Source organism: Peribacillus sp. N1, from assembly GCF_054600815.1.
In genome coordinates, this window is record NZ_BAAHZO010000002.1 from 461,371 (window position 1) to 576,713 (window position 115,343).

Annotated in this window: 112 protein-coding genes, 1 pseudogene and 4 riboswitches (1 of these 117 running past the window's edge); of the genes and pseudogenes, 37 read left to right on the forward strand and 76 right to left on the reverse strand. The window is 41.0% G+C overall.

Going from position 1 to position 115,343, the window contains the following annotated elements:
• Window positions 1-70, forward strand: the 3' end of a protein-coding gene (locus ACYP5M_RS10670; protein ID WP_137018093.1) for a DinB family protein. It extends 434 nt beyond the left edge of the window; only the last 70 of its 504 coding nucleotides appear in the window; the start codon falls outside the window, past its left edge; it ends in the stop codon at window positions 68-70.
• A gap of 177 nt (window positions 71-247) precedes the next feature.
• Here the strand turns inward: ACYP5M_RS10670 and ACYP5M_RS10675 are convergent, their stop codons facing one another.
• From ACYP5M_RS10675 to ACYP5M_RS10735, 13 genes are all read right to left on the reverse strand, one after another.
• Entirely contained in the window at window positions 248-1,060 is an 813-nt protein-coding gene (locus tag ACYP5M_RS10675) for a PhnE/PtxC family ABC transporter permease (RefSeq protein WP_434169710.1), read from the reverse strand.
• A gap of 59 nt (window positions 1,061-1,119) precedes the next feature.
• On the reverse strand, window positions 1,120-1,905 hold the full coding sequence (locus ACYP5M_RS10680) for a PhnE/PtxC family ABC transporter permease (RefSeq protein ID WP_305162082.1): 786 nt from the start codon (window positions 1,903-1,905) through the stop codon (window positions 1,120-1,122).
• On the reverse strand, window positions 1,895-2,683 hold the full coding sequence (phnC, locus tag ACYP5M_RS10685; RefSeq protein WP_101223003.1) for a phosphonate ABC transporter ATP-binding protein: 789 nt from the start codon (window positions 2,681-2,683) through the stop codon (window positions 1,895-1,897). Before phnC ends, ACYP5M_RS10680 begins: the two co-directional genes overlap by 11 nt.
• Window positions 2,684-2,710: 27 nt before the next feature.
• Window positions 2,711-3,745: a phosphate/phosphite/phosphonate ABC transporter substrate-binding protein gene (gene phnD, locus ACYP5M_RS10690; protein ID WP_459735031.1), complete on the reverse strand. Its 1,035-nt coding sequence runs from the start codon at window positions 3,743-3,745 to the stop codon at window positions 2,711-2,713.
• 128 nt (window positions 3,746-3,873) lie between these two features.
• On the reverse strand, window positions 3,874-4,587 hold the full coding sequence (locus ACYP5M_RS10695) for a phosphonate C-P lyase system protein PhnL (RefSeq protein WP_434167574.1): 714 nt from the start codon (window positions 4,585-4,587) through the stop codon (window positions 3,874-3,876).
• Between the two features lie 22 nt (window positions 4,588-4,609).
• Entirely contained in the window at window positions 4,610-5,788 is a 1,179-nt protein-coding gene (phnM, locus tag ACYP5M_RS10700) for a phosphonate metabolism protein PhnM (RefSeq protein ID WP_434167575.1), read from the reverse strand.
• 30 nt (window positions 5,789-5,818) lie between these two features.
• On the reverse strand, window positions 5,819-6,664 hold the full coding sequence (locus ACYP5M_RS10705; protein ID WP_434167576.1) for an ATP-binding cassette domain-containing protein: 846 nt from the start codon (window positions 6,662-6,664) through the stop codon (window positions 5,819-5,821).
• Window positions 6,665-7,519 carry an alpha-D-ribose 1-methylphosphonate 5-phosphate C-P-lyase PhnJ gene (locus ACYP5M_RS10710; protein WP_459735032.1) on the reverse strand — a complete coding sequence of 285 codons (855 nt, stop codon included), beginning with the start codon at window positions 7,517-7,519 and terminating at the stop codon, window positions 6,665-6,667.
• Complete coding sequence (locus tag ACYP5M_RS10715) at window positions 7,512-8,648, reverse strand: carbon-phosphorus lyase complex subunit PhnI (protein WP_459735033.1); 1,137 nt, start codon at window positions 8,646-8,648, stop codon at window positions 7,512-7,514. Before ACYP5M_RS10715 ends, ACYP5M_RS10710 begins: the two co-directional genes overlap by 8 nt.
• On the reverse strand, window positions 8,630-9,247 hold the full coding sequence (phnH, locus tag ACYP5M_RS10720) for a phosphonate C-P lyase system protein PhnH (RefSeq protein ID WP_434167578.1): 618 nt from the start codon (window positions 9,245-9,247) through the stop codon (window positions 8,630-8,632). Before phnH ends, ACYP5M_RS10715 begins: the two co-directional genes overlap by 19 nt.
• Before the next feature lie 14 nt (window positions 9,248-9,261).
• Complete coding sequence (gene phnG, locus ACYP5M_RS10725; protein WP_434167579.1) at window positions 9,262-9,687, reverse strand: phosphonate C-P lyase system protein PhnG; 426 nt, start codon at window positions 9,685-9,687, stop codon at window positions 9,262-9,264.
• 279 nt (window positions 9,688-9,966) lie between these two features.
• The gene (locus ACYP5M_RS10730) at window positions 9,967-10,668 is read right to left on the reverse strand and encodes a GntR family transcriptional regulator (protein WP_434167580.1); all 702 of its coding nucleotides are present in this window, start codon (window positions 10,666-10,668) and stop codon (window positions 9,967-9,969) included.
• A 228-nt stretch (window positions 10,669-10,896) separates the two neighbouring features.
• Window positions 10,897-11,754, reverse strand: a complete 858-nt coding sequence (locus tag ACYP5M_RS10735) for a PHP domain-containing protein (RefSeq protein WP_434167581.1) — start codon at window positions 11,752-11,754, stop codon at window positions 10,897-10,899.
• A gap of 904 nt (window positions 11,755-12,658) precedes the next feature.
• Between ACYP5M_RS10735 and guaC the strand changes: the two genes are divergently transcribed.
• Complete coding sequence (gene guaC, locus ACYP5M_RS10740; RefSeq protein ID WP_434167582.1) at window positions 12,659-13,642, forward strand: GMP reductase; 984 nt, start codon at window positions 12,659-12,661, stop codon at window positions 13,640-13,642.
• 51 nt (window positions 13,643-13,693) lie between these two features.
• Here the strand turns inward: guaC and ACYP5M_RS10745 are convergent, their stop codons facing one another.
• Window positions 13,694-14,035, reverse strand: a complete 342-nt coding sequence (locus ACYP5M_RS10745) for a zinc ribbon domain-containing protein YjdM (RefSeq protein WP_101223017.1) — start codon at window positions 14,033-14,035, stop codon at window positions 13,694-13,696.
• A gap of 156 nt (window positions 14,036-14,191) precedes the next feature.
• Here ACYP5M_RS10745 and ACYP5M_RS10750 point away from each other — a divergent pair, with 156 nt between their 5' ends.
• The 4 genes from ACYP5M_RS10750 (at window position 14,192) to ACYP5M_RS10765 (ending at window position 18,680) form a co-directional block, all read left to right on the forward strand.
• A complete protein-coding gene (locus ACYP5M_RS10750) occupies window positions 14,192-14,881 on the forward strand; it encodes a response regulator transcription factor (protein WP_054400643.1) in 690 nt (229 codons plus the stop codon).
• The gene (locus tag ACYP5M_RS10755) at window positions 14,878-15,882 is read left to right on the forward strand and encodes a sensor histidine kinase (RefSeq protein WP_101223018.1); all 1,005 of its coding nucleotides are present in this window, start codon (window positions 14,878-14,880) and stop codon (window positions 15,880-15,882) included. The genes ACYP5M_RS10750 and ACYP5M_RS10755 overlap by 4 nt, the downstream gene beginning before the upstream one ends.
• Window positions 15,883-15,982: 100 nt before the next feature.
• Complete coding sequence (locus ACYP5M_RS10760; protein WP_101223495.1) at window positions 15,983-16,744, forward strand: ABC transporter ATP-binding protein; 762 nt, start codon at window positions 15,983-15,985, stop codon at window positions 16,742-16,744.
• Entirely contained in the window at window positions 16,734-18,680 is a 1,947-nt protein-coding gene (locus ACYP5M_RS10765) for an FtsX-like permease family protein (protein WP_434167583.1), read from the forward strand. Before ACYP5M_RS10760 ends, ACYP5M_RS10765 begins: the two co-directional genes overlap by 11 nt.
• A 42-nt stretch (window positions 18,681-18,722) precedes the next feature.
• Here ACYP5M_RS10765 and ACYP5M_RS10770 read toward each other — a convergent pair whose 3' ends face one another.
• Entirely contained in the window at window positions 18,723-19,787 is a 1,065-nt protein-coding gene (locus tag ACYP5M_RS10770) for an NAD(P)/FAD-dependent oxidoreductase (protein WP_434167584.1), read from the reverse strand.
• Between the two features lie 309 nt (window positions 19,788-20,096).
• A complete protein-coding gene (locus tag ACYP5M_RS10775; protein ID WP_434167585.1) occupies window positions 20,097-21,737 on the reverse strand; it encodes a PucR family transcriptional regulator in 1,641 nt (546 codons plus the stop codon).
• Between the two features lie 445 nt (window positions 21,738-22,182).
• Here ACYP5M_RS10775 and ACYP5M_RS10780 point away from each other — a divergent pair, with 445 nt between their 5' ends.
• Entirely contained in the window at window positions 22,183-23,304 is a 1,122-nt protein-coding gene (locus ACYP5M_RS10780) for an alanine dehydrogenase (protein ID WP_459735034.1), read from the forward strand.
• Between the two features lie 343 nt (window positions 23,305-23,647).
• Entirely contained in the window at window positions 23,648-25,003 is a 1,356-nt protein-coding gene (locus tag ACYP5M_RS10785; protein ID WP_434167587.1) for an APC family permease, read from the forward strand.
• A gap of 251 nt (window positions 25,004-25,254) precedes the next feature.
• On the opposite strand, the gene phnX is transcribed toward ACYP5M_RS10785, so the two are convergent.
• The 5 genes from phnX to ACYP5M_RS10810 are packed head-to-tail and all read right to left on the reverse strand — an operon-like array spanning window position 25,255 to window position 30,554.
• Window positions 25,255-26,070 carry a phosphonoacetaldehyde hydrolase gene (gene phnX / locus ACYP5M_RS10790; RefSeq protein WP_434167588.1) on the reverse strand — a complete coding sequence of 272 codons (816 nt, stop codon included), beginning with the start codon at window positions 26,068-26,070 and terminating at the stop codon, window positions 25,255-25,257.
• Window positions 26,067-27,161, reverse strand: coding sequence for a 2-aminoethylphosphonate--pyruvate transaminase (gene phnW, locus ACYP5M_RS10795; protein WP_434167589.1), 1,095 nt, complete (start codon window positions 27,159-27,161; stop codon window positions 26,067-26,069). The genes phnX and phnW overlap by 4 nt, the downstream gene beginning before the upstream one ends.
• Window positions 27,162-27,186: 25 nt before the next feature.
• Window positions 27,187-28,179, reverse strand: coding sequence for an extracellular solute-binding protein (locus tag ACYP5M_RS10800; protein WP_452444538.1), 993 nt, complete (start codon window positions 28,177-28,179; stop codon window positions 27,187-27,189).
• A 13-nt stretch (window positions 28,180-28,192) separates the two neighbouring features.
• Window positions 28,193-29,809 (reverse strand): ABC transporter permease subunit, encoded by a 1,617-nt coding sequence (locus tag ACYP5M_RS10805; protein WP_459735035.1) that lies wholly within the window; start codon window positions 29,807-29,809, stop codon window positions 28,193-28,195.
• Window positions 29,802-30,554, reverse strand: a complete 753-nt coding sequence (locus ACYP5M_RS10810; RefSeq protein WP_101223028.1) for an ABC transporter ATP-binding protein — start codon at window positions 30,552-30,554, stop codon at window positions 29,802-29,804. The genes ACYP5M_RS10805 and ACYP5M_RS10810 overlap by 8 nt, the downstream gene beginning before the upstream one ends.
• A 228-nt stretch (window positions 30,555-30,782) precedes the next feature.
• Here ACYP5M_RS10810 and ACYP5M_RS10815 point away from each other — a divergent pair, with 228 nt between their 5' ends.
• Window positions 30,783-31,541, forward strand: coding sequence for a DeoR/GlpR family DNA-binding transcription regulator (locus ACYP5M_RS10815; protein WP_452444536.1), 759 nt, complete (start codon window positions 30,783-30,785; stop codon window positions 31,539-31,541).
• Between the two features lie 459 nt (window positions 31,542-32,000).
• Here the strand turns inward: ACYP5M_RS10815 and ACYP5M_RS10820 are convergent, their stop codons facing one another.
• Window positions 32,001-32,351 carry a hypothetical protein gene (locus tag ACYP5M_RS10820; protein ID WP_101223034.1) on the reverse strand — a complete coding sequence of 117 codons (351 nt, stop codon included), beginning with the start codon at window positions 32,349-32,351 and terminating at the stop codon, window positions 32,001-32,003.
• A gap of 537 nt (window positions 32,352-32,888) precedes the next feature.
• On the opposite strand from ACYP5M_RS10820, the gene ACYP5M_RS10825 reads away from it, so the two are divergent.
• The gene (locus ACYP5M_RS10825) at window positions 32,889-33,110 is read left to right on the forward strand and encodes a DeoR family transcriptional regulator (RefSeq protein ID WP_034309346.1); all 222 of its coding nucleotides are present in this window, start codon (window positions 32,889-32,891) and stop codon (window positions 33,108-33,110) included.
• An 84-nt stretch (window positions 33,111-33,194) separates the two neighbouring features.
• Here the strand turns inward: ACYP5M_RS10825 and ACYP5M_RS10830 are convergent, their stop codons facing one another.
• A complete protein-coding gene (locus ACYP5M_RS10830; RefSeq protein ID WP_101223035.1) occupies window positions 33,195-33,917 on the reverse strand; it encodes a pseudouridine synthase in 723 nt (240 codons plus the stop codon).
• Between the two features lie 124 nt (window positions 33,918-34,041).
• Complete coding sequence (locus tag ACYP5M_RS10835; protein ID WP_230176692.1) at window positions 34,042-35,643, reverse strand: putative polysaccharide biosynthesis protein; 1,602 nt, start codon at window positions 35,641-35,643, stop codon at window positions 34,042-34,044.
• Window positions 35,644-35,848: 205 nt separating this feature from the next.
• Between ACYP5M_RS10835 and ACYP5M_RS10840 the strand changes: the two genes are divergently transcribed.
• Complete coding sequence (locus ACYP5M_RS10840; protein ID WP_260358629.1) at window positions 35,849-37,114, forward strand: BaiN/RdsA family NAD(P)/FAD-dependent oxidoreductase; 1,266 nt, start codon at window positions 35,849-35,851, stop codon at window positions 37,112-37,114.
• A 172-nt stretch (window positions 37,115-37,286) separates the two neighbouring features.
• Here the strand turns inward: ACYP5M_RS10840 and ACYP5M_RS10845 are convergent, their stop codons facing one another.
• From ACYP5M_RS10845 to ACYP5M_RS10855, 3 genes are all read right to left on the reverse strand, one after another.
• Complete coding sequence (locus tag ACYP5M_RS10845) at window positions 37,287-37,619, reverse strand: MGMT family protein (protein WP_101223038.1); 333 nt, start codon at window positions 37,617-37,619, stop codon at window positions 37,287-37,289.
• A 1-nt stretch (window position 37,620) separates the two neighbouring features.
• Complete coding sequence (locus ACYP5M_RS10850; RefSeq protein WP_459735036.1) at window positions 37,621-38,181, reverse strand: MEDS domain-containing protein; 561 nt, start codon at window positions 38,179-38,181, stop codon at window positions 37,621-37,623.
• A gap of 238 nt (window positions 38,182-38,419) precedes the next feature.
• Window positions 38,420-38,590 (reverse strand): hypothetical protein, encoded by a 171-nt coding sequence (locus ACYP5M_RS10855; RefSeq protein ID WP_402939091.1) that lies wholly within the window; start codon window positions 38,588-38,590, stop codon window positions 38,420-38,422.
• Window positions 38,591-38,738: 148 nt separating this feature from the next.
• On the opposite strand from ACYP5M_RS10855, the gene ACYP5M_RS10860 reads away from it, so the two are divergent.
• Complete coding sequence (locus ACYP5M_RS10860) at window positions 38,739-39,668, forward strand: SDR family oxidoreductase (protein WP_459735037.1); 930 nt, start codon at window positions 38,739-38,741, stop codon at window positions 39,666-39,668.
• A 122-nt stretch (window positions 39,669-39,790) separates the two neighbouring features.
• On the opposite strand, the gene ACYP5M_RS10865 is transcribed toward ACYP5M_RS10860, so the two are convergent.
• The 6 genes from ACYP5M_RS10865 to ACYP5M_RS10890 form a co-directional block, all read right to left on the reverse strand.
• Complete coding sequence (locus ACYP5M_RS10865) at window positions 39,791-39,976, reverse strand: sporulation protein Cse60 (protein ID WP_048682016.1); 186 nt, start codon at window positions 39,974-39,976, stop codon at window positions 39,791-39,793.
• A 64-nt stretch (window positions 39,977-40,040) separates the two neighbouring features.
• A complete protein-coding gene (locus ACYP5M_RS10870) occupies window positions 40,041-41,123 on the reverse strand; it encodes a tartrate dehydrogenase (protein WP_101223041.1) in 1,083 nt (360 codons plus the stop codon).
• A gap of 267 nt (window positions 41,124-41,390) precedes the next feature.
• Complete coding sequence (locus tag ACYP5M_RS10875) at window positions 41,391-41,702, reverse strand: rhodanese-like domain-containing protein (RefSeq protein ID WP_034309364.1); 312 nt, start codon at window positions 41,700-41,702, stop codon at window positions 41,391-41,393.
• A 161-nt stretch (window positions 41,703-41,863) separates the two neighbouring features.
• On the reverse strand, window positions 41,864-42,892 hold the full coding sequence (locus ACYP5M_RS10880) for an NADH:flavin oxidoreductase/NADH oxidase (protein WP_101223042.1): 1,029 nt from the start codon (window positions 42,890-42,892) through the stop codon (window positions 41,864-41,866).
• Window positions 42,893-43,057: 165 nt separating this feature from the next.
• Window positions 43,058-43,900 (reverse strand): aldo/keto reductase, encoded by an 843-nt coding sequence (locus ACYP5M_RS10885; RefSeq protein WP_427571662.1) that lies wholly within the window; start codon window positions 43,898-43,900, stop codon window positions 43,058-43,060.
• A 181-nt stretch (window positions 43,901-44,081) separates the two neighbouring features.
• Window positions 44,082-45,287, reverse strand: a complete 1,206-nt coding sequence (locus tag ACYP5M_RS10890) for an MFS transporter (protein WP_230176687.1) — start codon at window positions 45,285-45,287, stop codon at window positions 44,082-44,084.
• Between the two features lie 188 nt (window positions 45,288-45,475).
• Between ACYP5M_RS10890 and ACYP5M_RS10895 the strand changes: the two genes are divergently transcribed.
• From ACYP5M_RS10895 to ACYP5M_RS10905, 3 genes are all read left to right on the forward strand, one after another.
• Window positions 45,476-45,847, forward strand: coding sequence for a winged helix-turn-helix transcriptional regulator (locus ACYP5M_RS10895; RefSeq protein WP_063232600.1), 372 nt, complete (start codon window positions 45,476-45,478; stop codon window positions 45,845-45,847).
• A 229-nt stretch (window positions 45,848-46,076) separates the two neighbouring features.
• The gene (locus tag ACYP5M_RS10900; RefSeq protein WP_459735038.1) at window positions 46,077-46,382 is read left to right on the forward strand and encodes a hypothetical protein; all 306 of its coding nucleotides are present in this window, start codon (window positions 46,077-46,079) and stop codon (window positions 46,380-46,382) included.
• Window positions 46,383-46,411: 29 nt separating this feature from the next.
• On the forward strand, window positions 46,412-47,563 hold the full coding sequence (locus ACYP5M_RS10905; RefSeq protein ID WP_459735039.1) for a CAP domain-containing protein: 1,152 nt from the start codon (window positions 46,412-46,414) through the stop codon (window positions 47,561-47,563).
• 89 nt (window positions 47,564-47,652) lie between these two features.
• Here the strand turns inward: ACYP5M_RS10905 and ACYP5M_RS10910 are convergent, their stop codons facing one another.
• Window positions 47,653-48,846, reverse strand: coding sequence for a nucleoside transporter C-terminal domain-containing protein (locus ACYP5M_RS10910; protein WP_101223498.1), 1,194 nt, complete (start codon window positions 48,844-48,846; stop codon window positions 47,653-47,655).
• Between the two features lie 166 nt (window positions 48,847-49,012).
• Window positions 49,013-49,113: riboswitch (purine riboswitch) on the reverse strand.
• 254 nt (window positions 49,114-49,367) lie between these two features.
• Here ACYP5M_RS10910 and ACYP5M_RS10915 point away from each other — a divergent pair.
• Complete coding sequence (locus ACYP5M_RS10915) at window positions 49,368-50,072, forward strand: DUF421 domain-containing protein (protein ID WP_459735040.1); 705 nt, start codon at window positions 49,368-49,370, stop codon at window positions 50,070-50,072.
• 101 nt (window positions 50,073-50,173) lie between these two features.
• Here the strand turns inward: ACYP5M_RS10915 and ACYP5M_RS10920 are convergent, their stop codons facing one another.
• Window positions 50,174-50,920 (reverse strand): alpha/beta hydrolase, encoded by a 747-nt coding sequence (locus ACYP5M_RS10920; RefSeq protein ID WP_101223046.1) that lies wholly within the window; start codon window positions 50,918-50,920, stop codon window positions 50,174-50,176.
• A 310-nt stretch (window positions 50,921-51,230) separates the two neighbouring features.
• Between ACYP5M_RS10920 and ACYP5M_RS10925 the strand changes: the two genes are divergently transcribed.
• Entirely contained in the window at window positions 51,231-51,551 is a 321-nt protein-coding gene (locus ACYP5M_RS10925; protein WP_101223047.1) for a PadR family transcriptional regulator, read from the forward strand.
• A 283-nt stretch (window positions 51,552-51,834) separates the two neighbouring features.
• Here ACYP5M_RS10925 and ACYP5M_RS10930 read toward each other — a convergent pair whose 3' ends face one another.
• On the reverse strand, window positions 51,835-51,984 hold the full coding sequence (locus ACYP5M_RS10930) for a hypothetical protein (RefSeq protein ID WP_157831025.1): 150 nt from the start codon (window positions 51,982-51,984) through the stop codon (window positions 51,835-51,837).
• Between the two features lie 21 nt (window positions 51,985-52,005).
• Complete coding sequence (locus tag ACYP5M_RS10935) at window positions 52,006-52,548, reverse strand: VUT family protein (protein ID WP_048687567.1); 543 nt, start codon at window positions 52,546-52,548, stop codon at window positions 52,006-52,008.
• A 50-nt stretch (window positions 52,549-52,598) separates the two neighbouring features.
• A riboswitch (PreQ1 riboswitch) is annotated at window positions 52,599-52,641 on the reverse strand.
• Between the two features lie 250 nt (window positions 52,642-52,891).
• On the opposite strand from ACYP5M_RS10935, the gene ACYP5M_RS10940 reads away from it, so the two are divergent.
• Window positions 52,892-53,374, forward strand: coding sequence for an SRPBCC family protein (locus tag ACYP5M_RS10940; protein WP_459735041.1), 483 nt, complete (start codon window positions 52,892-52,894; stop codon window positions 53,372-53,374).
• 28 nt (window positions 53,375-53,402) lie between these two features.
• Entirely contained in the window at window positions 53,403-53,843 is a 441-nt protein-coding gene (locus ACYP5M_RS10945) for an SRPBCC family protein (RefSeq protein WP_434167601.1), read from the forward strand.
• Between the two features lie 137 nt (window positions 53,844-53,980).
• Here ACYP5M_RS10945 and ACYP5M_RS10950 read toward each other — a convergent pair whose 3' ends face one another.
• The gene (locus tag ACYP5M_RS10950; protein WP_459735042.1) at window positions 53,981-54,952 is read right to left on the reverse strand and encodes an HD domain-containing protein; all 972 of its coding nucleotides are present in this window, start codon (window positions 54,950-54,952) and stop codon (window positions 53,981-53,983) included.
• A 46-nt stretch (window positions 54,953-54,998) separates the two neighbouring features.
• On the reverse strand, window positions 54,999-55,298 hold the full coding sequence (locus ACYP5M_RS10955; RefSeq protein ID WP_434167603.1) for a hypothetical protein: 300 nt from the start codon (window positions 55,296-55,298) through the stop codon (window positions 54,999-55,001).
• A 225-nt stretch (window positions 55,299-55,523) separates the two neighbouring features.
• Between ACYP5M_RS10955 and ACYP5M_RS10960 the strand changes: the two genes are divergently transcribed.
• Entirely contained in the window at window positions 55,524-56,093 is a 570-nt protein-coding gene (locus ACYP5M_RS10960; RefSeq protein ID WP_434167604.1) for a TetR/AcrR family transcriptional regulator, read from the forward strand.
• Between the two features lie 50 nt (window positions 56,094-56,143).
• Entirely contained in the window at window positions 56,144-56,491 is a 348-nt protein-coding gene (locus tag ACYP5M_RS10965; RefSeq protein ID WP_434167605.1) for a DUF4260 domain-containing protein, read from the forward strand.
• Window positions 56,492-56,543: 52 nt separating this feature from the next.
• On the opposite strand, the gene queE is transcribed toward ACYP5M_RS10965, so the two are convergent.
• From queE to queC, 3 genes are read right to left on the reverse strand one after another with little or no spacing between them, the layout of a single operon-like run.
• Complete coding sequence (gene queE / locus ACYP5M_RS10970; protein WP_434167606.1) at window positions 56,544-57,272, reverse strand: 7-carboxy-7-deazaguanine synthase QueE; 729 nt, start codon at window positions 57,270-57,272, stop codon at window positions 56,544-56,546.
• A complete protein-coding gene (gene queD, locus ACYP5M_RS10975; RefSeq protein WP_101223055.1) occupies window positions 57,265-57,735 on the reverse strand; it encodes a 6-carboxytetrahydropterin synthase QueD in 471 nt (156 codons plus the stop codon). The genes queE and queD overlap by 8 nt, the downstream gene beginning before the upstream one ends.
• Window positions 57,735-58,400 (reverse strand): 7-cyano-7-deazaguanine synthase QueC, encoded by a 666-nt coding sequence (gene queC, locus ACYP5M_RS10980; protein WP_101223056.1) that lies wholly within the window; start codon window positions 58,398-58,400, stop codon window positions 57,735-57,737. Before queC ends, queD begins: the two co-directional genes overlap by 1 nt.
• A gap of 55 nt (window positions 58,401-58,455) precedes the next feature.
• Window positions 58,456-58,498: riboswitch (PreQ1 riboswitch) on the reverse strand.
• Between the two features lie 185 nt (window positions 58,499-58,683).
• On the opposite strand from queC, the gene ACYP5M_RS10985 reads away from it, so the two are divergent.
• The 8 genes and pseudogenes from ACYP5M_RS10985 to ACYP5M_RS11020 all read left to right on the forward strand — a co-directional run bounded on the left by ACYP5M_RS10985 (window position 58,684) and on the right by ACYP5M_RS11020 (window position 67,304).
• On the forward strand, window positions 58,684-60,363 hold the full coding sequence (locus tag ACYP5M_RS10985; RefSeq protein WP_434167607.1) for a methyl-accepting chemotaxis protein: 1,680 nt from the start codon (window positions 58,684-58,686) through the stop codon (window positions 60,361-60,363).
• Window positions 60,364-60,801: 438 nt separating this feature from the next.
• Complete coding sequence (locus ACYP5M_RS10990) at window positions 60,802-61,017, forward strand: hypothetical protein (protein ID WP_101223058.1); 216 nt, start codon at window positions 60,802-60,804, stop codon at window positions 61,015-61,017.
• A 785-nt stretch (window positions 61,018-61,802) separates the two neighbouring features.
• The gene (gene pgsB / locus ACYP5M_RS10995) at window positions 61,803-62,984 is read left to right on the forward strand and encodes a poly-gamma-glutamate synthase PgsB (RefSeq protein WP_101223059.1); all 1,182 of its coding nucleotides are present in this window, start codon (window positions 61,803-61,805) and stop codon (window positions 62,982-62,984) included.
• Window positions 62,985-62,999: 15 nt separating this feature from the next.
• The gene (gene pgsC / locus ACYP5M_RS11000; RefSeq protein WP_048687555.1) at window positions 63,000-63,449 is read left to right on the forward strand and encodes a poly-gamma-glutamate biosynthesis protein PgsC; all 450 of its coding nucleotides are present in this window, start codon (window positions 63,000-63,002) and stop codon (window positions 63,447-63,449) included.
• A 10-nt stretch (window positions 63,450-63,459) separates the two neighbouring features.
• Window positions 63,460-64,736: pseudogene (locus ACYP5M_RS11005) on the forward strand (CapA family protein).
• 69 nt (window positions 64,737-64,805) lie between these two features.
• On the forward strand, window positions 64,806-66,389 hold the full coding sequence (locus tag ACYP5M_RS11010) for a gamma-glutamyltransferase family protein (RefSeq protein WP_459735043.1): 1,584 nt from the start codon (window positions 64,806-64,808) through the stop codon (window positions 66,387-66,389).
• Window positions 66,390-66,456: 67 nt separating this feature from the next.
• Window positions 66,457-66,606 (forward strand): CapE family protein, encoded by a 150-nt coding sequence (locus ACYP5M_RS11015; protein ID WP_157831026.1) that lies wholly within the window; start codon window positions 66,457-66,459, stop codon window positions 66,604-66,606.
• Between the two features lie 68 nt (window positions 66,607-66,674).
• The gene (locus ACYP5M_RS11020; protein ID WP_459735044.1) at window positions 66,675-67,304 is read left to right on the forward strand and encodes a poly-gamma-glutamate hydrolase family protein; all 630 of its coding nucleotides are present in this window, start codon (window positions 66,675-66,677) and stop codon (window positions 67,302-67,304) included.
• 5 nt (window positions 67,305-67,309) lie between these two features.
• Here the strand turns inward: ACYP5M_RS11020 and ACYP5M_RS11025 are convergent, their stop codons facing one another.
• The 9 genes from ACYP5M_RS11025 to ACYP5M_RS11065 form a co-directional block, all read right to left on the reverse strand.
• The gene (locus ACYP5M_RS11025) at window positions 67,310-68,512 is read right to left on the reverse strand and encodes a C40 family peptidase (RefSeq protein ID WP_459735045.1); all 1,203 of its coding nucleotides are present in this window, start codon (window positions 68,510-68,512) and stop codon (window positions 67,310-67,312) included.
• Window positions 68,513-69,100: 588 nt separating this feature from the next.
• Window positions 69,101-69,766 (reverse strand): DUF2642 domain-containing protein, encoded by a 666-nt coding sequence (locus tag ACYP5M_RS11030; RefSeq protein WP_434167609.1) that lies wholly within the window; start codon window positions 69,764-69,766, stop codon window positions 69,101-69,103.
• Between the two features lie 24 nt (window positions 69,767-69,790).
• Window positions 69,791-71,146, reverse strand: coding sequence for an arsenic transporter (locus ACYP5M_RS11035; protein ID WP_101223064.1), 1,356 nt, complete (start codon window positions 71,144-71,146; stop codon window positions 69,791-69,793).
• Window positions 71,147-71,393: 247 nt separating this feature from the next.
• The gene (locus ACYP5M_RS11040) at window positions 71,394-73,475 is read right to left on the reverse strand and encodes a methyl-accepting chemotaxis protein (protein ID WP_434167610.1); all 2,082 of its coding nucleotides are present in this window, start codon (window positions 73,473-73,475) and stop codon (window positions 71,394-71,396) included.
• Window positions 73,476-74,053: 578 nt separating this feature from the next.
• The gene (locus tag ACYP5M_RS11045; RefSeq protein WP_101223067.1) at window positions 74,054-74,251 is read right to left on the reverse strand and encodes a hypothetical protein; all 198 of its coding nucleotides are present in this window, start codon (window positions 74,249-74,251) and stop codon (window positions 74,054-74,056) included.
• A gap of 128 nt (window positions 74,252-74,379) precedes the next feature.
• The gene (locus ACYP5M_RS11050; protein ID WP_434167611.1) at window positions 74,380-75,630 is read right to left on the reverse strand and encodes an MFS transporter; all 1,251 of its coding nucleotides are present in this window, start codon (window positions 75,628-75,630) and stop codon (window positions 74,380-74,382) included.
• A gap of 644 nt (window positions 75,631-76,274) precedes the next feature.
• Window positions 76,275-76,760 (reverse strand): SRPBCC family protein, encoded by a 486-nt coding sequence (locus ACYP5M_RS11055; RefSeq protein ID WP_434167612.1) that lies wholly within the window; start codon window positions 76,758-76,760, stop codon window positions 76,275-76,277.
• Between the two features lie 23 nt (window positions 76,761-76,783).
• Window positions 76,784-77,320, reverse strand: a complete 537-nt coding sequence (locus tag ACYP5M_RS11060; protein WP_434167613.1) for a GNAT family N-acetyltransferase — start codon at window positions 77,318-77,320, stop codon at window positions 76,784-76,786.
• Window positions 77,321-77,322: 2 nt separating this feature from the next.
• Window positions 77,323-77,847 carry a YfiT family bacillithiol transferase gene (locus tag ACYP5M_RS11065; protein WP_434167614.1) on the reverse strand — a complete coding sequence of 175 codons (525 nt, stop codon included), beginning with the start codon at window positions 77,845-77,847 and terminating at the stop codon, window positions 77,323-77,325.
• Window positions 77,848-78,020: 173 nt separating this feature from the next.
• Between ACYP5M_RS11065 and ACYP5M_RS11070 the strand changes: the two genes are divergently transcribed.
• The 4 genes from ACYP5M_RS11070 (at window position 78,021) to ACYP5M_RS11085 (ending at window position 82,561) form a co-directional block, all read left to right on the forward strand.
• Window positions 78,021-79,175, forward strand: coding sequence for a GerAB/ArcD/ProY family transporter (locus ACYP5M_RS11070; protein ID WP_434167615.1), 1,155 nt, complete (start codon window positions 78,021-78,023; stop codon window positions 79,173-79,175).
• Window positions 79,150-80,634: a spore germination protein gene (locus ACYP5M_RS11075; protein WP_434167616.1), complete on the forward strand. Its 1,485-nt coding sequence runs from the start codon at window positions 79,150-79,152 to the stop codon at window positions 80,632-80,634. The genes ACYP5M_RS11070 and ACYP5M_RS11075 overlap by 26 nt, the downstream gene beginning before the upstream one ends.
• 4 nt (window positions 80,635-80,638) lie before the next feature.
• On the forward strand, window positions 80,639-81,784 hold the full coding sequence (locus ACYP5M_RS11080) for a Ger(x)C family spore germination protein (protein WP_434167617.1): 1,146 nt from the start codon (window positions 80,639-80,641) through the stop codon (window positions 81,782-81,784).
• 339 nt (window positions 81,785-82,123) lie between these two features.
• Window positions 82,124-82,561: a GNAT family N-acetyltransferase gene (locus ACYP5M_RS11085; protein WP_459735046.1), complete on the forward strand. Its 438-nt coding sequence runs from the start codon at window positions 82,124-82,126 to the stop codon at window positions 82,559-82,561.
• 60 nt (window positions 82,562-82,621) lie between these two features.
• On the opposite strand, the gene ACYP5M_RS11090 is transcribed toward ACYP5M_RS11085, so the two are convergent.
• Window positions 82,622-82,906 carry an AbrB/MazE/SpoVT family DNA-binding domain-containing protein gene (locus tag ACYP5M_RS11090; protein WP_053536026.1) on the reverse strand — a complete coding sequence of 95 codons (285 nt, stop codon included), beginning with the start codon at window positions 82,904-82,906 and terminating at the stop codon, window positions 82,622-82,624.
• 486 nt (window positions 82,907-83,392) lie between these two features.
• Here ACYP5M_RS11090 and ACYP5M_RS11095 point away from each other — a divergent pair, with 486 nt between their 5' ends.
• The 3 genes from ACYP5M_RS11095 to ACYP5M_RS11105 all read left to right on the forward strand — a co-directional run bounded on the left by ACYP5M_RS11095 (window position 83,393) and on the right by ACYP5M_RS11105 (window position 85,478).
• Window positions 83,393-84,364, forward strand: a complete 972-nt coding sequence (locus ACYP5M_RS11095) for a DMT family transporter (RefSeq protein WP_101223076.1) — start codon at window positions 83,393-83,395, stop codon at window positions 84,362-84,364.
• Between the two features lie 286 nt (window positions 84,365-84,650).
• Window positions 84,651-84,750, forward strand: a riboswitch (guanidine-I (ykkC/yxkD leader).
• 72 nt (window positions 84,751-84,822) lie between these two features.
• Entirely contained in the window at window positions 84,823-85,164 is a 342-nt protein-coding gene (locus ACYP5M_RS11100; RefSeq protein ID WP_063232562.1) for a DMT family transporter, read from the forward strand.
• On the forward strand, window positions 85,164-85,478 hold the full coding sequence (locus tag ACYP5M_RS11105) for a DMT family transporter (RefSeq protein ID WP_034309447.1): 315 nt from the start codon (window positions 85,164-85,166) through the stop codon (window positions 85,476-85,478). The genes ACYP5M_RS11100 and ACYP5M_RS11105 overlap by 1 nt, the downstream gene beginning before the upstream one ends.
• 169 nt (window positions 85,479-85,647) lie before the next feature.
• Here ACYP5M_RS11105 and ACYP5M_RS11110 read toward each other — a convergent pair whose 3' ends face one another.
• From ACYP5M_RS11110 to pruA, 21 genes are all read right to left on the reverse strand, one after another.
• Window positions 85,648-86,439: a DUF817 domain-containing protein gene (locus tag ACYP5M_RS11110; protein WP_434169711.1), complete on the reverse strand. Its 792-nt coding sequence runs from the start codon at window positions 86,437-86,439 to the stop codon at window positions 85,648-85,650.
• Between the two features lie 58 nt (window positions 86,440-86,497).
• A complete protein-coding gene (locus ACYP5M_RS11115; protein ID WP_101223077.1) occupies window positions 86,498-86,719 on the reverse strand; it encodes a helix-turn-helix domain-containing protein in 222 nt (73 codons plus the stop codon).
• Window positions 86,720-86,729: 10 nt separating this feature from the next.
• The gene (locus tag ACYP5M_RS11120) at window positions 86,730-87,212 is read right to left on the reverse strand and encodes a DUF2975 domain-containing protein (RefSeq protein ID WP_101223078.1); all 483 of its coding nucleotides are present in this window, start codon (window positions 87,210-87,212) and stop codon (window positions 86,730-86,732) included.
• A gap of 208 nt (window positions 87,213-87,420) precedes the next feature.
• Entirely contained in the window at window positions 87,421-90,630 is a 3,210-nt protein-coding gene (locus tag ACYP5M_RS11125; protein WP_434167620.1) for a DEAD/DEAH box helicase, read from the reverse strand.
• Window positions 90,631-90,800: 170 nt separating this feature from the next.
• Complete coding sequence (locus ACYP5M_RS11130) at window positions 90,801-91,031, reverse strand: hypothetical protein (protein WP_434167621.1); 231 nt, start codon at window positions 91,029-91,031, stop codon at window positions 90,801-90,803.
• Window positions 91,032-91,050: 19 nt separating this feature from the next.
• Window positions 91,051-92,169 (reverse strand): GerAB/ArcD/ProY family transporter, encoded by a 1,119-nt coding sequence (locus ACYP5M_RS11135; protein ID WP_434167622.1) that lies wholly within the window; start codon window positions 92,167-92,169, stop codon window positions 91,051-91,053.
• A 21-nt stretch (window positions 92,170-92,190) separates the two neighbouring features.
• Complete coding sequence (locus ACYP5M_RS11140; protein WP_434167623.1) at window positions 92,191-93,414, reverse strand: Ger(x)C family spore germination protein; 1,224 nt, start codon at window positions 93,412-93,414, stop codon at window positions 92,191-92,193.
• Window positions 93,404-95,041, reverse strand: coding sequence for a spore germination protein (locus ACYP5M_RS11145; protein ID WP_434167624.1), 1,638 nt, complete (start codon window positions 95,039-95,041; stop codon window positions 93,404-93,406). The genes ACYP5M_RS11140 and ACYP5M_RS11145 overlap by 11 nt, the downstream gene beginning before the upstream one ends.
• Before the next feature lie 179 nt (window positions 95,042-95,220).
• Entirely contained in the window at window positions 95,221-95,832 is a 612-nt protein-coding gene (locus ACYP5M_RS11150; protein ID WP_101223084.1) for a DedA family protein, read from the reverse strand.
• Between the two features lie 83 nt (window positions 95,833-95,915).
• Window positions 95,916-96,566, reverse strand: a complete 651-nt coding sequence (locus ACYP5M_RS11155; RefSeq protein ID WP_434167625.1) for a phosphatase PAP2 family protein — start codon at window positions 96,564-96,566, stop codon at window positions 95,916-95,918.
• A gap of 290 nt (window positions 96,567-96,856) precedes the next feature.
• Window positions 96,857-98,092 (reverse strand): cytochrome P450, encoded by a 1,236-nt coding sequence (locus ACYP5M_RS11160; RefSeq protein WP_427572403.1) that lies wholly within the window; start codon window positions 98,090-98,092, stop codon window positions 96,857-96,859.
• Between the two features lie 648 nt (window positions 98,093-98,740).
• On the reverse strand, window positions 98,741-98,920 hold the full coding sequence (locus ACYP5M_RS11165; RefSeq protein ID WP_230176665.1) for a DUF4083 domain-containing protein: 180 nt from the start codon (window positions 98,918-98,920) through the stop codon (window positions 98,741-98,743).
• Between the two features lie 124 nt (window positions 98,921-99,044).
• Window positions 99,045-99,716, reverse strand: a complete 672-nt coding sequence (locus ACYP5M_RS11170) for a DUF975 family protein (protein ID WP_434167626.1) — start codon at window positions 99,714-99,716, stop codon at window positions 99,045-99,047.
• Between the two features lie 462 nt (window positions 99,717-100,178).
• Complete coding sequence (locus tag ACYP5M_RS11175; protein WP_434167627.1) at window positions 100,179-101,354, reverse strand: M20 family metallopeptidase; 1,176 nt, start codon at window positions 101,352-101,354, stop codon at window positions 100,179-100,181.
• Between the two features lie 252 nt (window positions 101,355-101,606).
• Window positions 101,607-103,232, reverse strand: a complete 1,626-nt coding sequence (locus ACYP5M_RS11180) for an amidohydrolase (RefSeq protein WP_459735047.1) — start codon at window positions 103,230-103,232, stop codon at window positions 101,607-101,609.
• Window positions 103,233-103,327: 95 nt separating this feature from the next.
• The gene (gene brnQ / locus ACYP5M_RS11185; protein ID WP_434167629.1) at window positions 103,328-104,659 is read right to left on the reverse strand and encodes a branched-chain amino acid transport system II carrier protein; all 1,332 of its coding nucleotides are present in this window, start codon (window positions 104,657-104,659) and stop codon (window positions 103,328-103,330) included.
• 241 nt (window positions 104,660-104,900) lie between these two features.
• Entirely contained in the window at window positions 104,901-106,265 is a 1,365-nt protein-coding gene (locus tag ACYP5M_RS11190; RefSeq protein ID WP_434169712.1) for a sigma-54 interaction domain-containing protein, read from the reverse strand.
• A gap of 261 nt (window positions 106,266-106,526) precedes the next feature.
• The gene (locus ACYP5M_RS11195) at window positions 106,527-106,781 is read right to left on the reverse strand and encodes a biotin/lipoyl attachment domain-containing protein (protein ID WP_076364404.1); all 255 of its coding nucleotides are present in this window, start codon (window positions 106,779-106,781) and stop codon (window positions 106,527-106,529) included.
• Window positions 106,782-106,816: 35 nt separating this feature from the next.
• Window positions 106,817-108,082 carry a Glu/Leu/Phe/Val family dehydrogenase gene (locus ACYP5M_RS11200; RefSeq protein WP_434167630.1) on the reverse strand — a complete coding sequence of 422 codons (1,266 nt, stop codon included), beginning with the start codon at window positions 108,080-108,082 and terminating at the stop codon, window positions 106,817-106,819.
• A gap of 22 nt (window positions 108,083-108,104) precedes the next feature.
• Window positions 108,105-109,298, reverse strand: a complete 1,194-nt coding sequence (locus ACYP5M_RS11205) for an ornithine--oxo-acid transaminase (RefSeq protein WP_034309472.1) — start codon at window positions 109,296-109,298, stop codon at window positions 108,105-108,107.
• An 18-nt stretch (window positions 109,299-109,316) separates the two neighbouring features.
• Complete coding sequence (pruA, locus tag ACYP5M_RS11210; protein ID WP_434167632.1) at window positions 109,317-110,864, reverse strand: L-glutamate gamma-semialdehyde dehydrogenase; 1,548 nt, start codon at window positions 110,862-110,864, stop codon at window positions 109,317-109,319.
• A gap of 383 nt (window positions 110,865-111,247) precedes the next feature.
• On the opposite strand from pruA, the gene ACYP5M_RS11215 reads away from it, so the two are divergent.
• Window positions 111,248-112,660 carry a sigma-54 interaction domain-containing protein gene (locus ACYP5M_RS11215; RefSeq protein WP_434167633.1) on the forward strand — a complete coding sequence of 471 codons (1,413 nt, stop codon included), beginning with the start codon at window positions 111,248-111,250 and terminating at the stop codon, window positions 112,658-112,660.
• A 520-nt stretch (window positions 112,661-113,180) separates the two neighbouring features.
• Here the strand turns inward: ACYP5M_RS11215 and ACYP5M_RS11220 are convergent.
• Genes ACYP5M_RS11220 through ACYP5M_RS11230 form a run of 3 tightly spaced genes read right to left on the reverse strand, consistent with a single transcriptional unit; the run spans window position 113,181 to window position 115,157 of the window.
• Window positions 113,181-113,867 carry an FMN-dependent NADH-azoreductase gene (locus ACYP5M_RS11220; RefSeq protein WP_434167634.1) on the reverse strand — a complete coding sequence of 229 codons (687 nt, stop codon included), beginning with the start codon at window positions 113,865-113,867 and terminating at the stop codon, window positions 113,181-113,183.
• A gap of 32 nt (window positions 113,868-113,899) precedes the next feature.
• Window positions 113,900-114,748, reverse strand: coding sequence for a VOC family protein (locus ACYP5M_RS11225; RefSeq protein WP_101223095.1), 849 nt, complete (start codon window positions 114,746-114,748; stop codon window positions 113,900-113,902).
• Window positions 114,749-114,752: 4 nt separating this feature from the next.
• Entirely contained in the window at window positions 114,753-115,157 is a 405-nt protein-coding gene (locus ACYP5M_RS11230) for a DoxX family protein (protein ID WP_260358432.1), read from the reverse strand.
• Window positions 115,158-115,343: the final 186 nt, after the last annotated feature.

The following is a 115,343-nucleotide window of genomic DNA, read 5'->3' on the forward strand; positions in this document are numbered from 1 at the left end:
AGAATTATTATCCTTACATGAACAAAGGCATATCAAACAGATACAAGAAATAAAGTCCTCCCTTATATAAGCCATTCAATGGCTCCATTAGTAATCAGCCGGGTACAGCATTTAAGTCGATTTCCAATAAATAAAGAGACCACTTCATTTTGTGGTCTTCTTTCATGCTTACTATGAAACGAACGTGACTGTCAGGGGCTGCACCAAATTGTTTGATGGGCATAACCCATATTTAACCATTCCGGTATCAAGATGATACTTTTAGTTTCCTTTTGATTTGTGTTGCGAAGATTTCAAGACAGATTGCAATTATCAGGATAAAATAAGTGATTGCTCCAATTTCACTCAAGTCAAAGTAAAATCCACTTGCCATGAACATATCGAAGCCGATTCCTCCTGCGCCTGCCGCTGCGCCCATTGCGACCGCCACTGCAAAATTGATTTCAAAGCGCATGAAGGTCCAGGAAATGATATAAGTGATCGAAGATGGAATGATGACTTGAAACACGATCTGCCACCAATTCGCACCGCTTGCTTGCAGGGCTTCTATAGCACCTTTATCAATTTCCTCGAAGGATTCCGAGTAGGCCTTTACAAGGTAACTTATGGAGTGAAACGTCATCCCTATAACTGCCGCTACACTGCCCAACCCTGCTGCGACTGCAAAGATGAGGACCCATAACACGGTAGGTACGGCTCTAATCAGGGCAACCGATCCCTTTATGATCACCGATAATGGCTTGGACGAGATATTTCCAGCCGCTAAAAGTCCCAACATCAGGGCAATGATTGCACCAAATATTGTCGTCAAGAAGGCTAAACCTAATGTAATCGACACCTGATAAAGCGCTTGAGTAAAGGTAAAGTGCTTCAGATGCGGCTCAAAAAACATGGTCTTCAAATTGTCGACGGTCAATAATAGCGCGTCCCACAGTTTAACATCCTTATAATCAAAACTGGCAAAAGCGTATATGGTCAAAACTGCTAGTAGCAGCACACACAACCTAATGGCGATTGAAGATTTCGAGAAGGGCTTTTTGGATAGCCGTTCAAGTAGCATTTTATCTAAATCCTGGCCAGTAGGAGAAGGAAATGGTTTGATTGGACCCTCTGCCTGCATTATAAAATCACCCTCCTCACATAATTTGAGATCAATTCAATAGATAATATCGAAATGATGATCGTAATGACGACAAGACTGGCAATGTCATAACTCAAGTTTTTATAATAAAGATTAAACGTAAAACCAATACCCGATCCTGTAAGCAGTCCGACCAATGTTGCATTCCTGATATTCGTTTCAATCATAAAAAGTACCCAGCTGATCATTTGCGGAATGGTTGAAGGTATAACAGACTGCGAAATGACGGTTAGATAACTTGCGCCGGTTGTCTGCAAAGCCTCTACGGAACTGCAGCTCACTTCATCGATCGTTTCAATAAAAGCCCTTGTTAAAAAACCGAAAGATCCGAAAAACAAGGCAAAATAACCGGTCAAGGAACTTTGTCCAAATGAAAATAACAGAACCAACGCCCATATTGAGACATCAATATTCCTAAATAAAACTGCTATCCCACGGCTAAAACCTCCGAAAAAGGCATTCACCCTTGTCGTATTGGAACCCAATATCGCAAATACAAAGGCCAATATTCCCGCTAGTGTGGTTGCAGCAACGGATATTAAAAGTGTTTCTTTCAGCTTTATCAAAATGTCCGGGAGTTTGGTAAGGGAATCCTTTGTTGGATAAAAATTCGATAACGACCATTGTATGGCCTTAGGAACGGAAGTAACCCCTTTTGCGATGCTGAATTCGGTAATGATGATGGAAACAGCCGTCGCAGCCCCAATGAGCAAAAACAATACAAGTGAATTTCTTCTCTTTTTTGCAAAAACATCAGCCGACATGGGAACCTCCCAAATCAAAAATCAACTTTCCTTCATCCGATCCATAAATCTGATGGATATCATTTGAGGTTATATTTTGAGTTGTGCCATTGAAAACAACTTTGCCGCCATTCACACCGATAATTCGATCCGAATATTTCAGGGCCACATCGACTTGATGCAGGTTGACAACAACTGTGATTCCCATGGAAGAGCAGATATTCCTTAAATGATCCATGATCACCTTGGAAGAATTCGGGTCAAGAGAGGCAATCGGTTCATCGCACAATAGCAATTTAGGATTTTGGATAAGCGCCCGCGCTATACCAACCCGTTGTTTTTGGCCTCCGCTCAACTGATCGGACCTTTTATAGATTAGATCTTCCAGACCGAGAATTTGGAGAACTTTAGCAGCCTGAAGTTTCTCCTCTTCACTATAAAGGCCAAGGATTCCAGCCAGTGTAGATTTATAGCCTAAACGTCCATGGAGGGTATTTTCAATCACACTTAATCTATTTACAAGATTGTAATGTTGAAAAACCATCCCTATTTTCCTGCGTACTTTCTTTAACTCCCTTTTATTCACCTTGTATACATGATCATTATCAAAAATGATTTCTCCGCTAGAAGCATCGATCATTCTATTGATGCATCGAAGAAGAGTTGATTTCCCTGCACCGGATGGCCCTATAATCGAAACGAACTCTCCTTCTTTCACAGTGAAGTCAATATTGGATAACGCCTTTGTACCATTTCCAAAATGTTTTGAGACATTTTTCACTTCCAATAATGTTTTCATGTATGATCCTCCCACATTGTATTGCCTTTATTTAGATAATTCCCGAATTGGATTGAACCAGTCATCCTCAACTTCTACCAATCTTTCTTTTCCGCTCACCCTTTTAAATAGCCCTGATAACTTAGAGTCTTCTGGTATAAAAACTTTCTCGTTATTTGCCATTTCATCAGAAATCAACGTTTCAAGGATTTTTTCACGTGTTTCCTCACTGACTAATTCCGTGTTAACAACGAAAGGTGCATTCAAAACTGGTGTCACTGAAATGAGTGAGAATGTTTTATCTACAACTGTGTTAAAGGGTTCAGCTGCACCCTTCTTTACCTTATACACGGCACCTGCTTTATTCTCTTCCCCATCAGCCAGCTCCACATAATTATTGACACATGTGTCACAAAAAGCTGCCACGTCCGCTTTCCCGGTCAAAAGATTTACAGCGGATCCTTGGTGTGAACCGCCATAAAGCACTTCACTGAAGAATTTATCTTTCCCGCCTTCCAATAAATCCTCGGCCTTTAATTCCTTAAACTTATCTTGCTTCGAGAAATAATCAACGATTCCTGTGGAAGGAACTTTGAAGCCAGATGTAGAGCTATTTGATACGAAAGAGAACTTTTTCCCTTGGATACCGTCTATCTTATATTCGTCGTTAGTTTTATAGTCATCTGCATTTTGAACAGCCAGCCAGCTATTATAGACTGCATCATCCAACGTACCTGATTCACCGCTTGGAACAACTAGAGGTTGAACACTATCATTTTTGTTGTTTGCTTCAATATATCCTTGTGCTCCCAGGAATGCCATATCTGCGTTTCCATTAGCAATTGCCTCGATTGCAATGTTATAATCCGTAGTGGTCTTATGTTCGACTTTCTTTCCTGTGGCATCTTCCAAGATCTTCCCGATTTCATCGCGGGCTTCCCCTAAATCTTCCCCTGATTCATTTGGCAGCCATGCTATGGTCAATGTATCATCCTCATTTGCACCTGTTGAACTACTAGAAGAGCAGCCTGTAAATACCAGCAAACTAACTAACATCAATATGGACATCATCGATTTTTTCACGTTAAATCTCCCCTCCATTTTATACAGTCTTTTCTTATTTCAGTCACTTCCCATATAACAATACCGGTACAATACTAACCTGCCGTTAAGGAGGCTGAATATTCAGTAAAATTTGTGTGAATTCATCATTAAACTTTTTGAATAGCATGATTAAAACATCCATCCTGCATGCTATATTCCTTAGTTACTAACCGATTCATGAACTCCAAGTCATGAAAAATGCCCAGCATTGTCGTTCCTTCGTTCATTAGCTGTTCAAGGAGGGTTTTCACCTTCACTTTAGAATCGTGATCCAAACTTGCAGTCGGTTCATCCAACAGAAGGAGCCGCGGCCTTTTCACCATCGCTCTTGCTATATTTAACCTTAGCTTCTCTCCTCCTGAAAAAGTAGCAGGGTAACTGTCCCAAAGCTCTTTTCCTATTTCAAAGTGATTAAAGATTTTTTCTGTTTCGGTATTGGCCATTTCCCTGGTTTGTCCCATTTCAAGGATGGCCCCGGTAACGAGCTGCCTTGCTGTCGTTCTTGGCATGACATTTAAAAATTGGGATACATAACCTATCTCATGCTTACGCATGTAAATCATTTCCCTTTCCGTTGCTTTTGCCAGATTGATCGCACCATAGTGGGAAGAATCATACCAGATGTCTCCCACTTGAACCCGATAAGTACCGTAAACCGATTTTAGGATTGTTGATTTGCCGCTGCCGCTCTTGCCTGTAATGCCAATGAATTCGCCTTTTTTCACTTTGATCGTAATGTTGCTGACCGCATGGATATTCTTGCGTTGATTATGTAAAATAAAAGACTTGGATAAATTATTGATCTCCAATATGTTCTCCACTTTGCCACCCGCTTTCTAGAATTTATATCCTGTAATTCGTTTTTTGAATCAATTTTCCATCTACAATCACGGTTGTTATCACAGGGAAATCACCAGAAATTTTTTCAATAATAAGTATGTCAGCCTTTTTCCCTTCGTGAATCGATCCAATTTCGTCCTCCATCTTGACTGCCTTTGCAGGATTTAACGTAACTAGCTTAAACATATCGACAAGATCCATTCCATGGTTTTCGACTAATTCAAACATTGAATGCAGAAGGGCTGCAGGGTAATAATCACTGCATAATATGTCTATGCTTCCATCCTGAATGGCTTCAGTGGCACTTAAGTTCCCGCTGTGAGAACCTCCCAAAAGCACATTTGGTGCACCGGCTATAGTATACATCCCCATATCATGGGCCTTACGGGCAATCTCAAGTGTGATTGGAAATTCACTTATACTCGTTCCAAAGCTGTGAACCAATTCAAGCTTCTCTATTGAATCATCATCATGTGAGGCAACTGCAATATTGTTTTCCCTTGCCAGCAGTGCGATTTCCTTCATTCTTTCAATCGTCAGCTTTTCCTTCACTTGATGAGTCCGGATCATGACATCAATGGCTTCATCACTATAATCGTTATACCCTCTTAAAGTGTTTCGATAAATCTCTAGATGCCGATACTGCCCTTGTCCTGGAGTGTGGTCCATGAATGAAACCAGATGCACTTTCTTTTCCGTAACATATTCTCTTAGACTATCAATATCTTCCAAATTATCGATTTCATAACGGGCATGAAACCGATGACGTACTAGGTGCTTCATCTTATGTGTTTGATCAATTAAGTCAATAAGCTTCCTAACATTCTCAGGCTCCCGAATTGGCTTATATGCGTATTCAGTGGATTTATAGAGCGACAGTGAGTGGAACATGGTCGTGATCCCGTGCGTAATCAGTTCCTTTTCCGTTTCTCTTAAGCTCAAATTAAAATTCATTAAAGAAGTCGGGCGCGGCGCAGTCATATGTTCAATATAATCGGAATGGAGATCAATAAAACCGGGTGAAACATATCCGCCCATAGCGTCCAGCACTTCCATCCCAGGACTTCTTTCGATTTCTCCCACAGGTGCAATCCGGCAAATTCTATCATCCTTAATTAAGAGATCATGGTCCACCAGGATCGAGTCTTCCGTTATTATCTTTCCATTTTTAATCAGCAACAATGTCTCTTCCCCCATTTTCTTTAGTTTCTTTTACAGCAGCGAGTGTACCAATTGCTGGGTATAAGGATGCTGTGGATCTTCGAGTATTTGATCTGTTAAACCTTGTTCGATTACTTTACCCTCCAGCATAACGAGAGTACGGTCTGCAAGCATTCGGATTACGCCCAAATCATGGGAAACCAATACAATGCTAATATTCAAATCTCTTTGAAGGCCTTTAATTAAATCCAATACACTTGCTTGAACTGATAAATCCAAACCTGTGGTGACCTCATCCAATAGCAGTATGGGTGGATTGTTGGACAATGCTTTGGCTATCTGGACCCGTTGCTGCATTCCGCCTGAGAAATTCCTTGGTTCCTCTTTCATTCGATGAATGGGAATATTGACTGCTTCCAGGAGCTCGGCGCCTCTTGATTCCATGCTGCCAACATGTCTGTTCCCAGCTGAAATTAACTTCTCGGCAATATTGCCTATCGAGGAGAAATCCATTTTCAACCCTAGAATCGGGTTTTGATAAACCTTTCCCATCAGGTGGTTCCGAACGTATCTTTTTTTCTGGGCAGACTCCATGAATAAGTTCTTTTTTCCATCCTCAAAGCCAGCCACATACAGTTCTCCCTCTTTCACTTCTTCGTCAAAATACAAACTTTTCATTAAAGTGGATTTGCCGCTGCCGCTTTCCCCTACTATTCCGAGAACTTCACCTTGATACAAATCAAATGTCAGATCTCTGCAGGCATAAACCGTCCCGCATTCGTGACAATAGTTTTTCGTCACTTTTCCTGATTTCATATGTTTGCATATCGAGCATCCGTCACCATACTGTTTGTTCATTTTTTTAACTGATAATACGGGCACCTCAAGCACAGACATTTAATTCACTCCCAATGATTGTTTTTGATTGACCATTTCAAGGCAATTGCTTGTATCATTGCATTGGAAATACGTTTCACCTGACTGCTCATCAACAAGTTCATCCAAAAACACATCGTTGGACCCGCAGAGAATGCAAGCATGATTTGCAAAAGACTCGATTTGAAATTCATAATCATCAAATGCCAAAGATGATACATTTGTATATGGAGGTACTGCATATACCTTTTTTTCCCTGCCTGCACCTAGCAAAATGAGCGCTTCATTATCGTCCAGCTTGGCATTATCGAACCTTGGTATAGGACTTGGTGCCATGACATACCTGTCGCGAACCATCACCGGATGGTCTGCATCAGTCGCCATTATTCCGTACTTCATAATTTGTTCAAATAACATAAGCAATGCTCCGCTATACTCTCTCTCAGCATGCAGCTTTTTCGTTTCATGTTCGCTCGGTTCAAAATTCCGTAAAGGTTCCGGTAACGGAACTTGAAGAATTAAAATCTGGTCTCGTTGCAGCGGCACTTCCGGCACCCTGTGTCTAGACTGGATTAAAGAGGCTTCTTTTGTGCTATCCGTTGTCCTTACCCCAGTAGTATCAGATACGAGTTTTTTTATGTTAACGGCATTAACGGATTCATCCGAACCTTGGTCGATTACCTTAAGGACGTCATCCTTTCCAATCAATGACAATGTCAACTGCAGGCCGCCTGTGCCCCAACCACGCCCAATCGGCATTTCCCTTGAAGCGAATGGGACTTGATAACCCGGAATGGCAATCGCCTTCAGTGTCGCCCTTCTAATCTCCCGTTTCGACCCTTCATCAAAAAATGCAAAATTATAGGTCTTATTCATACAATCCAACCTCCTGCTCTGTGGTCTTATCTTTCGACTTCCGAATGCTATCAAGCTTGGACTGGAACGTAACATAATGAGGCATCTTCAAATGGGAGATGAAACCCGTTGATTCCACTGAATCTATATGATATAGAACGAATTCCTCGTTGTGACTTGGAAACTCCTTGTTGGGTTTTTCCAGGCAATTATCCAAGATGCCCATTGCGATTGCTTTCGTTTCATTTTGTCCCATGCACATGCCATAGCCAACTTCAAACTCTATTTCTTTTTTGCCTTGCTCTTTCTCTACCGTAAGCGGAATGAGCATCTCTGTCTCAGTTGCTGTGAAATCCCCAATATAATAGCTATCTTCCTCTTGCCCGTCGTCCAGCAACGGGTGATCGAGATGAACTGGCAGCTGGCCTACGCGCAACTCCCCTACTGTGGGGTGCAGTGCACCATATCCTCGAATGACTGCATAAGCAAGCGATGTCACTGCACCGGTTTGGCCTCTTGTTAAAATTTGAAGGCGTTCACTCCGCATTGAAGGAAACTCCAGACTTTTCCTTGTCACATCCCCAGGCTGCAAATCATTGTTTTCACAGCTTTCTAATAAGCCTTCACTTCTTAAGTATTCCAAAACTTTAGGCAGAGAATTTAAATCATCCATTTGGCTCTGATATTCCGTTGAACGATTTTCTTCTTGAAAAGCCCGTAACCAGCCTTGAATGCTTATATCCGATTCATTTTCCAGCTCCGAATCTAGCAACCTATGTGTATAATCGGTTGTTGCACCTAAAATCTGCCCGCCAGGTACATCCTTAAAACTAGCTGAAATTCGCCTTTCCACCTTCATATTTTCAGAACTGATCACTCTTGAAACATGCTTTCGCGGCAAAGTGGATCGATAAGCTCTCAAGAGGAAAACAGCTTCTTCCGGATTGCCTTCAGCCTGTTTAATAGCAAGTGCAGCCAGTGATTGATCATACAAACTGCTTTCTGACATAACCTGATCAATCAACCCTCTCATCCCAGCTTCAATCTTATGCAGCTCTATAGCCGTCCCTTTTTTGACCCGTTCATACTTTAAGCGTTTGATGGATTCCTCAATCGCCTTTGTTCCTCCCTTTACTGCAACATATCCCATATAATCTCACCCCCATTTTCTTTGATTTGAGTCGTTCTCGGTAAAGCTATTAAACGATCTTTTTGATCCACAAAATACATATCGATTCCTAACGGGAATTCTATGTTTTTTTCGTTCCTTGCACCAAGCCAGGCGGAGACATTCGGGAGGCTTATGAATGATTCCTCTTGAATTCCCGGTCCTGAAAGGATCATTGAATCCCCTTTCGTTATATCCGGCACTTCTAGAATGATCATTGCCGATTCATGGGGATTCAACAGATTTCCTATCTTTGCTTTATTTATCGCTTCCTTCATTTGCTCCTCGGAGGCATCATGTAAAATAAAAATAAAATCCGCTTCCGGCAAATCGACAGGCTTCGAATAAGTAAGCTGATTGATCATTCTTGACACCGCCTCCCCCTCCTTTGCAATGACATTAAAAGTCACTTCAGGGTCAAGTACAGTAAGTGCAAGCAGAATAGTAGAAGATAAGCATTCCATTTGAACATCCAATGTCTTGGCTTCCCTCTCCAAAACCACTAAATTTCCAGGTCTTGAAGTCGCCGTTACAAGCTTTCTATAAACAGTTTGTATATCATGAACTACATCCAAATTCATTGCTTTCCCCCCTCTTATTGAACATCCATAGTTTCAAAATTAACTTTGGTTCTTAAGATTGATCGATTCAGCTCTTGAAGATTTTTCTGTATATTCTTCTTCTCATTTTCTAAAGCATGTGACCATAATCTTGTTTCTCCAAGATCAGCCTGATAAGCAGCATCAATGATCGCTAAACTTTGTGCCAGCTCTTCCCGATGTCCCTTAACGATACCAATCCCGATTGAATCCTGGATTTGGACCGTGCATTCTGTCACCAGCATTTCCCCTAGATAAAACAAGCTCTTTTTTGCCGTTTCCCTTGTCTTTAGCAACACGAGGGCACTTTCTGGCTTTTGAATGACGGTAACTTTATATTTCATTGTTATTTCCTTGGCAAATTCCTTTGCAATGTCCTCAGAGCCTTGTATCAAAATCTCGGTTCTTTCCCTTCTTCTCATTCCATTGGCCTCCAATGTTTTAGTTTCAAGCTAACATCTTCAATGTATCTTGTTGCCAAGTGAACGTACGTTAAGAAAGAGTAAATCTTGTATGGAATTTGTTAAAGCCGGACCTACATTATTCAAATTTCGTGCTTCACTCGTGAATTCGGAGCATTTACTCGTGATCTCCGTACTTTTACTCGTGAATTCGGGACATTTACTCGTGAGTTTCTTACTTTTACTCGTGAATTCAGGGCATTTACTAGTGAATTCGACCGATATCTGGAATGGAAGTTTTTATATAACATATGTGAAACAATCGCTCCGATAGATTATGACCGTGTGCTCAAGGACTTGATTACTTCGCTTATCCTGGCATACTGATTCCACTTGCAAAAGTGGAATTAAACTTGAACACTGCAAAATATCCCGTTCGAATAAAGTAGGAAAAATCACATTCAACGTGCTGCTGCTGGATCCGAATTCTACAAAGCCACGCTGCCGATAATATTGAAACATGGAGGTTATATCCGGACCGTCCTTTTCTATTTCAGGAAATGTTGATTTTGCTACAAAAGATGTATGAAGAGCAATCGGGAAATCGTCCATTAACCTAAGCCTGCCAATTTTAAAGACCTTGTCATCACTTTCCAACCCGAGTCTTTGAAAGATCTTCTGATCATAAGAAATTTCTTCGCAAAAAATAGTACTCGTTTGAAAGGAAAACTGAAATTCTTTCATTTTCTCGGTGAAACTAACATCTCCGGATAGAATTAACGGAATTTGTTTTTTTGTTTCCTGGACATAACTTCCTTTACCTTGCTTTGAATAGATAAAGCCTAAATCTTGAAGCTGCTCATATGCCTTCCTGACAACCATTCTTGGTACATTAAATTGATCGGCGAGTATATGCTCTGAAGGTAACTTTTTATCCGATTGAAAGGTTCCACTCTTAATTTCAGATATCAAATGATCAACTAAAAAGTTTTTTTCCGCCAACAAAAATCCCCCTTTACATATATTTTTCTTTGTTACTGTCAGTGTAATGAGAAAATATGAAGCTACCATGATTTTCTTGTAAAAAAAAAGTCCTGGTCAATTACCAGAACGAAAGGAATGCTTATTTTATGGATTTTTCTCAATACAACATCATGTTCAGTCTTTCAAATTCCTAATCCAGCAAATGAGCAGGCCGCTTTCACAGCAAAATTCCTGGTTTAATGAACATCATTTAATGGCCATGCTTTTTTTCCTTGATTTCAAAGCAGCCACACATTCCTTTCCTGGGCTCATACTGCCAAGACGAATCGGCTTCTCCCCATAATCCCCATGAAAATCCGAACCTCCTGTCTTAATGAGATTATATTGATCTGCATATGAAATCGCTCTTTCCTCTTCTGCATGCCCATGATGCGGGTGAAGAACTTCAATCCCTTCAAGCCCTGCTTTTACAAGCTCAGGAATAATTTCAAAGCTCCCGTATTGTCCAGGGTGAGCAAGGACCGGGACGCCTCCGGCAGCTCGAATCGCCTTTACAGCCAGAATGGCATCCACATACTCCATAGGAATAAAGGCAATGCCTGGCACTTCTCCATTTTGGCCGCGGCTGAAGATTTTCTTATACAAATCACCATAGATGGAATCCGTATACCCCGATTCCCGAAGCGCCAGCATAATATGCTGTTTATAAACACCGGTTCCTCCCCTGAATTTAGATACCTGATCCCAAGTTATTCGATAGCCTGCATGAATTAGTCGTTCCACCATTTTTTCAGAAGCTGCATTCCTTTTTTCAATCAATGGATTACAAAGCTCCTCAAGTGCCTTATGACCAGGCTCAACAAAATAGCCCAGAATATGTACACGCCTGCCTCTTGCAAAGTCATAACCAGACACTTCTATACCAGGGATGATTTCAATTCCTATTTCCTTTCCCCGTTCCACCATCTCTTGCAATCTTATCGTTGTATCGTGATTCGTAATGGCTAAATGACCAATGCTCTCCCTTTTTGCAACCTCCAATAGTTCTTCAAAAGAACTGGAACCATCTGAAATGTTCGTATGACAATGTAATTCAACCTTCATGCCAATCCCCCCATTCTTTTTCGTTACCCATTATCATTTTAACTTAGTGCCATGTCGGTCAACGTTAAGATGATGTAAAAAAACGTAAAGGTGTAAAAGTCATACAAATTGGTGAAAATACTTAAGTATTTCAGGCTGTAGATAAATAAATATGTTCTAGTTGATTTCAGAAATCCGCTCCCTTTCCGCCGACTGTCTGCCAAGCCTCCTCGACTTAAACGTCTCCGGGGTCTCGGCTAGCCAGTTATTCGGCAGGAGTGTCGCAAATTTCTTCCATCCATTAAGGATTACAGGAAAAAAACATGAAGGATAAACTAGTCTTAAATAGGATTCGGAATAAGAAGAGCCAGCAGTTTTTTCTTTTAAAACACAAAGTTGATTGGAACGGAAGGTACGAGACTCCTGCGGGAAAAGCGAGTCCAGGGGAGACCCCACAGGCGCAAGGCGCCGGGGAGGCTCCCGGACCGCCCGCGGAAAGCGAGTGCCTGGAGAGGAAATCAACGTTCCCATTTTACAAACCTACAAAAAAGCTGTCGGCAAATAATTATTATCTAATTTGTGAACAAAAAGGTCTATCTAAATAAAACAAAGTTGATTGGAACGTAAGGCGCGAGACTCCTGCGGGAAAAGCGTGGCATGGGAGACCCCGCAGGCGCGCGCCGAGGAGGCTCCCGCCCGCCCGCGGAAAGCGAGTGCCTGAAGTGGAAATCAACGTTCCAAAGTAACATGTTCATTCGTCCTTTTCAGCTCCCTACCCTGTTACGGATTTCCCATCAAGTTGAAATAAAATCAGAATAAAACCAATAAAAATTTTGACTTACTGTCAAAAATGATGTACATTACCTAATGGGCGAACAATTTTTATTAAAAAAGACAAAAATATTCGTATATAGAGGTGCATAACATGGAAAACGTGTTTGATTATGAAGATATTCAATTAATTCCTGCAAAATGTGTAGTAAATAGCCGTTCTGAGTGTGATACATCCGTTACTTTGGGTAAGCATACATTCAAGTTACCTGTAGTACCTGCCAATATGCAAACGATCATTGATGAAAAGATAGCCATGTACTTGGCTGAAAACGGTTACTTTTATGTAATGCATCGTTTTGAGCCAGAAAAACGAGTGACTTTCATTAAAGACATGCATTCACGAGAATTGATCGCTTCCATCAGCGTCGGCGTTAAAGAAGAAGAATACGGTTTCATCGAACAGTTATCGAATGACAACATTGTGCCTGAATACATTACGATAGATATTGCACACGGACATTCCAATGCCGTGATAAAGATGATACAGCATATTAAAAAACATTTACCCGAAAGTTTTGTCATTGCAGGAAATGTGGGAACTCCTGAAGCGGTACGGGAGTTGGAACATGCCGGTGCCGATGCTACAAAGGTGGGCATTGGACCAGGTAAAGTATGCATCACTAAAATCAAGACTGGATTTGGAACGGGCGGCTGGCAATTAGCTGCACTTCGCTGGTGTGCAAAAGCGGCAAGCAAGCCAATTATAGCTGACGGCGGCATTCGCACGAACGGTGATATTGCTAAATCAGTTAGATTTGGCGCTTCGATGGTTATGATCGGTTCACTATTTGCCGGACATGAGGAATCTCCAGGTCAAACGATCGAGAAAGATGGAAAGGCCTTTAAAGAATACTTTGGTTCAGCTTCAGAATTCCAAAAAGGTGAAAAGAAAAACGTTGAAGGCAAAAAGATGTTTGTCGAGCACAAAGGATCTTTGGAAGATACGTTGAAGGAAATGGAACAAGATCTTCAGTCTTCCATTTCATATGCAGGTGGTACCAAGTTGGAAGCCATCAGGAATGTGGATTATGTGGTCGTTAAGAATTCAATCTTTAACGGTGACAAAGTTTATTAAGAAGTAACGTTAAAAAAAACGGCCTAATCAATGGATTAGGCCGTTTTTTAATTATACCTTTTTAACAAATTGGGATTTTAATTTCATTGCACCAAAACCATCAATCTTGCAATCAATATCATGATCACCATCAACTAGACGGATGCTTTTGACTTTAGTGCCCATTTTTAAAACGGATGAGCTCCCTTTCACTTTAAGATCCTTGATTACCGTAACGGTATCACCATCGTTCAAGGCATTTCCATTAGCATCTTTGATAACCTTCTTTTGATCACCATTTTCCGTTTCCGCTTCCACCGTCCACTCATGAGCGCATTCCGGGCAAACAAAAAGACTTCCGTCTTCGTATGTATATTCTGAATCACATGCAGGGCAATTAGGAAAATCAGACATAATTTCACTTCCTCCATTCGTTATTCCCAATTTTAATATAATACTGGTTTACATACAACCAGTAGGCTATACTGCTCCTGTTCCCCCCTTCCTCTAGAACCTATAAAGGTTTTACTATATACTTTTAAGAAAAAGCTGGAAAGTGCGGTGAATCCATTGTTTAAACTTCTATTGATAGAGGATGATACGACGTTATTCAATGAAATTAAAGATAGATTGGCGCAATGGTCTTATGATATTTACGGAATTGGCGATTTTAGTAAAGTCGTTCAGGAATTCACGGACATAAAACCTGATTTGGTCATCATTGATATACAGTTGCCGAAGTTTGATGGATTTCATTGGTGCAGAATGATCCGGGCCCATTCCAATGTTCCCATCATCTTTTTATCATCACGCGATCATCCGACCGACATGGTGATGTCCATGCAGCTTGGAGCTGATGATTTTATCCAGAAGCCTTTTCATTTCGATGTACTCATCGCAAAAATACAGGCCACCCTCCGCCGGGTATATAATTACAATACCGAAAAAATCGAATTGAAAACCTGGTGCGGCGCAACTGTGGATTATGAGAAGAACACGGTATCGGCCGAGACTGGTACAATCGAATTGACGAAAAATGAAATTTTCATCTTGAAAAAGCTCATTGAACAGAAAAATAAGATCGTAAGCCGGGAAGAGTTGATCAACAGCTTATGGGATGACAAACGTTTCATAAGCGATAACACCCTTACAGTGAATGTGAACCGTTTACGAAAGAGGTTGGATGAACTGGGTTTAGGACATTTTATCGAAACGAAGGTCGGACAGGGCTATATCGCCGTAGAAGAGGCAAATGCATGATCAGAAAATATCTCATGGAAAGGTTCAGCTGGATCACATTCTACATAATTCTTCATCTATTCATTATCTTTGTCGCTTATCTTGATTCGGCTATTCCGTTAAAGCCAATACTGTATATTGCCTTTTTATCATTGCTCATGTTCAGTATCTTTTTGATTTTCCGCTATAAAAAAGAAACTTCCTTTTATAAAAGTCTAGAAGCGCGGGAAGACAACCTGGATATAACGAATATAGCCGAACCAGAGAGCCCTTTCGAAAAAATCATAGAAAACAGCATCATTAACCAAACCGAAGTATTGAAGCAATCCGCAGCAATTGGCCGAATGACTTTAGAGCAGGAGAAGGATGAATTATTATCTTGGATTCATGAAGTGAAGACACCATTGACAGCAATGCATTTAATGATTGACCGCTTGGATGATGAATTGCTGAAATCGCATTTGACTTATGAGTGGCTGCGCATTCACCTTCTTCTTGATCAGCAGCTCCATCAAAGGCGCATGCCTTTCATCGAAAATGATTTGTATATAGAGAAAACCGATTTGGAAACAATAATCTTTGATGAGATTAAAACGCTGCAATCATGGTGCATTCAAAAAGGGATCGGCTTCGACATACAATTGGATGTAACCGAAGTGCTTACTGATGCCAAATGGCTGGCCTTCATCATGAGACAGCTCTTGACCAACTCCATTAAATACAGTGAAAACTCAGATATCACGATATATAGCCATGAACAAGCCGGACAAACGGTTCTTGAAGTCCAGGATTCCGGACGGGGCATTGACCCAAAGGATTTATCCCGCATATTTGATAAAGGATTTACCTCCACGACAAACCATCATGACAATGCGGCAACCGGCATGGGGTTGTATTTAACCAAGAATGCGGCCGAGTCCCTATTCATCTCCATTGATGTTAAATCAGAGCTTGGAACCGGGACGACCGTTACCTTGACCTTCCCAAAAAGAAATGATTTCGTGAATATCACAAGCATGTGACAAAAGTGTCACATGCTTTTATTCTTTGTTCGTCCAAACGAAGGAAAAGAAATACATGGCCTTTTATAATGAGGATATAGAAAAAAAGGAGTGTATCCAAATGAATATATTAGAAGCGAAAAAAATCCATAAAAGCTATGGTAATAAATTCAATAAACAAGAAGTCTTAAAGGGTCTCGATATAAGCATACAAGAAGGTGAGTTCGTAAGTATCATGGGTGCTTCCGGTTCAGGAAAAACGACTTTGCTGAATGTCCTTTCCTCGATCGATAAAATCAGCAACGGCACCATTACGATCGATGGAAAAGAGATTTCAGGGATGAAAGAAAAGAATTTGGCCGAATTCCGGAAAAACCATCTAGGCTTCATCTTCCAGGAATATAACCTATTGGACACACTGACTGTCAAAGAAAATATCCTTTTGCCCTTATCCATTACAAAAACGCCCGCTAATGAAGCGGCACAAAAGTTTGATAGCGTGGCGAAGGAACTGGGCATATATGAAGTGAAGGATAAATACCCAAATGAAATTTCCGGTGGTCAAAAACAGCGTACGTCTGCAGCACGGGCTTTCATCCATGATCCAAGCATCATATTTGCCGATGAACCGACTGGGGCGCTTGATTCAAAATCAGCTTCCGATTTACTGAACAAACTGAGCGAAATGAATAAAAAGCGCAAAGCGACCATCATCATGGTAACCCATGATCCAGTGGCGGCCAGTTATTGCAGCCGAGTCATTTTCATTAAAGATGGTCAAATATATACACAATTGAATAAAGGTGAAGAATCCAGACAAACCTTCTTCAAGGACATCATGAAAACACAAGGTGTATTGGGAGGGGTTCAAAATGAGCATTAATCAACTCATCTTGCGAAATCTGAAGAAAAATCTGAAGAACTATTATCTGTATGTGTTTGCCCTGGTCTTCAGCGCTTCCCTTTACTTTGCTTTTGTCACCTTGCAATATGACCCATCGCTGGATGAAGCGGAGGGTACGGTGAAAGGGGCCGCCTCCATCAAGGCTGCATCGATCCTGCTTGTTGCGATTGTTTCCATATTCCTTTTATATGCCAATAGCATTTTCATAAAAAGACGCAGTAAAGAAATTGGCTTATTCCAATTGATAGGCATGACGAAGAACAGGATATTCCGTATCCTGAGTGTGGAAAACCTGATCCTGTATTTCTGTTCCGTATTCCTCGGAATCTTTGTAGGGTTTGCCGCTTCAAAATTGATCATCATGATACTATTTAAAATAATGGGTGTCCAGGCGATCGCGACTCTTAAATTTTCTTTACAGCCGCTAGTGCAAACCTTGCTCGTTTTTAGCGCCATCTATCTTTTAATCATGTTGATGAATTATACCTTCATTAAAAGGCAAACCATTCTATCATTATTTAGAGTGACTTCAATGACGGAAGGAAAAGTGAAAAAGGTTTCGATGTTCGAAATGATCCTCGGGATATTCGGAATCATCCTGATCATTGCTGGCTATGTCGTTTCATCCAAATTATTCGATGGAGCTTTTACAGAGATGACCGAGCTTTTTATGGCCATGATATTCATTTTGGCAACCGTCATCATCGGTACCTATCTGTTCTATAAAGGATCCGTAAGCTTCATCTTTAATATCATCCGTAAAAAGAAAAATGGCTATTTGAACATTAATGAAGTATTGTCCCTTTCATCCATCATGTTCCGGATGAAATCGAATGCGATATTATTGACGATCATCACGACCGTTTCCGCTTTGGCGATCGGGTTATTATCATTAAGCTATATCTCCTACTACTCAGCGGAGAAAATGGCACAAAGCAGTATCCCCACCGATTTTTCGATGACGGATAAGGGAGATGCGAATACATTCAAAAAAGCTTTATCCGACAGTAAAATTGATTATGACGAAAAGGTGATCGATGTCATTCAAGTGGATGTCAATGTAAAGGAAATTATGGAGACTAGCCTCGAAGGAGTGAACTTTGATCCCGACATCATGACCGTTCCCGTCATCAGTGATGAATCCGTTAAAGGAATCAACCTCGCTGAAGATGAGACCCTTTTCAGCGGATACAGTAATATGATGGAGAAGGTCATGTCCTTGAAGGATTCCGGAAAGATTGAACTGAAGGGCAAACACGAAGTCATTCCGCAAACATATATGGGATTGAATGATGATACCTTCTTGTCCTATTACTTCACGAACGGCGGATTGCCCGTTGCCATTGTAGACCAAACGATATTCGACCGTTTGAAAAAGGACGTCGACCCGAAAATCCAAAAAGTATCATCCGTTAATATCGGCATTGATGTGAAGGATGAAGCTGAACTTGAAAAAGCGAATGATCTATTTAATAAAATGAGTTTTAAAGAAGAACATGTGAATGATTCCCAATTTGAAATGTTCAACACCCAGAAGAAGAATATGGGTCTTATCATGTTCATCGTCGGATTCTTGGGATTAACCTTCCTCATCACATCCGGTTGTATCCTGTATTTCAAACAAATGGATGAAAGTGAAGGTGAAAAATCCAATTATACCATCTTAAGAAAACTGGGATTCACGCGTGGTGACTTACTAAGAGGAATCCAAGCAAAACAAGTTTTCAATTTCGGCATTCCTTTAGTCGTCGGACTGCTTCACAGTTATTTCGCAGTCCAATCAGGATGGTTCTTATTCGGGACCGAAGTTTGGACACCGATGATCATCGTTATGGCATTATACACGGCATTGTATTCGATCTTCGGAATCCTATCCGTATTTCATTACAAGAAGGTCATTAAAGAATCTCTATAAACTGCTAAAAGCTCCAGGGCCCTGGAGCTTTTTCCGTTTCCTTTAAAGTACCCCAGCCGGTTTCATCATTTCCTTGATCAATTCCCTGTTGCGCTTTTTAAAGATTTCATTATGGGAAGAAACCATTCCCACTCCGTGAGCGTCAGGCTGGATATATTGCTTTGCCTTATTTACGGCATTTGCTGCATCTTGAAAAGTACCTGCTATCAGGTTCAATTTACCTTCATGACTTAAGATATCACCGGCAGCGTATATTCCATCCATCGAGGATTCACTTGAAGGAGTACCTTCAATATAATAATTGTCGGCTATGGCAATATCCACTTTACTATTTCGAAGCAGCGATGTATCACGCTCATAACCATGATTGATGATGACCTCATCGATCGGCAAGTAAGAAACCTCCCCCGTTGCGAGATTCGTCAGTTCAACATGTTCAATTGATTCATGATCAGCGCAGGCGATCAGTTTTGTAATCGTCGTATTCAAGAAACAAACAGCAGAGCTTTCCATCAATTGCCTTGCTTGTGATTCATGACCTGCCAGACTATCTTTCCTGTATGTCAGATACACCTTTTTGGCGATGGGCTCCAATTCATTTGCCCAGTCTATTGCAGAATTCCCGCCGCCTGAAATGATCACCGTCTTATCCTTGAATCGATTGAAAGACTTAACAGTATAGTTTAAATTGGAGACTTCAAACCTTTCAGCCCCGTCTATTTCCAACTTTTGCGGATTCAGAATTCCGCCGCCAACCGCGACAATGATCGTTTTGGAAAAGTGCATTTGCCCTGAAGCGGTATGTAAAACGAAGATACCTTCTTCATTACGTATGATTGATTCCACTTTTTCATTCAAGACGACTGTTGGATTGAATGTTAAACCTTGCTCCACTAACTGCTCAATTAATTTTTCCCCAGTAGTGGGTGTCAGCCCTCCTACATCCCAAATCATTTTCTCTGGATAGACATGAATTTTCCCGCCTAGCCGTGGCTGGTATTCAATCAGTTTAACTTTCATTTCTCTAAGTCCGCTATAAAAAGTGGAGTAAAGCCCTGCTGGCCCTCCCCCAATAACCGTTACATCAAATAAATCTTGCTGTTCCATTTACGTCCACTCCCCGGTAATCAAATGTGATTGATTATCATTCTCATTTAATCGTACACTCTTTTCTCACTTTTTACAATATGGATTTATTAAAAAACTCTGTTCATTTTAAAAATCAACAGAGTTTTTTAATTCCAATCACTAAAAACTTACCATTCATTTAGTACGTATGAATGATAAGTGGAGTATTACAATTAGAATGTAAAATTAGGTTAAAAATGGAGTAAGGGTATGGGACGTCAATGAATATTATTGCTAAATTATTTTTATCCTCGGTCTTAACATCGCCCCGTGGTTGGCGGTTGATAACTACTTCGTAGGTACTTCCACTTGCTGTATGAGTTGATATGCTTTCAAAGCCATTTCAACGTTTAATCTGTTCTCCGGCATATCAAAATCAAGATCAAGAATCTTTTTTATCTTTTCCAGCCGATGATAGAGTGTTTGTCTTACAACATGTAATTTTTGAGCAGTAAGCTTCTTTGAGCGATCAAGCTCAAAGTATTTTGCTAAAGTCAGAAGCAATTCCGTTCCATACTCCTTATCATAGGATATTAAAGGAGAGAGATAGTCTTCAATAAAATGTGCTGTATCTTGATCATGCTGAATTAATTGTATCAATCGAAAGATGCCAAGGTCTTCGTAAAAGGCACTTGTCGAAAACATACGATAACTTAAAGCTAACTGCGCTTCTCGATAACCAGTATGAGCATCCAAAAGTAACTGGTATTGTCGCCCAACGCCTATACGGATTTGGCTAGATTCACCTTCTTTAACATATAGCAAGGCATTGATCACTTTCAAGAAGCGTGCCTTAGAGGTATCGGCAGTTCCAAGATCAATAGCTAATACAATAATCTGATTTCTTACAGATGTGATATAGGGTGTAAAAGAATATTTTGCGAACCCAGACCGAATTTTTAAAGAATAATGATAAATAGCTGATTCATTTTCTTCATCCGATAAACCTAATGAAGACGGATGAAAAACATCTTCGATATCAATGATTGCAATTCGATAATGTATAGAAGCGCGCTTCGATTTTAAAGAAATAAATCCCCTTGCCTGTTCCTCATTATTGATGCGTCTATTAAGTAAATCATTTAGCCATGTAGATTCTAAACGTAATCGTTTTTCATCCAAATAATGTTTGCGCAATAAGTCTTGTGAGATTGCTAGAGAAGCACGATCAAGGATTAGGAAATCAAATTCATCCGATTCACGATCTAAAACCATAACAAGGTACGCCCAGATTTGATCCATTGCTCCGATCGGTTGGAGAAGAATAGTATGGTTTAATGCCTTCCATTCAACGGGCGAATCATTTGTAATTCGGTCATGCCAGTGTTCTTTATCTTCATAAATCGTGTGAAGTAGCTTTTCCATAAATTCATTTTTCAATCCTGGAATCGAAAAAGGTGTTCCTTCTATAGGAAGATAGATTATTGGTGCTTCTGTCTTCTGTTGCAACAACTTTAAAATATTTGATAACCCATGAGTAGTGAGTGACAATGAATGGAACTTCCTGGAAATAGAATCTAATGTAACCAACTTCTCATGATGAGCATTAATGATAAACGAATGTAGATCCTGTGCTATTTCGACGAAATTTATGAATTCTTTGAAAATAATAATCGGAAAGTTATACTCATTTGCCATCTCGATCATTTCTTTAGGGACCTTGTCGAAGTGGTGTCCAAGTTCTATACATAAACATGAGGCGTTGCGTTCGATAAGATTTAACAAAAATGAAGTATTAGAGGAGTCTCTCCATTCAAACCCAAATCCGGTGGAGAGTATCAGTTCCCCTCCCTGAAAGATGGTATCATCAAAAAACGGAATTTCAAGGACATGTGTCCATTTGACTTGACGGTGCAACCCGCTTGCCCCCGCAACTACCTCCGTCTTTGAAAAGAGTGGGCGCTTAAGAACATCTTGTACTGTAAGCATATGTACCTCCTCATTTAATAATGGTTAGCTGTATCATCTTATTATAACTATACTAGAAAGTCTAAGCCCATAAAATATGGTACCCTATCTCTGTTTAACCCCAAGTAATACGACCAATGTCTATAAGTAAGTTCTTTTACGTGCTTTGTTGAAAACCTTAATCAACCTGATAATCTATCATAATTCTCACCATTATTCATCAGTTATATGTGTGCATGAACGGTGGAGTACTGAAACTTTAAACGTCCAAAACATTCGATAATCAATGGAAAAATCATCACTTTTCACCAATGCTATATTCATAAAAGTACAAAATGGCCAAAAGTGCTTGGTTAAAAAAAAACTAATATAAATTTAACCCCGTGTCTAATGAAAGGGTTATCATTTCCCTGTAAGATTTTAGAATGTTCAATAAATTAAATGCAATTAAAAAGGAGAATGAACAATGATAGTAGGAGTTCCTAAAGAATTAAAAACTGCAGAGACTAGAGTAGGATTAAATCCAACATGGGTAAAAAAATTAACAGCTTACGGTCATGAAATACTAATACAAAGCATGGCAGGTGAAGCTAGTGGTTTTTGTGACGAGAAATATGTTTTGGCTGGAGCAAAAATAGTAAACACGATTGACGAAATTTATGAGAAGGCAGAATTTGTTGTTAAAGTGAAGGAACTTCAACCCTATGAATACGGCCTTCTTAAAGAAGATCAAATGATAATGGCATGGTTTCATTTGGCGGAAGATGTAAATCATGAAATGACACAGGCATTACTAGATAAAAAAGCAATTTCATTATCAATGGAATTAATCGTTTTACCTGACGGGACAAGACCTACGATTAAACCAATGAGTGAAATTGCCGGAACATTAGCAATGCTTGAAGCAGTCAAATATGCTCAATATGGTTATGGCGGAAAAGGTATACTTCTCCGGAAACTGGCCGGTTTACCGTCGAGTAATATACTCATACTTGGTGGTGGCAATGCTGGACTCAATACTGCGCAAGTTGCTGTGGGTCTTGGATTGAATGTAACAATCATGGAAGCATCAATGAAACGCATTGATTATTTGAACAACCAGTTGCCACAGGTGGACATTTTGGGTTGGGATAAAGATATGATGTTTGAAGAACTTATTCAAAGTGATGTTTTAATTAATACAATTTATCCGATGCCAGGGGTAACCGAGCCTCTCATTACACGAGAGATGGTCAGTAAGATGAAACCTAATTCTATTATTATTGATATTGCAGGAACGGGTATAATTGAAACCTCACGTTATACGACTTTAGAGGATCCAGTTTACTACGAACAAGAAGTCCTACATTACTGTGTCCCGAATATGCCGGCTCTATGTCCACAAACCTCGACAAACATGATGCTGATGACAACCGGCCCATATATTATGAACATTGCGAATAATGGTTTGAAAGAGGTTGTAGAAAATGATGTAATAGTAAGAAATTGTATCAGCACTTTGAACGGTGAAATTGTTCATCACGAAGTTGGGATCAATCATGACATGCCTTATACAGATATAAAAACGGAGTTACTATTGTCAAAATAATAAAGCGTCCTTAGGGTCATCTCATATCCTACGTTTCATTTCGATTGATTAGAAATCAGTGTACACGTTATTGAACAAGTCGCTACTAAAGAAATTCCAGGAGTCAGTAAAGATGCCGGCGAGAAGATTTTTGCAGGAATTATCTTTGTTATTCTGCAGACGGAATTCCTTACGAGGAATGGGGAAACGAGACAACAAATTCATGGATAATTCAAAGTAGGCTCCCTAGCATCTTTCTGACTTTTTTATAATTTCTAGAAAACCACGCATTAAAAAAGATGTAATAATATTGATCCTATTTCTTGTAAAAAGTTAAATCAGGTAAAAGAGGAGAGTATTTTACATGTCAAATTTAAGTAAAACGGATAGAACACTGACACTCATTCCAGTTGTATTGTTTGGTTTTTCATTTATGGGGTTAACCACAGCTTTTACTACGTATGGTATTGCGGCCAATATTTCCCACGGTACGGTTCCGGGAGCAATGATAGTTGCTCTAGTGGTAATGATGTTTACTGCTTACAGTTATGGGAAAATGGCAATTGCGTTTCCATCTTCAGGTTCTGCATATGTTTATACGCAAAAATCGCTCAATCCCTCTGTTGGATTTCTTGTCGGATGGGTGATCTTAATGGATTATTTATTTATGCCCATGGTGAATTATTTAGTATTTGGTATTTTTTTCTCAGCAGCCTTTCCTACAATTCCAAGTTACATCTGGATTTTAGGTATGCTGATTCTCGTCACTTTTATTAATATTAAAGGATTGAAGATTGCTACAAATGTAAACGCATTCATAACGATTTTTGCTTTTCTTTTTATCGTTATCTTTATAGGTTTTTCCATTAAGGAAATTTCTATGGGAGAAAGCACGGCAACTCTTTTATCTCTTGAGCCATTCTATAATTCGAAAGAACCCTTTTCTTATACAATAGCTGGAGCAGCTTTATTATGCTTTTGTTTCCTTGGGTTTGAATCAGTTACAGCGTTTGCGGAAGAGACAGTGAACCCTAAGAAAACAATTCCCCGAGCTGTTATTTTAATTACTCTTGGTGGTGGTTTAATCTTTACAAGTGTTTCATATTTCTCGTATCTTGTATGGCCAGAGTATAACACATTTAATAATCCTGATTCGGCTGCCTACGAAATTATTAAACTTGTTGGTGGAAAGGCGATGTACTCAGTATATCTTGCGCTTTATGCATTAGCTGTATTGGGTAGTGCCATGTCGTCCCAGGCAAGTGCATCACGAGTCCTCTATACGATGGGGCGAGATGGACAGTTTCCTAAAAAGTTCTTTGGCAGCCTGCATCCGAGATATAGAACACCCGTAAATAATATACTGATCATTAGTTTTGTCTCTTTGCTTGCTTTATTTTTAAGTTTAGATCTTGTAGCATCATTTATTAATTTCGGGGCGTTTCTTGCGTACACTTGTGTTAATATTTCCGTAATTGCTCATTATTATATTAGAAATAGAGAACGTTCGGTTAAAGGAACTGTCTTATATTTATTTGTTCCTATTATTGGAGCTGCCCTTGATATTTTACTTCTTGTGAATCTTGATGCGCACTCAAAAGTACTTGGAGTAAGTTGGTTAATAATAGGCTTCATTTATTTACTTGTATTGACAAAAGGACTTAAAAAACAGCCACCAGTATTGAAAATCGAAGAAAATTATAGTGTGGATTTAAAATAAAGTCACGCTGTTTATAAAAAAGATGAAAAACGGTTTAGACATAAACTATTGTCGGTATGAGACCTACAGTTCATTACTGGATTATCTATCGAATGGTTATCTAACGAAAAGATTGATGTCGTAAGTCTTCCACCTTGTAAAAAAAAATAAAGAATATAGAGATAACAATCAGTCCAAAAGTGAAAAAGTGCAGACATATCTCATTCCCAATCGAGAATGAAGGATATGCTGCACTTTCTTCGCACTGAATGTTAGTTTGAACGAGGTCTTTTCCCATCCGCTATTAGAAGGTTGATGGTATCTATGAGTTCAGGCAGTTCCTCCATCGTTTTGATGGTGAAGTCTGCGCCGTTTTGCATAAATGTGTCTGCCGTTTTAGAGATGAGGTTTTGTTTATCTCGTTCTGGTAAACTCGTATACTCATCCAAACTCAATCCCATCTCGGAGCTTCCGACAATGATTCCGACCGACCATACTCCAGCATTCACCGCCTCTTGCATATCGGAAATGGTATCGCCCACCTTCACTACCTTCCATGAAGCCGCTAACTTCAATTTTTCCATATTCCGATAGATCATGTAAGGGTTAGGCCTTCCAATCGAATCGGTTTGATCCGGGGTTACATGGAAATCCGGTCGATACCCTTTTTGCAAAGCGTTTGCTACGACGACCTCCATCATTGTATCCGTATATCCCGTTGTCGACCCAATCTTCAAGCCCCGATTCCTTAATGCTTCCACCGTCTCAATAACCCCTGGAATGGGATCTGTATAATCCGCCAATGACATCATCAGTGCCGGTTCGAATTCAGCATATAGTTTTTCAACGTCTTCCTCATTGAATGGCCTTCCGTATTGTTCCTCCCATAACGAAGATATCCTTGGCATGGTCAGCATCGCACGAATATGGTCGATTTTCAGCATGCCCATCGGAGCTCTGGCTTCCTCCATCGTCACGTCCAGTCCAGCATTCTTAAAAATATCCACAAAAACATTCACTGGTGCAAAACATCCAAAATCCACAGCTGTTCCTGCCCAATCCAAAATGATTCCTTCTACCTTATTCATACTGTCACCACTTTCATATATTTTTCTACGATCCTTCCAAGTTCCTCGATATCTTCTTCATGGATTTCGCCAATATTGCCAATTCGGAATGTATCTATGTCAGTAAGCTTTCCAGGGTATATTACGTATCCCCTCTCTTTGATAAAATTATAGAAGTCCTCAAAATCAAAGGCTTCAGTTGGAAAAAGGAAAGTTGTAATGATAGGCGATTGTTTATCAGGTGAGATATATGCATGAATGCCCAATTTTCCCATCAGCTCCCTCAGCCTGTCATTATTATTCTTATAGCGGGAGAATCTAGCTGGGATGCCGCCTTCTTCCGTTAATTCTTCCAATGCTTTAGCAAATGCGGCCACTACATGTGTTGGAGAAGTGAAACGCCATTTCCCATCCTTGTCCATCTCTTTCCACTGATCATATAAATCCAAGGACAAACTGCGGGCATTGCCTTCACAAGCCAACAATTTCTCAAGCTTTACGATGACAAAACCAAAACCGGGGATTCCTTGAATGCATTTATTTGCACTGCTGATCAAATAATCAATTCCGAGTTCAGGCACATTCATGTCAACTCCGCCAAAGCTGCTCATCGCATCAATGATCAAGATTTTTCCTTGTTCCTTTGATATCTTCGAAACCATTTCTATCGGATTTAAAATCCCTGTCGTCGTTTCACAATGAACCATTGCTATATGTGTGATGTCACGATCATCCAGTAAAATGTTCCGGATTTCAGCTTCATTTGGAAACTCATTGTACTCAACGCCATATTCCACATGATTCAGCCCGATGCACTCCGCCATTTTCACAATCCGTTTCCCATATGCACCATTCGTTATGATCATCACTTTATCGGATTTTGAAAGTGCAGTCGTCAGCACAGATTCTACAACAAACGAGCCGCTTCCCTGCATAAGTACAGCCGTATATTCTCCGTTTGCAGCATACGCCAATTCAAGAAGCTGGGATCTGATTTTTTGTGTAATTTCTTTATAATCATTTTCCCACGTACAGCGGTCAACAAGCATTTCCTGTTTCACCGTACTTGTAGTGGTCAGCGGTCCAGGCGTTAATAGTTTATAGGTATTCATTTTACTTCACTCCTCACTGTATTTATCATTGTGCTGATTTAAAGAACTCTTGATGCTGTTTTAATAATTCAACCGTTAGGGGCTGCTTGTATTTCTTAGGATGGGCCGTTTTGTTCTTTTCCGTTACCTTTTCACCTTCATAAAGTGCGACCGGGTAATGTTTCAGCAATTCTTCTCTAGCATCTTTACTGATTGTTTCTGCCATTTTCATTGCTAAACTTGTTTTACCTTCATTATCTTTATTCACGACAGCCACAGATTCCGTGTAGGAGAAATTCCCCTCAACCGGATCGACGAACTTGATCGGTAAGCCCGACTCTTTAGCCATCACGGCTTGGTAGCGTAAACCAAAACCGGCAGCCACTTCCCCTGCTTGAACTTTATTGATTGGACCTGAACCTGAGCTTTCAAGATGCGGACCGCTATTAGCTATTAAGTCATGGAGAACCTTTTTCCCCTCTGCGTCACCGTATTGACTGATTATTGCTTGAACTAAAAGCCACCCTGTTGAAGAGTCCAGGATATTAGGAATTGAAACGAACCCTTTATATTCCGGCTTTGTCAAATCCTTAATCGAGGTAGGCATCGGCAGGCCTTTTTGTTTAAGCACTTCCGTATTTACAAAAATGGAACCGGTATTTGCCAAAATCGGCGTGTAATAGGCTGGATTTTTTTCCAAAGCTTTTGCACTGAATGACAGGTCCTTGAACATGGAGTGCTGATCTTGGGCACTTTCAATGAAATAGGAACTCATCGTCACGACATCGGCCTCGATTTCAGCGCCTTCTGCGAGCAGTTTCCCTCCTAATTCAGATGTGCCTAATGATTGAAGGACGTATTTCCCTTCGTATCCGGCATCTTTCAGGGAAGTCTCCATTGCTGCAGTGGCTTCTTCATCTCCATTCGTATAAATGACCACCTTTTCCTCATCCGCTTTGCCGCTGTTACGGTCGAACAATACAAATACCAAACTTAAAGCAACTAAAGAAAGTAAGGCTATCTTCAATGTTTTAGACATAATATCCCCCTCATTAATGTTTGAATTGTCTTTTTTGATAATGATCACAAAGCAGCTTCACGACTAGATTTGTAAAAAAGATAAGTAAAGACAGGATGAATATTTCATTGAATTTGGCAAAATGCTGAAGCTCTTTAATTTTACTGGCCACTAATGTGGTTTGGGCCGTGACCAAAAAGATGATTCCGCTGATCGTCACCATACTATTGATGAAATAGTAGCTGAACATCTCGATCACCGTAGATGCCGAATTTGGCAGAATGACACGATAGATTGTCCTGATCCAGCTATCCCCCAATAGATTCCCGGTGGTTTCCCAACCAGGGTTCATTTTGGATAAAGAGTTCTTCGCCATTAAATAGGGTGTTGTAAAGAAGTGGACAATGTTACATAGAATGATGATGGCAAAGGTTCCCTTCCAGCTGCTGCCGTTGAACAGCAGCAAATACGATAAGCCCAACACCATTCCCGGTACTGTATTCGTCAGCATCGAAATGACATCCATTGACGATTTCCCCTTAAGGGGCGTCCGGACATTCAAAACCGCAGAGCTAAAGGCGATGAACGTTCCCATTACAGCCGTCATCAAGGCAACGAATAAGGAGTTTTTATAAACTGCCGTTAAATCGCTTGATTGGAATGTGTCGATAAAGTGCTTTATGGTGAACGAGAGATCGTAAGGGAAACTAGTTAAAAATGGTGCAATGAACATGACCGCAAATACAGAAAACATCCCTATCAAGACCAGCAGCGAGATTCCCCCAAAACATATATCCCTTCCTATGTGCTTCGTCAATTCGATATCGCTGAACTTGTCATATTGAAAATTAAGTTTTTCGAGATAGTTTAATAGAAAAACACTGAATACTACCGGAATGAGCATGAGAATGGCAATCACTGCACCGTTATTGAAATCAGGGATTGAACCTAGCATGACTTGATACAGCTGCGTCGCAACGACGGAGTAGGTCCCGCCGACTGAAGCCGGTATCCCAAAATCGGTGAAGCTCAAGATGAATGAAAGTACAAAGGCTCCTCCCAAAGTTCCCGATAATGGCCGTATGATCGTATTCATGAAACTTCTTATCGTTCCGTCACCCATTAATTTTGAAACGATGATGAACTTTTTATCCATGTACTTGAAGGAATTATTAATGAGCAGAAAAGCTGATGGCAATGTATAAATCACATAACCTATCAATAATCCATTAAATCCGTATATATCGAATAGATTCCTTCCAAAAATCTTCGTTATGATTCCTTGATTGCCGAAAGAGTAGATGATTGCAAACCCGAAAGTTATCGTCGGAAGCAGCATCGGAATAAGGATCCCTGTTTTAATTACACTTTTTAACGGCCTATATAATCGGGTGCAATGGATGGAATAGGCCAGGAAAAAGGCTAAAACGGTCGTAATGACGGCTGTGAGCCCGGAGATTTTCACGCTGTTTCCAAATGACATCATCAGCTCTGCATTTGAAAGGACCGTTAGATAATTCGAGAGATTGATTCCATCAGCCGTTTCAATAGAACGGACGAACAATATCCCAAGCGGCAAGAAAAGAAAAGCGGCAAATAGCAGTAAGATAGGTATATAAATGACTCTCATTGCCGGTTTTACATCAGGCATACTTTTCACCGAATAAGTTGTAAATATTTTCTCTCTTGATCTCCAGTTGTTTAAGAATGAATTCCTTCACAAAATCATTGGCTGGCTGATTGATGATTTCTTGAGGCGATCCAAATTGAGAAATATTCCCTTGATTAATGATCAAAATCTTATCGGACATCGTCAAAGCCTCTTCCGGGTCATGTGTCACTATGATCGTCGTGAGCTTAAATTCTCGGGCAATGGATTTGATGCGTTCCTTTATCGATTCCTTGATCACACCATCCAAAGCACTCAGCGGCTCATCAAGTAATAGGATTTTCGGTTTCATTACAAGAGTCCTTGCGATCGAAACCCTTTGCTTCTGACCCCCGGATAATTCGCTGATCCTTTTTTTTAAATGCGGTGTTAATTCCAGGAAATCTATGTATTCTTGAAGCTCTTCCTTGGAAACGGATCCCTTCCTGTTCCTCAATCCATAAACGATATTTTCATAGGCATTCAAATGCGGGAAAAGAGCGTAATCCTGGAAAACGATATTAAATCCCCGGTCTTTCATGGGCACGTTACTCAAATCGGTATCATTGAAAATGATTTTTCCATGATTGATACCCGTCAAGCCCAAAATTATATGTAATAAAGTAGTTTTGCCGCTTCCACTTGGTCCTAATAGTGAAACGATCTCCCCCGTTTTTATTTCAAGATTTATATTATCCAAAACTGATTTTCCATCGAATTGCTTGCTAATATTTTGTAATTTTAGCAAACCGTTCACCTCCTTTAATACACCCTTAGTATAAAAGCCATTTGTAAAACGAATTTGAGATTTTTGTAAATACTCTGTAAATATTGAACACTTTATTACTAACTTAATACTAACTTTTGACCAACTAGTGATATTTTTATCATCTATATGTTGAATATGTTCGCGGTAAACAGTACACTTAAACTGAATATCAGGAAGATAGATATGAAGAATAGGCGGGTGTAACTTATGCTTCCTCTTGAAAGGCAAAAGAAGATCATCGAGTTATTAACGATTAGAAAAGTTATGAAGATTGCCGAGCTTACTGAAGAAATGCAAGTTTCCATCGAAACCATCAGAAGGGATATAAACCTTCTTACAGGGCAAGGAAAAATAGAAAAGATCTATGGCGGCGTTAAGCTGGTTCAATCGAAGTTTGGAGAGTCGACGATAGATGAACGGATGTTCAGTCAATTAGAAGAAAAGGAATCCATCGCTCAAAAATGCAGTGAGTATATCGACGATGGTGATTGCATTTATATCGATAGTGGTTCGACAACCTATCAAATCGCTAAATATATAAAACAGAAAAAGAAACTGACCGTGATAACCAGTTCGATCCCCGTTGTAAATGAGCTCATTCATAGCGACATCGAGATATTGATCATTGGCGGGAAAGTCAGGCGAAATGAACAATCCATCGTTGCATTTGACTACTTATTCAACTTTAGTGAATTGAATATTACAAAAGCATTCATTTGTGCGAGCGGCATAACCGTTGAAAAAGGCATATCCGACTATAATTTAGAAGAAGCGAACACACGAAAAAAAATCATAGATCTATCCCAAGAAGTCTATGTTGCCGCTGACAGCACAAAGTTTGGGAAAGACGTGACCATCGGGATATCTTCACTGGATAAAATCGATTACATCATAACCGACGATCATTTACATAAAGATTTCATCTCTTCGTTTAAAGAGAACGACACACATTTGATTCTTTCTTAAAAGCAAGAAAAAAACGGGAACTATACAAAAGTATAATTCCCGTTTTTCAGTTTCGGTGAATGCCAAGTGTATTCGTAATAATGGACGTTTAACCAGTCTAATTTTAGCGATCACCCTCGGGAAATCAATAACTGCCGGACTAAATGATGTTCAGGGACCTATTAGCCCAAAGCATCACCTTCATCACTACGTTGATTTGTATCTGAATTTCAAAATAAAAGTTGTTTGGAACGGAAGGTGCGAGACTCCTGCGGGAATAGCGAGTCCAAGGGAGACCCCACAGGCGCAAGTGCGCCGAGGAGGCTCCCGGACCGCCCGCGGAAAGCGAGTGCCTGAAGTGGAAATCAACGTCTAAATTTGTACAAGCAAAAAAAAACTGTAGCCAAATTCGATTTTCATCGAGTTTGGCTACAGTCTGAAATGCCCTTTCATACCAGGGCATCTTGATGATCCAATTTATTAATTTACAAATAGATATAACTTCCTATGATATTCCTCAAATGCCTGCTGGTCCTTTTCCGTGTAGTCCATCCACTTCACTTTCTTGCATCTTTCCTCTAATCTCTCATTCAGTTCATCTTCTATTTCATTCATGAAACGAATGATTTCCCCATATGGCATGTTGAAATGACGGGCTGCGAGCCTTGGCGGAGAATGCTTTACCAGCAATCTCATGAATTGATCGACCGTGTCCGCCTTCGATGCAAGATAATCTTCTTCGTTCACGATGAATTCATACACTTGTTTTTTGACGCCAGAAAGTCTGGTTACTTCGTCGCGCAATAAAAACTCCATTAATCTTTCGTTCATATGGCTCTACCTCGAATTGGTTTATATTTAAATCCTTTTAGATATGTATGAAAAGTCTATACTGACCGATACCTCATTATGACATCGTAACCGCAAGCCATCAAGCAATTCCTATACCAATACACAAAACGTAATTGTTACGATTTATAATCCATTTAAGTAAAATAACAGTATATGCCTTAAAAGTCAACGTTCGATTTGTGCGACATCTCAGGATGCATAGTAAGCATCCTGTATTGGAAAAATATGATCATGAACAAATGGAACAGCTCTTTATTAATTTTTCTATAGGTATAGAGAATAATTTTGTTAAAATTTGATATAATAAATGTAATATTTAGTCAATTAGTATCTTTTCCTAGAATTTGCTTTTGCAAAGGGGTAGAATGAAGCTAATGACATCTTATTTTTTCTAAATGTTTCCGAGGAGTTATAGGGTGGGTATAGCAAGTACATAGTGACAGCTGAAATGCTGTCCGACATATCGGTTGTTTTCATTTGTTCAAAATAACAATGAAAAGAATAAGGAGTGATTTTTTGAAACCTTCAACAAATCGCATGTTAACCCGTATTAAATCCGTTTATATGTTCATTAGTAATAACGGTACGGTTTCTACTCAAGAGCTTGTAGAAGAATTTGGCATCACTCCTCGAACTGTGCAGCGCGATTTAAATGTCTTAGCATACAATGACCTTGTTCAAAGCCCAAGCCGTGGCCTTTGGACGACAACAAGTAAAAAGGTGAAGATGTCATCGTAAAAAGAACGACCACCCGAACAAGATCGATATGTAAAATACTTTGAGGCAGACAATATTGTCCGCCTCATTTTTTGTATCCAGCTATCATTCAGTCGGTTGGCCTGCCTTTAACTGTTCAAGCTCCTCCGCCGTCAACTCACGGTATTCACCAAGCTCAAGTTCCTCATCAAGCTGTAAACTCCCCATGGAAAGACGCTTTAGGTAGACGACACGTTTGCCAACGGACTCAAACATCCGCTTCACCTGATGGAACTTTCCTTCCATGATCGTTAGCTCGATATCCGATGTCAGACCTGATTTTAAAATGTTCAATTCACCTGGTTTTGTTTCGTATCCATCATCCAAGGTCACGCCGTTGCGGAATGCCTCGATATCCCGTTCCGTCACTTCGCCATCAATGACCGCAAAATATGTTTTAGGGACATGTTTCTTTGGAGAAAGCAGTTGGTGGGCAAGCTTTCCATCATTCGTTATTAGCAATAAACCTTCTGTGTCCTTATCAAGACGGCCTACAGGAAATGGCTCGAATACCGAATCCTCCGGCTCCAAGATGTCGATGACCGTTTCTTGGTAGTTGTCTTCCGTTGCCGACAATACGCCTGGCGGTTTATTCATCATTAAATATATGAATTCCCTGTATTCAACCCGTTCACCATGAACCGTAACTATTTCCGTTTCAGGGTCCACTTGTTCCTTCGGGTCCTTAAGAAGCCTGTCATTGACCTTCACGGCGCCGGATTTCAGGAGCTTTTTCACTTCTTTCCTGCTGCCATAACCAATATTGGATAAAATCTTATCTATTCTCATCGTTTCCTCCTAAAGCCTTTTTCAGTAAAAAGCCTTGCCCACTTAAATGTCAGGCAAGGCCAATATATTTTAATCTGGGGATTCACCATTCAATACCCTTTATTTTACACATCAAACTTCCAGCTTATAATCCTAATTTAGCTTTTAACCGATCGATCCGGGTACCGAACAAACGATGGGCAAGTTTGCTTTTCAAGGAAAGCGCCGCATAAATGAGCGCTCCAAAAATTGCACAAACGGCCACGATCAAAATCGCCTGGAAGCGCCCTTCCGTTGTAAGCCAAAGCGATAATAAACTGTTCATGCCCCATGCAGCCAGTCCCATTATTATTGAAAAAACTGTGATCAAAACAGATCTTCTGATGGTAAGGCCGTAACGATATCCAGTAAAGTAGGTAATGACATACAAATTCAGCAGCACGGCAGCCAAGTAGCCGAATGCCGTAGCATAAACGGATCCTTCCGTTTCAAACAGCTTGATCAACGGGATATTCAAGCTCAATTTGATTAAAAAGCCCACAAGCAGGCTGAGCACTGTATATTTTTGCTGATTGATGCCTTGTAAAATGGCCGCCGAAACGGAAAAAAGCGCAAATAAGATGGAAACGGGCGCATATGCCTTCAGGACACTGATTCCAAGTGGATCATGGCTGTAAAAGGCACTATAGATTGGATCGGCTAGCACCGACATGCCAACGACAGCTGGAATCGTAATGAACAACAAAATTTGGAAGGCTTGGTTCAGCTGGCGGTTTAACTCTTCCGAATCCTCGCTTACATATGCCTTCGTCACCGAGGGAAGAAGCGCCATTGAAAATCCGGTTGCAAGTGTCATCGGAATCAAGACAAGCTTCTGGGCATATACATTCAACACCCCAAGGGCATCTTCTGCGACGTGCTGCAAACCGATTGATGACATCGCCTTATTGAAAGACAGCAAGTCCGCAAACTGAAACAATGGCATCGCGATTCCGACAAATATGAAAGGAATCGACGAAAGAAATATTTCTTTATAAATCTCCTTCAGGGAAATTTCCATCGTCCCCCTGTCTTTCTTCATCAAGCTGTCCAAATGGGGTTTTTGTTTTTTCCAATACCAAAATAACACCACTAAACCGCCGACAGCCCCGACCGTTGCCGCGAAGGTAGCTACTTGGATGGCTCTCACTAACTCTCCATCCAGGACATTCAAAACAACATACACACCGGCCAAAAGGAACACGATGCGGACAATTTGTTCAATAACCTGAGAGATGGCCGTTGGTTCCATCGCTTCATGACCTTGAAAGAAGCCGCGGATGATGCTCATGAACGGTACAAAAATCAAGGCGAAGCTGACTGCCCGTATGATCTCGGTGACATCACTGACATCTTCCTGCCTGACCCCAAAGACTCCAGTAAACAGCGGGGCCATCGTATAGAGAATCAAAAAAGCGAGAAAACCTGTGACAACCATTAATTTCAGGCTCGATTTAAATAACTTCTCACCGACTGCGTATTCCTCAAGCGCATTATACTTCGAAATGAATTTAGAAACAGCAAGCGGCATGCCTGCCGTTGCAAAACTAATGAAAATGGTATATGGAACGTACCCATATTGATAGAGGGTAGCCCCTTTATTCCCAACCATATGTTCAAATGGGATAACGTAAAATAAACCAAGTATCTTGGAAATGATCGCTCCCAGCGTTAATATAAAAGCCCCTTTTAAAAACTTAGATGACATCTAATCCCTTCCTGCCTCTGTCAGTTACGTTTCACACGCTCTTTATCTTATCATATTAAAGAATTTTTTCTATAGAAAACTACACTCAAGTTTATCGTTTTCGATGATAATACACAAACAAATAATTCCTTTTCTTCTACATTCGCAATCTGACGGGCTCTTGCTATATAATGAAGGGACTGAAAATGATAAAGTGGTGATCAATTTGAAATATGATGTAGTGGTAATTGGCGGCGGTCCTTCCGGATTGATGGCAGCAATTGCAGCCGGGGAAAAAGGTGCCCATGTCTTGTTAGTGGACAAAGGCGAGAAGCTTGGCAGGAAACTTGCAATCTCGGGCGGCGGACGCTGCAACGTGACGAACAGGCTCTCAATCGATGAAATCATTCAGCATATCCCTGGAAACGGGCGATTTCTATACAGTGCATTCTCAGAGTTCAATAATGAAGACATTATTCAATTCTTTGAAAAATTGGGCGTGGCTCTTAAAGAAGAGGACCATGGCCGGATGTTCCCTGTCAACGATAAAGCGCAAAGTGTCGTGGATGCCCTTCTGACGCGCCTGTCGAATTTAAAAGTAACGATCTATAAGAACTCCCCAGTTGCGGAAGTTCTCTATGAACATGGAAAAACCAGCGGTGTCCAGTTAAAAGATGGCCAGACCATTGACACGGATGCAGTCGTGATTGCAGTCGGCGGAAAATCAGTTCCCCACACCGGTTCAACGGGAGACGGCTACGCATGGGCTAAAAAGGCGGGACATACTATTACCGAGCTTTTCCCAACTGAAGTTCCCGTACTTAGCAATGAAACATTCATTAAAAATCGAACACTTCAAGGTCTCGCACTTCGCGATGTTTCATTGAGTGTCCTTAACCCAAAGGGCAAGGCCCTGATTACACACCGAATGGATATGCTCTTCACCCATTTTGGCGTCTCCGGTCCAGCTGTTCTAAGATGTAGCCAATTCGTCGTGAAAGCGATGAAAAAATGGAACCTGTCGGAAGTGACTATGAAACTCGATGCCCTGCCGGACCGAAACAAGGAAGAGGTTTTTCAAGATATCATGAAGGAAATCAAGGCCGAACCGAAAAAAGCCATTAAAAACACCTTAAAAGGCTTAGTTCCTGAACGATACCTTCACTTCCTGCTTGAGCGAAGCGGCATCGACCTTCAAGAACAAGGAGCGACGATATCAAATGAAAAAATCCGCCGCTTTGCAGAATTATGCAAGGACTTCCAATTCGGAGTGCACGGCACCCAGCCGCTGGAAAAAGCCTTCGTCACGGGCGGCGGCGTATCCGTCAAAGAAATACATCCAAAGGAAATGGCATCCAAACTAATGGACGGACTGTATTTCTGCGGTGAAATTCTGGATATACACGGATACACAGGCGGCTATAATATCACATCGGCATTAGTAACCGGAAGACTCGCCGGAATGAATGCTGCCATGTATGCCCGTTCATAATTCGTAAAAGAGGCTGATCCGCTTGGATCAGCCTCTTTTACTGCGATTTCGTAAGCCTATACATCCATTCGGTGTTTGTTGGGCTTTGATTCAGGCGAAGATGCGGTTATTTGGGTCTTCACCGTACTTTTTTGGGCCGTACCCGCGACGCCTCTATTATCCGGCTTTTCGTTTAAAATATTTCTGGATGATGGCGAAAGGCTTCAAGATCAATGGTATTCCGTTTCGTGAAAGTGACGCCTTCACTCTCGAGCATCGCCTTCTGGTGTTCTGCGGCTCCCTCCGCTTTTATGCCGATTTCTCCTTTGGCATTGATTACCCGGTGCCAAGGAAGGTCATGCTTTTTGCTGCTTGAATGAAGGATCCTTACGACCTGCCTTGCACCGCGCGGACTTCCGGCGAGCTGTCCAATTTGACCATATGTCATCACTTTACCGGATGGGATTTGTTGTATGATATTAATTACCCGTTCAGTAAAACTTTCCAAATAACTCGCCCCTTCCATTCTATCCGTTTGCTAAAATCGTGATTTTTTCATCGGTTATCAGGACCCCATGATGCTTGATCAAGTTTATTTTAAGCTCGGCAGGCACTCTGCAGTCATCGTACGCACAAACAGAAATCAATCCTCGTTCCTTGATCAATTTGTCGATTCCTTTTTCATATTCTCCTATTGCTAAGGTGGCTTGATCGTCATGGCCCCATTCAACATGGCCCCAAGTCCGCACGTGCTGATTGCGTTCAGTATATGTAACGATATTTTCCAAGAAATAATTAACCATCGTCGAAGGATGGAAGTTTCCATGAAAACAATAAAAATCAAAATTGTTCATAAGATGCACTTGCTCCAATTGCTCCTCATTTAAATGAAGCTGCAATTTCTTGTACACAAAAGGAAAGATACGGTCATTTTCGACGACCAGAATATGGTCTCCCTGTTGAACACCGGCAATGATGAAAGTTGCCTCATTTTCAATGTAGGCTTCCAATTCATTAAAACAGTATAAGATATGTCCACCATCCGATTGCTGTAGATTTTCTATTAGTTGTTTCATATTGTTATCCAAAATGGATCTCTCCTTTAAATACACCAGTCCGCTCTATGTATTATGTATAACTTTACCTATTATCTCCGTGTTTGTAAAATTCATAGATAAATATAATCAGTTTTTCTTAATGACATCTGTTATGATCCGGAACTTAGTTGAATCGAATTGAGGCTGCTTTTAGTCCACTCATCGAAAGACCAAGGCAGCCCATTTCAGCAAACTCCTTTCTTCATGCATTCCCCCTAGTACGTTGACCTTAAATCACGGGATAAAACGGCACATAGCGCGGGTTATAATAATATGGCGGTCTTGGTCCTATCAGCGGCAATTCAAAGGTATTTGGGTTGGAATCATATAATAACTCCACTTTTTCATCAGATTGATCGACCAATAACAATTTCACTTCTTCGCTATAATAATATGGCATATTGAGGCCTCCAAAAACTTTTTTTCTACACTTCAGCATATTCGAGCTGTACGGCAACGAGCCCGTCCCCATACATGTTCTTCATGCACGGCATATACCTGATCGTCATAGAGTAATCCGACTAAATTCTTTTTTAGGAGGACTCCTCATGGCAGAAGATAAGAAAAAGAAATCATCATGTGAAGGCTATCCCATGCATCCGAATTATGGAAAAATCACTCGTTATCAAGACGTCCCCATCACGGTTCCGGAGCAACGCCAATTTCGCCAGCCTGGTGTAGAAAAATTAATGGTGCCACGGCCCATCATCGAAAATCCCAATTATAAGGGCAGTGGAAAATTAACAGGCAGTGTCGCATTGATAACTGGCGGAGACAGTGGAATTGGCGCTGCGGCTGCCATCGCTTTTGCTAAAGAAGGCGCAGATGTTTCCATCGCTTATCTGGATGAACATGAGGATGCCAATCGGACTAAAACGAGAATTGAAGAGCTTGGACAACGTTGCTTACTTCTGCCTGGTGACTTAAGGGATAAACAGCAATGCATCAAGATCGTGGAAGACACCATCGAAACATTTGGAAAGCTCAATATTCTTTGTAACCACGTGGGTATTCAATTTCAACAATTAAGCTTGCTTGATATTACGGATGAGCAATTCGATGATACCTTTAAGGTGAATATCTATTCCCACTTCTACACGACCCGTGCTGCCCTTCCCCATTTAAAAGCTGGGTCCTCCATCATTAATACATCTTCTGCCGTGACGTTTAATGGGAATAAGCAATTAATTGATTACACGGCGACTAAAGGGGCCAACATTGGCTTTACCCGTGCCTTGGCAAACAGTCTTGTCGATCAAGGCATCCGGGTGAACGCCGTTGCACCCGGAAGGTTTTGGACACCCCTCATCCCGGCAAGTTTCTCGGCAGACGAAGTGACACAAGTCGATAACCCGATGGAGCGTCAAGGCCAGCCATTTGAACTGGCTCCCACCTTTGTCTATCTCGCTTCTGATGATTCCCGTTTTGTGACAGGACAAACACTTCATGTCAACGGCGGGGAAGCGACATCGTCCTAATTTCCACATCGTATATGCTCTCTTCCGAGGAAGTCAAAATTCTGATTTCCATAAAAAAAGACTACCTATTGCCTGCCAGCAAGCAATAGGTAGTCTAATGTTGAATATAGGCCAGCCGGCCTTTATTTTTTTTTATAGATGATCATCGCACTAAAACAGTAGATCTGTTCCTCTTCCTCTTCACCTGTAGTGGCGACATTGTATTTGATATCGACTATTTGATTATCACGAATGTCTTCAAGGAAAAAGTTCATTTCATCCTCAAGATCCTTTTCATGCTCATAATCAAATAATTTGACTTGTATCATCGGCTCTCCCCGCCCTTTTACTATAATGATAGTTATTGTGCAGGATGCCCATTTTTCAAAAATATTATACTTGATTTGTTTGTAAAGCGGATATTAATGCAACCACTTCATCCCCGACTTCTCCTGTAGAAGCTGTCCCTCCCATATCAGGGGTGAGCGCCTTTTTATCAACCATCACCTGTTCAATCACGTCCAACACTTTAGCACCCCAAACCTCATGCCCAAAGAAATCGAGAATCTGACTGGCGGACCATATGGCCGCAAGTGGATTGGCAATGCCTTGATGTGCTATATCCGGGGCTGAACCATGGATCGGTTCGAACATCGAAGGATAAATCCGTTCCGGGTTTAAATTGGCACCGGCCGCCAGTCCCATCCCGCCTGCAATGGCAGCACCTAAATCCGTGATGATGTCACCAAACAAATTGGAGGTGACAACGATTTGAAACCGTTCGGGCTGCTTGACAAAATACATGCTTGCAGCATCCACCAAATAGGAATTCGTTTCTACATCCGGAAACTCCTGTCCAATTTCTTCAAAAACCTGATCCCAAAAAACCATTGAATAATTCAAAGCGTTCGCCTTGCTTATACTCGTTAGCGTCCTGCCCGTCTTACGCGCAAGTTCATACGCATAACGGATGATCCTCTCCGTCCCTTTTCTTGAAAAGACCCCCGTCTGCAGGACGACTTCTTCCGGCTTGCCTTTAAAAAGCCAATCACCGGCACCGGAATATTCCCCTTCACTGTTTTCACGGATGACAACCATATCGATTTGGTCACGAGTCACGTCTTTTAATGGACAGGGTGCACCTTGAAGCAATTTAACGGGTCGAACATTCACATATTGATCAAATCCCTTTCTGATTTTCAGCAGAAGTTCACGTAAAGAAATATGGTCCGGGACACCAGGATAACCGACCGCCCCAAGATACACAGCGTCAAACTTCATCAGTTGTTCAAGTCCGTCGTCGGGAAGCATTTTACCGTGCTCAAGATAATATTCACAGCCCCATGGAAAATAGGTGAACTGGAAAGAAAACTCCCCGGCAATTGCAGCTACTTCTTTAAGGACCTTTACACCCTCATCAATCACCTCAGGGCCTATCCCGTCACCCGCAATGACCGCTATTTTATGAACATTCATGCTTCAACTCTCCTTTTTCTATATTTTCTGATTTTAACCCCCTAATTTTAACATATAATTTATACATTCCAGTTAGAAGAGGTCCATACAGAAAAAAGAGACCTTTCATGATGAAAGGTCTCTTTTTTTACGCCTTCAAATATGCGCGTCTTTCTGCATATTCACGGCACTGTGAACAAACCATGATCTTTTTTCTTTCTTCATTCAAATAAACCGTCACATTCCTGGATTTACGCTTACAAAAGTAACAGGTCTTTTTGAGGAACCTCACTTAACGATGACTTCGCCGTCCCATTCAAGCATTCCGCCAACCATGTTTGCCACTTTATATCCTTGTTCCTGAAGATAATGGCATACATTTTCACTTCGGCGTCCTGAACGGCAGATAAAAATATATTCTTTTTCTTTATCAAAATAGTCAAGGTTTGCCGGGATATCATTCATGCGAATATGTTTAGCGCCTTCGATCATTCCCTCTTGCACTTCTTCGTCTTCACGAACATCGACAAGTTCCATCGCTTCTCCTGCCTCAAGCTTAGCTTCCACTTCTTCAGTTGTAATGATTTTGATTTCTTCCATAATTAGCACCTCGAATTATCGTTTGATTTATCTTTTTCATTATAGCAAAATTTCCAGTTAAACATCACGTAATCGATTTCCTGATGAAAATTCCCTCAAGCCTGACTGTAAAAACGCCGGCGAATATATTATTCGCCGGCGTTTTAAAGCATGAATTCGTATTAATGCTTGAATCCCAGTTGATATTGTTCAGGGATCTCCGTTTTTTTATTCAAAGCTTTAGATGCTTCCAATGCCCAATAAGGGTTTCGCAGCATTCCTCTGCCGACGGCAACCAAATCCGCTTCTTCATTACCTATGATTGAATTTGCAAGAATCGGATCATCTAATCTACCTACGGCAATCACCGGAATATCCAAAGCTTTTTTGATTTCCCTGGCCAACGGAGTTTGATAGCTGGCATGGGTACCAGGCCTTCCGTCTGCTCCAATCGGGCCTTCTCCTCCAGAGCTCACATGGAACATATCGACGCCTGCTTCTTTAAAGACTTGTGAAAATGCAATGCTTTCTTCAATACCATATCCGCCTTCAACGTATTCTTTTGCAGAAATGCGCATGATTAAAGGCATGTCGGCAGGCATTTCGCTTTTCACTGCTTTAATGACTTCCACTCCGAATTTTGTCAGGTCTCTTCCATATTCATCATCACGTTTATTCGTAAGCGGTGATGTGAATTGGTGGATTAAATACCCGTGTGCACCATGTAATTCGATTACGTCAAATCCTGCTGTAACTGCCCTTCTGGCCGATGCCCGGAATTTATCGACCATTTCCTTCACTTCTTCCGTTTCTAAAGCTCTTGGTGTTTTGTACGTTTCATCAAACGCAATGGCTGATGGTGCCACCGGCGTTTCCGCATCCTCCGCTTTACGGCCTGCATGGGCAATTTGTATTCCGATTTTTGCACCGTATTGATGAACTTCCTTAACGATGTTGGAGAAAGCCCCAATTTGATCGTCGGACCATAATCCAAGATCGCGATTCGAAATGCGCCCATCAGGCTCCACATCGGTCATTTCAACTATAATTAACCCCGTACCGCCAACTGCCCTGCTTACATAATGCTGATGGTGCCAATTCGTTGGTATACCATCTTCCGCTTCGACGGAGTATTGGCACATCGGCGGCATGACGATCCTATTTTTCAGTTCAAGTTCTTTTATGCGATAAGGTGAAAATAAATCATTCATAATTTTTTATCTCCTTTTTTATATAATGCATGCACATGCATTTATATCATCCCAGTAATACTGTGTCAACTAATCAGATTCCCGAAGCTGTCATTGTAAATTCCGATGCAGAAATCCATAAAAAAAGAGAAAGACGGATATCCCGTCCCTCTCCTTCATACTTAATTAAAAGTCGAAATTATCAGGATCTGGACCAACACGGTGATTCTGATTCAATCCATCAATTTGGTTCATTTCCTCTTCTGTCAATTCGAAATCGAATACAGTTGAGTTTTCGACAATACGATGTTCTTTAGTTGATTTTGGAATCGTTACAATCCCATTTTGTAAATCCCAGCGTAAAATGACTTGTGCAACAGACTTGCCATGGTTGGTCGCAATTGCTTGTAATACTTCATTATCCAGCAGTTCACCTTGCATCAAAGGAGACCATGCTTCAAGTTGTATTCCTTGTTCCTTACAAAATGCCTGAACTTCTTTTTGAGTTAAACGCGGATGGCATTCCACTTGATTGACCATCGGCTTCACTTCTGCATCTTCCATCAAATCTTTTAGATGGTGAATTTGGAAATTGCTCACACCGATCGCCTTTACTTTTCCTTCTTTATATAAAGTTTCTAACGCTCTCCAAGCTTCTTTATATTTCCCTTCCACTGGCCAATGGATAAGATATAAATCCAAGTACTCCAAGCCAAGTTTCTTTAAGCTTTTTTCGTAAGCCGCGATTGTTGATTCATATCCCAAATCAGCATTCCAGACTTTTGATGTTACGAATAATTCTTCCCTCGAGATTCCAGCTTCTTTCAATCCCTCACGAATCCCTTGTCCAACCCCTTCTTCATTTTCATAAATGGCAGCCGTATCGATGCTGCGATAACCATGTTTAATGGCCACTTTAACTGCATTTACCAGCTCCGGTCCTTCTTCCACCTTAAATACGCCCAATCCGAACCAAGGCATTTTAACTCCATTATGCAACGTAGTTGTATCTTGTAAATTTTTCACCATTATACTCTACCTCCAAATTTTCTCTTCATTGTTTTTTAAGATTGTAATGCGTTTAAGTATCAGTATCATTACATCCCTTCAAGGAACCTTCCATCATTCGCTGAAGGGATGCAATGATACTTGGTTATTGATACTCTAAACGCATAGCATGCTTTTTCTAACATGCATCACTTTTTCATTCCTATGCTATTTTGTCCGTTCCCTTGGTACGGTCTTTACTTTCCAAGGCCCGACTCAAGCCTGTTAAAATCACTGCTGCAAACACCATGACTCCACCTATCCACGCTGTATGGATCAGTCCGATCGAATCGGTAATCACCCCTCCTAAGTAGGCACCAATGGCGATTCCCGCATTGAAGGCGGCAATATTGATGGCTGACGCCACGTCCACTGCACTCGGCACGAAACGCTCCGCTAACATGACGACATAGACTTGAAGCCCTGGAACATTCATGAATGCAAACAATCCCATTAAAATGATCGTAATTAAACCAGCTATCTTAAACGGTGCCGTGAAGGTCAAGACCACCAGTACAATGGCTTGTATAAGAAACATATAGAATAGGGCATTAATAGGATTGCGATTGGCCAATTTCCCGCCGAGAGTATTCCCTATCGCTATGGCTACTCCATATACTAGCAAAATCAAGGCTACAGTTCCTTCTTTAAACCCTGTTACTTCCTGAAGTAATGGCGACAGGTACGTGAAGACAACGAATGTACCTCCGTATCCTAACGCTGTAATGATGAATACTAACAGCAAACGTCCATTCGTCACCAATTTGATTTGGTCACGGAACGTCGTCCGTGCAGCTTTTCTTAAATCGGATGGGACAAGGATGCCATTTCCGATGAAAGCTATCAGGCCGATTGCCACAATGATGATGAAAGCGAATCTCCAGCCGAATTGCTGCCCGATGAACGTTCCAAACGGAACTCCGGTCACCGTTGCCACCGTTAGACCTGTGAACATGATGGCGATGGCACTCGCCCTGCGGTTTTCAGGGACCAAATCAGCCGCAATCGTAGCGCCGATCGACATGAAAATACCATGTGCAAGCGCTGAAATGACACGTGCGATCAATAATACACTGATCGTGGTCGCAGAAGCCGCCAATGCATTTCCGGCAATGAACACGACCATGATCCAAAGCAATAAGGTCTTTCTCGACATATTCGATGTAAGGGATGTAAGGATAGGTGCCCCGAACATGACCCCCAAGGCGTATAGAGATACCGTCAACCCCGCCGTCGTGACTGTAATGTGTAAATCTTTAGAAATGAGCGGTAATAATCCCACGCTGATGAACTCGGTTGTTCCAATTGCAAAGGCGCTGATCGCTAAAGCGAGCAATGCCCATGTACTTCTATTTTTATTTGAAATCATATCCTCTTCTCCTTCTTGTTGTTTTGTACTATCATTGAAATTGCCTAAGCAACTTTTTTTATAAATGGTACAGTGGAATTCGGTGTGCAAATGTTATTATGAGATATAATACAAATAAAAAACAGTACGTACTTTAAAGTAATATAGGTACCTTAAAGTTCCTATAAAATAAGGAGAGTATACAAAACATGCAAAAAAAGAAGTACAATATATCCGTTGAAGCAACACTGGAAGTACTGGGCGGGAAGTGGAAATGCGTAATCCTCTGCCATCTGACTCACGGAAAAAAGCGGACTAGTGAATTGAAGCGCCTAATGCCAAACATCACCCAAAAAATGCTGACTCAACAATTGCGGGAGTTGGAACAGGACGGTGTCATCAATCGGATCGTTTATAACCAGGTCCCCCCAAAAGTGGAATATGAATTAAGTGAGTATGGACAAAGCCTGGAAAGCATCCTATCCGCACTATGTACGTGGGGGGAAAACCACATAACCAGGGTGTATGGTGATAAGTTTTCCGTTCTAGAGGAAAGTGTATTGAATGATCAATTAAAGTAATCTTAAACAAAAAGGATTAGCTTGAGGTTGCTAATCCTTTTTTGTTTATAAAGAATTCTCCTGGTTTAACCAATAATTAAAGCTAGCCCCATATTCCCATAAATTCCCCATCGTAAGATGCACCTGTTTTATCCCCCTCCTTCTTTTTGGTATAATATGTAATATCACATCATTTAAAGTTTTTATTTTTTAATCGAAGAAGTATAATGGTGAAACCAAGGAGTGACATATGAGGGTCTTATTAGAATTGATACGCATCATATTAATATTCGGGATAGCCGGCACAATCATTTCGAGCATTGTAAACGGCATATATATAAACATAGGAGTGAATCAGTATGGCTGGCTAGGATCGATTGCGATACTGATTTTATTATTCGTCTGGTATAGAAATAAACTTCAGTTCAGTGGCTGGTACTCGGGAAAAGGGAAGGAAAAGCTTCCAAAAACAGCCTCACAAATACTCATTCTGTGTTCACTATTTTTGTTATGTGCCCCAGCTGTCTTAAGTTTTGTGCCGATGATCTTTCATTAAACGGGATTTAAATCCTGGATAGAGCAGGAGTGATCGATTTGCGGAAATTGTTTAATATTGTGGTCCTCATACTCCTACTCTCTGGATTATGGTATGGATATGGTAAAGATATTCAGGAGTCTGGATTCAAAGCAGGGGTTAGTGCCTTTGCTTCAGATGTTCGTTCCATTATAAACGGGCCCGAGGTTTCAACCGCTTTGGAAAAACTGAGTACTGGAGTCAGCAGCCTGATTGGCTCGCTGTCGGAAACATTGGATACCGCTTCTGAAAAAGAATTGCAGGAAACGGAAAAAGTGAAAAAACCAGCACTGGAAGCACCTGCCGATGCATCCTTCTCAGTCCGTAATATCGAAATTGGCGATACGAAGGATGATGTAGAAAAATTGGCTGGTAAAGCAAAACGGAATACGCGAAATGAATATGGCGTGGACTGGTTCGCCTATCACCAAAATTATCAAAATTTCTTCATGGTTGCCTATGATAACACCAATAAAGTTGTTGGTTTATATACGAACCAAGATTTGATTTCCTCAAAGGAGGGCATTAAACGCGGCACCCCCAAAGAAACCGTGACTGGGAAAATGGGGGAGCCTGTAACAAAACTGCTTAAAGGAAACGTCTATTACCAAATTCGAAGTGACAGCGGCGAATACGATATGTTTGAAATGGATAATAGCTATGTGACCATTTTTTATGACAAACATGAGAAAAATACAGTCACGGCAATCCAAATCATCGACGCAAAACTCGAAAAGCAAAAGAGCGGCTATTTTGCAGAAGCCGGTCCCGGATTAAAGAAGGGCTTTGAATATCAATTATTCGATTTGACCAATGCCTCACGGGTCAATCATGAGCTCTCAGTGCTTTCATGGGATAAACAAGTGAAGGTCACAGCACAGGATCATAGTTCAGATATGGCCGTGAATCAATACTTCAACCATACAAACCTTGAAGGAGAATCCCCTTTTGACCGGATGGAAGATGACAAAATCAATTTTCGAATGGCTGGGGAAAACCTGGCTGCCGGTCAGAATAGCAGTATCTTTGCCCATGAAGGCCTAATGAATTCCATTGGACACAGGGAAAACAAATTACAGAAGGATTTTGAATCGCTCGGTGTCGGAGTTGCCTTCGATGAGGAAGATAAACCATATTATACGGAAAACTATTTGACGAAATAAACGAAAAAGCTGTGCAAGGGAAAACCTGCACAGCTTTTTTCATATAAAAGAGGGCACCCATTCATAAAAATGGATGCCAATGTGTTAAATCACCAAACGAATAATCCAACGACCATGGCACTTAGCAAGGAAACAGCCATCCCGCTAACCAGCAGCTTCCAAACATTCCTTCCGATAATGTTCGATTTCTCATCATTGAGAATGGAATTGAATGTTCCATAAATCATGCCCACTGTACTGAAGTTGGCAAATGACGTCAGATAAGTGACAGCCACAGCAACTGTATGCGGAGGCAGTGTACTGACTTTATCTTTTAAATCGAGCAAGGCAACGAACTCATTTGTGGCAAGCTTGATTCCCATCAATTGAGCAACATACATGGCATCATGTCCAGATAATCCAAGCAAGAATGCAAATGGACTAAAAATGACAGAGAAAATCTTTTGAATGGTCAATCCATCCACGAAGAAACCGAAAATGCCGTTTACGCTGGCCGTTAACGCCACATAGCCGATAACCATTGCCATGATAACGAAGACCATTTTGGCCCCAACCAGCATACTGTTGGAAATGGTGGAAAAGAAATCTTTACGTTCCTCCTTGGAAGGTACATAAACGACGTCTTCTTCTTTACTGACATCGACAGGATTCAGCATGTTAGCTATCAGCAGGGCATTTAAGCAATTCAAAGGTATCGCTACAAAAACATAGGTTGCCGGTACCATGGACAGGTAGGCTCCAATGATTGAACCGCTGATGCTGCTCATGCTCATGATTCCAAATGTCAAAAGACGCTGATCCTTAATCGCACTGAGCTGAAGGCGGAGTACGGCAAGTGCCTCAGTATTTCCTAGGAACATCATCTGAATCGAAAAGAAACTCTCAAGTTTTGGCAATCCGGATACTTTTGAGATGAGCCATCCCACTTTATCAATGATCCAGGTAAGAATACCGAAATACGATAAAACATCAAAAAACGTGATAATGAAGATAATTGGCATCAATGCGCTGAAAAAGAAATCCACTTGTTCATTTGCCATAAGTGAAGGAAAGACAAAAGAAATCCCTTCATTCGCACATTCAATCAACCAGGTGAAGAATGAAGCGATCAGATTAATGACCCACGCCCCAATTTTTGTCGATAACATGAACCATGTGATAAGCAATTCTAGAACCAGCAAGGTAAGAATGGCTTTCCACTTAACGTTCCTTTTATTAGGTGAACAAAGGTAAACGATGCCCATTACAACTAAAACACCTAATATATTCAATAAGAAATACATGCTTTCATCCCCTTTGGCTATATCATTTCCCATTCGTTTTTTTTATATAAAAAGCCCTCACCTTTTTACACCTTCAGCCGCTGGAAGAAAGTGTGAAAAAGTAAGAGCATCCATTCAAACATGTTATATGGATCACAAGCGAACCAACATGAACTTGTCCATCTCTTCTATATTCATACTTCCTTGTAGTCCGGCATTACGGCTGCCAGGTAGAAACTATCAGACCATCGTCACTGATATTATACAAGGATATTTTTTAAATAAATTTCTTAGGAAAGATATCATTTTAAATCAGTTTATTTTTAATTACAATACGTTTTAAAGTTGTTATATTAATATAAATTTTTTGAAAACATTTAAGAAAGTCTCAGAAGGACCGAGGTTGGGTAATACTTAAGAAGGAGGTGGCTTAAACTATAAACGGCCCCATCTAAAGATGTCTTAAATACGCTCCCAGTTGTTTCAATTCATCCTACTGACCATTACATCTCCTTTAAAGGAAATAAGGACGTGAATTTTTTGTGGACTTTTTTAATAGCCAGGAAACTCTTACTGCAATCCAGTGGACTTTAAGAGCCATTATATCCTTCTTCTTCTTACTTTTTTCAGTTAAATTGATGGGGCAACGGTCCATTTCCCAGTTAAGATTACTTGATTTCATAATGGCATTAATTATTGGAAACATTCTTGCCCACCCTTTGTCAGATGAACAGTTAGGTTTGAAGGGCTCAATGATTACGACCTTTGTGTTAGTGATTTTATATATAATTAGTGTGTTTACGGGTCTTAAGTGGGGTAAACTCCGAAGGTTTTTTGACTCCGCCCCCTTTCCACTTATCGAAAATGGACAAATCATTTACAAAAGCTTGGCACGGGCCCGAATCTCGATCGATTTTTTATTATCGGAATTAAGAAAAGAAAAAGTCAAAGATATTCAAAAAGTATCACTCGCACTATGGGAACCAGGTGGTACCATTTCATTGTTCTTATATCCTCAATATGAAGCGGTAACCCCAGCAGATATGCACCTAGCAACAAATGCCTTCACATTTCCTAAAACGATTATTAAAGAGGGAAAGATTGATTCTAAAGAATTAAATCGGGGCGGCAAGGACGAAGCATGGCTGAAAAACAGAATCAAAATAACATATAATGCCGACGTGAACGATATTTTATTGGCAACTATTGACAATAACGATGCCTTAAATGTCTTTTTCTACAAATAAATCTTCAGCCAAAGTAAAATCCCCTCAAGTATAGTGTAAAGCCTACTTATGAATGAAGGCTTTACACAGTTTTACTTAAAGGGGATTTATCAACTCGCTTATTACTCCGACCAGTTCAGTGTATTTAAGAACTTATATACATCTTCATACACCTGTTCACGTTCCTTGCCCAATGTGATAATATGACCTGAATTTTCATACCATATCAAGTGTTTATGCTGCGTATCGACTTCATTGAAAATCGCTGTAGCACTCTCCGTATAGTCAGGATCATCCAAGCGCCCTTGTAAAACAAGCGTTGGTGATGTGATTAAATCTAAATTTTCACCTGTCTCATTTATAATATTCAGCACATCTTTAAGTTGAGGCATAGGCTCTTCTTCCAGCAGCTTCACTTCTGCAGCAATTTGGTCTGCATTTTTGCCCTCAAACTTCTTATAAGCCTGTGCATAATTGAGCAAGCGGTTCTTTTGTCGATCGATACTTTTCCCTTGCGTCGGAGCGCACATTGAAACTACGCCTTTTACAGGCAATTCAATTCCCACTTTTAATGAGAAAACTCCTCCTAAGGAAATTCCTACAACAGCAATTTCTTCATAGCCTTCTTCTTTAAGGAATTTATAGCCATTAACTACATCTTCCCACCATTCCTTTGGACCAGTCTTAACGAGTTCCTCACCAGACACTCCATGCCCTCTATAAAGAGGTCCGTGGCAAGTATAGTCAAGATCATTCAAGTATTTCCCTAATTTCTTCATATCTCCTGTACTTCCGGTAAACCCGTGAAGTAAAAGAACAGCTCTCTTTCCACCAATATATGTGAATGGCTCTGGTGCTTTCACTTTCATCTATCTAGGACCTTCTTTCTTTGCTCTTGTTGATAAATAGAATCTAAATGATTTTTGAAAAAAAATCAATTAATACCCCTTGAGTAGTGATTCTTCTATCCTATTCCGTATTTTCATTAAAACAATTAAATCATGTATATAGTATCCTTACCACACTCTTCACAACTCATCCGTTCCGAAGCACATTTTACTATGATTAAATTTATTTAGCAATCGTCATTTAACCATTTTTTTTTAGAAAAGTAAAATGCACCTTGTGATACGATGTACAACGTATTACACTTTAGAAATGAAAAGGAGGAGAATTTATTTGGATAAAGAATTAATGAAGGGAAGCATTGACCTCCTTTTGCTTTCACTTCTTTCACAAAAAAAGCTATACGGCTATGAAATCACGAAAATTTTGAAGGAAATGAGCATGGGCAAATATCAAATAAGTGAAGGCACCCTCTACTCCGCCCTGAAACGGTTAGAAAAAAAAGAATTCATAAAAGGCCATTGGAAAGAGTCCGAGTCAGGCCGCAGGAAATATTATCATGTCACCGAAAATGGACAAACCGAACTTGAACGGAAGCGAGAATGCTTTTTCTTCCTCGAAAAATTAGTTCGGAAAACCACAGAGCAATTCTAAACAAAATACAAAGCTTCCTAGCCCCATTAATGGAACGGTGCAGGAAGCTTTTTTTGATGTTTACTCGTGAATTCATGCGGCACTCTTGTGTTCGCACTGTTTACTCGTGAATTTGCGCTGTTTACTCGTGAGTTTCGCACTTTTACTCGTGAGTTTGGACTGTTTACTCGTGAATTTTGCACTTTTACTCGTGAATTCGTACTGCACACTTAGTTCGCACTATTTAATCGTGAGTTTTTCACGTTTACTCGCGAGTTACTCCGTTAACGCGCAAAAAAAGGACCTATTTTGGTCCTTTTTTGTCAATTCCTTTATGCTTGCGATAATTGGCGCAGGAGAGCTTCATGCATTCCCCTTGAACATGGGGGCCATATTTTTCACGAAAGGCCTCGAGGCAATAGCATTTATCTTCTTCCTTTTTGGTTCCTTCCATCGAGTGCACCCCTCCTGGCATTTAACTGGAGACTACACGTTTCTCCAGTTCTACGTTGATTCGTCCCAACAGTACGGCACCAATTGACTGTATGATGGTTTTAACGATGATTTGCCCGATGACCGCAGCGGGTACTGCTTCCCATGGCAATATATTGGCACCCAGTGGACTTAGGCCAATCACGACAAATATCACCGAATCGAAAAATCCTCCAACGATCCCGCTGTAAAACACCCTCCAACTCATCGGAAGCTTTAAACGGGTATAAATTTCCGTGTCCGCCGTTTCTGCGACCACAAACGATAATGCGGAAGCAAATACAATCAGTAACGTATCCCCTAATAAAAATGATACACATGCAGATAGAATAAGTGCAGTGACGATACATATATAGGTCTTCGCGCGGCCGAATTTATTCTGGACCAGATCTCGGAAGATGAAGGTTCCCCCGATGAGCAATGTCCCCATCGGGATGATGAACATGCCAAAATGTAATGGCGCAAAAGCTGCTGTAACCACATTCGCCGTGATTATGGATACTAAATACAATAAAATTCTTAACATTTCTTAATTCTCCTTATACAGAAAAAACAGCACCCTAAGAAAGAGCACTGTTCTCCTTAGTTTTTTTGAGAGGGTAGCTAGAACCTCTTCCGCCCGGGCGGATTATCATTTTCCTCATTTATCGTAGCTTGAAAACGATTGGAAATCAAGAAGTTTCCATATGGCCCTTTTATGTCACGGAGAATCCGATATTAGCAATTCACTTCAAATCTTCTTCAATGCAATGACTTTGCCGATTTCTGTCGCAAAAAACTGCTTGACCGCCTGTATATGAAAGCCGAAAATCAATGATAGAGTCATGTTACGATCTTGATACCTTATTTGGCGAGGAGGAAAAAGAATTATGAAAAAAACTACGTTTGTCTATCCTATTTATATCGCAAGCACACCAGAGAAGCTTTGGGAAGCCTTGACGAGTGGTGAAGTCACGAAGAAATATCACTTTGGATTGCAAGTACAGTCTGACTGGCAAGAAGGGGCAGCCGTTAAATATTTGCTGGAAGATGGGCGGATTACTGATCATGGTAATGTACTTAAATGCGAGCCGTTGCACCTGCTCTCGTTTACATGGATCATGGCAGGAGACGAAACACCTCGCGAGCAGCCTACACGGGTCACTTTTGAATTACAGAAAATGGGCGATTCGACTGTGAAGTTAATTCTTAGGCATGAGGAGCTTTTGAAGACAGATTTCGTATATGATGACAATACCTATGAAGGCTTGAATAATGGATGGCCAGCCATTCTAAGTAACCTGAAGAGCTTGCTTGAAACTGGACGGACACTGCCGTCAATATCAGTAGATTGGGATAGTGGAAAACAATAAAAACAAATCGAAAGAGAGTTGTTTTAGTATGGATACCCAAATAATCACGAAATTTAAGATAATCAAGCCAGCTAATGAAGTGTTTGAAGCCATAGTGAATCCTGAAAAAATCAGGAATTTCTGGTTCTCATCGAGTTCGGAAAGATGGGAACAAGGCAGGACACTTACATTGAGATACAACGAATACGATGCTGAAGTGGTCATTAATGTAATGGAAGTTGAGGAAAATAGGAAAATCGTGTTTGCGTGGGGCGGAAATGATCAAGAAACGATTGTTACCATTACACTAAAAGAGATGGATAAAACGAGTACAATCATTGAAGTAAACGAATCAGGATTGAGTGAGGACGACCCTGAAATAATAAACAAAATGATCGGACAAAAAGAAGGTTGGGTTTATACATTAACCTGTTTAAAGGGTTATTTAGAAAATGGCGTTAATACTTTGAGAGCATCATTGGTTTTTTAATTATTAAAGGGTGCTGGTTCAGATGTATAAGGCATCCGTTAAGCAAGCTCCTTCCTAATGTCGATTGTCTAAATCAACTAAGGGAGGAGACCTAGATGTTCCCGAGAAAAAACTGCCCGTATGGTTTGACACGAAATTCAATCGGAAATCACTTTTAGATACATGCCCTTTGAAGCTTTTTTGTAGGCTTCAATTCCCATTTTCTTGACTTTTTCCGATAAACTGGATGATATTACCAATTGGGTTCCTTGAATAACTGAAGGATCTATCAGGCGCATTTTATTTTTCCGATGTATATCGTATTCCACTTGATCTTCTTTCAACTTTACATTACCATGGATCCGTTTTAACAGGTTTTGAACTTCATGGTCTTCAGTGAAGCTTAACAAGCACATGACTTCTTCATCTGTACCGAGTAAGTCATCAAGGCTGATCAGTTTTTTTGCTAAAGCCACTTTTAAGGTCTTTGCCAAGATATCATAGCCATATATATTAAGTGGGTTCATGAAAAAATCAATAACTTCGCTGTAATACGTTTTCACAAACCATTCCGCCGATTCAATATTATCCAGATACATCCTTCCATTTATTATGATTACATGTTCTAGAAATTCTTTAATGGCTTCGATTGTGATATGTCCATATTGATACATATCCCGGAGCGTATAATCTACCCGATCGGCACATAACTCAGGTGCTGGCTGTTCAAGCAATTCCCATTTTGATTGAAAAATGACTTTACGATCATATCCAAATTCCTTCAGTATAAATGGGATTTCGGATTCCATAATGACTTGTTCATATATTTTTTCATGATAATCTTCATCCTTACAATCCAGAACGAAATCAATTACATGTGAGAATGCAGTGTGGGATACGTCATGCAGCAAGCCCGCGATTTGTTCCTCCAATGAACCTCCAAGCGCTTTTATTAAAAGCATCACACCAATTGAATGGTCAAATCGTGTGACATCCCACTTCTCATTAACTAAATAACTTGCCCCGCCTTGATGTATCCCCTTCAATCTTTGGACCGGTTTGCTTACTATCAGCTCTTCCAGAACTCCCTCTACAATGTGTTCCCCATAGATACTATCCGAAACTATCAATAACTGCCGCCTCCACCATTAGTTTACTCATTACAGACAGGTGATTTCACTGATTTTTTTCTGTAAAAATTATTTCTCCCTTTTGATTTTGCTCATATTGCTTTTTTACCAAATTTTCCAATTCCTCTTCATCATTCAAATCGACATCACTCGGATTGACCTCATCAACTCCATCTATGATCATCATTTCATTTATTATTACCTGATCTCGTGGATACACTTCAAAAATGTCTTCTACAGGAATTGTTTTATCTTTATACGGTTTATTGAATAAAAAAAAGCCGTCAAGACTATGAAAATTGATGCCAAAATACCGAATTTCTTTTTCATTTATCCATCCCCTCAAAGCTCCAATAATATCCTTATAATACCATATAGGGGTATTAAAGTTAAAAATAAAAACGCTGCAATGTCCTGCTCCCCTTTGCAACACTAGGGGAATTCCGCTTCAATAAATGGTAAAGTTTATCTTTAAAAACAGGAATTATTATTCAATCTAATATTTGACATTTGGAAATCAGTGAGCTATCATCCTAATTAACCAGTGGTCAATTAATAAGGAGGTGACAAGATGTCGCCAAGGAAATCGGCAGGTAAAGAATTATCCAGGGACATGGTGTTGAATGAAGCTAGAAACCTTTTTGCAACGTTAGGGTATTCTAATGTCTCCATGAGGCAATTGGCTAAATCATTGGATTGCAGCCATGGAGCCATTTATTATCATTTTAATAATAAGGCGGAAATATTTTATAGTTTGGTAAAAACGGATTTCTCCGTTTTAAATAATTTAATCGATGCTATCATCATGTCGGAAAATGATTCTTCTGTAAAAATGGAAAAGATTTTATTGTGCTTCTTGGAGTTCGGTCTAACCCAACAAAATCATTATTCCATCATGTTTTTATCGAAGGAAAAAGAAATTCAGCAGTTACTTCAATTTGATTCTAATAAAACATACGAAAAGCTAATCCAGTCCCTGACAGACCTAACGGACAACAAATTGAATCCTGCATCCATATGGTCGATTTTTCTTTCTCTTCACGGATTCATAACTTTTTATATTAATTCTGAGCTAACTTATCAAGATGTAAAAGGCCTAGCTTATTTTCATGTAAAAAATATCATCAGGAACATCATATAATTTTTTGAATATTATTGACCATAGGTCAATTAAACATTGGAGGTTTTAATATGGTAAAGAAATACCTTCATATTGAAGGACTCATGGTCCTTGTAGCGGTGATTTACATCTATTCGTTATATGAATTCAGCTGGTGGATTTTCCTTCTATTGATTTTATCGCCTGATGTTTCCATGCTGGCCTACCTGATCAATGATCGGATTGGAGCAAGGGTTTATAACTTATTTCATACTTATACTCTGTCCATCTTCATGATTTTGCTAGCCATTTTTCTAAAGTCGGATGCATTGATGCTGATTGGTTTAATTTGGACCGCGCATATTGGAATGGATCGCTTATTTGGATATGGCCTTAAATACACATCATCCTTCAAAGCTACACACATTCAAAGGTTGTAATAGCTTAAAAGGCAGTGTGATTACGCATCACACTGCCTCCGCTCTCTTTTCTTTATACGCCCCGCTTGTTACCCCATATATAGGTATGCAGCTGGGGCAGGACTTTCACATCATTCAATTCATCATCTGTTATCACTTTATCAATTAACTCTTCGTACTTCTTCAATAGGCCGCTGATCAATTGCCGATCATCCGCCGTCCTGCTGTCGTCATTGCCGACCTGCAGATAAAAAGGAATTTCCGGGTAACGCCCATGTACATGTTTGGCATATTGATAATCTTCCTCGTTAAAGACGACGATTTTCAATGAGACATGGTTTTCAGGATTTCGATTGGCAAGGTTCGAGATGATTTTGTCGAGCACCGTAAAGTCGGTGTTCATTCCAGAGCTCGGCGGCTTAGGTGAAATAGTCAGTTCATCAATATCGAGAAACCAATCCTGCCATCGGCTCCCTTGGGTTTCGACACCTATTTTCATTTTATTTTCATGTAAGATCGCTATCAAGCCGTTTAGGTTTTTCAGCAGAGCCGGGTTTCCTCCTGATATCGTAACGAAGGAAAAAGCGGAACCCCCAATACGCTTCAGCTCATCCCATACTTCTCTAGCAGTCATCTGGACGGTATCTTCCTTACCGGAGCCATCCCATGTAAATGCGGAATCACACCAGGCACACGAATAATCGCAGCCGGCCGTCCGAACGAACATGGTTTTTTGGCCAATGACCATTCCCTCTCCTTGGATGGTCGGCCCAAAGATTTCCATAACCGGGAGTTTACTCACTTTCCATCCACTCCCGTCTGGCTTCTGCATAGCTTGTCGGCGTTTCGTACAGTCGAACAAATTCGACTCTAGCACCTTCATATTCTTTTAATGAAAGGGATTCGGCCATTTTTTCATAAATCCAGACAACCATATTTTCAGCTGTTGTATTCATGAGCGGCAGGGTTTCATTCAAATAACGGTGATCCAGGTGGATTTCAATTTCATTTTTCCATATATCCTTGATGTCCCCAAAATCTATCATCAACCCGCGTGAATCTGTATACCCGCTTAATCCGAAAATGACCTTATACGTGTGGCCATGCAGGTTCTTGCATTTTCCTTCATAATCATGCAGATGGTGTGCCGCATCAAAGGTGAATTCCTTACTCACGAGAACCCTCTTGTTCGTATACTTCAATTGGCTGCGCTGAATATCTTCATCTATTTTTTGGAGTTTATCCACTATCGTAAAACCGTACATCATGAAAGCACCTTCCGTCTGCTTACATAGTCATCCAGTCCTTTTTTCCGCAGATTACATGCCGGACAATCTCCACAGCCGTCGGAGATGATTCCGTTATAGCAAGTCAGGGTCTTTTCGCGCACAAAATCGAACGCGCCTAGCTGATCCGCTAGCTCCCATGTTTCCTCTTTATTAAGCCACATTAGCGGCGTATCAATGACGAATGACTGGTCCATCGACAAGTTCAAGGTCACATTCAATGATTTAATGAATACATCGCGGCAGTCCGGATATCCGCTGAAATCCGTTTCACAAACACCGGTGACAATATGTTTAGCGCCAATCTGACTCGCCAGCACTCCGGCAAACGAAAGGAACAGCAAATTCCTCCCTGGTACGAACGTCGACGGCAATTCCCCTTCTTCTCCGTCCGCCACCGCAATATCACTTCTCGTCAGCGCATTTGGTGCCAGTTGGTTCAGCAGCGACATGTCAAGGATATGATGGTTTATGCCCAATTCCTTGGCAATGTTTTGAGCGCATTCGATTTCCAAGCTATGCCGCTGGTTATAATCGAACGTCACCGCTTCCACTTCCTCAAATCTCTCCATCGCCCAGAACAGGCACGTCGTACTGTCCTGACCTCCGCTAAACACAACCACTGCCTTTTCTTTCTTCTTCATTTCTATAAAACTCCTTTTTACGGAAAAAAACAGCACCCTAAGAATAGAGCACTGTTTCTCCTTAGTTTTTTTGAGAGGGTAGCTAGAACCTCTTCCGCCTTAACGCGGAATATTATATTTTTCCAAATCAATAGTAACTTGAAAACGATAAGAAATCAAGATGTTTATATTAAGAGAACATTGGATCTGATGGAAAATTTGGTTAACTTTTCATTGCTTAAATATCCTTTTATTTATCCGATAAAACAGTGTGAATAAAATATCGATAAAGGGGTCCAATAATTTGAAAAGCATTAAAGCAAAGGTATTGGTGGCATTTTCACTCATCATATCTTTATGTGTCATCTTAGGAGCATTCAACATCTACAGCAGCAACAAGTCACTGGTATATTCCCAGGATATCATCGAAAAGGAGCTTCCGCTTCTTATCCAAGACGAAAAGCTGCTATACAATCTAGCACAAAGAACCGCATACGCCCGGGCATATATTCTTTATGGTGACGAGAGTTATAAAGAAGGGTTCTTACAATATACCGAAGAAAGCCAGGTCATCCAGGAGGATCTCCTTGCCTTAAGCGATTCTGTTGAAGCGAAGGAATTAATCGAGAAAAGCGTGGATTGGAGGACGATGATTGTAGACCGGGTGTTTCCACAATATGAAAATGGAAATGAAGAACGCGCTAAAGAGATACTCGAAAATGAAGTGGCGCCAATAAGCAATGAAGTTATGGAGGGTTTCAAGGAGCTTGTTTCGGAACGCGAGGAATTGATTGTCGCTTCAGGTGAAACCGTCATCACCAGCGGGAAATCGGTTAAGACGACAAGTATCATCATATCCATTGCGGCAGTCCTTATCGGCCTTGTCCTTGCGGTTGTCACTGCCAACCTCATTACCACCCCCCTCCTTAAAATCAGAGATAGGATGAAAATGGTGGCTGCAGGAGAGCTGAATCATGAGCCCCTGGAGCAAAAGTCAAATGATGAAATGGGCGAACTAACGGTATCCGCCAATCAAATGCAGAAAGACCTTCGTGATACGATTGAAAAAATGCTCATTGTTTCGCAATCCGTTTCCAACCAAAGCGAAGATCTGACTCAATCAGCAAATGAAGTGCAGCAGGGCAGCAAACAGATAGCGACTACTATGTATGAACTTTCGGAAGGTTCGGAGTCACAAGCCAACCGGGCATCTGAAATGGTTCGCATCATGGATGATTTCACCGGCAGGATTAAGCTTGCCTACATAGAAGGGGTGGATGTAGCTAACAGTTCAACCGAAATCCTTTCCTTGACCAAGGAAGGCACCACTTTAATGCGCAGTTCGGTCCAACAGATGCAAAGTATTGATGGGATTGTCAAAGATGCCGTAGAGCAAGTGAAAGGGCTCGATTCTCAATCACAGCAAATTTCGCAGCTTGTGCAGGTCATCAAGGATATATCCAATCAAACTAATCTATTGGCGCTGAATGCAGCCATAGAAGCTGCTCGTGCTGGTGAACATGGCAAGGGCTTTGCTGTCGTCGCCGATGAAGTGCGGAAACTCGCTGAAGAGGTCACAGACTCCGTTGGGGATATCACCAATATTGTCTCCGCCATTCAAACAGGTTCAAAAACGGTTGTCCACTCCCTAGAAGATGGTTATACTCAAGTGGATGAAGGCACGAAACAAATCACGCTCACAGGGCGAACCTTTGAAACAATCAATCATTCTGTCGGGAATATTGAAATGAAAATACTGCATATAACAGACGAATTGAACTACATTTCCACAAATAGCCAAATAATCAATCAGGCAATCGAAGATATCGCAGCCGTTTCTGAAGAGTCCGCGGCAGGAATCGAACAAGTCTCCGCCTCCGCTCAGCAATCCAGCTCTTCGATGGATGAAATCACGAATCATGCCAGTGAACTTGCATCTTCGGCAGAACTGCTCACTGAACAGGTTAAGAAGTTCCAATTATGACACTAGCAATTTCCCGAATGCGGGAAATTGCTTTTTCCCTTCCATTATAAGGTTTGTTTCATTTTCGTATATTCGGGGAATAAATAACTATACACAATAATGAACCATTAAAAAACAAATCTATCAGAAGCGGCTGGAAGTGAATATTTTCCTTTGTTTTCAGAATATTTAGTGTATAATTGATTAAAGGAATATTTTAACTTAAATATTCATCACTTCCAATACCTGCTACTGCAAATCCCGACATTTCCTTTCAACATGCACGAGAACATATACCCAGTAAGGTTCCATTGCATGCTTTCTCTCGAATCAAGCCATTCACAACTTTATTCACACAAAAACACGATTCCCACTTCAAATTTTTTAAAAAGGTTAAATTTCATTAATGATATGATACTATTAAACCAAGACCTTTTAACCCCATAAGGAGGAATTCATATGAAACGTTTTTTCAAATTCATAACAGATTTTAACGAAAGAAAAGCACTGGAACGGGAAACCGATGAATTCTTTCGCAAAGAATACGAAAATTATATGAAGATGAATCCTGACAATCAAGGAAAAAGAAGGAGATTAACTCCTAGATTTTATGTGATTGATGGCGGTAAAAAGGGCTCCAACCTTGAAATTTCTGACAGAAAGAAATCCAGTTGACCTGATTCCTTCCATAATCAGCTACCCAGGCTGCAGCTCAAGACTCCCCAACGTTAAATCTCCAGATGAACGGAGATTCGTGACCATTCCATTATTTTCAATATATAAGCCGAAAGCTCAGAAATGCTTCTGGGCTTTTTTATTTTGCATTCATCTATAAACACTATATCTATAGAAGAAACTAGGTATTTTTTTAAAAAATGGGTTAACTTTAGTTTATTTCATGTTTTAGGTAAAAGATCAATGATAGACCCATGGGTATTACCTAAGGAAAAAACCGGTAAATATCAAAAAAAAGAGATGTGTTCTTTTACTCATCTTTATCCATATTCAAAAGAGTTCAACTAATTGAGTCGTTAGATGCAATATTTCACATTGAATTACAAATGCATAAAAATTGTTACGTTTATGTCAAACAATGGGTAGAAACAATTAATAAACTGTAATAAACCTCACTTTTCAAAAACAATTATTATTCAAATATAGCCATTATGAATTAGGTTTAAATGCTCATGAATCTATTTTGATTCTAACCAAAATGGGTTTTTATTAAACTTTCCATAATTTAGTGTAAATAAACCGAGGATTCCCTTGATTTCCAGCCATATCTTTGTACTCATAAAACAATTTATCCCATTAGATACTATTACACTCCAATATACATTTATTTGAAAAAGCTGATAATAACTATATTGCAATAGAATAATTGACTCTTGCCTATTAAGTTTAAAATCATGTAGTGTGTATTCAGTAAATCAAATATTTAAAAAAAGAGAGGTTAAAAAATGGCACCAATATTTATTTGTGCGATCTTTTTGCTTGGCTATGGCATTTTCGAACAAAAGCGCCATCAGAAGCGTCTCGACTCCATCCCGGTACGTGTGAATGTGAATGGGATCCGAGGGAAATCGACTGTAACGCGTCTGATTACAGGTGTGATCCAGGAAGCTAAGTACAAAACAGTAGGTAAAACAACCGGTACATCAGCAAGAATGATCTATTGGTTTACCGACAAGGAAAAACCGATTGTACGCCGACCGGAAGGACCCAACATAGGAGAACAACGGCGTGTAATTAAAGAAGTTGCCGATTTAGGAACCGAGGCGTTGGTTTGTGAATGTATGGCCGTACAGCCTGACTATCAACTAATCTTCCAAAACAAAATGATCCAAGCAAACATCGGGGTCATCGTGAATGTATTGGAAGACCATATGGATGTCATGGGACCGACTTTGGATGAGGTTGCTGAAGCCTTCACCGCTACCATTCCCTATAATGGTCACTTAATAACCATCGAAAGTGAATACTTGGACTTTTTCAAGCAAATTGCCAAAGAACGCAACACAAAAGTGATTGTTGCAGATAACTCCAGAATTTCGGAAGAATTTCTACGCGAATTCGACTATATGGTATTTCCGGATAATGCATCCCTGGCATTGGCCGTTGCGGAAGCTTTGGGCATTGATGAAAAAACAGCATTTCGCGGCATGTTGAATGCGCATCCCGATCCAGGTGCCATGCGGATCACCAAATTCGGAGATCCCATCCAGCCAACTTTCTTTGTCAATGGCTTTGCTGCCAATGACGCGTCATCGACGTTGAACATCTGGGAACGAGTCAATACATTCGGATACAGCACAGAACCTCCTATCGTCATCATGAATTGCCGTCCCGACCGTGTGGACCGTACCGAGCAATTTGCTAGAGATGTATTGCCTTACATAAAATCTGAAATCGTCATATCCATTGGTGAAACCACATCACCGATCACTCGGGCATTCGAGCAAGGTAAATTGGATACAAAAGAGTATTGGGATTTGGAAAACTGGTCAACTGAAGAAATCGTGGCCCGCCTCCGCCCAATGATGAAAAATCGCATCGTCTACGGTGTCGGGAATATTCACGGTGCAGCGGAACCATTAATTGAAGCATTCATGAAATCTAAAACGAAGCAAAAAGCGAGTTAAGTAGGAGGAACCTTAATGTTTGGATCGGATTTATATGTAGCCCTAGTGCTAGGAGTTACGCTTAGCCTTATATTTTCAGAAAAAACGGGTGTCGTACCCGCAGGACTTATCGTGCCAGGTTATTTGGCATTGGTATTTGACCAATGGGAAATCATGCTGACCATCCTGATCATCAGTGTCGTAACTTATTTAATCGTCACTCATGGTCTTTCAAGATGGGTGATTTTATATGGAAGAAGAAAATTCGCAGCCATGATGGTGACCGGGATTTGCTTGAAGCTCCTATTGGACTTAGTCTACCCCGTCATGCCATTTGAAATATTCGAGTTTCGGGGAATCGGTATAATCGTACCTGGATTGATAGCGAATACGATTCAAAGACAAGGAATGCCATTGACACTTGGCAGCACGCTTTTATTATCCGGCTTGACTTTCGGTTTAATGAACGTGTACTACCTATTCTGAGGTGCAAAAAATGAAACGGACTTTAAATGCAAAAGAAAAAACACTTATCTTTATTAAACGCACTAAGAAAAAGAATCTTAAATACTCTGGAATCATACTACCTATATTACTAATCGCTTTGGTCATCACCACTTGGATGGGACGGGCTGAAGAAGTGAAAACAACCGCTCCAAAATCCGATCAACCATTGACTATGACAATGGTCGGTGATGTGATGATGGACGTTATGTTGAAGAAGTGACGGAAAGGCACGGGTATGAATACCTCTTCCGGTATATGAAGCCATATTTCGCCAATTCGGATTATGTCAGTGGGAATTATGAACATACCTCTTTAAAAGAAGAGGTATCTAACTACAAGGAAGCAGATACGCCCATCCGGTTAAACTCCAATACTAGTGGTGTGGAAGCCGTTAAAGATGCTGGCTTCTCTGTGATGTCTTTGGCAAATAACCATATGATGGACTATGAAGAACAAGGACTCCTTGACACGATTGATGAATTCAAAAGTGCAGATATGCACTATGTCGGTGTTGGATCGAACACTGCGGAAGCTAAAAATAGCATCGACTATGCGGATGTTGATGGCGTACGTGTCGCAACACTTGGCTTCACAGATGTTTACGGTAAGGATGCCGTGTCAAAAAATGATAAAGCCGGACTATTGAACTCCAACCCTGATTTATTATTTGAAATGATCGGCAAAGCAAGGAATGCCAAGCAAGGCAACGCAGACTTGGTTGTGGTGAATATGCACTGGGGACAAGAGTATTCAACATCAACCACCGCTCGTCAAAAAGACTTGGCTAAAGCTATCATCGATGCGGGGGCTGACATCATCATCGGCCATCACCCCCACGTGCTTCAATCGTTTGATGTTTATAAAGATGGAATCATTTTTTATAGTTTAGGAAATTTCATATTCGATCAAGGCTGGACACGCACAAAGGATTCGGCCATGGTTCAATACCATTTAGCGGAAGACGGAAAAGCTACAATCGATGTCGTTCCACTTCAAATTGAAGAAGCAACACCAAGGCCAGCTACCTCTTCAATCGACAAATCACGTGTTTACCGGCAGTTGACGAAGGAAACGAGTAAAAAGGTCCAGTGGTCGAAAAAAGAGGATCGCATCGAGATTACCTTGGATCACAAAAAGGTAATCGACCATAAGGCACAGCGTGAACAAGAAGCAAAAGCAGCGAAGAAAGCAAAGGAAAAGAAAAAAGCTGCACAAGAGAAAAAGGCAGCACAAGCTATACAACAGGACATGCAGCCCATTCAGTAAGGATCGATTGGATACTACTATGTGAAAAGAGAAACAACTTGGAAGCTCAACGAGAAGGGGGAATAATCGATGATTAACCGTATGACGAGAAAAGTGCTCATTCCCATTAGCATACTCATATATATTGCTGGATGTTCGAAGACACCCCCTATTTCTGACACGAATGATCCGATAGAGAGTAAAACGGAACAATCATATGGGGTCAGTTCTTCAAACCCAATCGCAATAGATGTAGGGATGGATATATTAAAAAATGGTGGAACGGCGGCGGATGCCGCCATTGCGGTATCCTATGTATTAGGTGTAGTTGAACCTTATGGATCTGGCGTGGGTGGCGGCGGCGGTATGCTGATTGCCCCGGAATCCGGCGATCCCAATTTTATCGATTATCGTGAATCCTCTCCGGAAGACCCAAGTTCAAGACACGATACAGGGATTCCAGGCTTAGTGGCCGGCATGCAGGTTATAAGTGATAAGTATGGGAGCGTACCGATGGAGGATCTTCTTCAGCCGGCGATAGATCTGGCTGAAGACGGATTTGAAGTCGACAAATCGTTATCATCACGCTTAGAAGCAGCTCAGCCAAGGATATCTTCCGATGCGACTTCTCTTTTTTATCCTGATGGTGATGCCATTGAACCAGGCAAAACTCTCGTCCAAGAAAGACTTGCTGAAACATTGAAGCAGATTCAAAAGGAAGGTCCTGATGGTTTTTATAAAGGGGAAATTGCACGGGATATTAAAAGAGAATCAGATATCGACTTGATGGATTTAAAACGCTATGAGGTGAAGGAACGTAAGCCGGTCCAAGGAGCATTTGCCGGTTATGATGTTTTTACCGCCCCTCCGCCCTTTTCAGGAATTACAGTTCTTGAAATGTTAAAGCTCGCCGAGGAAATGAACCTAGGTGATTCTTCAAGCAAATCAGCTTATATGAAAGTCTTGGGGGGCATCACGGATACTGCTTATCAAGATCGGTCCGCCCATGTTGGAGATGGAATAAGTCACTCTAAAGCGGAAAAATTGCTCTCCCCCATTCATTTGGATAATCTTAAAAATAAGATCAAAAGTGAAAAATGGGACGATAAAGAATCGAATGGTTCAGAAGAACATGAAAGTACGACACACTTTGTGATAATGGACAAGTATGGCACTGTCGTTTCCACAACAAATACGCTCAGTAACTTTTTCGGATCTGGGGATTATACGAATGGATTTTTCCTTAACGATCAATTGAAAAATTTCCGGTCCGGCTTGAATTCTCAAGAGGCATATAAACGGTCAAGAACTTTCACCGCTCCGACCATTCTCAAGAAACCAGGGCAGGAATCGATTGGGATCGGCTCACCAGGCGGGGATAGGATTCCGCAAGTATTGATGCAGGTTCTTTATTCTTACACAGAGAATGAAGGCCCATTTCAGGATATCGTCGACCGTAATCGGTTCGTCTTTGATGGAAAGAAGATTTATACAGAATCCAGGCTTTCGGATGAAACAATATCAGAATTGGAAGATTCAGGATATGAAGTCATTCAGAAGATTTCCCCCATGTATTATGGCGGTGTTCAAGTACTTGTTAAAAACGAGAAAAATGGACAATTATCCGGAGCAGGGGATAAAAGAAGAAATGGAAGCTGGAAAGCTCAGCAATAAACGAGCAATCCAGCTCCTCCTTTTCTAAATATCATATGAATTTTAGATATATAAGGGGACGTAGAATATGAATATCGTAAAAAAAATAACAAGCTGGGTCATACCCGTTTTTATAATAGCGGCCCTGCTTGTGACCATGAATACGTTTAAACGGACAGAAACTTTAACACCCGACGAGCAAAAAAAGATAGAACAATATACGACTGTCGAAAAATGAAAAAAGCCGGGGCATCCCCGCTTTTTTTATTTTGCCGTCAACGGGTGAAAGATATACGGAGGATAACCATGAAGGAAAATAACTATACTGATTTTATTGAACTAGAGCAAAATGAACAAGAAGACCTCGATTACCGTATCATCGTTCATCACAGGAATCCTGATATTGCAGTTCTAGCCATACATGGCGGGAACATCGAACCAGGAACTAGCGAGATTGCAGCCGCACTCGGAGAGAGACTTTGTGCAAGCACCTATCTATTCGAAGGTCTTAAACCAAGGGGCAACCAGGTCCTCCATATAACATCCCGCTTGTTCAATGAACCGATCGGCGTTTCAATGGCAGCGAACGCACAAACCACCCTTTCCATCCATGGCCACTACGACGTACATAATGCGCTGATTTACATTGGCGGAAGGAACGAACCCTTTAAGAACCTGATACAGCAATGCCTCAACAAAGCTGGATTTCAAAATGCTCATGCACCGCAGCACCTTTCAGGGATGAAAGGAAACAACATCACCAACATATCCAAAACGGGTGCAGGCGTGCAATTGGAACTTTCCACTAAGCTTAGAAAAAGCTTTTTCAAAGGTGATGACTTTACCAGTAAAAACAGGGTCAATCACTGTGATCTTTTTAAACGGTTCGTTACTGCCATTGAAAAAGCGACTCTTGAATATAAACAGATTGAATGATCTTCTTAGTCCATAAGGCTTTCAACTTGGCCGAAGCTTTCGAATTTCTCGGCAAAATAAACTGACGAAAGATTGGAGATATGAACGCCCGTGTTTTCCGTTGTATGGAGAAAACGGCCATCACCTAGATAAATACCTACGTGGGTCACACCCAGCCTTGTTCCTGTGTCCCTAAAAAACACTAAATCCCCTGCCTTTGGATTTTCGATTTTGGACAGTAATGAGAAGTAATCCGCTGCAGAACCCCGTTTTACTGAAAGGCCCTGTTCCTTCATGACCCAATAAATGAATCCGCTGCAATCCATTCCGATCATCGGATCTTCCCCACCGAAAACATAGTTGAATCCGCGTAGAGTGTATGCATACTTGATGACATCATATGCTTTATCATATGCAGCCTCCTGGTTTACATAAAACGGATACAACGGGTTGCTGTATAGTTGAAGATACTGCCCTTGCTTCAATTCATCCGTACTTAAAGCGTTACGACTTTTGATCGTCCTCATGGAAATGCTGTAATTCTCCGATATACTTTTAAGCGTTTCTCCCGTTTGGACGATATGCTCTCCTTTAGGCGTATATGTTTTGTACGCCACTTGGTATTTTGCAAAGTAATCTTCTGTAGTGGATCTCACCTGCACCGTTTCCGCACCATATCCAGAATTGATAAATTGGTTTTTGCCGACATAAATACCCGCAGTCACGACTTTTAAGCTGTCTTTTTCCAGAAAGAATATAATATCCCCCGTTTTCGGAGTGGCTGTATCCATCCCTTGCTTATAAAAACCATCTACTGTCAAACGGTCGACCGGCACATTTTGCCGGGAAAGCACCCAATGAATCAATCCGCTCGAATCAAATCCTTTTTCAGGCGTCTCCTCTCCAGCTGTCTTTTTAAACCCTATAAAGGATTTCGCATAGTTTGCAATTTTTTTTCCTCTCTCCGACCATTGAAAGATGGAAGGAGTATACGCCGTGTGAATGATTGTCAACCTTTGGCCCGCAAATAACTTATCATCCGGTAAACCATTCGTTTTCATTAATTGTTCAGCCGATATCTCATATGTCTTGGCAATCGATTCAACCGTTTCGCCAGAGGTTACAGTATGGACAGGCTCTGCTGCCTCGGCCATTAAGCCAGGTAAAAAAGTGAAATTGATCATGAATACCAATGTAAGTATCATTCCGCTTAATTTTCCGTTAAACATTTTAACCTTCCTTTATAGCTGAAATATTTTTAAATATACGATGTTAAAGTAAACTCCATCACATGAATCTTTTATCCTATCATCCACCCAAAAAAAAATGAGCCTTAACTCTCAACACTTCCATATTATCGGCGAACAGAATAAAACATTTAGCCTATTTTCACAAATTATCATCAATCCGATTCAATAAAACCACTTTAAAAACAAACCATTATTCCTATATTATGTTCTTTTACCGTCACAGTGTGACTTTCCCTATAGCTACCCAGGTCATGGAGAAATGTTCATGGTTGGAATCGGAAAATTACTAGAAGATTTTATTTTTTTGGACAGAAAGGGTAAAGTTAGCTGAGGCCAGTGATGATAAAGTCGTACTAACGATATAGGAGTGAAGATATGCAACATAGTTTAGGAGGGGCAACGCATTTGAGGTTTTCATAAACAGACCTTGCTGTAACGTGATGAACTACACATATAGCTTGGCAACTCTAAAAAAGGATCAGGAACCCGAATCCATTGATATCACCCATCATCTAGCAGAAGAAAAAAGGGGAAAGCTTAAATGGCCTTCCCCTCGTTTCTATGAATCTATGGCATGTACACCGTTTTAATATGTGAAAGCTTCAAAAACACATGTTCTCCACTGGCTGTCGTTAATTCAACCAAGTTGTTTTCCGCCTTTTTAAGCATACCGATTTTCATCGGGTCCTCTCCCCCATCAAATACTACTAGCTTTCCTGCATTTTTCTTTAATTGGTCTTCCAAAGAACGCAGCATTGGCACATCTGAAGGGTTGACGGGAAAACTCTCTTTACTGAGTGTATAGGGTGTGGCATTTTGATTGTACGGGGTAAGCCATTTAAGGTGATGCAGCGAGACATACATCATTTTATATACAGGCGAGTAGAATGCAAAGTAATCATTGAAAACATTGGTTATATAGCCGTGTAAAGGAATGTGTCCAGCAACATGGATTTCTGAAAAAACCCCTTTTGCGTTCATTAGTGTTTTACGATAGGAAATCGACGCCATGTCTTCCATTATGGGGGACTCCATAGGATTTTTGATCTCGTTATCAATCTCTGTACTCAGATTGAATCTATGGACGTGCAGCATAGGAAAATACAAAAACTGCTGTCCATTGAACAACACTAGAATATCCGTGCTCAGATCAGTTAGAATTCCTTTGAAAGTTTTTTTTCCTGAGATTTGGACATCAATCTGTTTACCCAGTAATGCAAACGCATCACTCATTACTATCTCCTCCTAGGGGGTTATTCAGCTAAAAATCATTTGCACCCAATAAAATAATAAGAGCAGTGTCACCACTGTCGTTATTGGTATGACTATCAGGGTTACACTTAAATAATCTTTCCACTTAATTTTCACTTTGTTTTGTTTCAGGATGTGCATCCAGATAAGTGAGGCAAGAGTACCGATGGGCAATAACAATGATCCCATGTCACTACCGATTATATTAGCTAGATAGATAGTTTTTAATGTGACCGGATCCAGTCCCATTTCGGTTAAGGTAATGGTACCTATCATTAATGCTGGATGATTATTGAAGATGTTTGATAGAATCGAAACCAATCCTCCCATGACAAAGCTCGCACTCAGTAACCCTTGATTTACAATCGGTTCGCATATCTGTACGAGCATGTCTGTAAGGCCTACATTATGTAGACCATAAATGATCACATACATGGAGAATGCGAATATCAGGATGTGCCATGGGGTCTTTTTTAAGATATCGACAGGGTTTGTCCGTAAATGGTACCACCTCCAGATCAGTAAAGATAAAGAGCCAAGTACAGCAACCCACTCGATTGGAATGGAAAAATAAGAAGCTACAAAGAGTAAACAGCGCACCACGAACACATAGAGCAATACTTTCAACATGAATTTTGTGCGTTGCCTTTTTGTTTCAACCGTCACTTTCCCCTTTAGGGGGTGGAAATTCTTAGTGAAGAAACTTTCCTCAATGTCATAAGAAATTTTTGGCAGTTTCTTGGGCAATTTTTTCTTGACCACTACGAACATCAACCATGACATGAAGACCAACCCCAAAGTTGCAGGTACAAACATCATGGCAGTATGCATATAAAGCGTCATGTGCACAATTTTCAAAGCGATTAAATTAACAATATTACTCACACCAATAGGCGCACTTGAAGCTGTTGCAATCAATGCTCCACTCAAAAGATACGGGATGGCTTCATGCGGCTTTAATCTGAGATTTTTCAAAAGCAAGATCAAGATGGGGGTCGTAATCATGATGCTGCCGTCGTTATTGAATAACAAGGTCATTAAAAAGCACAATAATTGAATGTACCAATACAGACGATACCCCGATCCTTTGGCAAGGATCGCAAGTCTCGCAGCCGCCCAGTGAAAAAATCCGAAACTTTCCAAGATGACTGCCATGACAATCGTTGCCATGATGGTGATCGATGCGCCCCCGATTTTATTGATGATATCCAAAATATCGCCTTGGGATACTGTGCCATTCAGTAAAATTATCACTGCACCGATTGAAGCTGGCCATGCTTCATTGATACCTCCTGGCCTCCACAATATAACTATCATTGTCATGACGAACACAAAAATAGTCATTCCTATTTCGAAATGCATGTTGTTCTCCCCTTTTTGGGCCTTGAGCCATTGGACCCTACTTGTCCGATTCCTATATATTATTCCCCTTTGTAAAAAAAGCATGGATACTTGACCAGTCCTTCTAAATTGTACTTTTGTACTTCTAGTGATTTTGTCCACTAAAGAGAGATGCCCAGTTCACAGAAATCAGGGTCAATGGCAATACAACAAAGGGGAGACCACTTAGTGGCCTCCCCTTTTCGAAACACTTATGTTGTCCGTTCCTCTAATCCTTTATCTGAAATTCCCCGAGCGTATGCTCCAAATCATTTATTAACTGTGATAGCTGCTGTGTATATTGAGCTAGTTCATTGGATGAAGCTGCTTGTTCCTCCATCGATGATGCAATTTCCTCTGATGAAGCTGTCGTTTGCTGAGATACGGCGGTGATTTCTTCTATTACTTTAATAACCGTTTCTTTCTGTTGATTGATGCTTTCAATGGATCGTGTTTCTTCCTGGATCGAATTAGAAATCTCCTCAACGGAATCCTCCAGCTCTTTCATGGCTTCACTTACCGTGATCACGGCATTTTTCTGATCCTTGCTGATTTGATTCGTTTCATTGGTCGTCCTCAGCAATTCCTCTGTATCTGACAGAATGCTTTGGATGATGGCTTGAATGTTTTTTGTAGCTTCTTTTGAATCATCAGCCAAGCTCCTTACTTCATTCGCCACAACAGCAAACCCTTTGCCGGACTCACCTGCCCTTGCCGCTTCTATGGATGCATTCAAAGATAACAAATTGGTTTGTTCCGATATTTTCGAGATGGCATTCGTGACATCGGAAATGGTTTTTGATTTTTCCACAAGTCTTAAGCTCATGCTGTTGACTGCAGCAAAAGCCATTTCTAATTTATGGTACGACGTTTCCAAGCCACTTACCTGTTGTTTCCCTGACTCTATTTTTTCAGATGCAAGCTCCAATACGGTTTGGGTCTCCCTCGATTTTTTTGATAACCCATCGATTTCGCCACTAAGAACCTGGATCGTGCCCGCACCATGCTCCACTTGTTCAGATTGATTCGATGCTCCCGCTGCAATCTCTTCTATCGCGCGTGAAACATCTGTAATGGCCGCACTATTCTCAGCAGCTATTTGGCTTAAGCCGGCATTGGCCTTTGTCACCGATTCCGCATTGCCGTTTACCTTGGCAACCAATCCTCTTAATTTCCCCAACATCGAGTTATAGCTTTTGCTTAAGTCCCCAATCTCATCATTGGATTTAATGGCAAATTCGGACACTAAATCCCCATTAGCTGTCTTTTCTATGATTTTTTGGAAGTCGGCCATGATCTTCGTTAACTTTCCTGCTAGATAAAGAGCACATGCCGTCCCGAATAGAAGACCTAAAATACCTGATATCACTACGATTCTATTAATGTCATCCAGCTTTGATTGCAGTATTTTATCTGGATTGAGCGCCCAAACCTTCCAGTTCACTTCAGGGACCGTACTCAATTCACCTGTATAATCTTCACCTTCCAACGTCAAGGCCTGATTCGCCTTGACGTTGCCATTATACATGTCGGCCACCCACTTGAACTCTGAATTGAATCGGTCAGTATCCGCCATGAAATCCTCCACACCTACTTCCATCCCGCTTTTTTCAGGATTCATATTCTTCCCGTCCATCCCCTGCATGAATGAACTCACAATAAAACCTTGTGAATCCAATATAACCAGATTGCTAGTGGACTCTTTTTCGATGGTTGTCCTCATTTTCCCGATTGTCGAAAGGTCGATGTCATAGCCCAGGGCTCCTGCCATTTTCCCGTCCGATAAAACGGGCGTTACAACGGAAGTCATGATCATCCCTGAAACTCCATCCTTATACACATCCATCCATTTCGTTTCTGGCCTTTCGATCAGCTGCGTATATGTCTTGGTCTCCCTTGCATCCTGATTGAAATCCATTTGGGGCGAAGCATACAAGGAACCATCCGATCCATCCATATAATAAACAGAAATTAAATCTTCATTGTTCTTTTGAAATGCCTCTATCGTTTTTTGGATATCCTTGATTGAATCACCATTCTTGATCTGATTGGAAACTAGCTGTGATAACTGCTCTAGCGAATTCTCATACGTGGCCATGCTCAAATTGATTTGTGCCGCCGCATTTTGGGCCGAGCTTTTGTTGATGGATATACTATCTTCTTTAAAAATGGAGGTCACTTTTACCCCCATTATCGAAACGGATACGACAATAGCTAGAAAAACGGATGTGCATATAAATAATAACCATTTTATCCGGACCGATATCCTCCTCTTCACTTTTTCTTTCTTTTCAATCAATGAACTTCTCATTAATAATTTCCCCTTTTTATTTGACCTGCAAAAATGCTTCGCTTACCTGTGTGAAAACAAAGATTCAATCTATGCTCAAAATGGATCCTTCCTTATTTACGATCACTTACTTTATTTTTCCACATAAACATACTATATACCTAATCAAACCTTGTCAATTGCCAATTAAGGATAAATATGTAGGTACAAAGAACTTATTGCGTTTTCAAATTCAAAAAACCCTTGGATTACATAGAATCCAAGGGTTTCACATGGGTAATAACAAGGTTAGCAGAAAACGAGATTTAGCGTAATGCTGCAGCTAGGCTCTCTCCGAATTCTTTTGCACCATCCGGACCATCACCTGTAATGATATCATCATGCGCAACGGCATGCTGTTTTGCATATTAAACTGAATTGGCTTTCAATTCGTCAGGAACTTAGTGAACTCACTTTCCACTCCAGGCACTCGCTTTGCTCGGAGTCTCATACCTTCCGTTTTTCCAGTAAAACTTTAGACCGACAATAGAATATGTCGATCTGTTGGATTCGAAGCTGATCATTTCCCATGAAAAGGAAAGATGATAACTCAAACCAATTTACCTTTTACCCGGTTTGGTGAATTGCTGACCAATTGCACCTATTATTAAAATGATGATCGAAATGAGACTGTAGTCCTTAAAAAAGGTCGTAAATGGAATTTCCAGAAATAAAAACGCCATCGTAAGCAGTCGTCCTATAAGTAGGATCATTCCGATAACTACCATCCAATTAAATAACTTTCCCAAAAAATCCATCTTTTCCTCCTTAGCCAATCTAATGATGACTTTCATGGTGTAATAAGAATAAAAAACTGGAGTGCTGCCCTAATATCCAATACCCTTCTGGCTCCAGTCCTTCAGCTCACATGGTGTCCCGTGTACCATTACTCGGGGGCATCTTTCGGGATTGGTTTTCCGGCTTCGATCAACACTTTGCTGCCCAGCAGGAAAAAACCTTGAATGAACAGCAATAAACCAGTTCCTATAAGCAGCCACTCAATTTTAATGATGTCGGATATCGGTCCGAATACTAGCATTCCCAGGGGCATCATCGATGTCGAGATCATCCCTAAAACACCAAATACCCTCCCAAGAAGATCACCCTCTACCTTCTGCTGTAACAAGACCATGGACGGCGTATTAAAGATGGGCATCGCCAATCCGACTACCCCCATGATGATCAAGTAAATCCAGAAAACGGGGATGATTCCAAGAGCGAAAGTACAGGCGCCAATTATTAGGCTCGCAAGTGTCATCGTATGGATCTTGTTTTTAAAGCCTCCCCACGAAGCCATGAAAATCCCGCCTAGCATCATTCCGATGGCAAAAGTGATCTCTATCGCAGTCAACCGCCAAACATCATTCCCGAAAGAGCGTGTGACCTGAAGCGGTGTAAGAAATGCTACAGGTGCGGCAAGCACGAAGAAAAATGCGAAAAATATAAAGAACTTCTTAAGAAAGTCGTGATTCCTGATATATCTGAATCCTTCTTTCAAATCGGTGAAATAGCTGGTAGTTTGCTTTTGTAATGCCTTCGCATGTGCTGGAATTTTCAAAAATGCCAGCAAAGTGAAGATGGCAATTGCAGCTGTAATCACATCAATGAAGAAAATGGTTTCGATTGAAGCCATCGTAAGCAGCGCGCCGCTCACCATGGGGGAAACTAGCATCACTAGCGCTTGAATGCTTCCATTTGTCCCATTCACCTTCGTAAGTTTATCCTCTGGCACAAGCTGCGGAAGAATGGCCCCGACTGCAGGAGTCTGGATTCCAGTTCCTATCGCCCGGACAGCGGACATGACGAAAAGCAGCCAAAGCTCATCGTAGCCGATTAAAAACAATATGGCCAAAATCAGCGTTGAAATGGCAATCAATGAATCCGAAAAAATGATCAGCATCTTCCGATTATAGCGGTCTGCCCATACCCCCGCGATTGGGGAGAGTATAAAGGTAGGCACGAAACCACAAACGATGGATATCGTCATCATGACACCCGACTGTGTATTCAACGTGATATACCACATGATGGCATACTGAACTAAGGACGAACCAAAGAGGGATATGGTCTGACTGCCTAGAAAAAGAGTGATATTCTTTTTCCAATTGTCCTTTACTTGTTCTTTTAATGATTTCATCTCTTAAACACCTCATTCTATTTTCAATATTTTTTTCTTAATGCCCTAAAAAAAACACAGGCTATCTGCCTGTGTTTAGAGTAAATGGATCAGAACCTATCTAAAGAAACTGATAGGATGATTATTTTCACGATAAAAAGTAATCTCCTACTGGCCTTCGGTTTGGTCAATACAATGGAGAATTCACCACTTTACACGTATCCAAAATGACCTCCTTGGATAGGTAAAGTATTTCTCCCCTTAATAATTCTTCTATTTTAAAGTCAACTGGAATAGCGAAACCCTTTGATCACAAAGGTTGTCACGGCATCAGCTGGACACAAAAAAAAGAGGTTGAAATCGTCTCTTTTTTTCACTAAAGCGTAAAATGAAGGTTTCCTTAAAAATAGACAGACCATTCCCATTTACCCTGCGGACATGCAGAGCCTTTGAACGTATTCAATTAACGGTTCAAAGATTGGAAACGCAGTCTGATAAATGTCACAAGGAAAACCTCCATTTCTTAAAAGTTAAAGTCATCTTAACATGGAGACAACTGGAATATCAATAAAAAACTGCCTTAATGACAGAAGCCTCACTTCGGTTTTGGCCGAAATTCACTTTTCCGCTTCCTTATGCATCCACCTGCATGTCACACATTCCATTCATCCTTCAATTCGTTTGACGGCGGCCGTATATTCCTTATGCCTTTCTTCCCATTCATCCATCGGGAAGTCCTGATGATGACCATCAAGTAAATCACTAAACATATCAAGGCATATATGCCAGCCTGCCAAATCTTTTGATGTATGATCATTAACTGGCGTGATGGATTCTTTCAATACTAATGAGCATCCATCCTTTTCAGGGGATACCTCGAAACGAACCCAGCCGTCCCCCCATTCAAAATCTAAAACGGAAAATTCTTGGAAGTCCCTGACCTTCATATCAAAAGATTTCCCTGACCCATCATTGAAATTGAATTTTATGGTCCCGTCTTTTCGAAGGTCTTTCATTTCCAGGTTGGACATCCACTTTTCCACCTTATCATTCTCCGTTAAAGCACCCCATACCTTTTCAACCGAATGATTGAGCAGGCGATCAAATCTTGCGATAATCCCATTACCTTCTTTTTCGATTACAGCTTGCAATTGGATTCCCCCCTTACAATTCGTTACCCGATTTTATTTTTATAATAAAACATGGTCGGATGTAATTCACCATTTGCAGATTTCGCATAATCAGGAATCCTGCCTGCCTGAATATATCCCAATGATGTATACAGGGAGTTAGAAGGATCCCCTTCCCTTGTATCCAGGACCAATAATGTCCGTCCCTCCTGCTTGACCCTCTTCTCAGCCTCTAGCATGAGAGAACGTCCTATTCCATTTCGTCTATAACCAGTATGCGTCATTAATTTTGCGATTTCCGCTCGATGGCCGCCGTTCCGCTTTGAACATAAATGTAACTGTACACTCCCGACTATCTTACCCTGTAATTTAGCAACTAATAGAATCACATCAGGATTTATCGCACTACTCCAATAATCAATCGCCTCAGACCGTTCCATGGGAGGTAAAAAACCGATGGACGCGCCATCATCCACCACTTGCACCAAAAGGTCGGAAAGATCATTAAGATGTTCTTCGATTGATGTTAATTGTTCGATTTTCACTTCGGCATTCACAGTAATCACACCTTTCTCAGTCATATTCACCATCCCTGGCGCTTTGATAAAGAAGTAATATGAGCCAGATGATGGCGTCCGTGCCAGGCATAAATTCCTATATTTTCACCGACTGTCACCTCTCCCGAATCAGGATGGATGAATGTTCTGCTCAAATCATCCGCATGAAGACCTGATAAAAGTTTGCACATTCGAATATGTATACCTTCGAGCAGTGATAGAGAAACTTCAATCGGCAAATCATAATCAGGCAGCTCTGCCCATTGCCCCTCTTCGTATGGTTTAATGACCGGACTTTCTTCCGTAAGGGCCAATTTGAAGCGAATATACGCATTCATATGACTATCCGCAACATGATGCACCACTTGGCGCACCGTCCATCCTCCAGGCCGATAAGCCGTATCCAGTTGTTCATCTTCCATGTTGCCTACCGCTTCCCGCAGCATCCGAGGCAAAGCATCGATCTCGTTAAGCCACCCCTCGGCTACACCAATAGTAATCTCCCCATCAAACTGAAACTTTCCAATCGGGTATCTTAAATCCACCTTCATTCCCCCTTGATGTTCAATAAAAATGCATCTATATATATTCTTTATCAATTAAGACAAATCCTTTTTCCGGCATACTTTGCTTTGCTCTACAGCTCATCACTAAACATCAGGAAATTTAATCCATATCATTAGCACGTATACTATTTCCACATTTAGCAACCATAAACAAATGAATGGCATATGCATCAATCCAATCTTTAAAAAATGGAAATGGGGATAGGATCATCTTGAAGAAAATTAGTTCGATACAAACCCTCAGCATCTTCTTTTTATCAATCGGCCTTCTTAATCACGTTATCTTAATTCCTTTCCTCCTATCCACCGGCGGAAGGGATTCATGGTTTTTTTCTATCATTACGATTGGGTTGATCCCAATTTGGGTCTACATATTATCGAGGATAATCAAGAATATGAATAATCAATCCCTGACGGGTTGGCTTGAAAATAGATTTGGAAAACATATTAAAAATATCGCTTTATTCTTTATAGTGATCTACCTGATCAGCCTTGTTTTGGCGACTACAAAGGAAACGATAGATTGGATCACTACAAGCTTTCTTTTTGAAACCCCAAGTTTAGCGATTATCATTCCGTTTACACTGCTATGTATCTTTCTTGCCCATTCTGGTATGCGCTCCATCGCCATTTGCTCTTCTGTATTATTGCCAATAGTCATCATTCTTGGCATTTTCGTTGCGACCGGAAATATGCCGACAAAAGACTACAGCCACCTCCTTCCCCTTTTCGAGAATGGCTATTTTCATGGCGTTAAGAGCTTTCTATATACTGGTTATGGCCTTGCCGAACTGATTTTAATCGCTTTTTTCCAGGAAAAGCTTACTGATAAAATCAGTCGGAAAGTATTGGTTTTCATATGCCTCGGTTTAGTGTTTTTACTTCTAGGACCATTAACAGCTGCAATTGCCGAATTCGGACCGACCTTAGCCGAAGCCATGAGGTACCCTGCCTATGAACAGTGGCGTCTGCTGACTATTGGAAAATATATCGAACATACAGATTTCTTTTCCATTTATCAATGGCTTGCTGGTGCCTATATCCGTGTTTCACTGGCATTATTCTTAATAACGGAAATCTTTAATAGGAAAACTGAAAAAATGAAGGTAGGAATTCTTTTCGCTGTCGGCTTTCTCATGGTCGTCATCTCCATCGTACCATTCAGTAATTTCAAGTTTTTGCATGTGACCCAAACTTTTTATTATCCTGGCGCTTTTTATTTCCTGTTACTTTTGTCCGCCTTTTTGTTTATCGGCACGTTCATTAGATCTAAGGAGGGTAAACGACATGAGAATGAAACGATCCAAAAATGAACCAACCCTGCCTGAATTAAAGGAGGAGACATTTCGGGAGTTATTCAGTTCAAGCTCGGATATCATATTTGACACGATTTATATTGGAGAAACCGAAAGGCCCATTCCTGTCCTTATCTTTTATTGCTCGGGTATGACCGATATCAGTTTACTGAACGAGGGGATTTTGGAAAAGTTAAACAAAATGATGGAATTGGATGAGAGAATCGATGAAGAAGAGGCAATCAACAAGCTAAAACCATTGATAGATTTGACTAAAGTGACAATTGATAGTGAATTCAATAGCGTCCAGCAGCTGATTTTCTCCGGGAATGCCTTATTATTCATTCCATCAACCCAAAAGTTATTTTCAATAAATTTGTCCAATGTTCCGAACAGGCAGCCTGAGGAGTCTTCCTTCGAGGTCTCTGTAAGAGGACCAAGAGATGGATTTGTCGAGGATTTATCCATAAATACCGCTTTAATCAGAAAGCGGCTAAAAACAAAATCGCTCGCCTATGAAGACTTTATTGTCGGCAGGCGCAGTCAAACGAAAGTCGCACTAATGTACATGGATGACATCATTGATAAAGAACTCGTTAAAAATGTGAGGTCCAAGATTAACTCCATTGATATTGATATATTGGTGAGCAGCCAACAATTGGAGGAATTGATCACTAACAGTAAATTTAGTATATTTCCACTCACTCATTATACAAGTCGCCCCGACTTTGTAGTGGAAGCACTCAATCAAGGAAGATTCATTCTAATCGTGGACGGAATGCCAACAATAATCGTGGCTCCTTCTACATTATTATTGCAAATAAAAACAGCAGAAGATTCGAATCTTCCTTATCTATTTGTAAGTCTTGAGCGACTGCTTCGCTTTATGGGGCTTGGCATTACCATTTTATTGCCGGGGTTTTGGATATCCATTTCCGCTTTCAACATTGAACAGGTGCCGTTCCCGTTATTGGCCACCATCACCCTTTCAAGGCTTGGACTTCCCTTATCCGCCACCATGGAATTCATTCTCATGCTCATTTTATTTGAATTATTCCGCGAATCCGGAGTCAGGTTACCTAAAGCGGTTGGGCAGACAGTTGCTGTTGTAGGCGGACTCATTGTCGGTGATGCCGCGATAAGGGCCGGACTGACCTCACAAACCATGCTTGTGGTTACTGCCGTAACCTCTGTCGCATCTTATACTCTTGTAAACCAGTCTTTAACAGGGGCCGTAACGATTCTGCGCATGTTTGTGCTGTTACTAAGCTGTATTTATGGAATCTATGGCACGATAATCGGTTTCCTTTCCATTGTCACTTTACTATCCAGGCTTGATTCATTCGGGATTTCATATATTGGCGGAATGAACCCGCCAATATTCACTAAACTACTGGATTCATTCATAAAGAGGCCATGGAATTCCATGAGCAAACGATCCTTGGCAGCTAATGATAAGACCAGAAAGGGGCAGTAAGGCCATGTTCCGCATCTGCAAAATATTATTAACCATCCCTCTATTCCTTTTACTTTCAGGCTGCTGGGATGAAAAAACGATCCAGGACTTTCATTATATAACGGCCATCGGGATAGATTTCAAAGATGGGGAATACATTGTTTATACGCAACTTGTGGACTTCTCTGCGGTAGCTAAAACGGAGGCAAAACCCACTCAAGCCCCGCCCGTATATGTAGGGAAACAAAAAGCGCGTTCCATCTCGATCGCCATTAATAAACTAATGCGCAATACTCAACAGTCTCTCTATATAGGTCATGTTTCCACATTTGTCATCAGTGAAAATGTTTTGAAGCAGCAAAGTACAGAAATAGTGGATTATATATACAGAAACCAGTTACTTAGGTACTCTGCCAATATCTTTGCGACAAAAAGTTCCATGGATGAGCTTTTCTCCATTAATGGTTATTTTAATTTATCGCCTTTATACACGACATTATATTTACCTGAGGATGTCTACCGGAATCGATCATTCATCCAACCCATTACGGTCCAAAAGTATTATTCTAACCAGCGGGAAAAAGCATCCACAACCATCCTGCCCTCCATTTCCTGGAACGATAAAGTATGGAAGGAAAAGGATAAAAAAAGAAAAAGTCTCTTTATGGATGGTGCATTTGTCATTTATTATAAAGTGTCCCAGCCCTGGTTCTCTGAAAAGGATTTGAGCGGTTTACGCTGGCTCAATAAAAGGACCAACAAAACACCCTTAAATATTAACATGAATAAGCAAGACATCTATGCCTCTTTCTCCCATCCGCATTATCAAGTAAAGCCTGTTCTCATGGATGGAAAGTACAAATTCAATATTGACGTTGATGTATCAGGTAAGATACTGGGGCTTGATACACAAATGGATATCGATAAAATAAAACGAAAATTCGAAAGCCAAATAAAAAAAGAAATCCAAACAACCTTCATGACAGGGATTCAAAAGAACGCAGATCCTTTAAGCTTAGGTAAAATCCTTTATATCAAAGAGACAAAATACTGGAAAAAGAATCATATAAATGATCCGAAGGACTACTTAGATAACGATTCACTACATGATATAAACGTTAAAGTTCACATTCTTAATACAGGCGGTTTAGAAGCTAAACCACTCGAGTAATGAAGGATTTGATTTATTATTTTAGGTCCCAATTTGATGATGCTCCTTTCACGAGTAAATCGGCCAAACTCACGAGTATTTGTTCTAATTTCACGAGTAAATTGCCAAAACTCATAAGTAAACGCTTATAATTCGTGAGTTTGCTGCTGCATTTGACGTATTATCGCTTATAATCCATGAGTTTACAGCCCAACTTGGGTTTAATAGCCCTTTTCATGTAGGATGGCACCTTTTTAGGCTCCATCCTGATTTTTGGCGCCGGAAAATGTGGTCCTGAATTTGGCGGGAAGTATGATTAAATGGTAAATTTAGAGTATTCTAACAATTGGGGGGCCATTTATGAGCATACAGAAGGCTACATTACATGAGCTGGAATCACTGACGGAACTTTTTGATTTATACAGAGTGTTTTATGAGCAAACCTCTGATCCTGGTCGTGCAAGCGAGTTTTTAAGGGAAAGGCTGAAAAATGGGGAGTCTGTGGTTTTTATGGCCTATGATGAAGGAAATCCTATTGGCTTTGTACAATTATATCCTTCTTTTTCATCTGTGAGTATGATGAGGTCATGGGTATTGAATGATTTATTCGTGAAGGAGTCCGCCCGCAAAAAGGGATTTGGCGAGGAGTTATTGAACGCGGCCATCAGTTTTGCACGGGAAACAGGTGCCAAAGGGGTTTCACTGGAGACAGGTAAGGATAATGTTAATGCACAGAAGCTTTATGAAAAAATTGGTTTCGTCCGTGAATCGAATCATTTTTATTATTTCACCAATTAATATAAAAAAAGTGTAGGGAAAACCTCCCTACACTTGGATGCTATTAATCTAGCATATTAATTATTTAGCAGTTTCCATGCTGGCTTGAATTTCTTTAATTAGAAGTTCGGCACCTTCAGGGCTAAGTATTAATTTACCGTCAGCAAGTTTCATATTGTCATCGGAAACTTCACCTGTAACCTGACAAGTCATGTTTGGTTTATATTTTTGAAGGATGATGCGCTCTTGTTCTACATAAATCTCCAGAGCGTCTTTCTCATTAATTCCTAATGTTCGGCGCAGTTCAATTGGAATGACTACCCGTCCTAATTCGTCAACTTTACGTACAATACCTGTAGATTTCATTTAATTTACCCCACTAACTTTCTTGCGAATGTTGCATTTATATATTTCGTCACCATTCGACATTATTTGCACTTCTATTAAGATACCACTACCTACCATATTCGTCAATTCTCGTATCTTCATATATTATCTGCCTCTATATGATTTTTATATAAAATATTAGTAATACCTTCATAACACGCGTCATGACAACGTTTCCCGCTTCTTTAGTTGGTATATATTGTTAAAATGAATATTAAAATGGAAACGCCTTCATTTAATTCCAACAAGCATTCTTTTTATGTCATGTCGAATCATGAAGAATGAATTTCACTAGCCTAAAAGAATCCTGTTGATTTTCTTTTGCTTTTGAAGGAAAATTTAAATTGATCGCTTATAATATTCCGAAAATTCATTCCGCTTTTAAAACGGTGGATTCAGAAAGCCGAAACGATTGCCATCCTTCCAGAGTCTTACTGACTCATAAAACAGATTGAGGTGAGTCAATTGCGTCCGATTATATTAGGTATTTGTTCTGCTTTCTTTTTTGCATTTACGTTTGTTTTGAATCAGGCCATGGAGTTGTCTGGCGGAAGTTGGATTTGGAGTGCTTCGCTGCGTTATTTCTTCATGGTGCCATTTCTGTTGTGTATCGTATTGAGCAGAAAAAACCTTCGTCCCCTTTTACAAGTGATGAGAGAAAAGCCAGGTCCTTGGCTGCTTTGGAGTTTTGTCGGATTTGGGTTATTTTATGCTCCTTTATGCTTTGCGTCCGCCTACTCACCTGGCTGGCTGATCGCCGGCACTTGGCAAATCACGATCATTTCGGGTGCGCTGCTTGCGCCGCTGTTTTTTGAAAGTGTCCAAACGAAAGATGGGATTGAAAGGCAAAGAGGAAGGGTTTCTGTGAAAGGCCTCCTCATGTCCATGATCATTCTGCTTGGGATCATCCTGATGCAACTGGAACATACTAAACACATTTCAATGGCCAATCTTTGGCTGGGAGTGATTCCAATCGTCATCGCTTCGTTTGCATACCCTTTGGGAAATCGCAAAATGATGGAAGTATCCGAAGGTCGTTTAGATGCTTACCAGCGTGTATTGGGAATGACTTTGGCGAGTTTGCCATTCTGGTTCCTGCTTTCATTGTACGGTTTCTTTACAGTAGGGGCACCGACGAAGATGCAGAGTTTCCAATCCCTTTTGGTCGCACTATTTTCAGGTGTCATTGCCACAGTCCTTTTTTTCAAAGCGACCGATTTGGTAAGTGGAAATATGCAGAAATTAGCTTCAGTCGAAGCTACACAATCGATGGAGGTCCTTTTTGCCCTCGCCGGCGAATTACTATTCCTATCTTTACCCATCCCTTCTCCGTTATCGTGGTTCGGTATCTTTATCGTCATCATAGGAATGATCCTGCATAGCTATGTTTCACATAAAAAAGAAGGTTCATCCCGGAAACGGACAGTGAGTGCCTAAATTGCAAGTCAAAAAAGCCCCGAATAAGATTTCGGGGCTTTTTTGACTTGCAAACAGAAACTGACTACGTTCTTTTTTTCCATTGACAGGTCATGATAAATTGATGATTTTTTAAAGTGGCAAACAGCTCACCTTCCATTTTTATCATTAAACTTTTCAGTCATCTCTGCTGCAAACGTTACGGGGCATTTGCTGATATTAGTCCAAATTGGGCATGGCCTTGGCAAAAAAATTTTTACCTTGAGTAAGTTCAAAAAGTATGTATAATGAAAGGTAATTGCATATGTCAAAGGTTTTCTAGGGTTCCGCAGTGCGTCTATTGCTGGTCTGGTCCGAGAGAAAACTCACAGCATGCTGTGCCACGGAAGGATAAAAGCCTGGGAGAAACTGTTTAACGGTTATCTCTTGGGCTTTTTTTGTTTTTTTTGGTAAAGAATAAAATTGGAGGTGCGGTATTCATGAGCACAAACTGGATTAAAGTATTTATTGCAGCTTTTTTTGAAGTATTTTGGGTAATTGGCTTAAAACATGCAGATGACTTTTGGACTTGGTCTGGAACGGTCATTTCGATCATCATCAGTTTTTACTTGATGATAATGGCTGGCAGGAAGCTTCCTGTCGGTACGGTATATGCCGTTTTTGTCGGTATGGGGACAGCCGGTACCGTTTTTTCAGAAATCATTTTCTTTGGAGAATCCTTCAAGCTGAGCAAAACGCTATTGATCCTCCTTTTATTATCAGGGGTGATTGGCTTGAAGCTAGTGACTGATGATAAGGCAGAGAAAGGGGATGAATCATAATGGCTTGGGTCTCTTTAATCTTAGCGGGGCTATTTGAGATGTTTGGGGTTGCGATGATAAATAAATTGCACAAAGACCGTAATTGGCAATCCTTGCTGCTGTTGTTCATCGGATTTGGAGCAAGTTTCCTTTTTCTTGCTTATGCCATGAAAACCTTGCCGATGGGGACTGCTTATGCTATCTGGACAGGAATCGGCGCATCAGGCGGAGCGATAATCGGGATGCTATTATATGGGGAATCCAAAGATTGGCGAAGAGTCGTTTTTATAGCCATGGTCCTTGGCGCAGCAGTGGGATTAAAACTTGTTTCATAAAAATGAGTGAAGGTGATTTTACTTTTGTCTATAGAAATTCGGAATATGACACCGCATTACCATTAGGTTATCTAGTATATAAAAGCATAGAAAAACAAAGACGACACAATTTTGATATATCGAATTAATGTGTCGTCTTTACTTATTTATTTTCTTGTGTGAAGTCATTTTATAAAAAATGATTAGCATCCATCTTAGTGGAATCTTTCCCTTTAACCTGCTTTAGCGTCGCTACTATAAGAAAGCTAACAATTACTAATAAGAGCCATGAGCTTACCTTTCCTAGATGAACAAGACTCCATGCAACGGTTTGATTTGGGTATTCCCATGCCCCAAAGAACGTTGCGATATTTTCGGCTATCCATATAAAAAATCCGATGAGCACAAAAGAAAGCGCGATTGGCATACGATATCGAGCTCCACCAACCTCGTATGTGACCCATGACCGCCAAAAGACGATGATGACAAGTCCAGATAACCACCAACGAACATCAATCCAATAATGGTGGGTGAAAAAATTCAAATAAATCGCAGCTGCAAGAGATACAACGACCAAAAACGGCGGCCACTTGACAAGTTCAACCTTTAACCTCCTCCACGCCTGGCAAAGATAACTCGCTACACTTGCGTACATGAATCCGCTATACAGAGGCACTCCAAAGATCTTAAAAATACCTTCCTCTGGATAAGTCCAGGAGCCCATATGTACCTTGAAAAGTTCAAGAGCAAGTCCAATAAGGTGGAACAATGTGATAACCTTTAGTTCATCCCGTGTTTCAAGCCCCGAACGCACCATCCACCACTGCATCAGAAGGCAGATGATGAGCAGCCAGTCATACCGCGGCAGGAAGGGAAGCGGAATGAATTTTGTAATAGCCAAAGAAACAAAAATAACGGCAGGAAACAAACATGACAGGGCCTGCTCCCAACCAAACCGAACGAGTTGTTTTAGTGCTCGCATGATTGGTGTCTCCATTTTTTTAATGGTTAAAAAATTCATGTTTTACTCCCCTTTACCATTATCCTTGGGTGTCTTCATCATTACGGTATTCTAAAATATCTCCGGGCTGACATTCTAACGCCTTGCAAATCGCCTCTAAAGTTGATAATCGAATCGCTTTTGCCTTGCCGTTTTTCAATATGGAAAGGTTAGCCATCGTTATTCCAACCCTCTCAGAAAGTTCTGTAACACTCATTTTCCTTTTAGCCAGCATTACATCAATATTGATTATAATTGCCATTTTATTCACCTCAGACTATTAAGTCATTTTCTGATTTTATATCGATGGCCTCTTGCAAAAGCCTTTGAAGAACAGCAGCAAAGACTGCAATCACCATTGAAGCAAAAATGATGACCAATCCGATTACTATGATGCCTGGGGCGTCGTCCATCTCCGCAATGAGATAAAAGAGCGGCATTCCTACCACATACAAGCTGCTGATTGTGATTGCACAATTTTTTATTGTCTTTAAAGCTCTTACAGATAATTCCGAGAAAGCTTTGTTCTTGTCAATATAGCTTAAAAGTTTAAAGGCTTGATATAGAGCGAAGTAAAAAGGTATCGCCGAAGCATACAAATCGATTAAAACGAGATATTTCAAATAAGGCATATCCGGATATAATTCTGCTGCAAAATTCGCAATCTCAGGCACCACAAAGATGCACAAAGCAAGAATCGGCATTCCAATAAGAATAACGGCTATCTTCAAAAAGATCGTTGACACTTGTTTCATAAAAAGCACCTCATTTATTTTTTATCAATTTGAATTTAACACAAATTTTATCGTTTCACAATAAAACATTGTTGTTTTTTATTATATTATTATTGTTACCATAATATCCTTTTCTTTTAAAAATAAAAGAAGCACTCCTCCATTTACAAAGGAATGCTCCATAATTGAACTATTCAATTCATTAATAAGATTACCTTCAGCTGTTCCCTTATATCATCAAGATTTCCCTGATATCCTCTTCTGTAAGTGCAGACGACGATTTGTCTCCAGGGTCGATGATTTCTTCAATAAGGTGTCTCTTTTTCTCTTGAAGTTCATTCATTTTTTCTTCGATTGTGCCACGGGCAATAAGTTTGATGACTTGAACAGCATTCTTCTGTCCCATTCGATGGGCACGGTCCGCGGCTTGTTCTTCAACTGCCGGATTCCACCAAAGGTCATATAGAATGACTGTATCGGCACCTGTCAGGTTGAGACCCGTACCTCCCGCTTTCAATGAAATGAGGAATATATCCCGCTCTCCTGCATTAAATCGATTGCAGATTTCCACACGTTCCTTTGATGGGGTTTGTCCATCCAGGTAGAAAAAAGGTTGTCCCTTCATGGCCAAATCCCTGCCGATAATTTGAAGCATTTTTGTAAATTGCGAGAAAATCAGCACCCGTCTTCCAGAATGCTTCGATTCTTTGACAATTTGCATCAGTTGCTCATATTTAGCTGAACTGCCTTTATATCCGTCCACAAACAAGGCGGGGTGACAGCATATTTGCCTAAGCCGGGTCAAGCCAGCGAGGATCCTGATCCGATTTTTCCGGAGGGTGTCCTTATCCAGGTGTTTCAGCGTATCATGCCGCAGCTTCGCCAGATAGGCGCCGTACAGTTTCTTCTGATCAGGAAGCAGTTCCATCGATTCCAGCGACTCGATTTTTTCCGGAAGTTCACCTAGCACGTCCTCTTTCATTCTCCGCAGCAAAAATGGGCGTATCCTGCGGGAAATCTGCTTCCTTGAGAGATTGCTATACTCCTTTAACCCCATGAATAGTTCAGGGAATACGACGTGGAAAAGGGACCAGAGCTCTTCTAGTGAATTCTCGATAGGCGTACCAGTCAACGCGAAGCGATGTGCAGCATTTATCTTCTTGGCCGCTCGTGCCGTTTGTGTCACTGGGTTCTTAAAGGCCTGTGCCTCATCGAAAAACACCGTATGGAAGTCCTGCTTTTCAAACGATGCGATGTCTTTCCGGAGCAATGGATAAGAGGTGATCACTACATCCACATCCTTCGCTTCCTTAAGCAGCTTCGTCCTTTCAGTCTTGTCGCCATCAATGACGACGGCTTGTATATCAGGAGCGAATTTAGTGAATTCGCTCAGCCAATTGTAGGTCAATGATGATGGGCAGACAATAAGCGCCGGAACCCTTTTCTCACGGATGTCAGGCAGCTCGGATAAAATGAACGCGATGCTTTGCAGTGTTTTTCCCAGTCCCATATCATCAGCAAGAATTCCGCCAAAACCGTATTGGGCAAGGATTTTCATCCATTTATAGCCGTTTTTTTGATACTCGCGCAAGATAGGGACCAGACTATTTGGCACCGTGAACTCCAAGGAGCCCGGATTCCCGATGTTATCCAAAAACTGACGGAATGACTCCTCCATTGTGAATGTTTGGCTGTCATTCACGGAATCAAGGAGCTGAAGCCCTTTTACGATTGGCATGTTCAGCGTGCTCTCCAGGTCTTCATCCTGTACAGGAAGTGCATTCAGAAAACGATTGATTTCCTCGTATTCCCTTGTTTCAAGGGAAAGCAGCGATCCATTCCTTAAACGATAGTACTTCCTCTTTTCTTCAAGCGCTGCTAAGACCTCACGAATTTGTTTATCCGGGATATCATCCATTTCAAATTTGAATTCGAGCCAATTAGTACGTTCTTTTTTAATATTAACCCTTATGCGCGGTGCAGCATTTCCACGGGAAATCCGGTTTCTTACTGCCGTCGTGGCATAGATTTGTACCAGCTTTTGAAGTTTCGGAACGATGTGGTACAAAAACTCATACTCCAACTCTTCATTATGCAAGAAATAGCCGCCGTCCGTCTTGGCAAACTGGCTATCCTCCATCAGCTTCAGTATCTCCGACTCCTTCTCAACATCCCTTATAACCTTTGACTCCTGCTTTTCCAAGGGGTTGATCACGATATTTTCATAGTGAAATTCCAGCCCCGCAAGCAGCCTGTTTTTTACTCGATCCAAGTATAGCTTTGCAACCAGCGGTGTCTTCAAAAACAATTCGGTGATGGTTCTTGCTATATGAACTTCACCGAGTTTTTTCAAACCTGGTACCACTTTGTCCAGGAATAGTTCCAGCTGGTCATGATGGATTGGAATTTGAACCATCCCCGAATCCTCCATCATTTGCTTCAACTCTGAAAGGCGTTGGAAATCCCCATCTTCAAGCTGAACCAATTTCCCTTCAAATAGAACCAATGTGTATGCATTCATGACGATCATTTCGTGCAGCCTTTTAATATTCAGTTGATATCCTTTGACCTCGCTTTCGGTAAATTCAAACTGTAAAGGAAGCGGTCCATTCGATAAACGAAAGCCATTGTATGTAAGGCTACCATAGGCAAGCTTCACCATTGGCGCTACTTCAAGGATGGGGACAAGCCTTCGAAAAGAAGATGGAGGCAAAAGTAATAAATGATTATCCAATGTATATTCAGATTTATCCATCAGGGCGTCAACATAGACTTTTTCATCCGATATCACCGTAATGAGTTCCTGAAGCACGGAATCATTTTCATTCTGAAAACAATGCAATATCGGGTCATATATAAATGAATGGGACACTTCGGCAGATTTTCCGTCTTTAACTCGCTTCAGGAAATCCCGAATATTCGACACATTGTAAGCACCGATTTTCATTTCCAGTCCTAACATATATTGGTCCGTGCCCATCCATACTGGTTTGCACGTAAACTCTGCTTCAAGCACCTTTCTATTTTCAAAGTGGCGCTGATGGCCGCTTTTGCGGACAGGCTGATTATCGAAAAGGGTCAGCAAGCCCTCTGACAACTGCTTATTGGCTGAAGCATTAGAAACGGTTGAATGCAGGCCCTCAGGGATCGTTCCACCTTGCTGATGGTCGTAAACCGACAGCAGGACGGCTGCAATATGCTGACAATCCCGATGGAAGGAAGCTAGCGTAGGACAGCTGCATTTCGTCTGAAATCCGCCTACAGCATCCGTTTCAATCGTGACATGGAAGTCTTCCTTGCCTTTAACCGTTGCTTCACAACCATCATGACGGTAGCTTTCAAATTTCACTTTATTGGCACGCTGAAAAGCTTCCCCTCTTTTGAAGGAGACGGCCCCGCACATGTCTTTTATGATTTTTTGATTCAATTTGATATCCAAATTGCCGTCCTCCTCCCAGGGGTTTTTTGTTGAGCGATTTTACATTACGCTAAAAATTAAACTCATTTTATCATCATACTATGAAATGCGTTTGCAGGGTGGAGAAAAGCAAAAAGACAAACTCCCATATTCGGAGTTCATCTCTAATTCAGCAAGGGGAATTTGTAACATCATTGTTGTCCTTTGGTGTTGCCTTTCTTTTTTTTTCTATAAAAGAAGCTGAACACAAGGAATGCAAGAAGAATGAGAAAAAGGATAAGTTCAGCGGGGTCCTTCACCAAAAATGGGTTAAAGGCATGCTTGATTGAATTATCCAAATCGAATCCCAATAGAATATCCATACCTAAAGATATGACCACTAAAGGGGCTAGGATCAAAACTGTAATACCAAAGATTTTCATTTCTCATTAATTCCACCTTTTAGGAACTTTTTTTGGTGCTTATCTTCCTTTTTTTTCGATTCTTAAAAAAGGCAATGATCAAGAGAAGCAACGGAATGATCACCTGAAATGGCAGATGGATGTAATTTGGTACGGCATCTAGCCCTTCATAGATATGTTCCGTATAGCTGCTTGCTATAATAATCGAGATCAATAAAATGACCATGCCAACAGGGTAAGCAAGTCTGGAGGGCTGTTTAACGTTGAAAACATTCGCCGTACCCGTTACCGCTACATAAGTAAATACACTTATCTTAATGAACCCGCCAATCAACAACAAAAACAAGAAGTACACATCGAGACGTTCAAGAAAGCCAGCGACCTCTATTGACTGAATGAGGGTAAGAAGAGGATATTGCGAACGTGTTGTAAGGTCCACACCAAGTACAGCAACATTCACAGCCATTAATATCGCGAGAAAAATACCGCTTGTCGCCAAGCCCCCTATCCCAATTTTTTTCAGTCGCTGAGGTTCGTTCAAATAAGGAAAAATCATTAAAAACACTATGATCTCGCCAAATGGAAAGAAAACGGTTTTAGTGAAACCCATTTTCACCATCTCTGTCCCGCTGATTTCAAAAATGGGCTTTAAGTTGTTTAAATGGATCATGCCTGAAGCAATAATCAGAAGCATGAAGGTCATTAAAAGTAAATTCTCCAAGACAAAGAATAGTTCCCCCGTCCTCGCCAATACTTCTATCCCTTTACGTACCGTATACACCACGACTAAAATGAATACAGCGTTCGCAAAAAATAACGGAAGATGAGGATAGGCAAAAGTAAGCAGTGTATCTCCGAAATCCCTCAGCACCCTGGCAGCAAGATAGATGAAATAAAGGATGTATAGAAAAGCTACGATCCTGCCTAGAAAATTCCCCAATATATTTTTTACAAACTCTGTTAACAGCTGATCAGGGTAGTATTGAAAAAGGCCATAATAAATAAAAAATAATAAAAATCCGCCTATCATCGCAATAAGGATGACTAGCCAAGCAGCCTGCTTGGCTTCACCTGCAAGCGGAACCAAAAGTGCACTGCCCATTTCAAACAGGAAAATAAGGACGAACAGCTGGTAACCGCTGATTTTTGCCTTTTCCATGAGGATGCCACTTCCTTTCCATTATTGATCTTTCTTTTTTAAATTTGAAAGAAATGGCTTATTACGTAATCCGGTACGGCGAATGAAAGTCTCTACCTGCACATCTACTTCGAGCTTAGGAAAAGAATCATCGTCCCAGTTATTTTCGATTTTCTTCCATTCTTTAGGATGGTTTTCGTGCATGATTTCACCAAAGCCAAAAATATCGGCTTTATTTTTCTGTGCCCGAACGACCGCATCTTCCATCTCCTTCTTCAAGTCTTTCGCTAACTTCTTTTCAATATCTATCAGAACATGCGTATCGGTTAGATTCACAGGAACACTCACCTCCCGGATATCTCCTTCAGCACGGACCTTTATCGATATTTTCGGTTTGCCGTTTACCAATTTTACTCCGACGTTGGTTTTTTGGCGAATAACTGAATAGGTGATTGCGTCTTTTTTACCCTCCCAATCAATGTTTAAATGGGTATTTTCGATCCTATCCAATACCCACATTGATCCTATTGCCTTATCGCCATCCAACCAGTCAATCAATTTGCCATCTTTAAAAACACCTATCCCTGCTGCATTAGGGTTCGCCTCAATATCCGAGGACATGGTATTCTCCATTTTATCTTCTTTACCTGTGTTTCCTTTCACGGTAAAACCACTTATTATCGGTTCTTTCCCGGTACTAAGCAAATTCTTGATCACCTCTTGGAGATTGATGCTAATATTTTTCCCCTGGGTTTTTTCAGTGATTTCAATCGTCCTAATGATTTTCTCAGCAGATACCTTATCGATTGCGGTTAACGTTTCGACAATATCCCTTGCTTTCACACCCCGGGCAATCACGATCCTCGTAGTTGCCCTGAATTCCGGTGAGCGCTCAAATGCGTCGAAAATATCGTTGAGGCCCTCTTCTTTTGCTAGTTCCTCACCTATGACAATCAGGTTGGCATGGGCAAAATACATATCTCGCGAGATTTTAGTTGAAGTGCCACTATCCAGTTCAAGCACATTATCTCCAGTGGCCCTATAAATGGATATCGGTGGATTTGTTCCGCCGCCGCCCTGAAGAGCTCCCGCTACATTGCTTGGATTAATGATTTGGAAAGTTCCCACTAACTTTCCTTCTTTATTTCTATCGAGTCCAACTGCCGAGACAATGGCCATTTCGTTTAACTCTGTTTTATCCCAACAGCCGGTGGTGAATGTGGTACAGATTAACATCAAGAACAGAATTAGCTTTTTACGATTCATTGCCTTCACCTTTTTTCTCGTCAGCAGTTTTCATTCCACGCGATTCTGGAGGCAGGGGTCTTTGATTTTCGCCTTCCCTTATCAGATTATTTTCGTTGGTTAAAAATTTTGGCCTTTCCTTAAAGGCCCACATAGGTCTTCTGAAGAATGTGTCGCCCAGCCCTTCAGGATTCAGAGGAGCGAGCGGTGTCATATAAGGAACTCCAAGTGAACGCAGGCTGCATAAATGGACAATAAGGACGATAAAGGCTAAAATCATTCCATAAAAACCTAAAGTGCCTGCACAAATGATGAATCCGAACCGCACAATGCGGGCAGAAATCGCTATGGAATAAGAAGGGGTTGCAAAACTGGCAATCGCCGTGATTGAGACGATGATGACCATTGCCGGCGATACGATACCAGCCTGGACAGCCGCCTGCCCGATGACCAATGCTCCGACAATGGACATCGTCGAACCCACGGCCTTTGGCATCCGAAGACTTGCTTCCCGTAATATTTCAAAGGTCATTTCCATAAGAAGCGCTTCAACGACGGCAGGCAAAGGAACCGTTTCCCTTTGGGCCGCTACAATGACCAGCAACTTCGTTGGAATCATTTCCTGATGAAAAGTCGTGGCTGCAACATAGACAGCCGGCCCGACTATCGAGATGATGAAAACGATGATCCGTAAAAAACGTGTGGCTGAAGCAATGTCGAAGCGATTATAGTAGTCTTCGACAGATTGGAAAAACTGTACGAATATTGCCGGTGCCACCAGGACAAAAGGCGTTCCATTAACGAATATCGCCACTCTTCCTTCCAGAAGGTTTCCTGCGACCATATCCGGTCTTTCTGTATGGTTAAGGGTTGGGAATGGGGTCATGACCTGGTCTTCTATCAATTGTTCAATATATCCTGATTCAAGAATGCTATCGATGTTAATTCGATTTAAGCGCTTCTTGACCTCCTCGACGATCCCTTCTTTAACGATTCCATTTATATACATGATGGAAACGTCCGTTTTTGTCACCGTGCCTATTTTCATCGACTCTATCCATAAATCCGGGGTATTGATAATCCGGCGTAACATGGCAATGTTCGTTCCAATCGATTCCGTAAACCCTTCTCTTGATCCCCGGACAGTCAAATGCGTGCTTGGTTCCTGAATCGAGCGCCGCTCTCCCCCTTTTGTACTGGCAACCAGGGCTATGTTGATACCATCAACAAAAATGATGCTGTCCCCTGATAATAAGGATAAAAATAGTTTTTCCCAGTCCTTGACGGTTTCTACACCACCGAGGGAAACCACGTCCTCAGAGATTACATCCAACGCTTCTTGTGGAAGTATTTTTTCTGATAGATGAGGATTTTTCATGATTGATTCAATTAAAAAGTCCGTAACGCTTGGATTATCAATCAGACCTTGCACATACAAAATAGTTGTTTTTATCTCCGGATTTTGACCAATTTTCAACGTTCGGATAATGATGTCCGGACTGTTTCCCGTCTTTTTCTTCACGATTTCCAGATTTGCTGCAATGGAATTTTCTATATAATCAGGCGTTTTGCTTTTGGATTGATTTTCATCTTCCTTTTTCTTTTCACGTTGCTTCACTTGTCTCTTTTGCTTGAAAAAAGAAGCCATAGCACCGAACCTCATTCCTTTTTCGTTTCACTCATTTTGTCCAAACCATTCCTCCTTTATTCTGAGTTCTGCCTTCTTCCTTCCATAAGAAAAAGGCTGTCGCAATGACAGCCTTTGGCGGTTATTTTCCGTTATGTAATGAAGTGCCGATTATAACGGCCCAATCAACTAAACTGAAATTATACTTTGCCTTTGTTCCTTCTCAAAATCAAAACAACGAAAGTAATCAATAACAAAGCCAATATCGCATAAACGATGTTTGAATAAATGTCCATATATCCTACTATATCTTCCCAGGAAGACCCAACAGCTGCCCCGATATTGACTAAGATGATGTTCCAAATTAATGTTCCGGATGTTGTGTAAAGCAGAAAGAGCCAAAAGCTCATATGGGACATACCTGCAGGAATTGAAATCAAGCTTCTGATCAACGGAACTAGCCTGCAGAAAAACACGGTCCATGCCCCGTACTTGTCAAACCATGAATTCGCCTTATGGACGTCCGATACCGTTAACCGAAGAATATGGCCCCATCTTTCCACGAACCTTTCAATGACCTTAACATCAAGAAGTAAACCAATTCCATAAAGGACGACTGCCCCTGCCACTGACCCTATAGTCGCAGCAATCACGACGCCAATAATCGTCATATCCGCTTTTGTTGTCATGTAGCCGCCAAATGTAAGAATGACCTCTGACGGGATCGGCGGGAAAATATTTTCCAATGCTATTAATAGAAAGATTCCTATATACCCAAAATCGTTCATGAATTCCGTAATCCAGTTTTCCATTTAATACGCTCCTAACTTTCTTGAATCAGCAGCTGACTTGTTACCCGCCGGCTGCTTATCTTGCAATAATCTTGCTCCCTTTATTAACGACCTTTGTTCTTCCGGCGGTCTTGATACCTTTGAAAAAACCAAATGGCAATTGCGATCCAACAACCACCCGCCAAATATCCGGCAATGATATCACTAGGATAATGGACCCCCAAGTATATACGGCTAATACCTATCGAGAGAATCATGATCATGCTGATCAGAATCAATAGAATCCTTGCCCACCTAGCCGTAATGTGACGCCATAGCAAAAATGTAAGAATACCGTATAAGGAAAATGCATTCATGGCATGTCCACTAGGGAAACTGTACCCCCCAATTTCGATGAGTCGATGTAAATCGGGCCGGGCGCGTTGAAACAATAGCTTAACCATCAAATTGAGAAGAGGTGAACCAACCATGACTGCAGTGAATAAGACCAGTTCCAAACGATGCTTCAAAACCCTATATAAGAAAAACAAAATGATCAAGGAAAGGATGATCAGGGAAACGGTTGAACCTATGTAGGTAAAGAACTTCATGATGTCCGTGAGAAGTGGAGACTCCCATCCCTGCACCAAGGAAATCACATCTTCATCAAATTTCAGGTATTCATTTGCACTTATGGTAAATGCCATGAAACTGAACCCGATTAAAGAAAGTACACTTATTAAAAAGGCAATGGTTAATTGCTGCTTTAATTTCATAATAACATCCTTTCACTTATTTAAAACCGATTCATATGGAAATTTCCATTTTATCATATCTTCTTCATTGCATGGTGAGTGTAATCGCCCGCCAACCGAATTCAGGAATTTGCCTGGGCACAAAATTTACTACTTTATCATACTACTCCATTCGTCATTGTCACCTCAACTTCAGGTTACTATAAGATTTCCCGACGACTACAGGAACATCAACTCGATTTAACGGGTGCCATTCAACATGCAAAAAGAAAAAAACCTTATGCAGGTTAGGGCACAAGGTTTTTCGTTTTTTAAATGCGGCTTGCCTTAAGCGGTAGTGATGTCAAAGTTTGCCCGGTCGCTGAATCGGTAAGATTCTCTTCTAACTGGAACGATGGCACCGCTTCAATATGCTTGAATTTCTTCAGGAAGGCAGTTAGTGCAATCTTCGCTTCCAGCCTGGCTAGCGGCGCTCCCAGGCAGAAATGCGGGCCATTTCCGAAGGTGAGATGCTTCTTATTATTAGGGCGGTGAATATTAAGGGTGAAGGGGTCTTCAAACATCTCTTCATCCATATTAGCTGCACTCATCCAAACAACCACGTTATCCCCTTCTTTCAATTCCACTCCCAATAGATCGTTATCTTCCTTTACGGTACGATCTAATTTAATAAGATTGAATCGGAATCGGAGCATTTCTTCGACCGCCTGTGGAACTAAATCCAGGTTTTCATGTAACTCTTGATAAACTTCCTTGTCATCATATAGCAGGGAATAAAAGCTATTGGCCAGTAAATGACTAGTTGTCTCGACCCCTGCCCCTAAAATCAGCATGGTCGTCCGGACAACCTCATCATCCGTAAACATTTCCCCATCCACTTCTGACTTCAATAGATCTGAGATGATATCATCCGCCGGGTTCAATCGTTTTTGCACAACAATCGGATACAAATACTGATAGTATTCTTTTGCGGCCACTTGCTTCAATTTATCTACTTCTTCTTGTTTTTCTCTATCAAAAGGAAGAAATAAGGTATCCACCCATTTCTTAAACAATAAACGATCTTTCGAGGGAACGCCCATCAAATCCGACATGACAATGATCGGAAGCGGACTCGCCAATGATTGCACAATATCGATTTCCGTTTCCTCATCCATTTGTCCAATCAACTCATCCGTAATTTCCTGAATGCGAGGTTCCCAGTTTTGAAGACTTCTAGGTGTGAATGCTGCGGCCAGCAGTGAACGGCGTTTTCTATGCTCAGGTGGATCCGCCTCAGTAATTTTGATTTTATCAGGCACAGAACCTTCCTCACTATCCGTTCCAACCGATATGGTAGTTCGTTTACGCACACTTGAAAAATGCTTATAATCACTGAGAACCCGCTTCACATCTTCATATTTAAAAACATTCCACGTATCCGTTCCTTCGTGATAACTCACCGGGTCATTTTCTAACATCCGTTTACACCAAGCGTACGGACTAAATTCCTCCGTCCGTGTTTTAAACCTAGTAATTTCTTTTACTGCAATAACTTCTTTCATGATACCGACTCCTCCCACTTCTTAAAAGTTACCTAACAAAAGGATCGAATGTTCAGCTTACCATCTCAGTCGATTTGTTAAAGGGTCGAGCATTCCTGATAGACTTTTTCACCATATCCTTAAATACACATCTATTCCATTATAGGGTAAAATCCCGCAATAAACCATGCATCTTCCATACCAGCAGCCTTACATGAAATTTGCCCCACAATCCCAACAACCCTATGTAAAACTGCTTATTTTTTTACAATTCCCTTTCTTTTTCTATTTTTTTATGTCTCTCAATTGAAGCTTAAAATCCGATCCTCATTTTCAAATTCGGTGAAAGTCCTTCCACTAAGTTATTTCAGTATAAATTATTTTTATAATACCCGAGTTTGATTCGGAATGAATCCACTGCATAAAAAAACGGCTGCTCAATGCAGCCGTCAGGTTAGTTAAGCCCTCACTGGATTTAAGTGAATTTGTGACACTCCTGCCGAATAACTGGGCTGGCCGAGACCCCACAGCCTCTTGCGGTGAGGAGGCTGTGGCAGGCGGAAAGGTAGCGGATTTCTGAAATCAAGCTGGAATTTTTAAAAGAAAAAAAACTGCAGGCAGACTCGCTTTTCTTCGAGTTTGTCTACAGTCTGAACGGCTGCACTGTAGCCGTCAATTTTTGCCCCTTTTAATCAGTTCATGCAAATCATCCATCTTCTTTTCCATTATATCCAATCTGGTTTTACGGTGCTTGATTGAACGGAAAAGGGATACGGTTCCCACGATGATCAGGATTAGAAATACAAGGCAAAACAATTGGTATACCATATCCGCAATATTATACCCACTCACTATGTAATCCCCCTAAATGGCATTCTCAATATTCTATTATACACCAGGCAAAATGAACAATTTAACCTTTTTAAGGGGAATCGGGAATAAAAAAACCGATAGCCAGTTGCTATCGGTTGATCTTTTATACCTCTAATTGTTGATCGTCATCTTGTGGCACAATTAATTCATTATAAAATGCAGCCATTGTTGTTCCTGCATAAGGAATCAACCATAGTAAACCAATTCCCAGCGTTAACATGCTAAGAATGCCCCATCCGATGAAGCTTAGGTGCATAAGGAAATACTTCCATTTCAAGCCCTTCATCCTTTTTCTGCTTTCTGTAATGCTTTCAAGCACCGTGTATTCAGGATGATCCTTCAATAAGAAAAACACCTGCGAATAGGCGATGCCTTTGATGATACCCGGAATGATTAATAATAATGACCATAAAAAAATGAAAATACCTTGTAAGATGGATGCCCCAATAAGCTTGAAAGAGGTTTTGCCTTCTTTATAGATAGCAAATACTTCTGGAATATCAGGGTTTCCTTCCCTAACCAAATTCAGATAGAACCAAGTGGTTGAAATGGTAAGCGGGATTAAGGCAATGGAAAAGACGAGACTGAAGATATCAGACCATATCGGTGTTTCTTCCTGCATGAGCCATTGTGAAAACCCACCGCTTCCTATCACTTCGACAATTAAAGGTAAAATGATGTTGATCAAGAACAGAAGCAACATCAGCGATACAGTTACTCCCCATTTACCTCCCAACGACTGAAGGGCGTTCCTTTTTAATTCTGAGATTCTCATACTCCTATTTAACTCCCCTTTTTTAAACAGCGGAATTCTGAATATTCACCATTTAATTGTAAAATCTGGTCGAATTAAGAAAAACCACTATTTTTTTGATGTTTAAATCCCATGTTGTATTTTAACATAATATTTCTAGCTGTGGGCTTAATTTCCTAGAAAGCACACACAGATAAAGAAAAGCTGTTGAATCGGTTTCGAGCAACCATGATCAACTCCTTTCTCGCCTTGGCTATTGGCTTGTAACAGTTTATGAAAGCGAATATGACAATATGCCATCAATCATTCAGTGCCATAAACCATTTAATTCCTTCCATTTGAAAAAACCTTCGCGTAACCATACCCAATTAAGTGTACGGTCCGCGAAGGTGCTTTCATAGATCTTGGATAATGTACTTTCTAGTTCTTTTTTCCTTCCCGGCAAGGATTTCTAATGTTCTCCAGTGATTTGCTCCTTGGATTCTATCCTAAAATCTTACGAACAGCATGGATAAAAATATTAACACCGTATTCCATGGCATCTTCGTCAAAAGTAAAACGCGGATGATGGTGGGGATAGGTTATTCCCTTTTCCTTATTCCCAGCTCCTATCAAGAAATAATTGCTAGGTGCCTTTTGTTGGAAAGCCGAAAAGTCCTCAGCTCCCATCGTCGGTTTTTGATGGTCGACAGCCTTTTCTCCATAAACTTCACGGACTGTTTCTTCCATGAGTTTGGTGACTTCATTGTCATTTATGACTGGTCGATATCCAGTTAAATAGTTAAATTCATACGAGGCACCATGTGCTTCCGTAATGCCTTTGATGACCCTTTCCATAAGAATTGGCATGGATTCACGGAATTTCAAATCAAAACTACGAACCGTCCCGCTAATCTCTACGGAGTTTGCAATGACATTGGCCGCTTCCCCTCCAACGAACTTTCCAATTGAGAGAACCAAGTTGTCGAGCGGATCTGTATTGCGGGAAACGATATATTGAAGATTCGTAACGACCTGGGCCCCGATCGCGATGCTGTCAATTGTTTCATGAGGTGCAGAACCATGGCCCCCCTTACCATTAACGGTCAGAAAGAAACCATCCGGCGCAGCCATCATCGGTCCATATACGATGCCAACTTTCCCGACTTCAAAGGTGGACATGAGGTGGGCACCAATCACGATATCCACACCTTCCATAACGCCTGCATCGACCATTTCCTGCGCTCCCCCAGGAAAATACTCTTCGGCATGCTGAAAAAAGAAGCGGACTTCACCTTTCAGGCTATCTTTCATTCCGGAAAGGATTTTCGCCGTACCAAGAAGCATCGCCGTATGTCCATCATGACCGCAAGCATGCATGACACCTGGTGTTCGAGATTTAAAATCGAAAGAATTCTCTTCCTCAATCGGCAACGCATCCATATCTGCACGGATGCCCAATGTTTTCCCAGGTTGGGAGCCAATCAAGCAGGCCATCACACTATATTTTGTCGGACGTGTAACTTCCAGGTTTCCAAATGACAACAGGGTTTCGTATACGAATTGCGATGTCTTCTCCTCTTGATAAGATAATTCCGGATGCTGGTGAAGATGACGTCGCCAAGCAATCACATCTTCCCTTACACTTTTTATTTCCGGATATAATTTCAAACTATGCATGACCATTTCCTCCTCAAATATGAACTATAAGAATCTCTCTATCTAGTAATCAGCAAGTTATGTGCCAATTTCCGGATTACCCTTCCCGCTCTTGAAAAATAGGATTACAGCAACCCCTTTTCCCCTTATACACCATGGAAGTGTAAATTTTTTCACCCTCTAGCGTAAAAAAAATTTTACTACCATTGAACACCGTTCTAAGAAACGAAAGGGACGAAAAGGAAATCCGCTCCCTTTTCGCCCCTATTTCCTCTATTTATTTATCGTCTTTTCTTTTTGATAAACCAAAGAACCGCCCATATAGGTTTCTTCCACTGTAATCCTATCGATTTCCTCCGGTCTTATCGCCAAAATATCCTGGTCAAGCACAATGAAGTCTGCATGATAGCCGGGAGTGAGCTGCCCGACATCCGGGATTCTCGTTATCTCCTGAACTGCCCGCGTGTAGAGTGTAATAGCGGTAGGTACATCCACACGCTGATCCTGACCGGTGTCCGTACCATCATAGGCAATTCGCGTGACGGCTGCCTTGATTCCGACGAACGGATTGACCGGATCAACCCATGCTGTTGCTGGTGCATCGGAAGAGAATGCCAGCTTTATGCCTGCCTTTAACATGGATTGGATGGGGTACGTTTGCCTTGTGCGTTCTGCACCTAGATTATTAAGATAGCTTTCGATTTCGGCATATAAGAAGATTGGTTGAGGAACAAAAGCGATACCCGTTTCTGCTGCTCGCTGAAGTGCTTGCTTTTTAGGCATGGCTGCATGTTCGATTCTTATTGATGGACCATCAGCGATCCATCCCGTTTTTCCGTAAAAGGTATTCACGATCATATCGATCGCTTGCTCCCCCATTGCATGTATGACCAATTGTATATTGTTTTCCCTGGCTGCCTCAGCTGCACTTAACAACTCCGCCTCTGAGGTCATCTGAATGCCCTGGTTCTTTTCTTCGCCTAAAAATGGAGGGTCGACCCACGCGGTTTGCCCCGACACGCTGCCATCCGAGAATAACTTAACCCCACCGATATGATTCTGGTTTTCTCTGTTTGTTTTACCCTTATCCAGGATCATATCATTCTTCATATCTTCCCAAATATAGTATAAAACAGTACGTTGCTTTAAACCCTTTTCGCTCGCAGCCCTATACAAATCCAAGTAATCGATCGGCTTGGTCCTTGCCAGGAGTTCAGTGATTGCAGTAATCCCATGTGCTAATAATTTAGGACTCAATTCGGCGAGAGTATCTGTTTCTTCTTCGAATGTTTGAACCGGCATCACTTTATTGACCAGTTCTTTTGCATTTTCCCGTAATATTCCGGTCGGCTCCCCTTCTGAATCCCTGTCAATCTCTCCCCCTGCTGGATTTAGCGTGTCCTTTGTAATTCCCGCCAATTCCAATGCCTTGCTGTTCACGACAATTATATGGCCGCAGGTCCGGGTTATTACCACAGGTACTTCCGTCGTCGCCCTATCCAGATCGTAGCGTGAAGGGGACCGTCCTTCCGTCAATTTCCCTTCATCATATCCCCAGCTTTCAATCCAATCCCCTGATTTTTGGGATTCACACTGTTCACGAACGGCCTTGATCAAATCCTCAATCGATTCAACGACAGGTGGCATACATGGAATTTGCTTGGCCGCCTTCGCTAAAAATAGCGGATGAAGATGTGAATCTATTAATCCGGGAAGCACCCGCCGCCCTTGAAGATCAATCTGTTCCCCATTCATTCCGTCTGTCTCTGACTGTTCTCCTACCCACTCGATGCGCCCATTACGAACAACCATGGCAGTCGCATAAGGTTGTTTTGGATTCGATGTAAATATTTTCCCATTTATATAAATAAAATTCATATTTCGTTTATTTTCAATCATACTTTCCCTCTCCTTAATAAGTAAAATCCAACATGATGAACGTGGAAACTTCCCTTCATCCTTCCATATTTAAACCTTATGCCGTTTCCCAACAATTAAGATAAATGGTTTTCACCAGTCATGGGGCTTGAAGGAGTTCCCTGAGCCTGTTTTCCGTGAATGAACGTTCCCACGACGAATCCCAGTACGGCTGGAATCAGCCATGCAAAACCATATGAACTGAATGGGATGATGGAAATGAAATCATTCATGAATCCCATATGGATACCGACGCTTTCCAATGTTTCGCATAAACTGATGATGAAAGTGGCCAGGACCGACCCCTTATAGGCACCCGCGTTTGGTATGTACCTGCGGAAAACGCCAAGTAAGACAATCACTATCGAAACAGGGTAAATTCCCATGAATAACGGTACGGAATAGTCGATGATCTTTTCGACACCCATTAGCCCCATCAACACTCCAATGGCACAAACGACGATTACCCAATTGCGGTAACTCACTTTTTGTTTCGTCAACCCGCTAAGGAAATCTGCAATTGAAGCGGTTATTCCAATTGAGGTGGTAAGGCATGCTAATGAAACCGCTATAGCCAATGCAATGGTGCCGTAATCCCCAAGCAGTTTATAAACCAGGCTCGTCACCAGCTGCGCACTCTCCATTTCATAAGGGAATAATCCGCTTCCTGTAGCACCGATATATAGAAGCCCTCCGTATATGATGAGCAATCCCAAACCAGCCACTATGGTTCCATTCATGACCACTTGCTTCATTTTGGAAGGTTCCGCATATCCTTTTGCTGCAATCGAGCCAATGAAAACCGATGCACAAAGAAGGCCGGTGAACACATCACCCGTCTGATAAGCACTAAAAAACGAGTGGCCAAACGGATTTTGAATTTCCGTATTTACAGGCGCCCCCAGTGGATCGATAGTGCCTTTGATGACGATAAAAAGAAGAATGGCGAACAGAGCAGGCGTTAGCACTTGTCCGACTTTATCAATGAGATTGGATCGATCGCTGGCAAAATAAAAATTCAATCCAAAGAAAACGACCATCGTCACGAAAGAAGGGACATTCGGGAATAATGTATGGACCCCCATTTCATGGGTCGTAGCGGCCGTCCTGGGTACAGTGACGAGCATCGCAATCCCGATCATGACAACCAGATTGAATACCTTATAAAACCAAGTGCTGATCGGCCTTGTCAGTTCTTCAAATTTCCCTTTTGAATTCAAGACCGCCACAACTCCCAGTATAGGGAGTACAATTCCCGTAAGAATGAAGCCCGCTAGAGCCGGAAGCCAATCCGACCCTGACGCAAGTCCGATCGACGGAGGAAAAATCAGGTTGCCAGCCCCAAAAAATACGGCAAATAAAGCAAAACCAAAAATAAGGCTGTCACGTACTATCTTGTTTGTATTCATCCATTCACCTCTATTTTTTATCACTTAATGAAACCAGCTTTTAATACGCCTATCACTTATATAAGCAAATGCCGTGCCAATCTTAACAATATTTTAATTATTTTTAACATCACTGGCATATTCCCCTGCACACAAGGCAAAAAAGGGTCACGATTCTATTTAGCGTCTAGAATCGTGACCCTTTGATTATCCAAATCCAATAAAAAGTGGTGAAATTTTTACCTCTAGCGTAAAAGAATTTTTACCGCAATTTATGTTTTTCCATTTTATATTTCAATAATTGTTTGGAGATACCAAGCTGTCTGGCAGATTCCGCCATTTTCCCATTCGTATTTTTCAACTGACTCACAATGATCTCTTTTTCATATTGCTGAACCGCATCTTTTAAGGAATCCACATTAAGACTGTTGTTATTAGCCATTGGAGCTTCAGTATAATCTCTTATTCTTCTAGGAATATCATCAAGGGTGATTCTACTGGACTGGACATGATTATATGCCGTCTCAACCGCATTTTTCAATTCCCTGATATTCCCTGGCCATGGATATCTTTTGAAACACTCCAGCACTTCATCCTGAAGACCGTCGATATATATATTCATCGTATTGTTGTAAAAATTCAGATAATGATCAACAAGGACTTCTATATCCTCTTTTCTATCCATCAAGTTTGGCAAGTCAATCTGTACGACACCGATTCTATAGAATAAATCTTCCCGCAACCGTTTCTCCGCCAGTAAAATATCCGGTACCTCATTGGTTGCTGAAATCACCCTGATGTCCAAGCGGATATTTTTCTTCCCGCCCAGTCTCCTGATCGTTTTCTCTTCAATCGCCTTCAGAAGCTTCACCTGAAGATTCATATCCAGTGAATTGATTTCATCCAGAAATAAAGTTCCGCCTTCCGCCTGTTCGAATAGACCCGGCATGTCTTCCGATCCGGTGAAGCTCCCCTTATTCGTACCAAACAAAGTGCTTTCCCATAAACTAGCAGGGACCGCACTGCAGTTAAGTGAAATGAAGGGCTTTCCAAATCGATCGCTTAAATTATGGATCGCCTGAGCGATAAGTTCTTTCCCTGTGCCCGTTTCCCCAACGATCAAAACATTTGAGGTCGTTAGCGCAATTCTTCCAAGTTTATCTTTAATGCTTTCCATTTTAGGGTTAACCGTAATAATATCATCGACCGTATAAACGGTATTATTTCTCCTGAAGATTTTATGGCTCGAATATTTGTCCAAATATTGGATGGCATCCTTGGAAAAGAAACGCTTAGAGAATTCTACGGCTCCAATTATTTTACCGTTTTCGGCTATCGGAAATGTGGAATTGATCGTTTCGATGACCTCTCCCGTTTTGGTGATCATCTCTTGTTTTATATTACATAACGGTTTTCCCGTCCTTAACACATTCATCAGCGTACTATTTTCGTTCGTGATATTTTTATAAAAGGAAGTGACACTCTTCCCCATGAATTCTTCCGGCCTTATCCCAAGCTCTATAAGGACATTTAAATCTGCCATATCATAAAAAATGATAATCCCTTTATCATCTACGACCAAAACATTATCAAAATCGGATAATCTCCTGAATATATCCACATTCATATTCACCCTTCCAGCCTCCTCTCAACTTTACATATTCAAACCGTGACAATCCCCGCAGATCGGTCATTCACCTTGTAGCTTCCTGGTTTGTAACTGCTTGGTGCATTGTCCAATCATTCTGATATTTTACCATGAAACAGGGCGTTTTTTCTTTTCAAACTTTTTCCTGGCTTTGTCATCACCATATAAATGATCACAACAAAAAAAGAGCATCCCAAAGCAGAAATCACTTCCGCCTTTGGAACACCCTCTTTCCTATAATCAATCAGAGCCAGTTATAACAAAATCGTCTTGGAGCAAAGCTAAAGGAAGCTTTCTATTTATAGGATCCCCTGCCGAAACATTAATTTCAGTAATGTGACCACTGGCACCTATTGAAACATCAATCAATTTCCCATCCTCCGTTTTCACTAAAAAGAGCCTCTCCCATTCATAAACATAGGAATTCTTTTGAACGTAAACTTGTTCGACGGTCCCATCCTGAGCACACTCGATGGTATGAATCGGTTTTAACACGGAATCACTCCTCCACTCTCCATTATTTGGCTAGCTTATACCCAGCCACGGAATATCGAGGCTTCTGCCATTTTTCTGACACCCACCATATACGCTGCCAGCCTCATATCCACTTTTCTTGTCTCGGACATTTCATATACTTGATTAAATGAATTGACCAATAACTCTTTTAATTTGGTTTGGACTTCTGCATCTTCCCAATAATAACCTTGATTATTTTGAACCCATTCAAAGTAAGAAACTGTCACACCGCCTGAGCTTGCCAATACATCAGGTACGAGAAGCACATTGCGTTCCGTCAAGATCTTGGTTGCCTCCAAAGTGGTAGGTCCATTAGCTGCTTCCACAACAATTTGGGCTTTGATAAGATGTGCATTTTCTTTGGTGATTTGATTGGAAATGGCAGCAGGCACTAAAATATCACAATCTTGTTCCAGAAGCTCCTGGTTGGTGATTGTATTATCGAATAGTGTCGTTACCGTCCCAAAGCTATCCCTTTTATCAAGTAAGTAATCGATATCCAGACCCTCAGGTTTATAGATGGCACCATATGCGTCCGATATGCCAATCACTTTCGCACCAGCATCATGCATGAATTTGGCCAAAAAGCTTCCTGCATTCCCAAACCCTTGGACGATGATGCGTGCACCTTTCAATTCTATGCCCTTACGCTTTGCCGCTTCCTCGATACAGATGGTGACACCTTGTGCCGTCGCCTTTTCCCTACCGTGTGAACCGCCCAGTACCAGTGGCTTGCCTGTAATGAAACCAGGCGAATCGTGTTCTCTTATTCTACTGTATTCGTCCATCATCCATGCCATGATTTGTGAATTCGTATAAACATCCGGGGCCGGAATATCTTTAGTCGGCCCCACTATTTGGCTGATTGCCCGAACGTATCCACGGCTAAGCCTTTCCAATTCACCGATGGACATTTGGCGCGGATCACAGATGATGCCGCCTTTTCCTCCGCCATATGGCAGATTCACGATTCCGCATTTCAAACTCATCCACATTGAAAGTGCCTTGACTTCTTCTTCATCGACTTCAGGATGAAAACGGATTCCGCCTTTCGTCGGACCTACAGCATCGTTATGCTGTGCACGGTATCCAGTGAAAATCTTCGTCGAATTGTCATCCATCTTGATTGGAATCCGGACGGTCAGCATCCGAAGAGGTTCCTTCAAAAGCTCGAACACTTCTTCAGAATAGCCAAGCTTATCCAGCGCCTCCTTGATTACGACCTGTGTTGAATCTAGCAAACTGACAGTTTCTTTTTCTTCTTTGACTGTTGTACTCAATGGAATTCACCTCATAGGTATATTAGGATAAAACTTTTTTAATGCGTTCGATTGCCCAATCCAAGTCTTCTTTTGTAATCACTAATGGCGGAGCAAAACGGATAACTGTATCATGTGTTTCTTTACAAAGCAATTTTTCTTCTTTAAGCTGCTCACAATAAGGTCTTGCTGCTTCCGTTAATTCGACTCCGATGAATAAGCCTCTGCCGCGGATATCTTTAATCATTGGATTCTTGATTTCTTTTAAACTATCCATAAAGTATTGTCCAAGCTCCAATGAACGTTCAGCAAGCTTCTCTTCTTCAAGAACTTCCAATGAAGCGATGGAAACCGCACATGCCAATGGATTGCCGCCGAATGTAGAACCATGGGAACCAGGATTGAATACGCCAAGGATTTCACGGTTTGCAGCTACGCAAGAGATTGGGAAAACCCCGCCGCCCAGCGCTTTACCTAAAATGTACATATCCGGAACTACTCCATCCCAGTCAGAGGCGAACATTTTTCCTGAACGTCCAAGTCCTGACTGAATTTCATCAGAAACGAATAGGACATTATTTTCTTTACATAAGTCGTAAGCTTCTTTCAAGAATCCTTGTGGCGGTATGATGATTCCCGCTTCACCTTGAATCGGTTCGATTAAAAATCCAGCCGTTTGCGGTGTAATCGCTTCTTTCAATGCATCAAGGTCGCCGTAAGGGATAAGCTTGATTCCTGGCAGCATCGGTCCAAAGCCCCTTCTATATTCATCATCGGATGACAAGGACACTGCTGCCATCGTCCGGCCATGGAAATTCCCGATACATGCAATGATTTCAGCTTGGTTTTCTGCGATTCCCTTAACATCATAACCCCAGCGTCTAACAGCTTTGATTGCAGTTTCAACAGCTTCAGCACCTGTATTCATAGGCAGTGCCATGTCTTTTTGCGTAATGCGCGAAACCATTTCATACCATGGTCCTAATTTATCACTATGGAATGCACGGGACGTTAATGTTACGCGATCAGCTTGTTTTTTTAATTCGTCGATGATTTTCGGATGCCTGTGGCCTTGGTTCACTGCTGAATAGGCACTAAGCATATCCATATATTTGTTGCCTTCAGGATCTTCCACCCAAACTCCTTCTGCCTTCGAAATGACGATTGGAAGTGGATTATAATTGTTTGCACCATATTGTTCTGTTTGCTCGATTAATTTTTCCGTTAATGTTGTCATGTTGATTCCCCCTAAGATTTATAGCGTTTCAGATGTTGTTTTTCCTTGAAGATGAAGAACTAAATAATCAGGACCGCCCGCTTTTGAATCTGTACCTGACATATTGAATCCGCCAAATGGCTGGTATCCTACAATTGCACCAGTACAGCCGCGATTGAAGTACAAGTTACCTACGTGGAAATCCTCACGCGCTTGTTCGATATGTTCAATGTTGTTCGAGATGACCGCACCCGTTAATCCATAATCCGTGTTATTGGCAATCTCGATTGCATGATTGAAATCTTTTGCCTTACAGAATGCAACCACTGGTCCGAAAATCTCTTCTTTCATGACACGTGCGTTCTCATCCACATCGGCAATGATAGTTGGCTGGATGAAGAAACCTTTTGAATTGTCTCCTTCTCCCCCTGTAACAATTTTCCCTTCTTCTTTACCGATTTCAACGTAGCTCATGACTTTGTCGTAAGCTGCTTGATCGATAACCGGACCCATGAAGTTGTTTAGATCTGTTGGTTCCCCGACTGTTTTTTCTTTCGTTAATTCAATGGCACGATTCAAGACTTGGTCATATACATCTTCCACTATTACGGCACGTGAACAAGCAGAACATTTTTGACCGGAGAATCCGAATGCAGAAGCGACGATTGATTGTGCCGCCAATTCCAGATCAGCCTCTTTATCAACAACGATCGTATCTTTACCGCCCATTTCAGCGATGACACGTTTTAACCAGATTTGGCCTTCATGAACTTTTGCCGCACGCTCATAAATACGGATTCCAACATCACGAGAACCGGTAAAGCTGATGAAACGTGTACGAGGATGATCTACCAAATAATCGCCAACCTCGGCACCGCTTCCTGGAATGAAGTTCACAACTCCTGCAGGCATGCCCGCTTCTTCCAGCACTTCGATGAATTTAGCTGCAATGACCGGTGTTGTACTGGCCGGTTTCAATAAGACCGTATTTCCTGAAACAAGAGCTGCCGTCGTCATGCCTGCCATGATCGCAAACGGGAAGTTCCAAGGTGAGATGATGACACCGACACCAAGCGGGATATAATTGAAAGCATTGTGTTCAATCGGACGGCTTTCCACTGGCATGCCGTCTTTAAGCTTCAGCATTTGACGTGCATAGTATTCCATGAAGTCGATCGCTTCCGCTGTATCCGCATCCGCTTCATTCCAAGGCTTTCCTGCTTCTTTCACCAATAGGGCCGAGAAATAGTGTTTTCTTCTCCGTACGATGGCTGCAGCCCTGAATAAAATATTTGCACGCACGTCCGCTTTCGTTTTTCTCCAAGTTTGGAATGTCTTATCTGCCGCTTGCATCGCTTGCTCAGCAAGATCCTTATTGGCTTTGGATACGGTTCCAATAACTTCTTCTTTATTTGCTGGGTTTACAGAGGTAATGACTTCATCAGTAAACACTTTTTCACCATTAATGATCAGCGGATATTTCTTCCCTAAATCATTAGCTACATCATTCAATGCCGCTTGAAAAGCTTTATTGTTTTCTTCGATTTTAAAATTAGTAAATGGTTCGTGTTTATATGTTTGGACCATTATAGCTCATCTCCCTAAAATTTTATGTTTTTTTCTTCACCCTTACTTAACAAGCAAGTTCCGTGCCAACTTTTCATTTTTTTGAAAAAATAATGATATTTCATTAGATATGCAATGAAATTCAGCACTTTTGGGGCAAAATTGACATAGTATGCCATCTTTTTTTGCTCTAATCCCTATTTATGTCGCTTAAACCTTACACTTTTTATAATGCAAGATTCATGCCAACTATAAAAAACATAAAAAACAGCGTTTTATCACTTTTTCCGCAAAATATTTTTGCACTTCGATGCAAAATTATCTTGCTGTGCAAATTTTATTTGCGCCTTTACTTCAATTCCTCTACAATAGCTCTAAGAAAAGAAGAAAAACGGGAGGCATTCATGAATTTAGATCAAATCATTAAAATAGATGGTTTCCAATCCATCCTCTATTCGCTTGTGGATGTAATCGATACAGGGATACATATAATCGATATAAAAGGGCGGACCATTGTATATAACAAGAAAATGGCAGAAATAGAAGGAATGGATTCAGAAGAAGTGTTAGGGAAGAAGATTCACGAAATCTTTAAATTCAAGGAAGAAACGGAGAGTACATTAATAAGGGCACTTCATTCGGGTAAGACAACCGAGAACTCGAAGCAGACCTACTTCAATAATCTTGGTCAGGAAATTACAACAATCAATAATACGTTTCCGATTTTGGATCAAAAGCAAAATATCATCGGAGCAATTGAAGTGGCAAAGGATATAACGAATCTGGAAAGAATCATTAAAGATAATATCTTAAATAAGGGCGATACCAAATATACGTTTGACAGCATCATCGGAACGAGTGAAAATTTCCTGGAAGTCATAGAAAAGAGCAAGCGCTCGACCAGAACGGCATCCTCCATCCTCATCGTCGGGGAAACGGGCACAGGAAAAGAGCTCTTCGCCCAAAGCATCCATAATGGCAGCAGCCGTTCGACACATCCTTTCATCAGCCAAAACTGTGCTGCCCTGCCAGATAGTCTAATTGAAGGAATACTCTTCGGAACAAAGAAAGGCGCCTTCACCGGATCGATTGAAAGGCCTGGATTATTCGAACAGGCACAGGGCGGTACCATCCTTCTCGATGAAATCAACTCATTAAATCCAAACATGCAAGCGAAATTATTACGGGCCCTTCAAGAAAGGACGATTCGCCGTGTTGGGGATACAAAGGATAAAAAAATTGACGTTAGGGTCATTGCAACGATAAATGAAGATCCGATAGATGCCATTGCAAATGATCATTTACGAAAGGATTTATACTACCGATTAAGTGTCGTTTCGTTATTCATCCCGCCTCTTCGTGAACGGAAAGAGGATATTCCTCTGCTGGCGCAATCCTTCATCGAGAAATTCAATGCGCTGTTCGAATTGAATATAGAAGGAATCAGCGAAGATGTCTACTCGCTTTTTTATGATTACGACTGGCCCGGGAACGTAAGGGAACTTGAACATATCATTGAGGGGGCCATGAATTTAATGGAACCTGGCGATACAAAGATTGCCATCACCCACCTTCCGGCTCTATTTAGGAAGAAAGCCCATTTGGAAGACATTCGTCCCGATAAAAAAGAAAATCATGAAAATGGAGATTTACAGGAGTCGACCTTATCTCTAGATGATTATATCACCCATACTGAAAAGCAATACTTGGAGAAGATTTTAAAAGAACATGGGATGAATATCTCCAAAGCAGCCAAGGCCCTGAATATTAGCCGCCAAAGTCTTCAATACCGCTTGAAAAAGTATCAGGTCAAATAACACAAAGAAGGCCCCCATTATATATATGGTGGGCCTTTAGTTTATCGGCGGAAAGCGAGCGGGTTTCATGCGTATACCCTAAAATAAATGCCCAAATTCCGAATAGTGAGGTGAAGGTTAAAAAAATTCGTGAACGGTTGAATTAAGTTACATGTAGGTCGAATTAAATGTATCAACGGTCGAATTAAATGCCATGTAGGTCGAATTAATGCATCAACGGTCGAATTAAAGGTCATGTAGGTCGAATTAATGCTTCAACGGTCGAATTAAATGCCATGTAGGTCGAATTAATGCATCAACGGTCGAATTAAATCCCGTGTAGGTCGAATTAATGCTTCAACGGTCGAATTAAAGGTCATGTAGGTCGAATTAAATCCCGTGTAGGTCGAATTAATGCGTGAACGGCCGAATAATGCCGTGTAGATCAAGGCAAACTCACTTTCTGCGAATTTGTCTACAGTCTGAAGGCCCTCATTGATAATGAGGGCCTTTTTTTGCTTCTATTCATTTTACTTCGCAATCAGAATGCTTCAGCCGCTTTTACAACGTTTTCCAAACCATCCGCGATGATTTTTTGTGTCCGATCCGGATACTGATTATGTCCTTCAATGACCACGACATCCGGATTGTTAATTCCCCATAGGCCAATGATATTTTTCACTAAATTCACGGCCATTTCAGCAGAAGCCATTCCTTCTAATGCATAATCAGAACCGCGGGCATTCAATAGCATGACTTTTTTATCACCAGCATACCCGACAGGACCTTCTGCCGTATAATTGAACATTTTACCTGCTTGTGCCAAATAGGAAAGATATGTGATAAGCGGCGCAGGAACCGTTGCATTCCAGAGAGGGAAAGCGAATACCACTTTATCCATGGCCAGGAATTGATTTAAATATTGGTCAACCAGTTCGGCCGCCTTTTCCTCTTCGGCTGTCAGTTCAAGACCTTGGTTACGTTTATACAAACCGGTAATTGCCGTATTTCCATAGTAAGGAAGTTCTTCTTTAAATAAATCCAGTTCTGTCACTTCATCTGTACGGTGTGTCTCTTTATATGCTTTTAAGAAGGTGTCATACATTTTCGAGCTCATTGCCTGTTCTGCAGGACGATCGTTCACTTTTACGAATAATACTTTTGTCATTTTTCCATTCTCCCCTGCCGCGGTTTCTTTATTTCTAAATAATCTACTTAAGAATCCCATATCCTCTCACCATTGCTTTCTGATTATAATATTTAGACGATTAAATGAATCTCATTGCCTGATGGATCTGTTACAGCGAAAAACCCTTCTTTTTCCGTGACGACAGCCCCGATTCCTTTCAGTTGTTCGGTTACTTTTTTTCTCGCTTCTTCGTCTGCAAAAACGAGAGTATACCAGTTTAGCCCTACACTATTTTCCTTAGGAGCAGGGGCGCCAACGCCATTCCAAGTGTTCAACCCTATGTGATGATGATATCCACCGGTTGAAGTAAAGAGCGCTCCTCCATATCGATTCACGACGCTAAACCCAAGACCTTGCATGTAAAACTCCTCCGTTTTACGTAAATCCGCTACATGCAAATGTATATGCCCCATTAAGGTACCTGCAGGCAGTTTGCTCCACTCACCATCGCTTTCTTTCAGAAGGTCATTCCCATCCAGCGGATCCGTGCCCATTGCGACTTCCCCTCCGGCCCATCTCCAATCAGTTGATGGCCGATCAGAGTATACTTCAATCCCATTGCCATCCGGATCGGTAATGTACAGCGCTTCACTCACTTCATGATCAGCCGCTCCAAATGGATATTTCGTTTGAAGTAAATGGCGTAAAAAAATCGATAAGTCAGCACGGCTTGGCAGTAAAAGGGCAAAGTGATACAAGCCCGTCGTCCGCCCTTCTTTCGGAATCACATCTGCAGGCTGCTCAAGTGTCAGCAACGGGGTTTTACCGTCTGTCGTCAAAACAGCTTGCCGGTCGGTTTTATTCAATACTTGAAGACCGATGATTTCTTGATAAAACAGAATGGCATTATTTAAATCCAATACATTTATACTGACCTCGCCAACAAAGGTAATTGGTTTTTGATGAAAATTTTTATCCATATTGTCACTTCCCTTTTTTATTGAAAATCACATGATCCAAAGAAAGAACCGTGCGGTTTGCACACGCTAGATAGACAGACATGGCAAGCAGTGCCAAGTCCAGTTCGTAACCCGCCGCTTGCCCGTTTCCAAGAAAACCAGCAGGTAATTTAGCCGTGAAAATCGCCCCCGCCATAATGACCGCAAATAGGACGGATACGATTCGTGTTCCCAAACCCAGTATAACCGCAAGTCCTCCAATCAATTCGATTCCTGCAACGATGTATGCCATGAAGCCAGGAATGCCAAGGCTATCGAAAAATCCCGCCGTATTTCCTATGCCCCCTTGAAACTTTGAAACGCCGTGAATGAAAAAAGTAAGACCTAAAATCACCCTTAAAAAAACTTGACCTGCATCATTTTTATTCATGTATGAATCTCCTTTGTCAGTTACTTTATGTAAGTAATTATATTTTCATAAGCTTATAATGTCAAGTAAGTTTATTGGAATTCATTTTTTTACCTAAAAAAACGAATTGCCGAAAGCAACTCGTTATATGGTGTCACTATTTAAATGTGTAATAAATGGTTGAATTGATGATGAAAGAATCCGCAA

Bases quoted from the DNA above. Each gene is read 5' to 3' on its own strand.
- ACYP5M_RS10675 (WP_434169710.1), bottom strand. From the start codon at position 1,060: ATGCTACTTGAACGGCTATCCAAAAAGCCCTTCTCGAAATCTTCAATC.
- ACYP5M_RS10680 (WP_305162082.1), bottom strand. From the start codon at position 1,905: ATGTCGGCTGATGTTTTTGCAAAAAAGAGAAGAAATTCACTTGTATTG.
- phnC (WP_101223003.1), bottom strand. From the start codon at position 2,683: ATGAAAACATTATTGGAAGTGAAAAATGTCTCAAAACATTTTGGAAAT.
- ACYP5M_RS10705 (WP_434167576.1), bottom strand. From the start codon at position 6,664: ATGTCTGTGCTTGAGGTGCCCGTATTATCAGTTAAAAAAATGAACAAA.
- ACYP5M_RS10710 (WP_459735032.1), bottom strand. From the start codon at position 7,519: ATGAATAAGACCTATAATTTTGCATTTTTTGATGAAGGGTCGAAACGG.
- ACYP5M_RS10715 (WP_459735033.1), bottom strand. From the start codon at position 8,648: ATGGGATATGTTGCAGTAAAGGGAGGAACAAAGGCGATTGAGGAATCC.
- phnH (WP_434167578.1), bottom strand. From the start codon at position 9,247: ATGAATTTGGATGTAGTTCATGATATACAAACTGTTTATAGAAAGCTT.
- phnG (WP_434167579.1), bottom strand. From the start codon at position 9,687: ATGAGAAGAAGGGAAAGAACCGAGATTTTGATACAAGGCTCTGAGGAC.
- ACYP5M_RS10735 (WP_434167581.1), bottom strand. From the start codon at position 11,754: ATGAAGGTTGAATTACATTGTCATACGAACATTTCAGATGGTTCCAGT.
- guaC (WP_434167582.1), top strand. From the start codon at position 12,659: ATGGAAAACGTGTTTGATTATGAAGATATTCAATTAATTCCTGCAAAA.
- ACYP5M_RS10745 (WP_101223017.1), bottom strand. From the start codon at position 14,035: ATGTCTGATTTTCCTAATTGCCCTGCATGTGATTCAGAATATACATAC.
- ACYP5M_RS10755 (WP_101223018.1), top strand. From the start codon at position 14,878: ATGATCAGAAAATATCTCATGGAAAGGTTCAGCTGGATCACATTCTAC.
- ACYP5M_RS10760 (WP_101223495.1), top strand. From the start codon at position 15,983: ATGAATATATTAGAAGCGAAAAAAATCCATAAAAGCTATGGTAATAAA.
- ACYP5M_RS10765 (WP_434167583.1), top strand. From the start codon at position 16,734: ATGAGCATTAATCAACTCATCTTGCGAAATCTGAAGAAAAATCTGAAG.
- ACYP5M_RS10770 (WP_434167584.1), bottom strand. From the start codon at position 19,787: ATGGAACAGCAAGATTTATTTGATGTAACGGTTATTGGGGGAGGGCCA.
- ACYP5M_RS10775 (WP_434167585.1), bottom strand. From the start codon at position 21,737: ATGCTTACAGTACAAGATGTTCTTAAGCGCCCACTCTTTTCAAAGACG.
- ACYP5M_RS10780 (WP_459735034.1), top strand. From the start codon at position 22,183: ATGATAGTAGGAGTTCCTAAAGAATTAAAAACTGCAGAGACTAGAGTA.
- ACYP5M_RS10785 (WP_434167587.1), top strand. From the start codon at position 23,648: ATGTCAAATTTAAGTAAAACGGATAGAACACTGACACTCATTCCAGTT.
- phnX (WP_434167588.1), bottom strand. From the start codon at position 26,070: ATGAATAAGGTAGAAGGAATCATTTTGGATTGGGCAGGAACAGCTGTG.
- phnW (WP_434167589.1), bottom strand. From the start codon at position 27,161: ATGAATACCTATAAACTATTAACGCCTGGACCGCTGACCACTACAAGT.
- ACYP5M_RS10800 (WP_452444538.1), bottom strand. From the start codon at position 28,179: ATGTCTAAAACATTGAAGATAGCCTTACTTTCTTTAGTTGCTTTAAGT.
- ACYP5M_RS10805 (WP_459735035.1), bottom strand. From the start codon at position 29,809: ATGCCTGATGTAAAACCGGCAATGAGAGTCATTTATATACCTATCTTA.
- ACYP5M_RS10815 (WP_452444536.1), top strand. From the start codon at position 30,783: ATGCTTCCTCTTGAAAGGCAAAAGAAGATCATCGAGTTATTAACGATT.
- ACYP5M_RS10820 (WP_101223034.1), bottom strand. From the start codon at position 32,351: ATGAACGAAAGATTAATGGAGTTTTTATTGCGCGACGAAGTAACCAGA.
- ACYP5M_RS10830 (WP_101223035.1), bottom strand. From the start codon at position 33,917: ATGAGAATAGATAAGATTTTATCCAATATTGGTTATGGCAGCAGGAAA.
- ACYP5M_RS10835 (WP_230176692.1), bottom strand. From the start codon at position 35,643: ATGTCATCTAAGTTTTTAAAAGGGGCTTTTATATTAACGCTGGGAGCG.
- ACYP5M_RS10845 (WP_101223038.1), bottom strand. From the start codon at position 37,619: ATGGAAGGGGCGAGTTATTTGGAAAGTTTTACTGAACGGGTAATTAAT.
- ACYP5M_RS10855 (WP_402939091.1), bottom strand. From the start codon at position 38,590: ATGCCATATTATTATAGCGAAGAAGTGAAATTGTTATTGGTCGATCAA.
- ACYP5M_RS10860 (WP_459735037.1), top strand. From the start codon at position 38,739: ATGGCAGAAGATAAGAAAAAGAAATCATCATGTGAAGGCTATCCCATG.
- ACYP5M_RS10865 (WP_048682016.1), bottom strand. From the start codon at position 39,976: ATGATACAAGTCAAATTATTTGATTATGAGCATGAAAAGGATCTTGAG.
- ACYP5M_RS10870 (WP_101223041.1), bottom strand. From the start codon at position 41,123: ATGAATGTTCATAAAATAGCGGTCATTGCGGGTGACGGGATAGGCCCT.
- ACYP5M_RS10875 (WP_034309364.1), bottom strand. From the start codon at position 41,702: ATGGAAGAAATCAAAATCATTACAACTGAAGAAGTGGAAGCTAAGCTT.
- ACYP5M_RS10880 (WP_101223042.1), bottom strand. From the start codon at position 42,892: ATGAATGATTTATTTTCACCTTATCGCATAAAAGAACTTGAACTGAAA.
- ACYP5M_RS10885 (WP_427571662.1), bottom strand. From the start codon at position 43,900: ATGGTGAAAAATTTACAAGATACAACTACGTTGCATAATGGAGTTAAA.
- ACYP5M_RS10890 (WP_230176687.1), bottom strand. From the start codon at position 45,287: ATGATTTCAAATAAAAATAGAAGTACATGGGCATTGCTCGCTTTAGCG.
- ACYP5M_RS10895 (WP_063232600.1), top strand. From the start codon at position 45,476: ATGCAAAAAAAGAAGTACAATATATCCGTTGAAGCAACACTGGAAGTA.
- ACYP5M_RS10900 (WP_459735038.1), top strand. From the start codon at position 46,077: ATGAGGGTCTTATTAGAATTGATACGCATCATATTAATATTCGGGATA.
- ACYP5M_RS10910 (WP_101223498.1), bottom strand. From the start codon at position 48,846: ATGTATTTCTTATTGAATATATTAGGTGTTTTAGTTGTAATGGGCATC.
- ACYP5M_RS10920 (WP_101223046.1), bottom strand. From the start codon at position 50,920: ATGAAAGTGAAAGCACCAGAGCCATTCACATATATTGGTGGAAAGAGA.
- ACYP5M_RS10930 (WP_157831025.1), bottom strand. From the start codon at position 51,984: ATGGAAGGAACCAAAAAGGAAGAAGATAAATGCTATTGCCTCGAGGCC.
- ACYP5M_RS10935 (WP_048687567.1), bottom strand. From the start codon at position 52,548: ATGTTAAGAATTTTATTGTATTTAGTATCCATAATCACGGCGAATGTG.
- ACYP5M_RS10940 (WP_459735041.1), top strand. From the start codon at position 52,892: ATGAAAAAAACTACGTTTGTCTATCCTATTTATATCGCAAGCACACCA.
- ACYP5M_RS10945 (WP_434167601.1), top strand. From the start codon at position 53,403: ATGGATACCCAAATAATCACGAAATTTAAGATAATCAAGCCAGCTAAT.
- ACYP5M_RS10960 (WP_434167604.1), top strand. From the start codon at position 55,524: ATGTCGCCAAGGAAATCGGCAGGTAAAGAATTATCCAGGGACATGGTG.
- ACYP5M_RS10965 (WP_434167605.1), top strand. From the start codon at position 56,144: ATGGTAAAGAAATACCTTCATATTGAAGGACTCATGGTCCTTGTAGCG.
- queD (WP_101223055.1), bottom strand. From the start codon at position 57,735: ATGTACGGTTTTACGATAGTGGATAAACTCCAAAAAATAGATGAAGAT.
- queC (WP_101223056.1), bottom strand. From the start codon at position 58,400: ATGAAGAAGAAAGAAAAGGCAGTGGTTGTGTTTAGCGGAGGTCAGGAC.
- ACYP5M_RS10990 (WP_101223058.1), top strand. From the start codon at position 60,802: ATGAAACGTTTTTTCAAATTCATAACAGATTTTAACGAAAGAAAAGCA.
- pgsB (WP_101223059.1), top strand. From the start codon at position 61,803: ATGGCACCAATATTTATTTGTGCGATCTTTTTGCTTGGCTATGGCATT.
- pgsC (WP_048687555.1), top strand. From the start codon at position 63,000: ATGTTTGGATCGGATTTATATGTAGCCCTAGTGCTAGGAGTTACGCTT.
- ACYP5M_RS11010 (WP_459735043.1), top strand. From the start codon at position 64,806: ATGATTAACCGTATGACGAGAAAAGTGCTCATTCCCATTAGCATACTC.
- ACYP5M_RS11015 (WP_157831026.1), top strand. From the start codon at position 66,457: ATGAATATCGTAAAAAAAATAACAAGCTGGGTCATACCCGTTTTTATA.
- ACYP5M_RS11020 (WP_459735044.1), top strand. From the start codon at position 66,675: ATGAAGGAAAATAACTATACTGATTTTATTGAACTAGAGCAAAATGAA.
- ACYP5M_RS11025 (WP_459735045.1), bottom strand. From the start codon at position 68,512: ATGTTTAACGGAAAATTAAGCGGAATGATACTTACATTGGTATTCATG.
- ACYP5M_RS11030 (WP_434167609.1), bottom strand. From the start codon at position 69,766: ATGAGTGATGCGTTTGCATTACTGGGTAAACAGATTGATGTCCAAATC.
- ACYP5M_RS11035 (WP_101223064.1), bottom strand. From the start codon at position 71,146: ATGCATTTCGAAATAGGAATGACTATTTTTGTGTTCGTCATGACAATG.
- ACYP5M_RS11040 (WP_434167610.1), bottom strand. From the start codon at position 73,475: ATGAGAAGTTCATTGATTGAAAAGAAAGAAAAAGTGAAGAGGAGGATA.
- ACYP5M_RS11045 (WP_101223067.1), bottom strand. From the start codon at position 74,251: ATGGATTTTTTGGGAAAGTTATTTAATTGGATGGTAGTTATCGGAATG.
- ACYP5M_RS11050 (WP_434167611.1), bottom strand. From the start codon at position 75,630: ATGAAATCATTAAAAGAACAAGTAAAGGACAATTGGAAAAAGAATATC.
- ACYP5M_RS11060 (WP_434167613.1), bottom strand. From the start codon at position 77,320: ATGACTGAGAAAGGTGTGATTACTGTGAATGCCGAAGTGAAAATCGAA.
- ACYP5M_RS11065 (WP_434167614.1), bottom strand. From the start codon at position 77,847: ATGAAGGTGGATTTAAGATACCCGATTGGAAAGTTTCAGTTTGATGGG.
- ACYP5M_RS11070 (WP_434167615.1), top strand. From the start codon at position 78,021: ATGGCATATGCATCAATCCAATCTTTAAAAAATGGAAATGGGGATAGG.
- ACYP5M_RS11075 (WP_434167616.1), top strand. From the start codon at position 79,150: ATGAGAATGAAACGATCCAAAAATGAACCAACCCTGCCTGAATTAAAG.
- ACYP5M_RS11080 (WP_434167617.1), top strand. From the start codon at position 80,639: ATGTTCCGCATCTGCAAAATATTATTAACCATCCCTCTATTCCTTTTA.
- ACYP5M_RS11085 (WP_459735046.1), top strand. From the start codon at position 82,124: ATGAGCATACAGAAGGCTACATTACATGAGCTGGAATCACTGACGGAA.
- ACYP5M_RS11090 (WP_053536026.1), bottom strand. From the start codon at position 82,906: ATGAAATCTACAGGTATTGTACGTAAAGTTGACGAATTAGGACGGGTA.
- ACYP5M_RS11100 (WP_063232562.1), top strand. From the start codon at position 84,823: ATGAGCACAAACTGGATTAAAGTATTTATTGCAGCTTTTTTTGAAGTA.
- ACYP5M_RS11105 (WP_034309447.1), top strand. From the start codon at position 85,164: ATGGCTTGGGTCTCTTTAATCTTAGCGGGGCTATTTGAGATGTTTGGG.
- ACYP5M_RS11110 (WP_434169711.1), bottom strand. From the start codon at position 86,439: ATGCGAGCACTAAAACAACTCGTTCGGTTTGGTTGGGAGCAGGCCCTG.
- ACYP5M_RS11115 (WP_101223077.1), bottom strand. From the start codon at position 86,719: ATGGCAATTATAATCAATATTGATGTAATGCTGGCTAAAAGGAAAATG.
- ACYP5M_RS11120 (WP_101223078.1), bottom strand. From the start codon at position 87,212: ATGAAACAAGTGTCAACGATCTTTTTGAAGATAGCCGTTATTCTTATT.
- ACYP5M_RS11130 (WP_434167621.1), bottom strand. From the start codon at position 91,031: ATGAAAATCTTTGGTATTACAGTTTTGATCCTAGCCCCTTTAGTGGTC.
- ACYP5M_RS11135 (WP_434167622.1), bottom strand. From the start codon at position 92,169: ATGGAAAAGGCAAAAATCAGCGGTTACCAGCTGTTCGTCCTTATTTTC.
- ACYP5M_RS11140 (WP_434167623.1), bottom strand. From the start codon at position 93,414: ATGAATCGTAAAAAGCTAATTCTGTTCTTGATGTTAATCTGTACCACA.
- ACYP5M_RS11145 (WP_434167624.1), bottom strand. From the start codon at position 95,041: ATGGCTTCTTTTTTCAAGCAAAAGAGACAAGTGAAGCAACGTGAAAAG.
- ACYP5M_RS11150 (WP_101223084.1), bottom strand. From the start codon at position 95,832: ATGGAAAACTGGATTACGGAATTCATGAACGATTTTGGGTATATAGGA.
- ACYP5M_RS11155 (WP_434167625.1), bottom strand. From the start codon at position 96,566: ATGAAATTAAAGCAGCAATTAACCATTGCCTTTTTAATAAGTGTACTT.
- ACYP5M_RS11170 (WP_434167626.1), bottom strand. From the start codon at position 99,716: ATGAGAATCTCAGAATTAAAAAGGAACGCCCTTCAGTCGTTGGGAGGT.
- ACYP5M_RS11175 (WP_434167627.1), bottom strand. From the start codon at position 101,354: ATGCATAGTTTGAAATTATATCCGGAAATAAAAAGTGTAAGGGAAGAT.
- ACYP5M_RS11180 (WP_459735047.1), bottom strand. From the start codon at position 103,232: ATGATTGAAAATAAACGAAATATGAATTTTATTTATATAAATGGGAAA.
- brnQ (WP_434167629.1), bottom strand. From the start codon at position 104,659: ATGAATACAAACAAGATAGTACGTGACAGCCTTATTTTTGGTTTTGCT.
- ACYP5M_RS11190 (WP_434169712.1), bottom strand. From the start codon at position 106,265: ATGAATGTGGATATATTCAGGAGATTATCCGATTTTGATAATGTTTTG.
- ACYP5M_RS11205 (WP_034309472.1), bottom strand. From the start codon at position 109,298: ATGACAACATTAACGGAAAAATTAATCGAGCAAACAGAACAATATGGT.
- pruA (WP_434167632.1), bottom strand. From the start codon at position 110,864: ATGGTCCAAACATATAAACACGAACCATTTACTAATTTTAAAATCGAA.
- ACYP5M_RS11215 (WP_434167633.1), top strand. From the start codon at position 111,248: ATGAATTTAGATCAAATCATTAAAATAGATGGTTTCCAATCCATCCTC.
- ACYP5M_RS11220 (WP_434167634.1), bottom strand. From the start codon at position 113,867: ATGGGATTCTTAAGTAGATTATTTAGAAATAAAGAAACCGCGGCAGGG.
- ACYP5M_RS11225 (WP_101223095.1), bottom strand. From the start codon at position 114,748: ATGGATAAAAATTTTCATCAAAAACCAATTACCTTTGTTGGCGAGGTC.
- ACYP5M_RS11230 (WP_260358432.1), bottom strand. From the start codon at position 115,157: ATGAATAAAAATGATGCAGGTCAAGTTTTTTTAAGGGTGATTTTAGGT.